This is a genomic window from Nocardia sp. N2S4-5 (assembly GCF_044628355.1).
Classification (GTDB): domain Bacteria; phylum Actinomycetota; class Actinomycetes; order Mycobacteriales; family Mycobacteriaceae; genus Nocardia; species Nocardia wallacei_B.
In genome coordinates this window covers 2903935-3016757 of the sequence record NZ_JBIUPM010000001.1, presented here as the reverse complement: position 1 = coordinate 3016757, position 112823 = coordinate 2903935, and the positions used below count along the sequence as shown (strand labels likewise).

Annotated in this window: 108 protein-coding genes (2 of these 108 only partly in view); 55 read left to right on the top strand and 53 right to left on the bottom strand. The window is 69.1% G+C overall.

The window, feature by feature from the left end; translation table 11 throughout:
• The 6 genes in view from ACFMRZ_RS13560 to ACFMRZ_RS13535 are tightly spaced (at most 56 nt apart) and all read left to right on the top strand, a layout consistent with a single transcriptional unit that may run on beyond the window.
• Positions 1–466: the 3' portion of an alpha/beta hydrolase gene (locus tag ACFMRZ_RS13560; protein WP_400179428.1), read on the top strand. It extends 530 nt beyond the left edge of the window; 466 of the gene's 996 nt are visible here — the last part of the coding sequence; the start codon falls outside the window, past its left edge; it ends in the stop codon at positions 464–466.
• Between the two features lie 2 nt (positions 467–468).
• The gene (locus ACFMRZ_RS13555) at positions 469–1377 is read left to right on the top strand and encodes an SDR family NAD(P)-dependent oxidoreductase (protein ID WP_400179427.1); all 909 of its coding nucleotides are present in this window, start codon (positions 469–471) and stop codon (positions 1375–1377) included.
• Position 1378: 1 nt separating this feature from the next.
• Positions 1379–2299, top strand: a complete 921-nt coding sequence (locus tag ACFMRZ_RS13550; RefSeq protein WP_400179426.1) for a ferritin-like domain-containing protein — start codon at positions 1379–1381, stop codon at positions 2297–2299.
• Positions 2296–3819 (top strand): NAD(P)/FAD-dependent oxidoreductase, encoded by a 1524-nt coding sequence (locus tag ACFMRZ_RS13545; protein ID WP_280368562.1) that lies wholly within the window; start codon positions 2296–2298, stop codon positions 3817–3819. The genes ACFMRZ_RS13550 and ACFMRZ_RS13545 overlap by 4 nt, the downstream gene beginning before the upstream one ends.
• Entirely contained in the window at positions 3819–4697 is an 879-nt protein-coding gene (locus ACFMRZ_RS13540; RefSeq protein WP_342213867.1) for a MerR family transcriptional regulator, read from the top strand. Before ACFMRZ_RS13545 ends, ACFMRZ_RS13540 begins: the two co-directional genes overlap by 1 nt.
• Before the next feature lie 56 nt (positions 4698–4753).
• Positions 4754–6436 (top strand): ABC-F family ATP-binding cassette domain-containing protein, encoded by a 1683-nt coding sequence (locus tag ACFMRZ_RS13535; RefSeq protein WP_400179425.1) that lies wholly within the window; start codon positions 4754–4756, stop codon positions 6434–6436.
• A gap of 31 nt (positions 6437–6467) precedes the next feature.
• Here ACFMRZ_RS13535 and ACFMRZ_RS13530 read toward each other — a convergent pair whose 3' ends face one another.
• The 6 genes from ACFMRZ_RS13530 to ACFMRZ_RS13505 all read right to left on the bottom strand — a co-directional run bounded on the left by ACFMRZ_RS13530 (position 6468) and on the right by ACFMRZ_RS13505 (position 13208).
• A complete protein-coding gene (locus ACFMRZ_RS13530) occupies positions 6468–6797 on the bottom strand; it encodes a hypothetical protein (protein ID WP_400179424.1) in 330 nt (109 codons plus the stop codon).
• Positions 6788–7423 carry an MspA family porin gene (locus tag ACFMRZ_RS13525; protein ID WP_280274134.1) on the bottom strand — a complete coding sequence of 212 codons (636 nt, stop codon included), beginning with the start codon at positions 7421–7423 and terminating at the stop codon, positions 6788–6790. Before ACFMRZ_RS13525 ends, ACFMRZ_RS13530 begins: the two co-directional genes overlap by 10 nt.
• Positions 7424–7479: 56 nt before the next feature.
• Entirely contained in the window at positions 7480–8850 is a 1371-nt protein-coding gene (locus tag ACFMRZ_RS13520; protein ID WP_280274133.1) for an NAD(P)/FAD-dependent oxidoreductase, read from the bottom strand.
• A 125-nt stretch (positions 8851–8975) separates the two neighbouring features.
• A complete protein-coding gene (locus tag ACFMRZ_RS13515; RefSeq protein ID WP_280274132.1) occupies positions 8976–9422 on the bottom strand; it encodes a hypothetical protein in 447 nt (148 codons plus the stop codon).
• Positions 9423–9511: 89 nt separating this feature from the next.
• Positions 9512–10801, bottom strand: coding sequence for a Cmx/CmrA family chloramphenicol efflux MFS transporter (locus tag ACFMRZ_RS13510; protein WP_400179423.1), 1290 nt, complete (start codon positions 10799–10801; stop codon positions 9512–9514).
• A gap of 76 nt (positions 10802–10877) precedes the next feature.
• On the bottom strand, positions 10878–13208 hold the full coding sequence (locus ACFMRZ_RS13505) for a galactose oxidase-like domain-containing protein (protein ID WP_400179422.1): 2331 nt from the start codon (positions 13206–13208) through the stop codon (positions 10878–10880).
• 144 nt (positions 13209–13352) lie between these two features.
• Between ACFMRZ_RS13505 and ACFMRZ_RS13500 the strand changes: the two genes are divergently transcribed.
• Positions 13353–14618 (top strand): cytochrome P450, encoded by a 1266-nt coding sequence (locus ACFMRZ_RS13500; RefSeq protein ID WP_400179421.1) that lies wholly within the window; start codon positions 13353–13355, stop codon positions 14616–14618.
• 102 nt (positions 14619–14720) lie between these two features.
• Positions 14721–16217 carry a carboxylesterase/lipase family protein gene (locus ACFMRZ_RS13495; RefSeq protein WP_400179420.1) on the top strand — a complete coding sequence of 499 codons (1497 nt, stop codon included), beginning with the start codon at positions 14721–14723 and terminating at the stop codon, positions 16215–16217.
• Between the two features lie 149 nt (positions 16218–16366).
• Here ACFMRZ_RS13495 and ACFMRZ_RS13490 read toward each other — a convergent pair whose 3' ends face one another.
• A complete protein-coding gene (locus ACFMRZ_RS13490) occupies positions 16367–17707 on the bottom strand; it encodes a cytochrome P450 (RefSeq protein WP_400179419.1) in 1341 nt (446 codons plus the stop codon).
• A gap of 106 nt (positions 17708–17813) precedes the next feature.
• Positions 17814–19340: a bifunctional phosphatase PAP2/diacylglycerol kinase family protein gene (locus ACFMRZ_RS13485; RefSeq protein WP_400179418.1), complete on the bottom strand. Its 1527-nt coding sequence runs from the start codon at positions 19338–19340 to the stop codon at positions 17814–17816.
• Positions 19341–19811: 471 nt separating this feature from the next.
• On the opposite strand from ACFMRZ_RS13485, the gene ACFMRZ_RS13480 reads away from it, so the two are divergent.
• The 4 genes from ACFMRZ_RS13480 to ACFMRZ_RS13465 all read left to right on the top strand — a co-directional run bounded on the left by ACFMRZ_RS13480 (position 19812) and on the right by ACFMRZ_RS13465 (position 23859).
• Positions 19812–21395 (top strand): alkaline phosphatase D family protein, encoded by a 1584-nt coding sequence (locus tag ACFMRZ_RS13480; protein ID WP_400179417.1) that lies wholly within the window; start codon positions 19812–19814, stop codon positions 21393–21395.
• A gap of 134 nt (positions 21396–21529) precedes the next feature.
• Positions 21530–21931, top strand: coding sequence for a hypothetical protein (locus tag ACFMRZ_RS13475; protein WP_187687389.1), 402 nt, complete (start codon positions 21530–21532; stop codon positions 21929–21931).
• Between the two features lie 121 nt (positions 21932–22052).
• The gene (locus ACFMRZ_RS13470) at positions 22053–22403 is read left to right on the top strand and encodes a hypothetical protein (protein ID WP_280274928.1); all 351 of its coding nucleotides are present in this window, start codon (positions 22053–22055) and stop codon (positions 22401–22403) included.
• Between the two features lie 220 nt (positions 22404–22623).
• A complete protein-coding gene (locus ACFMRZ_RS13465; RefSeq protein ID WP_280365044.1) occupies positions 22624–23859 on the top strand; it encodes a hypothetical protein in 1236 nt (411 codons plus the stop codon).
• Between the two features lie 8 nt (positions 23860–23867).
• Here ACFMRZ_RS13465 and ACFMRZ_RS13460 read toward each other — a convergent pair whose 3' ends face one another.
• The 7 genes from ACFMRZ_RS13460 to ACFMRZ_RS13430 form a co-directional block, all read right to left on the bottom strand.
• Entirely contained in the window at positions 23868–24902 is a 1035-nt protein-coding gene (locus ACFMRZ_RS13460) for a fused (3R)-hydroxyacyl-ACP dehydratase subunits HadA/HadB (protein ID WP_400179416.1), read from the bottom strand.
• Positions 24903–24915: 13 nt separating this feature from the next.
• The gene (locus ACFMRZ_RS13455) at positions 24916–25137 is read right to left on the bottom strand and encodes a hypothetical protein (RefSeq protein ID WP_280274931.1); all 222 of its coding nucleotides are present in this window, start codon (positions 25135–25137) and stop codon (positions 24916–24918) included.
• 158 nt (positions 25138–25295) lie between these two features.
• Entirely contained in the window at positions 25296–26108 is an 813-nt protein-coding gene (locus ACFMRZ_RS13450; RefSeq protein WP_400179415.1) for an MBL fold metallo-hydrolase, read from the bottom strand.
• Between the two features lie 13 nt (positions 26109–26121).
• A complete protein-coding gene (gene murQ / locus ACFMRZ_RS13445) occupies positions 26122–27021 on the bottom strand; it encodes an N-acetylmuramic acid 6-phosphate etherase (protein ID WP_400179414.1) in 900 nt (299 codons plus the stop codon).
• Between the two features lie 22 nt (positions 27022–27043).
• Positions 27044–27916 (bottom strand): MurR/RpiR family transcriptional regulator, encoded by an 873-nt coding sequence (locus tag ACFMRZ_RS13440; protein ID WP_400179413.1) that lies wholly within the window; start codon positions 27914–27916, stop codon positions 27044–27046.
• 121 nt (positions 27917–28037) lie between these two features.
• A complete protein-coding gene (locus ACFMRZ_RS13435; RefSeq protein WP_400179412.1) occupies positions 28038–29570 on the bottom strand; it encodes a sodium:solute symporter in 1533 nt (510 codons plus the stop codon).
• 72 nt (positions 29571–29642) lie between these two features.
• The gene (locus ACFMRZ_RS13430) at positions 29643–30566 is read right to left on the bottom strand and encodes an N-acetylglucosamine kinase (RefSeq protein ID WP_400179411.1); all 924 of its coding nucleotides are present in this window, start codon (positions 30564–30566) and stop codon (positions 29643–29645) included.
• Between the two features lie 133 nt (positions 30567–30699).
• On the opposite strand from ACFMRZ_RS13430, the gene ACFMRZ_RS13425 reads away from it, so the two are divergent.
• The 3 genes from ACFMRZ_RS13425 to ACFMRZ_RS13415 all read left to right on the top strand — a co-directional run bounded on the left by ACFMRZ_RS13425 (position 30700) and on the right by ACFMRZ_RS13415 (position 32968).
• Entirely contained in the window at positions 30700–31764 is a 1065-nt protein-coding gene (locus ACFMRZ_RS13425; protein WP_400179410.1) for a CHAP domain-containing protein, read from the top strand.
• A gap of 155 nt (positions 31765–31919) precedes the next feature.
• Positions 31920–32408 (top strand): MlaD family protein, encoded by a 489-nt coding sequence (locus tag ACFMRZ_RS13420; RefSeq protein WP_400179409.1) that lies wholly within the window; start codon positions 31920–31922, stop codon positions 32406–32408.
• The gene (locus ACFMRZ_RS13415; protein WP_400182853.1) at positions 32315–32968 is read left to right on the top strand and encodes an MCE family protein; all 654 of its coding nucleotides are present in this window, start codon (positions 32315–32317) and stop codon (positions 32966–32968) included. Before ACFMRZ_RS13420 ends, ACFMRZ_RS13415 begins: the two co-directional genes overlap by 94 nt.
• Positions 32969–33004: 36 nt before the next feature.
• Here the strand turns inward: ACFMRZ_RS13415 and ACFMRZ_RS13410 are convergent, their stop codons facing one another.
• Both ACFMRZ_RS13410 and ACFMRZ_RS13405 read right to left on the bottom strand, forming a co-directional pair.
• Complete coding sequence (locus tag ACFMRZ_RS13410) at positions 33005–35278, bottom strand: ATP-binding protein (RefSeq protein WP_400179408.1); 2274 nt, start codon at positions 35276–35278, stop codon at positions 33005–33007.
• A 13-nt stretch (positions 35279–35291) separates the two neighbouring features.
• Positions 35292–36671 (bottom strand): cytochrome P450, encoded by a 1380-nt coding sequence (locus ACFMRZ_RS13405; protein WP_400179407.1) that lies wholly within the window; start codon positions 36669–36671, stop codon positions 35292–35294.
• Positions 36672–36996: 325 nt separating this feature from the next.
• On the opposite strand from ACFMRZ_RS13405, the gene ACFMRZ_RS13400 reads away from it, so the two are divergent.
• Both ACFMRZ_RS13400 and ACFMRZ_RS13395 read left to right on the top strand, forming a co-directional pair.
• Positions 36997–38454: a hypothetical protein gene (locus ACFMRZ_RS13400; protein ID WP_400179406.1), complete on the top strand. Its 1458-nt coding sequence runs from the start codon at positions 36997–36999 to the stop codon at positions 38452–38454.
• A gap of 111 nt (positions 38455–38565) precedes the next feature.
• A complete protein-coding gene (locus ACFMRZ_RS13395; RefSeq protein WP_400179405.1) occupies positions 38566–39063 on the top strand; it encodes a hypothetical protein in 498 nt (165 codons plus the stop codon).
• 1 nt (position 39064) lies between these two features.
• On the opposite strand, the gene ACFMRZ_RS13390 is transcribed toward ACFMRZ_RS13395, so the two are convergent.
• Positions 39065–39655, bottom strand: a complete 591-nt coding sequence (locus tag ACFMRZ_RS13390; RefSeq protein WP_280274070.1) for an HdeD family acid-resistance protein — start codon at positions 39653–39655, stop codon at positions 39065–39067.
• Positions 39656–39730: 75 nt separating this feature from the next.
• The gene (locus tag ACFMRZ_RS13385) at positions 39731–40762 is read right to left on the bottom strand and encodes an AraC family transcriptional regulator (RefSeq protein ID WP_280274069.1); all 1032 of its coding nucleotides are present in this window, start codon (positions 40760–40762) and stop codon (positions 39731–39733) included.
• A 213-nt stretch (positions 40763–40975) separates the two neighbouring features.
• Between ACFMRZ_RS13385 and ACFMRZ_RS13380 the strand changes: the two genes are divergently transcribed.
• From ACFMRZ_RS13380 to ACFMRZ_RS13370, 3 genes are all read left to right on the top strand, one after another.
• Complete coding sequence (locus ACFMRZ_RS13380; RefSeq protein ID WP_400179404.1) at positions 40976–42322, top strand: aldehyde dehydrogenase family protein; 1347 nt, start codon at positions 40976–40978, stop codon at positions 42320–42322.
• A 103-nt stretch (positions 42323–42425) separates the two neighbouring features.
• Positions 42426–42746 carry a hypothetical protein gene (locus ACFMRZ_RS13375; protein ID WP_400179403.1) on the top strand — a complete coding sequence of 107 codons (321 nt, stop codon included), beginning with the start codon at positions 42426–42428 and terminating at the stop codon, positions 42744–42746.
• A gap of 209 nt (positions 42747–42955) precedes the next feature.
• The gene (locus ACFMRZ_RS13370) at positions 42956–43804 is read left to right on the top strand and encodes an SDR family oxidoreductase (protein ID WP_400179402.1); all 849 of its coding nucleotides are present in this window, start codon (positions 42956–42958) and stop codon (positions 43802–43804) included.
• A 19-nt stretch (positions 43805–43823) separates the two neighbouring features.
• Here the strand turns inward: ACFMRZ_RS13370 and ACFMRZ_RS13365 are convergent, their stop codons facing one another.
• Positions 43824–44198 carry an ArsR/SmtB family transcription factor gene (locus ACFMRZ_RS13365; protein WP_400179401.1) on the bottom strand — a complete coding sequence of 125 codons (375 nt, stop codon included), beginning with the start codon at positions 44196–44198 and terminating at the stop codon, positions 43824–43826.
• Between the two features lie 87 nt (positions 44199–44285).
• On the opposite strand from ACFMRZ_RS13365, the gene ACFMRZ_RS13360 reads away from it, so the two are divergent.
• On the top strand, positions 44286–45515 hold the full coding sequence (locus tag ACFMRZ_RS13360; protein WP_400179400.1) for an MFS transporter: 1230 nt from the start codon (positions 44286–44288) through the stop codon (positions 45513–45515).
• 24 nt (positions 45516–45539) lie between these two features.
• Here ACFMRZ_RS13360 and ACFMRZ_RS13355 read toward each other — a convergent pair whose 3' ends face one another.
• From ACFMRZ_RS13355 to ACFMRZ_RS13340, 4 genes are read right to left on the bottom strand one after another with little or no spacing between them, the layout of a single operon-like run.
• Complete coding sequence (locus tag ACFMRZ_RS13355) at positions 45540–45950, bottom strand: hypothetical protein (protein ID WP_400179399.1); 411 nt, start codon at positions 45948–45950, stop codon at positions 45540–45542.
• Complete coding sequence (locus tag ACFMRZ_RS13350; protein ID WP_400179398.1) at positions 45947–47128, bottom strand: molybdopterin-dependent oxidoreductase; 1182 nt, start codon at positions 47126–47128, stop codon at positions 45947–45949. Before ACFMRZ_RS13350 ends, ACFMRZ_RS13355 begins: the two co-directional genes overlap by 4 nt.
• 8 nt (positions 47129–47136) lie before the next feature.
• Positions 47137–47856 carry a DUF2064 domain-containing protein gene (locus ACFMRZ_RS13345; protein ID WP_400179397.1) on the bottom strand — a complete coding sequence of 240 codons (720 nt, stop codon included), beginning with the start codon at positions 47854–47856 and terminating at the stop codon, positions 47137–47139.
• The gene (locus ACFMRZ_RS13340; RefSeq protein ID WP_280274062.1) at positions 47853–48518 is read right to left on the bottom strand and encodes a glycosyltransferase family 2 protein; all 666 of its coding nucleotides are present in this window, start codon (positions 48516–48518) and stop codon (positions 47853–47855) included. Before ACFMRZ_RS13340 ends, ACFMRZ_RS13345 begins: the two co-directional genes overlap by 4 nt.
• Positions 48519–48750: 232 nt before the next feature.
• Between ACFMRZ_RS13340 and ACFMRZ_RS13335 the strand changes: the two genes are divergently transcribed.
• The 3 genes from ACFMRZ_RS13335 to ACFMRZ_RS13325 are packed head-to-tail and all read left to right on the top strand — an operon-like array spanning position 48751 to position 51801.
• Positions 48751–50082 (top strand): hypothetical protein, encoded by a 1332-nt coding sequence (locus ACFMRZ_RS13335; RefSeq protein ID WP_400182852.1) that lies wholly within the window; start codon positions 48751–48753, stop codon positions 50080–50082.
• A gap of 5 nt (positions 50083–50087) precedes the next feature.
• Entirely contained in the window at positions 50088–50780 is a 693-nt protein-coding gene (locus ACFMRZ_RS13330) for a response regulator transcription factor (protein ID WP_400179396.1), read from the top strand.
• Positions 50770–51801, top strand: a complete 1032-nt coding sequence (locus ACFMRZ_RS13325) for a sensor histidine kinase (RefSeq protein ID WP_400179395.1) — start codon at positions 50770–50772, stop codon at positions 51799–51801. The genes ACFMRZ_RS13330 and ACFMRZ_RS13325 overlap by 11 nt, the downstream gene beginning before the upstream one ends.
• A gap of 277 nt (positions 51802–52078) precedes the next feature.
• Here the strand turns inward: ACFMRZ_RS13325 and ACFMRZ_RS13320 are convergent, their stop codons facing one another.
• Positions 52079–53140 (bottom strand): NAD-dependent epimerase/dehydratase family protein, encoded by a 1062-nt coding sequence (locus ACFMRZ_RS13320; protein ID WP_400179394.1) that lies wholly within the window; start codon positions 53138–53140, stop codon positions 52079–52081.
• A gap of 106 nt (positions 53141–53246) precedes the next feature.
• Positions 53247–53864, bottom strand: a complete 618-nt coding sequence (locus tag ACFMRZ_RS13315; RefSeq protein ID WP_400179393.1) for a TetR/AcrR family transcriptional regulator — start codon at positions 53862–53864, stop codon at positions 53247–53249.
• Between the two features lie 177 nt (positions 53865–54041).
• On the opposite strand from ACFMRZ_RS13315, the gene ACFMRZ_RS13310 reads away from it, so the two are divergent.
• Positions 54042–54944, top strand: a complete 903-nt coding sequence (locus tag ACFMRZ_RS13310) for a zinc-binding alcohol dehydrogenase family protein (RefSeq protein WP_400179392.1) — start codon at positions 54042–54044, stop codon at positions 54942–54944.
• A gap of 10 nt (positions 54945–54954) precedes the next feature.
• Here the strand turns inward: ACFMRZ_RS13310 and ACFMRZ_RS13305 are convergent, their stop codons facing one another.
• The 6 genes from ACFMRZ_RS13305 to ACFMRZ_RS13280 form a co-directional block, all read right to left on the bottom strand.
• Positions 54955–55356, bottom strand: a complete 402-nt coding sequence (locus ACFMRZ_RS13305; RefSeq protein WP_280361661.1) for a PaaI family thioesterase — start codon at positions 55354–55356, stop codon at positions 54955–54957.
• 138 nt (positions 55357–55494) lie between these two features.
• On the bottom strand, positions 55495–56244 hold the full coding sequence (locus ACFMRZ_RS13300) for an SDR family oxidoreductase (protein WP_280274056.1): 750 nt from the start codon (positions 56242–56244) through the stop codon (positions 55495–55497).
• 39 nt (positions 56245–56283) lie between these two features.
• Positions 56284–56514 (bottom strand): DUF397 domain-containing protein, encoded by a 231-nt coding sequence (locus ACFMRZ_RS13295; protein ID WP_280274055.1) that lies wholly within the window; start codon positions 56512–56514, stop codon positions 56284–56286.
• A 497-nt stretch (positions 56515–57011) separates the two neighbouring features.
• Entirely contained in the window at positions 57012–58130 is a 1119-nt protein-coding gene (gene galK / locus ACFMRZ_RS13290; protein ID WP_400179391.1) for a galactokinase, read from the bottom strand.
• Positions 58127–59197, bottom strand: a complete 1071-nt coding sequence (gene galT, locus ACFMRZ_RS13285; RefSeq protein WP_400182851.1) for a galactose-1-phosphate uridylyltransferase — start codon at positions 59195–59197, stop codon at positions 58127–58129. The genes galK and galT overlap by 4 nt, the downstream gene beginning before the upstream one ends.
• Positions 59198–59385: 188 nt before the next feature.
• Complete coding sequence (locus ACFMRZ_RS13280; protein WP_280275749.1) at positions 59386–59787, bottom strand: hypothetical protein; 402 nt, start codon at positions 59785–59787, stop codon at positions 59386–59388.
• Positions 59788–60091: 304 nt separating this feature from the next.
• On the opposite strand from ACFMRZ_RS13280, the gene ACFMRZ_RS13275 reads away from it, so the two are divergent.
• From ACFMRZ_RS13275 to ACFMRZ_RS13265, 3 genes are all read left to right on the top strand, one after another.
• A complete protein-coding gene (locus ACFMRZ_RS13275) occupies positions 60092–60571 on the top strand; it encodes a sigma-70 family RNA polymerase sigma factor (RefSeq protein ID WP_400179390.1) in 480 nt (159 codons plus the stop codon).
• Positions 60572–60697: 126 nt separating this feature from the next.
• Entirely contained in the window at positions 60698–62590 is a 1893-nt protein-coding gene (locus tag ACFMRZ_RS13270) for an N-acetylmuramoyl-L-alanine amidase (RefSeq protein WP_400179389.1), read from the top strand.
• Positions 62591–62779: 189 nt separating this feature from the next.
• On the top strand, positions 62780–63925 hold the full coding sequence (locus ACFMRZ_RS13265; RefSeq protein WP_400182850.1) for a CobW family GTP-binding protein: 1146 nt from the start codon (positions 62780–62782) through the stop codon (positions 63923–63925).
• A 15-nt stretch (positions 63926–63940) separates the two neighbouring features.
• On the opposite strand, the gene pucL is transcribed toward ACFMRZ_RS13265, so the two are convergent.
• Both pucL and ACFMRZ_RS13255 read right to left on the bottom strand, forming a co-directional pair.
• Complete coding sequence (gene pucL, locus ACFMRZ_RS13260; protein ID WP_400179388.1) at positions 63941–64861, bottom strand: factor-independent urate hydroxylase; 921 nt, start codon at positions 64859–64861, stop codon at positions 63941–63943.
• Between the two features lie 92 nt (positions 64862–64953).
• The gene (locus tag ACFMRZ_RS13255; RefSeq protein ID WP_400179387.1) at positions 64954–65745 is read right to left on the bottom strand and encodes an LLM class flavin-dependent oxidoreductase; all 792 of its coding nucleotides are present in this window, start codon (positions 65743–65745) and stop codon (positions 64954–64956) included.
• Between the two features lie 80 nt (positions 65746–65825).
• Here ACFMRZ_RS13255 and ACFMRZ_RS13250 point away from each other — a divergent pair, with 80 nt between their 5' ends.
• A complete protein-coding gene (locus tag ACFMRZ_RS13250; RefSeq protein WP_400179386.1) occupies positions 65826–66260 on the top strand; it encodes a MarR family winged helix-turn-helix transcriptional regulator in 435 nt (144 codons plus the stop codon).
• Here ACFMRZ_RS13250 and ACFMRZ_RS13245 read toward each other — a convergent pair whose 3' ends face one another.
• The 4 genes from ACFMRZ_RS13245 to glp are packed head-to-tail and all read right to left on the bottom strand — an operon-like array spanning position 66261 to position 69392.
• Positions 66261–66698: a Clp protease N-terminal domain-containing protein gene (locus ACFMRZ_RS13245; RefSeq protein WP_280274185.1), complete on the bottom strand. Its 438-nt coding sequence runs from the start codon at positions 66696–66698 to the stop codon at positions 66261–66263.
• A gap of 48 nt (positions 66699–66746) precedes the next feature.
• Entirely contained in the window at positions 66747–67172 is a 426-nt protein-coding gene (locus ACFMRZ_RS13240) for a molybdenum cofactor biosynthesis protein MoaE (RefSeq protein WP_400179385.1), read from the bottom strand.
• Positions 67165–68190: a bifunctional molybdenum cofactor biosynthesis protein MoaC/MoaB gene (gene moaCB, locus ACFMRZ_RS13235; protein WP_400179384.1), complete on the bottom strand. Its 1026-nt coding sequence runs from the start codon at positions 68188–68190 to the stop codon at positions 67165–67167. Before moaCB ends, ACFMRZ_RS13240 begins: the two co-directional genes overlap by 8 nt.
• Positions 68187–69392, bottom strand: a complete 1206-nt coding sequence (gene glp, locus ACFMRZ_RS13230; RefSeq protein WP_400179383.1) for a gephyrin-like molybdotransferase Glp — start codon at positions 69390–69392, stop codon at positions 68187–68189. Before glp ends, moaCB begins: the two co-directional genes overlap by 4 nt.
• A gap of 213 nt (positions 69393–69605) precedes the next feature.
• Between glp and moaA the strand changes: the two genes are divergently transcribed.
• A complete protein-coding gene (gene moaA, locus ACFMRZ_RS13225) occupies positions 69606–70664 on the top strand; it encodes a GTP 3',8-cyclase MoaA (RefSeq protein WP_400179382.1) in 1059 nt (352 codons plus the stop codon).
• Between the two features lie 407 nt (positions 70665–71071).
• Here moaA and ACFMRZ_RS13220 read toward each other — a convergent pair whose 3' ends face one another.
• A complete protein-coding gene (locus tag ACFMRZ_RS13220; protein ID WP_400179381.1) occupies positions 71072–72007 on the bottom strand; it encodes a helix-turn-helix domain-containing protein in 936 nt (311 codons plus the stop codon).
• A 175-nt stretch (positions 72008–72182) separates the two neighbouring features.
• Here ACFMRZ_RS13220 and ACFMRZ_RS13215 point away from each other — a divergent pair, with 175 nt between their 5' ends.
• Positions 72183–72491, top strand: a complete 309-nt coding sequence (locus ACFMRZ_RS13215; RefSeq protein ID WP_400179380.1) for a hypothetical protein — start codon at positions 72183–72185, stop codon at positions 72489–72491.
• 270 nt (positions 72492–72761) lie between these two features.
• Here the strand turns inward: ACFMRZ_RS13215 and nadE are convergent, their stop codons facing one another.
• Both nadE and ACFMRZ_RS13205 read right to left on the bottom strand, forming a co-directional pair.
• Entirely contained in the window at positions 72762–73604 is an 843-nt protein-coding gene (nadE, locus tag ACFMRZ_RS13210; protein ID WP_400179379.1) for an ammonia-dependent NAD(+) synthetase, read from the bottom strand.
• 5 nt (positions 73605–73609) lie between these two features.
• Positions 73610–74305: a TetR/AcrR family transcriptional regulator gene (locus ACFMRZ_RS13205; RefSeq protein WP_400179378.1), complete on the bottom strand. Its 696-nt coding sequence runs from the start codon at positions 74303–74305 to the stop codon at positions 73610–73612.
• 96 nt (positions 74306–74401) lie between these two features.
• Here ACFMRZ_RS13205 and ACFMRZ_RS13200 point away from each other — a divergent pair, with 96 nt between their 5' ends.
• The 8 genes from ACFMRZ_RS13200 to ACFMRZ_RS13165 all read left to right on the top strand — a co-directional run bounded on the left by ACFMRZ_RS13200 (position 74402) and on the right by ACFMRZ_RS13165 (position 81428).
• Positions 74402–74968: an NAD(P)H-dependent oxidoreductase gene (locus ACFMRZ_RS13200; RefSeq protein WP_400179377.1), complete on the top strand. Its 567-nt coding sequence runs from the start codon at positions 74402–74404 to the stop codon at positions 74966–74968.
• A 61-nt stretch (positions 74969–75029) separates the two neighbouring features.
• On the top strand, positions 75030–75152 hold the full coding sequence (gene ykgO / locus ACFMRZ_RS13195) for a type B 50S ribosomal protein L36 (RefSeq protein ID WP_280274175.1): 123 nt from the start codon (positions 75030–75032) through the stop codon (positions 75150–75152).
• 434 nt (positions 75153–75586) lie between these two features.
• Positions 75587–75820, top strand: a complete 234-nt coding sequence (locus tag ACFMRZ_RS13190) for a redoxin NrdH (RefSeq protein WP_400179376.1) — start codon at positions 75587–75589, stop codon at positions 75818–75820.
• Between the two features lie 14 nt (positions 75821–75834).
• Positions 75835–76284, top strand: coding sequence for a class Ib ribonucleoside-diphosphate reductase assembly flavoprotein NrdI (nrdI, locus tag ACFMRZ_RS13185; RefSeq protein WP_280274173.1), 450 nt, complete (start codon positions 75835–75837; stop codon positions 76282–76284).
• A gap of 59 nt (positions 76285–76343) precedes the next feature.
• Entirely contained in the window at positions 76344–78425 is a 2082-nt protein-coding gene (nrdE, locus tag ACFMRZ_RS13180; RefSeq protein ID WP_280274192.1) for a class 1b ribonucleoside-diphosphate reductase subunit alpha, read from the top strand.
• Positions 78426–78435: 10 nt separating this feature from the next.
• Positions 78436–79203, top strand: a complete 768-nt coding sequence (locus ACFMRZ_RS13175) for a PIG-L deacetylase family protein (RefSeq protein WP_400179375.1) — start codon at positions 78436–78438, stop codon at positions 79201–79203.
• Between the two features lie 5 nt (positions 79204–79208).
• Positions 79209–80069, top strand: coding sequence for an alpha/beta fold hydrolase (locus tag ACFMRZ_RS13170; protein ID WP_400182849.1), 861 nt, complete (start codon positions 79209–79211; stop codon positions 80067–80069).
• A gap of 135 nt (positions 80070–80204) precedes the next feature.
• Positions 80205–81428 (top strand): FAD-dependent monooxygenase, encoded by a 1224-nt coding sequence (locus ACFMRZ_RS13165; RefSeq protein ID WP_400179374.1) that lies wholly within the window; start codon positions 80205–80207, stop codon positions 81426–81428.
• Positions 81429–81510: 82 nt separating this feature from the next.
• Here the strand turns inward: ACFMRZ_RS13165 and ACFMRZ_RS13160 are convergent, their stop codons facing one another.
• The 3 genes from ACFMRZ_RS13160 to ACFMRZ_RS13150 are packed head-to-tail and all read right to left on the bottom strand — an operon-like array spanning position 81511 to position 83202.
• On the bottom strand, positions 81511–81822 hold the full coding sequence (locus tag ACFMRZ_RS13160) for a hypothetical protein (RefSeq protein WP_400179373.1): 312 nt from the start codon (positions 81820–81822) through the stop codon (positions 81511–81513).
• Positions 81822–82238 (bottom strand): hypothetical protein, encoded by a 417-nt coding sequence (locus tag ACFMRZ_RS13155; RefSeq protein WP_400179372.1) that lies wholly within the window; start codon positions 82236–82238, stop codon positions 81822–81824. The genes ACFMRZ_RS13160 and ACFMRZ_RS13155 overlap by 1 nt, the downstream gene beginning before the upstream one ends.
• A 49-nt stretch (positions 82239–82287) precedes the next feature.
• Entirely contained in the window at positions 82288–83202 is a 915-nt protein-coding gene (locus tag ACFMRZ_RS13150) for a GntR family transcriptional regulator (protein ID WP_400179371.1), read from the bottom strand.
• On the opposite strand from ACFMRZ_RS13150, the gene ACFMRZ_RS13145 reads away from it, so the two are divergent.
• Positions 83108–84199, top strand: coding sequence for a DUF1152 domain-containing protein (locus ACFMRZ_RS13145; RefSeq protein WP_400179370.1), 1092 nt, complete (start codon positions 83108–83110; stop codon positions 84197–84199). The genes ACFMRZ_RS13150 and ACFMRZ_RS13145 overlap by 95 nt on opposite strands.
• A gap of 86 nt (positions 84200–84285) precedes the next feature.
• Here ACFMRZ_RS13145 and ACFMRZ_RS13140 read toward each other — a convergent pair whose 3' ends face one another.
• The gene (locus ACFMRZ_RS13140) at positions 84286–84609 is read right to left on the bottom strand and encodes a hypothetical protein (RefSeq protein ID WP_400179369.1); all 324 of its coding nucleotides are present in this window, start codon (positions 84607–84609) and stop codon (positions 84286–84288) included.
• A gap of 567 nt (positions 84610–85176) precedes the next feature.
• A complete protein-coding gene (locus ACFMRZ_RS13135; RefSeq protein ID WP_400179368.1) occupies positions 85177–85473 on the bottom strand; it encodes a hypothetical protein in 297 nt (98 codons plus the stop codon).
• Positions 85474–85973: 500 nt separating this feature from the next.
• On the opposite strand from ACFMRZ_RS13135, the gene mgtE reads away from it, so the two are divergent.
• Positions 85974–87383 carry a magnesium transporter gene (mgtE, locus tag ACFMRZ_RS13130; protein ID WP_400179367.1) on the top strand — a complete coding sequence of 470 codons (1410 nt, stop codon included), beginning with the start codon at positions 85974–85976 and terminating at the stop codon, positions 87381–87383.
• A gap of 14 nt (positions 87384–87397) precedes the next feature.
• On the opposite strand, the gene ACFMRZ_RS13125 is transcribed toward mgtE, so the two are convergent.
• On the bottom strand, positions 87398–88681 hold the full coding sequence (locus ACFMRZ_RS13125) for a polyketide synthase (protein WP_400179366.1): 1284 nt from the start codon (positions 88679–88681) through the stop codon (positions 87398–87400).
• Between the two features lie 455 nt (positions 88682–89136).
• Here ACFMRZ_RS13125 and nrdF point away from each other — a divergent pair, with 455 nt between their 5' ends.
• Complete coding sequence (nrdF, locus tag ACFMRZ_RS13120; protein ID WP_400182848.1) at positions 89137–90099, top strand: class 1b ribonucleoside-diphosphate reductase subunit beta; 963 nt, start codon at positions 89137–89139, stop codon at positions 90097–90099.
• Between the two features lies 1 nt (position 90100).
• Here the strand turns inward: nrdF and ACFMRZ_RS13115 are convergent, their stop codons facing one another.
• From ACFMRZ_RS13115 to ACFMRZ_RS13100, 4 genes are all read right to left on the bottom strand, one after another.
• The gene (locus tag ACFMRZ_RS13115; RefSeq protein WP_400179365.1) at positions 90101–92578 is read right to left on the bottom strand and encodes a GNAT family N-acetyltransferase; all 2478 of its coding nucleotides are present in this window, start codon (positions 92576–92578) and stop codon (positions 90101–90103) included.
• Positions 92579–92834: 256 nt separating this feature from the next.
• Positions 92835–94085 carry a WXG100 family type VII secretion target gene (locus ACFMRZ_RS13110; protein ID WP_400179364.1) on the bottom strand — a complete coding sequence of 417 codons (1251 nt, stop codon included), beginning with the start codon at positions 94083–94085 and terminating at the stop codon, positions 92835–92837.
• Between the two features lie 15 nt (positions 94086–94100).
• Complete coding sequence (locus ACFMRZ_RS13105; RefSeq protein WP_400179363.1) at positions 94101–94541, bottom strand: YbaB/EbfC family nucleoid-associated protein; 441 nt, start codon at positions 94539–94541, stop codon at positions 94101–94103.
• 106 nt (positions 94542–94647) lie between these two features.
• Entirely contained in the window at positions 94648–96207 is a 1560-nt protein-coding gene (locus ACFMRZ_RS13100) for an alkaline phosphatase D family protein (RefSeq protein WP_400179362.1), read from the bottom strand.
• Between the two features lie 193 nt (positions 96208–96400).
• Here ACFMRZ_RS13100 and ACFMRZ_RS13095 point away from each other — a divergent pair, with 193 nt between their 5' ends.
• Positions 96401–97552, top strand: a complete 1152-nt coding sequence (locus ACFMRZ_RS13095; RefSeq protein WP_400179361.1) for a damage-control phosphatase ARMT1 family protein — start codon at positions 96401–96403, stop codon at positions 97550–97552.
• A gap of 75 nt (positions 97553–97627) precedes the next feature.
• Positions 97628–98005, top strand: a complete 378-nt coding sequence (locus ACFMRZ_RS13090) for a hypothetical protein (protein WP_280362563.1) — start codon at positions 97628–97630, stop codon at positions 98003–98005.
• 4 nt (positions 98006–98009) lie between these two features.
• On the opposite strand, the gene ACFMRZ_RS13085 is transcribed toward ACFMRZ_RS13090, so the two are convergent.
• Positions 98010–99095, bottom strand: a complete 1086-nt coding sequence (locus ACFMRZ_RS13085; protein WP_400179360.1) for an ABC transporter substrate-binding protein — start codon at positions 99093–99095, stop codon at positions 98010–98012.
• 171 nt (positions 99096–99266) lie between these two features.
• Here ACFMRZ_RS13085 and ctaD point away from each other — a divergent pair, with 171 nt between their 5' ends.
• From ctaD to ACFMRZ_RS13040, 9 genes are all read left to right on the top strand, one after another.
• Positions 99267–101003 (top strand): cytochrome c oxidase subunit I, encoded by a 1737-nt coding sequence (gene ctaD, locus ACFMRZ_RS13080; RefSeq protein WP_400179359.1) that lies wholly within the window; start codon positions 99267–99269, stop codon positions 101001–101003.
• Positions 101004–101147: 144 nt separating this feature from the next.
• The gene (gene serB / locus ACFMRZ_RS13075) at positions 101148–102371 is read left to right on the top strand and encodes a phosphoserine phosphatase SerB (protein ID WP_400179358.1); all 1224 of its coding nucleotides are present in this window, start codon (positions 101148–101150) and stop codon (positions 102369–102371) included.
• 140 nt (positions 102372–102511) lie between these two features.
• Positions 102512–103279 carry a protease inhibitor I42 family protein gene (locus ACFMRZ_RS13070; RefSeq protein WP_400182847.1) on the top strand — a complete coding sequence of 256 codons (768 nt, stop codon included), beginning with the start codon at positions 102512–102514 and terminating at the stop codon, positions 103277–103279.
• 350 nt (positions 103280–103629) lie between these two features.
• Positions 103630–104406 (top strand): peptidyl-tRNA hydrolase, encoded by a 777-nt coding sequence (locus tag ACFMRZ_RS13065; protein WP_400179357.1) that lies wholly within the window; start codon positions 103630–103632, stop codon positions 104404–104406.
• A gap of 298 nt (positions 104407–104704) precedes the next feature.
• Complete coding sequence (locus tag ACFMRZ_RS13060; protein WP_400182846.1) at positions 104705–105544, top strand: ABC transporter ATP-binding protein; 840 nt, start codon at positions 104705–104707, stop codon at positions 105542–105544.
• Between the two features lie 340 nt (positions 105545–105884).
• Positions 105885–106658, top strand: coding sequence for an NUDIX hydrolase (locus ACFMRZ_RS13055; RefSeq protein WP_400182845.1), 774 nt, complete (start codon positions 105885–105887; stop codon positions 106656–106658).
• Between the two features lie 72 nt (positions 106659–106730).
• Positions 106731–107495, top strand: a complete 765-nt coding sequence (locus ACFMRZ_RS13050; protein WP_280275553.1) for an enoyl-CoA hydratase-related protein — start codon at positions 106731–106733, stop codon at positions 107493–107495.
• Positions 107496–107532: 37 nt separating this feature from the next.
• On the top strand, positions 107533–108513 hold the full coding sequence (locus tag ACFMRZ_RS13045) for a class I SAM-dependent methyltransferase (RefSeq protein WP_280370266.1): 981 nt from the start codon (positions 107533–107535) through the stop codon (positions 108511–108513).
• A 243-nt stretch (positions 108514–108756) separates the two neighbouring features.
• Entirely contained in the window at positions 108757–109941 is a 1185-nt protein-coding gene (locus ACFMRZ_RS13040) for a class I SAM-dependent methyltransferase (RefSeq protein WP_400179356.1), read from the top strand.
• A 9-nt stretch (positions 109942–109950) separates the two neighbouring features.
• Here the strand turns inward: ACFMRZ_RS13040 and ACFMRZ_RS13035 are convergent, their stop codons facing one another.
• Positions 109951–111366, bottom strand: a complete 1416-nt coding sequence (locus ACFMRZ_RS13035; RefSeq protein WP_400179355.1) for a PQQ-binding-like beta-propeller repeat protein — start codon at positions 111364–111366, stop codon at positions 109951–109953.
• Positions 111367–111582: 216 nt separating this feature from the next.
• Between ACFMRZ_RS13035 and ACFMRZ_RS13030 the strand changes: the two genes are divergently transcribed.
• Positions 111583–112338, top strand: coding sequence for an acyltransferase (locus ACFMRZ_RS13030; RefSeq protein ID WP_400179354.1), 756 nt, complete (start codon positions 111583–111585; stop codon positions 112336–112338).
• 40 nt (positions 112339–112378) lie between these two features.
• A protein-coding gene (locus ACFMRZ_RS13025) for a DUF1697 domain-containing protein (protein ID WP_400179353.1) crosses the window boundary here: on the top strand, positions 112379–112823 show its 5' portion. 95 nt of this gene lie beyond the right edge of the window; 445 of the gene's 540 nt are visible here — the first part of the coding sequence; it begins with the start codon at positions 112379–112381; its stop codon lies beyond the right edge, outside the window.

The following is a 112823-nucleotide window of genomic DNA, read 5'->3' as shown; positions in this document are numbered from 1 at the left end:
GCTGCTGCAGAACATCGACGCCGGACTCCCGCAACCGGCCGGGCTGTTCATGTTCTCCCCGCTCATGGACCTCACCCTGACCCTGGCCGAACGGCGGGACCGGCGGCAACCGGACCCGATGGCGCCCGCCACCGTCGGGCGGCGGCTGATCGAGCTGTACACCGCCGACGAGCCCGCCCAGTCGACCCGGCTGCGCCTGACCGTGCCGCGCGGCGCCGCGCTGCCGCCGCTGTTCGTGCAGGCCAGTGCGGGGGAGATGCTCAGCGACGACGCCCGGCACCTGCGGGACATGGCCACCGCCGCCGGCGCCCGCTGTGAGCTCGAGCTGTGGCCGGGCCGCATCCATGTCTTCCAGGCGCTGCCGTTGCTGGTCCCGGAGGCCGCACCGGCGTTGCGCCGCACCGCCGATTTCGTCGCGTCCGCGCTCGCGGAGGCGAATTCCATACCGCGAGAACGGGTGAGCTGACCATGTGGATCTTCGACAACCTGCGAGCGGCGCTCGGCGGCGCCCGCCGCACCCATGACGCCCGGGCGGTCGTCACCGGCGCGGGCAGCGGCATCGGCCGCGCCTTCGCGCTCGAATTGGCCGCCCGGGGCGGCGAGGTGCTGTGCGCCGACATCGATATCGATCGCGCCGAGGAGACCGTGCGGCTGATCCGCCGCACCCACGGCGCAACCGCGCACGCGTTCCGCTGCGACGTGTCGCGGCGTGAGGAGGTGGAGAGCCTCGCCCTGCACGCGGAGCTGATCTTCGGCGGCCCGCCCACCGTGGTGATCAACAACGCGGGCGTCGGCATCGGCGGAAAACCGGTGGGCGACATCGGCTTCGACGACTGGCAGTGGGCGCTGGGCATCAACCTGTGGGGCGTCGTGCACGGCTGCGAGGTCTTCGCGCCGCAACTGCGCGCCGCCGGGCGCGGCGGCATCGTCAACGTCGCGTCCGCTGCCGGATTCGCTGCCGCGCCCGGCATGGCCGTCTACAACGTGTCCAAGGCCGGTGTGCTGTCGCTGTCGGAGACTCTCGCCGCCGAGCTGTCCGGCAGCGGCGTCGCCGTGACCGTGCTGTGCCCGACCTTCGTCCGCACCAATGTGGTCGCCGACGGCCGCATCACCTCGGCGTCGACCCGGCTGGCCGACACGCTCATGCGGCTCACCGGATTCTCTCCCGAACGCGTCGCGGGCCTGACCCTCGACGCCCACGATCTCGGCCGGCTCTACGTGCTGCCGCAACTGGACGCGCAGCTGGTGTGGCACCTCAAGCGGCACTTCCCGGCCCTCTACACCCACGCCCTCGGCGTCCTGAACCGCGTTCTGCCGCAGGACGATCCGGCATCCGGCTCCGCCGCGGGCGCACATATCGAGAAGACAGGAGTGTGACATGGCCTTCGATTTCGACGCCATGCTCGGCAAGATCAAGGCCCGGCAGTGGGCGCTGGCCGACATCGAATGGGAGGCACCGGGCGCCGAGCTGATCGACCCCGAGCTACACGCCAAGCTGAAGCCGTTCATGGCCGACCTGATGTGGATCGAGAACGTCGGCGCGCGCGGTTTCGCGGCCATGGCGAAGAAGGCGCCGACCGAGACGCTGAAGGAGATCTACCGCTACTTCCACGCCGAGGAGCAGCGCCACGCCAACGCGGAACTGGCCCTGATGCGGCGGTGGGGCATGCTCGACGGCGACACCATCCCCGAGCCGAACATCAACGTCAAGCTGGTGATCGACTTCCTGGACAAGCATTCCGACGAGATGTCGCTGTCGTTCCTGGGCACCGTCATCCCGATGCTCGAGGTCGCGCTGGACGGCGCGCTGATCAAATTCGTCACCGACGAGATCGCCGATCCGGTCGCGCAGGAGGTCTTCAAGAAGATCAACGCCGACGAATCCCGGCATCTGGCCACCGATTACGCCGTGATGGAACTGCTCGGCCACGCCACCGCGCGCAAGCTGTTCATCGATCTGGTCGGCGGCTGGGCCAAGCCGTCGTTCCTGGTGGGCGTGCTCAGCTACGTACCGCTGCTGAACAAGATGCGCGACAACATCGTCGAGATGGGCGTCGACGAGGAGAAGCTGTACGCCGCGATGCGGAAATTCAAGGCCGTCGGCGAGCGCACGCCGATCGCGAACCGGGTGCCGATGTACCGGATCGTGAAGATGCACAGCGGCTGGGTGATCAACCGCGGCCACCCGTATCACCTGTTCGCCGACGCCATGGTGAAGGTGACCGCGCGCATTCCCGACCGCTTCCTCGGACCGCAGCCGACGTGGTCGAAGGAACTGACCTACGAGCCGGTCGCATGAGCGCGGCGAGTCTGCCCCTGGACGTGGCGATCATCGGCGCCGGATTCGCCGGGATCGGCGCGGCGATCCGCCTGCGGCAGAAGGGAATCGGCAACTTCGCCGTGTTCGAGCGGGGCGACCGCGTGGGCGGGACCTGGCGCGACAACACCTATCCCGGTGCGGCCTGCGATATTCCGTCGCGGCTGTACTCCTACAGTTTCGCGCCGAATCCCGAATGGTCGCAGACGTATTCGGGGAGCGCGGAGATTCTCGGCTACATCGACTCGATGGTCCGCGAGTTCGGGATCGGCCCGCACATCCGCTTCGGGCACACCGTGACCGGGCTGGTCTTCGACGAGGACCACGGCGTGTGGGAGGTCTCCTTCGCGGGCGGGCGGCGAAAGGTGAAGGCGCGCACGGTGGTCCTGGCCTCCGGGCCGCTGTCCAATGCCGGGCTGCCGGACATTCGCGGGATCGACACCTACGAGGGTCACAAGATCCACAGTGCCCGTTGGGATCACGACTACGACTTCACCGGTAAGAAGGTGGCGGTGGTCGGCACGGGCGCCAGCGCCGTGCAGATCATCCCCGAACTGGTACGCCGGGCGGGGTCGGTGAAGGTCTTCCAGCGCACGCCGGGCTGGGTGCTGCCGCGGGTGAACCGGCACACCAACGCCCTGACCAAGCAGCTGTACCGGCAGGTGCCGGCCGCTCAGTCGCTGGCGCGGGAGGCGTGGTTCTGGGGGCACGAGTCGGTGGCGCTGGGCGTGGTGTGGAATTCGCCGCTGACCCGGGTGGTGGAGTCGGTAGCGTTGCTGCACTTGCGTTCTCAAGTGCGTGACCCGTGGCTGCGCCGCCAGCTGACGCCCGACTTCCGGGCCGGGTGCAAGCGCCTGCTGATGAGCAGCGACTACTATCCGGCGCTGCAACGCGACAACTGCAAGCTGATCACCTGGCCGATCGCGGAGATCTCCCCGCACGGCATCCGCACCGCCGAGGGCATCGAGCACCGGTTCGACTGCATCGTGTTCGCCACCGGCTTCGAGGTGTCCAAACAGGGCGCGCCGGTGCCGGTGACCGGCCGCGACGGTCGTCGCCTCGCCGACGAATGGCACAGGGGCGCTTACGCTTACAAGAGCGTCACGGTGGCCGGGTATCCGAATCTGTTCCTGACCTTCGGCCCGAACTCCGGCCCCGGGCACAACTCGGCGCTGGTGTACATGGAGGCCCAGATCGAGTACCTGACCGACGCCATCGGCATGCTGCTCGAGCGCGATCTGCGCATGCTCGAGGTGCGCCGCGACCGGCAGGACCGCTACAACGCGCGATTGCAGCGGCGGCTGACGGCCACCACCTGGAATTCGGGCTGCCGCAGCTGGTATCTGACGGAGGACGGTTTCAACGCCACCATGTATCCCGGCTTCGGCTCCCAGTACACCCGCCAACTGGCCCGCGTGGACCCCGGCGACTACGTGCTGACGCCGCGTGATCCGGCTCTCGCGGCGGGTGTCGAGGATCGTATGACGGTCCCCCTCGGCTAATGTCGACACGAGGCGTGCTGCCCGTGCCCGAGGTGCTGACGCGTACCCGGGCATGGGCGCTGCGCGTTGTCGGCGAGCGGCTGGGAGAAGGGACGGGCGAGGCAGGGATGGCGGAGTACCGCATCGACGAACTCGCTCACGCGGCCGGCACCACCAGCCGCAATGTCCGCGCCTACCAGGAACGGGGCCTGCTGCCGCCGCCCACGCGGCGCAGCGGCCGGGCCCTGATCTACGACGACACGCACCTGGCCCGTTTGAAGATCATCGACGCGCTACTGCAGCGGGGCTTCACCACCGCGCACATCGCCGACTTCATCACCAGCTGGGAAACCGGCAAGGACCTCACCGAGATCCTCGGACTCCAGCACGCCGTCACCGCGACGTGGGGGAAGGCCGAGGAGCCGCTCGAGGTGCCGCGGGAACTGGTCGACACCTTCCTGGGCGGCGCCGACGGCGTTCCGGTCGAGGGTGACCAGCTGGAGCGGCTGGCGAAGCTCGGATTGGTCCGCCTGCACGCGGAAACGGTCGAGTTCGTCCGGCCCGAACTGCTGGAAACCTTTGCGGAACTGAGCAATTACGGATTCGGTCTGTCCGGCGTCATCGATCTGCACGCCGCGGTCGTCGAGCGGCTCGAGGACATCGCGCGCCTGATGGTGACGGCCGCGAAGAACCACATCATCGATGAGCACGGGCCGGGCTGGCTCCCCGACTCCGACGCCGAGATCGCCGAAACCGCGAAGATGCTGAATCATCTGCGGGATCTGGGCACCACCGCCGTGCGCAGCAGTCTGGACCAGGCGTTGGACCGGGTGCTGCAGGCCGAACTGAGCGACTACCTCGCGACGGCGGCGTCCAAGCGCCGCGACGGCACGGACTGAGTGGCGCCCGGAAACTCGGTTGCGCCCGTCCGCACCGGTGCGGTTGCCTGATCGCCATGGCGCACATGGATATCGCCGACATCGACTACTTCCTCCCGGACGGCCGGCAACTGCTCGACGGGGTGAGTTTTCGGGTCGGCGAGGGCGTCAAGACGGCGCTGGTCGGACCGAACGGCACCGGGAAGACGACGCTGTTCGGGATCATCGCGGGGGATCTGGCCGCGGACGGCGGGACCGTCACCCGGTCGGGGACGCTGGGGGTGATGCGCCAGTTCATCGGCCGGGTCGACGACGAATCGACGGTCCGCGATCTGCTCGTATCGGTCGCGCCCGAGGCCGTGCGGGCGGCCGCGCGAGCGCTCGACGCCGCCGAGGACGCGTTGATCGAGCGGGACGAGGAACCGGTTCAGCTCGCCTACGCGCACGCCCTGACCGACTGGGCGGATGTGGGCGGCTACGAGATCGAGGCGTTCTGGGACGACGTGACCACCGCCGCGCTCGGCGTGCCGTTCGACCGCGCGAAGTGGCGTTCGGTGCGCACGCTCAGCGGCGGCGAACAGAAGCGGGTGATGCTCGAGGCGCTGTTCGCGGGCCCGGATCGGCTGCTGCTGCTCGACGAACCCGACAACTACCTGGATGTGCCCGGCAAGCAGTGGCTGGAACGCAAGATCGCGGAATCGGACAAGTCGGTGCTGTTCATCAGCCACGACCGGGAGTTGATCGCGCACGCGGCCACCCGGATCGTCACCCTGGAACCCGGCGCGAGTGGCGCCACGGCCTGGATTCACGGGGGCGGCTTCGACAGCTATCACCGGGCGCGCGAGGACCGCAACGCGCGCCTCGACGAACTGCGCCGCCGCTGGGACGAGGAGCACGCCAAGCTGCGCGCGCTGGTGCTGCGTCTGCGGGAGAAGTCGAAATTCAACGACGGGATGGCGGCCCGCTACCACGCCGCGCAGACCAGGCTGGCGAAGTTCGAGGAGGCCGGGCCGCCCGAGGCGGTGCCGCTGCGGCAGCACGTCTCGGTGCGGCTGTCCGGCGGACGGACCGGTAAGCGCGCGCTGGTGTGCACGGGGCTCGAACTCACCGGTCTGATGCGGCCGTTCGACGCCGAGATCTGGTACGGCGACCGCGTTGCGGTGTTGGGCGCCAACGGATCCGGTAAATCACACTTCCTGCGTCTGCTCGCCACCGGCGGCACCGACCCGGACGCCGGGCACCTGCCGATTCAGGACCTGAATCTGGCGGCGGTGCCGCACACCGGCACGGCCGCCCTCGGCGCCCGCGTGCGTCCCGGCTATTTCGCGCAAACCCACGCGCGCCCGGACCTGTCGGGCAAGACTTTGCTCGATATCCTGCACCGCGGCAACGAACATCGCGATGGTATGGGTCGTGAGGCGGCGAGCCGCGTTCTGGACCGCTACGGCCTGGCCCGCGCCGCCGAACAACGCTACGACGACCTCTCCGGCGGCCAGCAGGCCCGCCTCCAGATCCTGCTCCTCGAATTGTCCGGCGTCACAATGCTTCTCCTCGACGAGCCCACCGACAATCTGGATCTGCACTCCGCCGACGCCCTGGAGCAGGCCATCACCGAGTTCGACGGCACCGTCGTCACGGTCACCCACGACCGCTGGTTCGCCCGCACCTTCGACCGCTTCCTGATCTTCGGCTCGGACGGCGCCGTCTACGAGAGTCCCAGCCCCGTCTGGGACGAGTCGCGGGTTCAGCGGGCGCGCTGAGGCAATTCGGGACGGCCGCGCGCACAGGCCGTTACGGGGCGGCGACGATCGGTGTGTCCCGGGCGGGGCCCGGTGCGGGCGGGACGAGGGCGCCCGCAGGGGGATTCGTGCTGGGCGCCGAACGGGCGGGCGGTGGGGCCAGCATCTGCAGGGGCAGTTGCGGCGCGGAGCCGCCCGGCGGTTTTCGGTCGGGGTTGCCGCTGCCACAGTCGGAAGTGCCGGGCGCACTATGCGATTCGGTACAGGACGAGGGCGGTATCACCGGCTGAGCCACGACGCCGGCGGCGGTGAGGGTCAGCCACGTGGCCGCACCCGTCACCGGCACGGCCCAGCGTCGCCACGATGTGCGGTTCACAGCCATATGGGGTCACCGTAGGCGGCGACCGAATTGTCGGCGGTGTCGGTCGATATCGAGACCATCGCGAACGACCGCAGGCTGACCGCGCCCGCACAGGCATCGATCTTGATCTGCACCTGATCGACGGAGATCGAAGCATGCGGCCCGGCCAGTGGTTTCGTGCCGAGCGTGATGGTGCTGACGGTGCCCGGCTTGATGGTGGCCGAGATGTTCGGCAGCGCCAGGGCACTCGCCCCGACGGCGAGGCCGGGCGAGGGCACGACGGTCACCGTGGCATTCGGGCCGATCGCCGCGGACAACCCGGCGGTCACGCCGTTCGACACGTCGGCCTGGCAGCCGATCTGGTAGCCCAGCTGCATCGTCCCCGAGTTCACCGCCGCTCGACCCTCCCCACCGATCTCGGCCGTCGCCGACAAGGAGACGAACCCTTCCCGCGTGAACGGCGTCGCGGCGAGATTGGGCACTCGCTGCACATCTTCCGCGGTCTTACTGATCGTCAGCTCCCAGCCGTCCTCGGTACCGACCACCCGAGACCTGTCCGCGACCGGATCGGCGTCCGCGGTCCCAGCGGCCATGCCGAGCGCAGTAGTAGCAGCGATGCCGAACATCGCGAGAATCGAGCGTTTCATCGAAATCCTTGTGCGGCGGTGACCACGAAGGCTCACCTGATTGGGGCGGAGTGACACTACCCCAAGTTGTCAAGGGCGGCTTCGATGGCTCGGTGGAAGGTGGGGTAGGCGTAGATCATGCGGCGGAGGGTGGGGGTGGGGACTTCGGCGTGGACGGCTACGGCGAGGGCGCTGAGGACTTCGCCGCCTACCGGGCCTACCGAGGTGGCGCCGACCAGGACGCCGCGGTCGGCGTCTTCGACCAGTTTGATCAGGCCCTCGTTGCCCGCCTTGTGGATCCAGCCGCGGGTCGAGGCGGCGGCGTCGGTGCTGCCGGTGCGGACGTCGAGGCCGGCGTCGCGGGCCTGGGATTCGGTGAGGCCGACCGCGCCTACCTCCGGATCGGTGAAGGTGACCCGGGGGACCGCGTGGTAGCGCGCGGATTCCGAAGTGTCGCCGAGGATGTCGTTGGCGGCGATGCGGGCCTGGTACATCGACATGTGGGTGAAGGCGCCGTGCCCGGTGATGTCGCCGATGGCCCAGACGCCGTCGGCGGCGCGCAGGTGGTCGTCGACCTCGATGCCGCGGGCGGATTCGTCCAGGCCGATCGCGCCGACGCCCAGCGCCGCGAGGTCGGTGCGGCGTCCGGTCGACACCAGCAACTGCCGGGCCCGCAACGGTTTTCCTTCCTTCAGGTGCACCGTGAACTGGTCGCCGTCGTGTTCGACGCGGGTCGCCTCGGTGCCGGTGTGAATCGTAATGCCTTCGCGGGCAAAGACTTCCGCGATCAGATCGGCCGCTTCGGGCTCTTCCTTGGGGAGGATGCGGTGCGGGACGATCATCGCGACGTCCGCGCCGAAGCGTGCGAAGATCTGCGCGAATTCCATGCCCACCGGGCCGCCGCCGAGGACGATCAGCGAGTCGGGGACGGTGGTGGTCGTGACGGCTTCCCGGTTCGTCCAGTAGGGCGTCCCGGCCAGGCCCTCGAGCGGCGGGACCGCCGGTGCGGTACCGGGATTCAGCACGATCGCCCGGGCCGCGTGGAACACCCGGGGGCCGTCGGCGGTGGTGACGGTGACCTCGCCGGGCGCGGTGATGCGACCCCAGCCGCGCACGAACCGCCCGCCCGCCTTCTCGAATCGCTCGACGGCGACGGTGTCGTCCCAGTTGTCGGTGGCCTCGTCGCGGATGCGGTCGGCCACCGGCCGCCAATCCGGCCGCAGCTGTGCCGAACCCGCGAGCTCGTCGATCCGCCGTCCCTCGGCGAGCGCACCCGCCGCGCGCACCATCATCTTGGTGGGCACGCACGCGTAATACGGGCACTCGCCGCCGACCAATCGGCCCTCGACACCGACGACGGCCAGGCCCGCGGCAGCCAGCCGCGTCGCGACATCCTCACCACCCGGCCCCATCCCGATCACCACGGCATCCACGGTCTCGATCGACATGCGCGTTCTCCCTCGGTTCGGCGACTACCCGACACTTCACGACGCGGACCACATCCGCACCGTTTCCAGGCTGCCACGATCGGCCATGGTCGGTGCGTACCGGCCCGCTGACGAATCGGTGACGGTTACGCCTTTGCTCTCTCGCGGGGGACGAGCAGCGCCAGCAGTGCGATGATCACCCCGCCGCCCAGGAGGTACAGGCCCCAGGCGCCGCTGAGGAGATGGCGGTAGTCGTCCCGCAACTGGTCGCCGTATCGCTGGTCCAGCCGCCAGGCGAGCGCGCCGATCGCCACCAGCCCCGCGAGCACGCCCAGCCAGCCGAGCGCGCGGGAGCCGAACAGCGCGGCCAGCAGGACCACCGCGGCGATCACCAGCAAGGCCAATGCCAGCGACGTGTGGATCGATGCCGACTGCCCCCCGAGCTGGTCGAGGGTCCGGCCCGCGGGCAGACCGTCACGGAGATCGACCAGCTTCACGTCGCGGGCATCGACCGAGCCGACGAGCGGACCGAACGCGCCCACCGCGATCGCGACAGCGCAAGCGAACAGCACCAGATGGACAAAAGTACGCATACTCCACGGTATGGCTTCCAGGCCCCCGGAGTCGCGCTTTCGTCCCGAAGATGCCATCCGTATATCCGCGCGGACCGCTCGTCGGCCCGTCAGTGCGCCGCTGCGTGCTCCGGCTCGGCCGCGGTGTGTCGGCGAGTGCCCAGCAGGACCACGAGGGCTGCTACGGCGGTGAAGCCGGCGGCGCACCACCATGCCGTGTCCGGTTGGGTCGTGTGGTCGACGGCCAGGCCGGCGGTGACCGGGCCGAGGACGGCGCCGAGGTTGAACGCCGTGGTCGCCGCCGCTCCGGCGAGACGTGGCGCCGTCGGCGCGGCGGTCTGCACGATCGTCGCGATCAGCGTCGAACCCACGCCGAAGGCGACCGCGCCCGTCAGCGCGGACATGATCAGCACGCCGACCGTCGTGTGCGCGGCCGTCGCGGCGAGCAGCCAAATCCCGGTCAGCACAACCGTTCCCACGGTGAGGATGCGCCGTCGGTATCGGTCGCTGTAGCGTCCGGTGAGCGTGACACCGGCGAAGGAGCCGATCCCGAACAGGGCCAGTGCGAGCGGGACCGTCCGGTCACTTCCGGAGACGCTCGCCATGATCGTGCCGAGGTAGGTGAAACCGGCGAAGGTGGCGGCATTCACCAGGACTCCCGCCACGACGGCGATCAGAACCGGCCACTGCCGCAGCGCCGCCCCTTCTCGCCGCATCGAGGACACCTGTCCGTCGTGTCGCTCGGCGCCGTGCCCGTCGCGGCCGAGCAGCACCCACACCGGCACGAGCACCGCCGCGCCGACGACGGCAACGGCCCAGAACGCCGAACGCCATCCCCACACCTGCCCCAGCAACGTGCCTGCGGGAACGCCCGCGATGCAGGCGACCGTCACCCCCGACACCACCACCGACGTCGCGCGACCGACCGCCGCCGGGCCGACCATTCTCGGCAGCGCCGCCAGCGCGATCGCCAGGAACCCGGCATTGGCGACCGCGGCGATCACCCGCGTGACCAGCAACAGCACGAACTCCGTCGCGACCGCGCCCACGACATGCGCGGCGCAGAACAGCAGCAGGAATGCCGTCACCGAATACCTGACCGGCAATCGCCCCGCCGCGATCGCCACGACCGGCGCCCCCACCACCATTCCGGCCGCGAACAGCGAGGTCAGCAATCCCGCGGCACCGAGCGAAACCCCGAGGTCGCTCGCGATCGGCGCCAGCAATCCCGACACCATGAACTCCGATGTGCCCTGCGCGAAAACCGCGACAGCCAGCACGAACACCACAATGGGCATGAACGGACCACTCTCCGGAGACAGGGTGCCGCCCTTGACGGCACCCGAGATGATCGCCGAAGCGGGACTGCGCCCGCCGGCGAGAACGACGTCGTCCGGCACACAGGCCGGGCGGCTACCGTCTGGACGCCTCCGGAGAATTCACGCCGTCACCCTACAACGCCACGCCGCGCGGCGGCTACGACAAATGCACCCAGCGCCCGGGCGACGGGACGCCCGCGGTGTCCACGACGAAGACCAGGTACCAGCCGGGCGGCGCCAACGCGGCCGCCGACGGCATGGCCAGCGAGACCTCCCCGGGGCCGCTGACCGTGACGGGCAGGTCGATCAGTCGCTGGTCGTTGTTGGTGGAGTGGGTGCAGGAGGTGGGATGCACCAGACAGGCGTCGCGCAACTCGGCGGACGTGGTGGCGGTGAGCGTCGAGCCGTAACCCACTGTGTCGGAAGACAATTGGAGTTCCGGCCGGTCGCCTCGGAAAAGGTATGGCGGCCAGAACATCTCGATGCGCAGCTCCTCGGTCTTGCGCTGTGGATTGGAGCCCGCGGTGATCACCTTGCCGTCCGGCATCAGCACGGCGACCGAATGATAAAGGCGCGGTACGCGTTCCGGCGCGGTGTGCAGCCAGGCGCCGGTGTCGGGATCGAGGAGCTCCGCGTGGGCTGGGGCCATATCGGCCATCTCCTCCATCGCCGAACCGCCCGCGACCAGGACGGTTCGGTCCGGCAGCAGTACCGCGCTCAGGTGCATCCGCGGATGGTGCATCGGGGGTCCGGGCTCGTACGCCGGTTCGGGCGTGCTGAAGTCGACGATCCGGGTGTCGTCCAGAACCGCCGCGGCCGAATGCATGTCGTAGCCACCGCCGCCGAGAATCATCACCCGCTGCCGCTGAGCGGGCGGGAGCAGGACGCTGCTGGACTGGTTGCGGGCCTCGGGGTCGGTCAGTCCGGGAACCACGGTGACCGCGCCGGTGGCCGGGTCCCAGATCGACGGGCGCATACCGTTGTTGCCGCCCATCTGGCCGCCGGTGTAGAACAGCCGCCCGTCGGCCAGCAGGACCAGATGGCCGTACATCGGGATCGGTCCGGGCACCGGGAGTGGTGACCAGGTCTGGGTCGCGGTGTCGAACAGTTCGGGTACCTGGGACAGGAAGTTGTCGGTGCCCAGCCCCGAGGTCGTCACCACATTGCCGTCGGGGAGCTTCGCCAGCGTCGGGTACCAGCGACCGAAGGCCATGTCCGGCAACCGGTTCCAGACCAGCGCCTGGGGGTCGAAGACGAGGGCGTCGGTCAGCCCGTAGAACGGGTCGTAGCGTCCGGTGCCGCCCACCGCGAGCAGCCGTCCGTCCGGCAGCAGGGTATGGCCCGCGCAGAACATGTCGATGGGCGTATCCGGCGCGTCCAGCCCGGGATTCGGGTAATGCCAGACGCGAGTGCGGAATTCGTGCGCGTCCAGCCGGTCCGGATCGTTGCCGGAACCGGCGAAGAACAACACATCGCCGGTGTGCAGCAGCGCCGCGTGCACGGGGTTGATCTCCGTGCCGAAATCCAATATGCGCCAGAGCCCTTCGTGGGCGGCGTGGTCCAGATCGGTCTCCAGCGCCACCACGCGCAGATACCCGGCGTTCCCGCCCTGCGGATGGTCGACGGTGGCGACGACCAGCTCCGGGGCGCCCGCTGTCGCGAGCAGACCTACTGCGGCGCCCTGGTTTTCGGTGAATCGCCAGTCGGGCACCGCGGACCAGCGGCTCCACCCGTCGACACAGTGCCCGGCGCCGTCGAGGCCCCAGCCGATGGTGTACAGCCCGGCGTTGCCCTGCTGCGTGTGGTCGACGGTGAACACGATCAGCTCCGGCCGCCCGTCGCCGTCGAGATCGGCGGCGGTGACGGCGGCGCCCTGGTTCTCCGCGCCCTGCCAGTCCGGCACCGGCACCCACGGCGTCCACTCGGCGACCGTGCCGTCGGCGGTGAGACCTACGGCGAGCCGGAACTGCCCGGAGTTGCGGCCCGCCGGATCGTCGACGGTGAGCAGCACCAGCGCGGGACGGTCGTCGAGAGTGGTCAGGCAGATGTCGGCGCCCTGGTTCTCCCAGCCGTACCAGTCGGGCACCTGTTGCCACGGCGTCCAGCCGCCGGTGACGGCGCCGTCGGGCGCGAGGTCGCGGCCGATGCGGAAATAGCCCTGGTTCTGACCGGGCGGATTGTCGACCAGGAAGACCACGAGATCCTGCTGCCCGTTCCCGCTCAGGTCGGCCAGCGCGATACCGGCGCCCTGATTCTGCCAGCCCCACCATTCGGGCACGGAAAGCCAAGGCCCCCAGCCCTTTACGGATCCATCGGGCTGCACGCCGGAGCCCACCCGGTAGAGCCCGGCATTCTGGCCGTCGGGGTCGTCCACCCGCAGCACCACGACGTCCGCGGCGCCGTCGCCGTCGATGTCGGCGATCGCGATCCCGCAGTCCTGGTTCTGCTCGGACTGCCAGTCGGGGATCGGCACGAATTCTCCTGCCACATGGCCAGTTTGATCTGCGGTTCGGCTGCCGTCGAGGGATCGGGCGGAATCCGTCCCGAGAGGTCCGGAACCCGCGAGGTCGCCGGTCGCCGGCGCACCGGTCGCGAGCTGCGAAAGCGGCGGTTCCGCAAGGATTTCGGTAGCGTGGCGGCCGTACCGAGCGTGTGGGAGACAGCGAGGACGATCATGGCCGAAACCGGGGTATCGAACCGGATCGAAGAGGTGGGGGATGATTTTCACGAGGACCCGCACCGCTATTACACCCGCTGGCGCCCACGCGGGCCGATCCACCGGGTGCGGTTTTCCGACGGTCTCACCGGGTGGGTGATCATTTCCTACGCCGAGGGCCGGGCGGCTCTCACCGATTCGCGGCTGCGCAAGAACGTCACCGGCATGTACGAGATATTCCGGCGGCAACGGCGGTCGTCGGTGGTCGTGAACGCCGATACCGAGGCGCTGGGCTCGCACATGCTCAACAGCGATCCGCCCGACCACACCCGGTTGCGCAAACTGGTCACGAAGGCGTTCACGCCGCGCCGGGTGGCGGCGCTGCGCCCGCGCATCGAGGAGATCACCGCGGGTCTGCTCGATGACATGGCCCGCCACGACCGGGTCGATCTGCTGGCGGCCTTCGCGAATCCGCTACCGGTCGTAGTGATCTGCGAACTGCTCGGCGTACCGTACGACGACCGCGGCGATTTCCAGTCCTGGTCCCGGGTGCTGGTCGGTTCGGTGGGCGGCGTCGAGGAACGCAATGTCGCGTCGGTGGCGATGTCGGAGTACCTCCGGGCGCTGATCGCCGACAAGCGCCGCGAACCGGGCGACGACCTGCTGTCGGGCCTGGTACACGTGCGCGACGACGGCGACCAGCTGTCCGAGTCCGAACTGGTGGCGATGGCGTTCCTGCTGCTGGTCGCCGGCCACGAGACGACGGTGAACCTGATCGGCAACGGCACATACGGCTTGCTGCGCAACCGATCTCAGTTCGACGCGCTGCGCGCGGACCCGGCCGGTATCCCCGCGGCGGTGGAGGAATTCCTGCGGTACGACGGCCCGGTCGGCTGGGCGACGGTGCGCTATACCGAGGAGCCGGTGGAGATCGGCGGCGTGCGCATCGACGCGGGCGAACTGGTCTATGTGGCGCTGGCCGCCGCCAACCACGATCCGGCCCGCTACGCCGATCCCGCACAGCTCGACATCACCGGAGATGCCGCCGGCCACTTGGCATTCGGCCACGGCATCCACTTCTGTGTCGGTGCGCCGCTGGCCCGCCTGGAGGCGGAGGTGGCGTTCACGCAGCTGCTCCGCCGTTTCCCGAATCTCGATGTGGCGGAGCCGTTCACTCCGCAGTGGCATCACGGCGCGCTCATCCGTGGGTTGGCCGAACTCCCGGTGCTGGTGGGCGGCTGAGCGGAGTCCGGGCGAATGCCCGGCGGGGCTCCTGCGGTTCGGGCAGGATCGGCTGTCGTATGGCGGTCCATACGGGAGAATCGAGCCGACGAAGGAGTCCATATGGAAACGATTGTGTCCGTCACCGGAGGCAAGGTTCGGGGCCGCACCGAGGACGGGATCAGCAGCTTCCTCGGCATCCCGTATGCGGCCGCGCCGGTCGGCCCGGCCCGGTTCGACGTGCCGCGGGCGGTACGGGAGTGGCCGGGGGTGCGCGATGCCGTCGAGTACGGCCCCACGTGTGTGCAGTCGCCGTATCCGGCGCCGATTCATGCGCTGATCGGCAGCGACGGCATTCCCGGTGACGAGTATCTGAACGTCAACGTGTGGACGCCGGACAGTGGCGGTGCCGGTCTGCCGGTGCTGGTGTGGATTCACGGCGGCGCGTTCGTGCGCGGGTCGAACGCGCGCGCGATCTACGACGGCAGCGCGTTCGCCCGCGACGGTGTGGTGGTGGTGTCGGTCAACTACCGGCTCGGGATCTCCGGCTTCGCGGCCGTGCCGGGCGCTCCGCTGAACCGCGGGCTGCGCGATCAGATCTTCGCGTTGCAGTGGGTGCAGGAGAATGTCGCGGCCTTCGGTGGCGATCCCGGGAACGTCACCATCTTCGGGGAATCGGCGGGCGGCATGAGCGTGGTGAACCTGATCGCCTCGCCACAGGCACGCGGCCTGTTCCGGCGGGCGATCGCACAGAGCGCCAACGGATCCGCGGTCGCGGAGGCGGACGACGCGCGCAAGGTCGCGGAGAATCTGGCGACCGTACTCGGGATCGAGCCCACCACAGCGGAATTCGGCGCGCTGGAGCCGGAACAGCTACGCAGGGCACAGGATTCGATCGCGCTGGAGCTGATGACCGATCCGAACCCGGCCCGGTGGGGCGCCTCGATCATCCGCAACGGGCTCGGCATCCTGAGCTTCTTCCCGGTGATCGACGGTGAGCTGATCCCGGCTCGTCCGACGGATGTCATTGCCGCGCAGCCGGATCACACCGTTCCGCTGATCACCGGCTGGACCGCCGAGGAGTTCCGTTTCTTCACCTTCCCGACCGGTATCGCCGCCGGGATCACCGACGGCACCCTGCCGTTCGTCCTGGGCCGTTACGGACTCGACGCCGCCGTGGCCGAGCGCTACGCCGCCAACCGGCCGGGTGCCTCCGCCGCCGACGTGTTCGCCGCGGTCATCACCGATCTGGTGTTCCGGGACGACGTCACGCGCATCGCGGAATGCACTGCGATGGCGGGCAATCCGGCCTACGTGTACGAGTTCGCCTGGCGCTCGAGCATCCCCGACCTCGGCGCCGCCCACGTCATGGAGGTCCCGTTCGTCTTCGACCAGATAGCCCAGGCTCACACTCTGACCGGCCCCAACCCACCCCAGCACCTGGCCGACGAAGTCCACCGATCCTGGGTCCGCTTCGCCACCCACGGTGACCCCGGCTGGTCCCGTTTCGACCCCGCCACCCGTACCGTCCGAATCTTCGACGTCCCCGAGTCCTATGAGGTAGCAGATCCGCGCGCCGACGAACTCCGGGCACTGCACAGGGCTCAGGCGCACGGGTAGGGGCCCGCTGCCCATGTCGTGAGTGCGGGCGGCGTGGCGTCGACGGCCTACGCGGTCACAGAACGAACCGGCGCGGCAATTCTCGCCCTGCCAGTTCGATTCGTGTCCGCGTAGGCCGGAAGGCGTTACTCCGTACGGCGCGGTCGTGGTCAGGGCGTGCGTGCCGTGACGACCAGGCGGAGGTCTCCGGGGTAGTAGGTCTGGTGGGCCCGGCCGGTGACCGTCGTGCCGGGCTGTCGGCGGAGGTGATAGCGGGGGAGGATGGTGGCCAGGGCGGCGGTGAGTTCGGTGAGGGCGAAGGTGTCGCCGATGCATTGGCGGGGGCCCGCGCCGAAGGGGAGGGCGGCGCGGCGGAGGGCGCGGGAGATGTTCGGGCCGGACCAGCGGTCGGGGTCGAAAGTGTCGGGGTCGGTGATCAAGTGGGGGTCGTGGCCGGTCAGGTAGGGGCTGAGCATGATCGAGGCGCCGCGGGGGAGGAGGTGGTCGCCGAGGCGCACATCTTCGATCGCGCGGCGGGTGATCAGCCAGATCGGCGGGCTGTGCCGCAGCGATTCCTCCACCACCTGAGTTGTGTAGGTGAGCCGGGCCAGGTCCGGGAAGGTGACGGCCCGGCCGCCCAGCACCGCATCGATCTCCGCGATGACCCGCGCCTCGACCTCCGGATGCGCACTCAGCAGCAGGAACGTCCACGACAGTGCGGTCGCCGTGGTTTCCGAGCCGGCCAGCAGGATCGTCATGATCTGGTCGTGGATCCGCTCGTCGGGCAGCGCGCCGTCGGCGTCGCGCGCGTCCAGCATCATGCTCAGCAGGTCCGGGTGGCGGGTGTCGCCGCGGTGATAGTCGGCGATGACCTTGTCGATCAGCGGGTGCAGCCGGGCGACGAGCGCCGCGTATTCGCGATTGCGCGGCAGCGGCAGCTTGTCGAGGATCGGCAGCGGGTTGACCGCGCGGCGATAGGACAGGTCGAGCAGGCGGGGCAGGCGCAACTGCACCTCCGCCGCCAATTCGTCGCCGACCCGTGCGGAGATCAGCGCCTTGGCGACCACGGCCAGCGTGATCGCCGACATCTCGACGCGCGCGTCCAGTATCCGACCGTCGCGCCAGCCGTCGATCCTCTCGCTGATCCGCTCCTGCATGATCGCGAGATAGTCGGCGAGCCGGTCACGATGGAACGCGGGTTGCACCAGTAGCCGATGCCGCCGGTGCTGCTCGCCCTCGGAGCTCAGCAGCCCGTAGCCGAAGACGTCGCGGAAGTTCTCGACCGCCACGCCCTTGTCGAACGAGCGGTACTTGGCGGCGAACAATTCGTGCGTGAGCTCGGTGGAGGTGACCACGAACACGCGCTGCGAGCCGATCCTGATCTGCACGATGTCGCCGTGCGCGCGCAGCGACGCGAACAGGCCGAGCGGATCGGTGCGCAGTTTCCACGCATGTCCCAGACCGGGAAGCCCGCCGGGTGCGAGGACGGCCGTACGAGTGGTGGTAGACACAGCGGCACTCCGATCGCGCGGGCGAGGGTGATCTTGTTATGGCACACCGTGATTCGTCACGGGCATCGATTATCACCCTGGGCCGCTGGGGAATCGGCGGGAACCGCTATTGCCGATGGTGCGGGCGGGGGCGGTCCTCCCACTGCGGATTGTTCTCGTCCCGGCGATAGACCGCGATCTGCCCCGGCACGCTGAAATGCAACCGGGTCGCCTCCCCGACCACCTCGCCGTCGGTGGCCAGCGCCTGCGATTCCGGAAGGCGCACGGTCAGCGCGGCCACCATCTGCTCGCCGTAGACCTTGCTGTGCCCGATGGCGGCCAGCAGCAGCGCTCCCGCGGCGCGGGTCCGGGAGAACCTGACGTCGGCGCGCAGCCAGCGCACATCGAGCAGGCCGGAATCCAGCCGGGAACGGAATGCCGGGACCGCGCCGGGCGGATCGTAGGAACCGTTGCCCACGAACACGAACCACACATCGCGGCGGCGGCCGTTCAACTCGACCCGGATCGGTTCCGCGCGGCGCAGCGTGACCACCAGCGCCGCCGCGAAGGCGGGCCACTTGCCCCAGCGCTCCTGCCACTTCTCGCGCAGCCGTACCAGGTCGGAGTAGGCGCCGAGGCTGGCGGTGTTGATCCAGTACTGGGTGTGGGACTCGCCGGTGTCGCTGTATTCGACACTCGCCACGTCGACCGACACGGCCTCCCCGGCGCCGGTGGCGTCCACGACCTCGCGCAGGTCGTACACGCCGGCGTCGCGGGCGAAGTGGTTCAGGGTGCCGGTGGGGATGACCACCAGCGGCAGTCCGTGCCGCAGCGCCACCGTCGCGATCGCGGCGACCGTGCCGTCGCCGCCCGCGACGCCCACCGCGGCGGGCCGGTCGTCGCGTTCCGCGATCACCCGTTCGATCTGCGCGACGCAGTCCACGCCGGGCTCGGTGCGCAGCACGGTGGCCATGGGGAGGGCACGGGCGACGTCGTCGGTGGGGTCGTAGCCGGGCGTGCCCGATGCCGGATTCACCACCACCACAAGGCCTTTGCCGTCGACGAGGACGGGGGCCTCGCGGACCGGCCGGGCCTGCGCCTCGTCCGAGTGCCGCACCGGCCACCAGCGCCGGGTGGCCAGCGCGATGCCGCTGCCGATCGCCGCGCCGACCAGCACATCGGAGGACCAGTGCACACCGGTGTGGATCCGCGAATACGCGACCGTCGCGGCCAGCGGCGCCACCACGCGCGCGCTGCGCGGGCTCTCCATCGCGACGGCGGTGGCGAACGCGGCGGCCGAGGCACTGTGCCCCGAAGGGAATGAGGAGGAGATCGGCCGCCGGACCAGTCGCCGGTCCAGCGGTAGTAACTCGGGCGCCGGACGATGCCGCCCCACGACCGTCTTGAACGTGTTGGCACTGAGCGTGGCGCCCCCCAGCGCGACCACGCCGCGCAGCGCCGCCCGCCGGCTCGCACCCTTGCGAGTAGCCAGCACCCCCGCGATAACCAGCCACAGCACCCCGTTGTCCGCAGACCTGGTCAACCGCAGCATCCCACGGTCCGCGGCCGACACAGGCAGCATCGCCACCGCCGCGCTCACGGCCCGATCGAAGCGGCTGACCGGGCCGGACTTACGACGCAACCACTTCCTCACCAGATCGACCCTACCGGCGACATTTCCACCCACCCCACCCGCACCACGAGAACACCTGCCCCCCACCACCTTCGGACCAAACACAGCCACCCTGAAGCGGAATGGCCCAGGCCGTACAACGCACACCTCGCGCCTCGTGTCTCGCGCCTCGTGCCTCTACCCGCCGTCATCCCCGCATGTACCCGCCGTCATCCCTGCATGTACCTGCGGTCATCCCCGCGAGTACCTGCCGTCATCCCCGCGTGCTTTTGGCGGGGATCTCGCAGATGGATCCCGGCCAAAAGCGTGCCGGGACGACGCGTGGCGAGTGCCCGGCAGCGGGTGCGTCGAGGGGTGCTCCGCCGTGGTGTCGGGGATGCCGTGGCAGCTGTGCGTTGAGGTGTCCCGGAGGGCGGGTGGGTTGGTCGGCGCGAATCGGAGGGCTGGTCTCGCGAATCGGAGGGCTGGTCTTCGGGCGGGTTAGGCTGATTTATGGTGCTGTCGCGTCGGGAGTTGTTGAGGTTTGGGGGTGCTGGGGCGGGGGCGTTGGTGGTGGGGGTGTCGGCGGCGGGGAGTGCGCGGTTCGCGGCGCCGCGCAGGGTAGGGGATGATCCGTTCACGCTGGGGGTGGCGTCGGGGGATCCGACGCCGGATGGGGTGGTGTTGTGGACTCGGCTGGCACCTGATCCGCTCGCACCGGACGGGTTGGGTGGGATGGCGCTGGCGCCGGTGACCGTGGATTACGAGGTGGCCGACGATGAGCGGTTTCGGCGGGTGGTGGCCCGTGGGTCGGCGGTCGCGACGCGGGAGTTCGCACACAGCGTGCATCCGGAGGTGCGTGGTCTGGCGCCGGACCGCTGGTACTTCTACCGTTTCCGGGCGGGCGCGGCCGTCTCACCGGTCGGCCGGACCCGCACCGCGCCGGCGTCCGGCAGCCCCACCGCGCGGTGGCGATTCGCGTTCGCCTCCTGCCAGTCCTGGAGTTCGGGCCACTTCACCGCCTACGAGCACATGAGCGCCGAGGACCTGGACCTGGTGGTGCACCTGGGCGACTACATCTACGAGCGGGCCTGGATGCTGGGCCGGGCCGGGGTGTCGATGGACCGGCAGTTCTGGACCGAGGCCGTCGACCTGGCGGGCTACCGGCTGCGCTACGCGCAGAACAAGGCCGAACGCCCGCTGCAGGCCGCCCACGCGGCGTTCCCCTGGCTGGTCACCATGGACGATCACGAGGTCGACAACAACTGGGCCGGTGATTCGCCCGGACTGGGCATCGACATCTACCGCGTTCCCGCCCTGTTCCGGCGGCGCCGGGCCGCCGCGTTCCAGGCGATGTACGAGCATCAGCCGCTGCGGCTCGCGCAGCTGCCGTCCGGTCCGGCCATGCGTCTGCATCGCCGCTACCGGTTCGGCGACCTCGCCGAGATCACCATGCTCGACACCCGGCAGTACCGGACCCGGCAGGCCTGCGGCGACGGCAGCCTGGTCACCGACTGCGACGAGCGGTTCGCCCCCGACCGCACGATACTCGGTGCGCGGCAACGGGACTGGCTGCTCGACGGCCTCGCCTCCTCGCCCGCCCGCTGGCAGGTCATCGGCAATCAGGTGGCCATGGCCCAGTCCGACTACGACGCGGGCCCGGCCACCGCGGTGGGCACCGACTCGTGGGACGGATACGTCGCCGACCGCAACACCGTGCTGGGCGCGGCGGCCGACCGCGGCGTCCGCAACGTCGTCGTGATCACCGGCGACCGGCACGAGAACTACGCCGCCGATCTGCGCCGCGACTACGCCCGCGCCGAATCACCGGTGGTGGCCACCGAATTCACCGGCACCTCGATCACCACCGGCGGCGACGGCGCGGACCTGCCCGACCGCGGCCGCCTGCTGCTGGACGCCAACCCCGACCTGAAGTTCTTCAACGGACAGCGCGGCTACGTGCGGGTCGACCTGGACCATGGGCTGTGGCGCAGCGACTTTCGGGTCGTGCCCTACATTCGGGAGCCGGGCGCCCCGATCACCACCCGAGCCGGTTTCGTTGTGCAAGACGGTGTTCCGGGCACCGCCGCCGCGTAGCACAGCCCGGGCCGCACCGCCCCCGCTAGTTCCCGTCACCAGTGGGAAACAACCTCGCGCGGTGAAATGGCCGAATTACATGTATCGTCTGCTGTCGCTACGACGTTACGACTCTCTCCCGCCGGTATCGAGGAATGACTGAACTCACCACAGCCCAGGCCTATGCGCTCGAGGTTCTGACCGAAAGCCGAGCGGCCCGCACCGCAGAAGAATTGGCACGACTGCTGGACGAGCCCGCCTACGAGGTCGAGGACACACTGGCCTGGCTGAAGCGGCATCGCTACATCGTGGGCGTGACCGCGTGGCAGCTCGCCGTCGGCGCGACCTACATGCTCAGCTCGCATCACCAGCTCACCGAATTCGAGTTGTACGTCCTGCACGAGATCCGCGAGGCGGACGGTGTGCGCACCATCGACGAGCTGGCGCGCGATTCCGGCCTTCCCGCAGACGATCTCGCGGAGACGGTCCAGTGGCTCAGCCGCAACGGCTACCTGCAGCCGGTGACGGCCTGGCGCCGCCCGTCGGCGTATTCCTGAGCCGTCGATCACCTGAGCCGCCCGGAATCTGAGGAAACTCATAGGAACGGCTCAGACTCACGTCAGCCACAGTGCGCATGCTGGGAGATGACCAGTTCATCTCGTGAGAGGCAGGTGCACGATGGTCGACATCGAGGTCACGGGAAACACTGTGACGATCCATGTCCGCGGCGCACACCGCTTCCTGGGCCTGCGCGAGCAGCTCAGCTTCCCGCTGTCCGCCGTCGTCGCGGTCGGGCCGGCGCTGGTGGACAGCCGCCCGCCGTGGGTCCGCACCCCTGGCGCCTTCTTCCCCGGCGTGATCGCCGCCGGAACGTTCCGCGGCAAGGGCCGTAAGGAGTTCTGGGATACCCTGTTCGACGGTCGCGCGGTCCGTATCGATTTGACCGGAAGCGATTTCACTCGGCTCGTGGTCGACGTCGCCGATCCCGACGGCGTGCGCCGAATGCTCACCACGGCGGCGGCTGCCTGATAAAGTCCCCCGCCATTCGACGCAAAACCGACGAATTGTCCTGCTTTGCAAGGACACTCTGTCAACCGTCCTCGGCGTGTCGCGCGCGGCACGCCGAGGAACCTTGGATTTCGGCAAATCTACAGTTTCGCTCACGGCGGTCGATCGACTATTAATGTCGTGTGCCGTTCCCACACGTGATCACTTGTCGGCCATCGTTTGTCACCGGGCGGTGGTCGCGTTGACCCTCGAACGCCCTCAAGGAGACGAGGTCGCGCAGCTGGCGAAGCGTGTCGAGAGGGCTCGCGGGCGGCTGGCGTACCAGTTCGACCCCGCGCTGACCGACGCGCTCTCGGAGGACGAACTCCAAGCCGAGCGCGAACTCGCCGAGAAGATTCGCGAGCAGGAACGCGACCAGCGCTGGAAGAACGTCCAGGCGGCGGCCTCAGCATCCGACCGCGCCCGGCAGACCTCAGAGGCGATCGCGAAGGCCGATATGCGAGATCTGTTGATGGCCCGCAAGGCCATTGCCGCGCAGCGGCGCGAGTCCAGCCCGCACGCCAAGCTGGCCTCGCTGTACCGGCACCGAGCCTGGTCGCAGCGCGGTCTGGCGGCCGTGGTGGGCGCCGGCATGCTGTGGTCGGCGGTCAACGTGCAGCACAACATCGCGCCCGGCGGCGCGGCCGACCCGCTGTTCTGGTTCAGCTACCTGCTGGAAGGGATGATCAGCGTCTGCCTGATCATCATCATGATCGGCACCAACAAGGTCGCCGAGTGGGGCATCCTGGACAGCGCCCGGCAGGTCGCCCTGGCCGAACTCGGACTGCTCTCGCTGACGGTGGTCCTCAACACCTACCCGTACCTGCGCTCCGCCCAGTGGTACGAGGTGGGCGTGCACGCGGTCGCCCCGGTGATGATCGGCGTCTCGCTACTCATCCACAACGCCGCCAGTCACCGCTACGGCCAGGCCATCGTCCGCGCCACCGAACAGGTGCGCGAGCTGCCCGACCCGGCCGAGCAGATCCGCCGCACGCTGCCCACCTTCGTGAGCTTCATCCGGCAGGCCGCGCCCGACACCCGTCCGCCGGTGCCGCAGGCCGCCCTGCCGGGCGCCGCGGAGGCCAAGGCAGAGGGCAACGCCCAGACCGGCGATGTGCTGGATCCGGTCGAGGAGCCCGATATCTGGACCGCGAAGACCCCCAGCAGCGCCACCACCGCCAAGAGTTGGCGGCTCGACGATGCCAAGGACGAGGTCAACGGCGCCAACGGCGCGCCCTCGAACGGCGTGAGCAAGGTCAAGAAGAGCGCCGAGGCCAAGGCGGCCGCGGCCGACGACGGCGACCCGCTGAGCGTCTACGACACCGGCCAGTTCCGGATCGCCGAGACGCTCGAGCAGGAACTCGCCGAGCTGCGGGCCGAACGCCGCCGTGCCCGCAACGCCAAGCAGCGGGTCAACGGCGGGTACGACGACGAGTAGATCCTCGTTCAGCGCAGCGCGACCACCGCGGTCGCGCGGCTGAACAGCTTGCGGCCGTTGCCGATCGCGGTGAGTCCGATCGTCGCGGTCCGCTGCCGGCGATCGACCGATGTGACCGTGCCACCGAATTCGACCGAGCTGGGTGCCTCGGCGCCGACGGGAAGCGTGCCCGCGAAGCGCACGCCGTACTTCGTCAGGGCCGCCGGGTCACCCAGCCAGTCGGTCAGGTAGCCGGCGCCCAGCCCCATGGTGAGCATGCCGTGCGCGACGACCGTCGGCAGTCCCGCGGCGGCGGCGACCGCATCGCTGAAATGGATCGGGTTGGCGTCGCCGGTCACGCCCGCGAAGTTGACGAGGTCACTGCGCGTCAATCGCGCCGTGCGCGTGGGCAATTGGTCTCCGGGCGCGAGATCGCCTGCGGTGCAGGCGGTTCGCGGCCGACGGCCGAGGGGTGTCACCGTGATGGCGTCGCCCGAGATCGGGAGCAGCGGGCCGAGGGCGTCCGCGTGCCGATCCTGCCGGTCGGCGGTACCCAGGCCGGTCATGATGATTCCGTCCACCAGCTCGGAGCGGACGCCGCCGGCGCGGGCCACCAGGGTGGTGGTCCCGGACTGCACCGGCACGCCGTGCCGGTCGGTGAGAACGTTCTTGGTGGTGAGCAGGTCGAGATCGCGGACCTGGCGGAAGGACTGGAAGTACACGTCCGCGGTGAGGACGTCACCGGCCACCAGGGGCCGGGCGAACTCCAGCAGCTGATCGGACTGCAACACCTGGCCGAGGTCGTAGTCGTAGAGCTGGGAGCTGAAGACCTCCTCCTGCGCCCGCATCCACGGCAGCGTGGCGAAGGTCGCCGGGGCGATCACAGCGTCGAAACCCAGTTCCGCGGCGGCCAATTCGCTGCAGTGCGCCGGATGCGAGTCCTGCAGTGCGCGGGCGAGTTCGCGAATCTTCTCGCGGCCCACCTCGTAGTGGTCGGTGCGGCGGTAGCGGTGCCCGACCAGCCGTCGAGCCTGATCGGCCGGTGTGCGGGTCAGTGTTTCCATAATCCTCCTACGGTTACCGCGGCATCACGCCGGTCCACATGACCCGCGAGGGCGGCACCACGGCCGGTGTCGTGGTTTCCGCCGGGAACGCGCCCGCGACCAGCGCGTAGCAGCCCGCGGCCACCACCGCGAGGGCTCCGAGGGCGAGCAGGACCTGCACCACGGTCACCCGATTACGGCGCACGGTGGTCCTCGGGTCGGGCGCTGCCTGGGGCCACGACGACTGCGTACTCATTCCGGCTCACTTCTCGTATCGCGGGGATCCGGGGCGTCGATGACCCGTCGAACGGAGAAGGTAATCCGGTGCGAACGCCAAAAGTATTACGCCGCAGTTGTTTTGTTTGCGCTCACCAACGGCGGTGCGGCGCTCGGTGACGCCACCCAACCGCCGCGTCAGGTGAGATGGTCGAAATCGCCGCGGACCCAGGCGATATAGCGGTCGGCCGAGCGGCGGATCGCCGCACGGGCGTCACAGTCGAGGGTCTTGCCGAAGTTGTCGTAGAGCCGGTCGAACTCGAACTCCCCGGCCGTCCCCGCGACCCGGTCGACGACCGCGGGTGACAGCGGGATCCGGTTCGGGTAGCTGCGCATGAACGCCACCGACGTGCGATCCGGATTCGCCTGGATGGTGTCGGCACTGAACAGCACGCCGCGCCCGTCCGCGCCCGCGGCCCAGTGCAGCACCGCGCTGCCGGGAAAATGGCCGCCCAGCTGCCGCAGCGTGAGCCCCGGCAGCAGTTCGACCCGGCCCGTCCACGGCCGGATCACCGGGTCCGGGCGGGCCACCCACTCCAGGTCGGGCTCGGCGACCAGCACCGGCACACCGCCCAGCGCCCGGCTCCACTCGACCTGGACGCCGTAGTGGTGCGGGTGGCTGGGCACGATGGCGACGATGTCACCCAGTTCGCGCACCTGCCGGGCGGCCCGGTCGTCGACGTAACCGGTCACGTCCCAGAGCACCGCGCCCGCGGGGGTGCGGATCAGGTGCGACTCCTGGCCGATGCCGATGCCCGGCTCGACGGTCAGGCCGAACAGGTCGCGTTCGAGTTCGCGCACTCGCACGGCGTGGCCCGCGGCGGCGAGTTCGGGCAGGGTGGTCCACTGCTGGCCGGCCGCGGGCACCCACTGCCGCTCGTCCGAGCAGATCCGGCAAACGGCGGCGGTGGCCTCGTGTTCCACCGCGCAGGTCTTGCAGATCTTCCACATCGGCGACTCCTCCTCAGCGTTCGCGCACCGCCCGGCGCACGAAACCGTCGGTGGCCGAGAGCATCTGCCGCGCCCGGGTGGCGTCGACCCCGGCCAGTTGCATGACGATGGCCGTCTTGGCATGGCCGCCCGCCGCGTCGAGCAGGGCGGCCGCGGCGCGCGGGTCGACGCCGGTGGCCTCGGCGACGATCCGCCGCGCCCGGTCGACCAGCTTGCGGTTGGACGGATGCATGTCGACCATCAGATTGCCGTACACCTTGCCCGAGTAGACCATCACCGCGGTCGAGAGCATGTTGCACACCATCTTCTGCGCGGTGCCCGCCTTCAACCGGGTGGAGCCGGTGAGAACCTCGGGGCCGGTGTCTATTTCGATGGCGATGTCGGCGTGCCCGCTGAGTTCGGCGGGGCGATTGCAGGATACGGCGACGGTCGCGCATCCGATCGACCGCGCGTAGTCCAGGGCGCCGATCGCGTAGGGCGTGCGGCCGCTGGCCGCGAGTCCGACCACCACATCGGCCTGGCCCAGGCCGATGGCCGCGAGATCGCTTCCGGCGGCGGCGAAGTCGTCCTCGGCGCCCTCCACCGCCTCGGTGAGCGCCCGCGGACCGCCCGCGATGATGCCGACCACCTCACCGGGATCGGTGCCGAAGGTGGGCGGGCATTCGGCCGCGTCCAGCACGCCGAGCCGCCCGCTGGTGCCCGCACCGGCGTAGATCAGCCGCCCGCCGTGCGCGCGTGCCGCGACGACCACCTCGACGGCGCGGGTGACTTGCGGAATCGCCAGGGACACAGCGGAAGCCACGTGCGCGTCCTCGGCGTTCATGGTGCGCAGCAGGGTGTCGGGGGGCATCGAGTCGAGCCCCGTGGTACGCGGGTTGGGCGTCTCCGTGGTCAGTGCCCCGATGTCATCCACTACGCCTCCCGCTGCCCGGCCATCAGGCCTCCTTCGGCCGCCGGGGGATCCGGCGGTCGGCGACCGCGTCGTAGGTGCGGTGCAGTGCCTGCGCGGCCGCCGGAGTGCGTTGCAGCACACCGACATACAGGGCGTCGACGATGAGCAGCTGGCTCATCCGGCTGGCCATCGCCGCCGAGCGGAAGCCGTCCTCGCGTCCGGCGGCGAGAATGGTCCGGGCGGCGGTGGCCGCCAGGGTGGAACCGGCGCCCGCGGTCACCGCGACGGTCGCGGTGCCGGCGCGGTCGGCTCGCCGCACCGCCTCGACGATGCCGATGGTCTCCCCGGAATGCGAGAACGCCATGATCACGTCGTCGGCGCCGAGCAGGCTGGCCTGGACGAGCGCGTCGTCCTCGGAGGTGCAGGCGCCGCACCACATGCCGATCCGGGTCAGCTTCTGCGCCATGTCCATCGCCACCAGCCCGGACGCGCCGATGCCGATCACCTGGACCCGGCGGGCCCGCGCCAGCTGGTCGGCGACCGCCGCCATCGTCGCGGCGTCGGCGCGTTCGGCGGTGGCGAGCAGGCCCTCGGTCTCGAAGGCGGCCAGCTTGTGCAGCACCTTGGGTGGGGTGTCGTCGGGGTCGATATCGGTGGCGAGCACGGGGGTGCGGTCCTCGGTGCCGGTGGCCGCCAGCGCCAGCCGCAGCTGCGGATACCCTTCGTAGCCAAGGGTTTTGGCGAGGCGCACCACGGCCGAGGTACTGGTCTCGGCGCGTTCGGCGAGTTGATTCACCGTCAGTTGCGCCGTGCCCGCCGGATCGTCGCGGATCACCTGGGCGACCCGTCGTGCGGTCGGCGTGAGCCGGGGGAGGGCCGCCAGCAGGCGGGTGCGGACATCGTCACCGTCGTTCATCGCGTCATCCGTCCAGCGTGGAGGGTCGGGGTGGGGCAGCGGGCGGTCGACACGGTCACGGGGGCGACGATATCGCCGGAGGGTTGCCCCCACCGCATCAACACACGTTCCGGGTATCGCATCAGGCCACCGCCCGCACCGATTCGGGCGGCGGCGCGGGCTCGGGAGCCGGATGGAACCGGCTGCTGACCCCGCCGACGACCAGGGTGACCGCGACGCCGATCGGCACCAGCCACTGTGCGGCGATGCCCTTCTCGGTCACCGTGCCCGCCACGGTGACCTCGATCTGGACGACCCGGACCACGAAGGCCATCACGATCACCGTGGCGGCGAAGGCCACGATCGCGTCGAACTGGTTGGCGCGCCGGACCAGCCGGCCGAGCAGGAATGCGCCGAGCAGCGCGCCGTAGGTGTAGCCCGCGATCGCCAGCGCGGTCAGGTACACGTTGCCGGTGGTAGTGCTGAATCCCATGGCGAACAACGCCATCAGCACCGCCCACACCAGCGTCGTGAACCGGCCCAGGCGCAGCATCGCCGCGTCGGACACCGCGCGCCGGGACCAGCCGCGGACGATGTCGGCAACGGTGGAGTTGGCCATGGAATTCAATGCCGCGGACAGCGAACCCATGGCGGCGCCGAGGATTCCGGCGACCAGCAGCCCGGAAATCACCACCGGCAGCCCGTGCACGATGAAATCCGGGTACAGCCCGTCGGCGCTCGACAGCCCCAGCGCCGCGGGCGATCTGCCGCCGTTGTAGGCCCACAGCAGCGCGCCGACGAGCGAGAAGGCGGCGAACTGCACCGCGACGAACACCCCCGAGGCGATCATGGCCCGCTGGCTGTCGCGGATCGACCGGGTGGCCAGAATGCGTTGCACGATCAGCTGATCCGAGCCGTGCGAGGCCATCGTGAACAGCGCTCCGCCGATGATGGCGGTGGGCAGCGCGAAGTTGCTGGTGAGGATGTGCGCCAGGCCGAAGTCCGTATCGAAGAGCCGGAACTTGCCGTGCCGCAGCGCATCCGACCAGCCGGCGACGCCGACGTGCCCGGTCAGTACGCAGATCGCGATCAACGCACCGAGCAGATACAGGCCCATCTGGAGCGCGTCGGTCCAGATCACCGCCTTGATCCCGCCCAGATACGTGTAGACGACCGTCAGCAGCGTGAGGGCCACGATGATCACGTCGTAGCCGAGGGATATACCGAACTCGCCGAGCAGCAGCTCGATCGGAATGGCGGAGGCGAACAGCCGCACACCCTCGGCGAGCAGCCGGGTGAGCACGAACGTCACCGCCGCGACGCCCTGCAGGTATGGGCCGAAGCGCTGCCGCAGATACTCGTAGGCGCTGACGAATCCGCCGCGCTTGTACAGCGGAATCAGGGCGATAGCGACCACGGTGCGGCCGATGATGTATCCGAAGGCCAGTTCGACGTTGCCGAATCCCTGATCGGTGTAAGCTCCGCCCGGAATCGAAATGACCGTCAGCACACTGGTTTCGGTGGCGACGACCGAGAAACACACAGTCCACCAAGGCATTCGGCCCGCGCCGACGAAATATTCGCCCGCGGAGCGTTGTCTTCCGGACAGCCGCAACCCGATCCAGGCGACGACTACCAGGTACACGACGATGACACCGACATTCAGTGCGTGCATCGCGACTCCCGGTAACGCAGCGGGCATGCTGCAAGTAAGTGTCAGACGAATTGGTTAATATGTCAACAAATCTCACGAAATCCGCGTGATCAACGGTTCCAGCGCCGTAGTGGTGTCGGCGCCCAGCAGCGCGGCGCCGTCGATCGGGCGGCCGTGCGCGGTCCGGTATTCGACCCTCCCCCCGAGTATGCGGTCCACGGGCGCCCACAGTGCCGCGCCGAGTTCGATCAGCCCACCGGTCACCGCATACGGTACCGGGGCGGCCAGCCCGCCGCGGTCGATCGCGGCCAGCACGGCGCGCCCCAGAGCATGCCCGGCCGCACTCATGATCTCCGCGGCGACCTCGTCGGCAGCCGCGGCGGCAGCGACCGCGGGGGCGAAGGCCGCGGCGAGCCGGGCTTGGTTCTCGTGGTCGCCGAACAGCGTGGGCAACGTGTCGAGCGGGCCGTACTGATCGGCGGCCGCGGCGGCCAGCGTGGTGTCGGGTCCGCGTCCGTCGTGGCCGCGCAGCGCCGCGCGCAGGCCTTGGAGGCCGATCCAGCCACCGCTGCCCTCGTCGCCCAGCAGTGGTCCCCAGCCATCGATCCGGGTGAACCGGCCCGTCGGATCGACCGCGGTCACCACCGCGCCGGTCCCCGCTGTCAGCACGACGCCCGGATCGCCGCCGAGCGCCCCGGCGTGCGCCGTCACGGCATCGGAGGTGACCGCGACCGCCGTCACCGCCGGCGTCCCGGCCAGTAGCCGGGCGAATTCGATGCGGGCACGGGGTGCGGAGGCCGCTCCCGCCGCACCGACCGACAGCACGAAAGGCATTGCGCGCAGATCTATTTCGCGCACGACCGCGGTCACGGCACGCTCTGCGGCCGCCACGCCGTCGCGGGCGGCCAGCCCCGGGGCGCCGGGACCGTCGGCGCGGGCTCGCTCGGTCCCGTCGATCCGCAGCGACGCGCGACAGCCGGTCTTACCGAGATCGACGGCGAGGATTGCGGTGCTCATAACGAGCATCATGGGCGAAACATCCCAATTCTGGGAATGGTTGATACTCGAACCACGTCGGTCCCTGGGCGAATTGAGGATTCCCGATGGCGCTGTTCGTGAGTGCGCTGCCAGGCTGTGGGTGGGAGCTGCGATGACCGACCACTACCGGGTCATCCCGGAATTCGATGTGCCCCCGTACGCCTCCGGCAGGTTGAAGGGCACGATGACCGCCACGCATGCCGCGATCCAGGCCAACGTCGACAATCTGGGCGCGGGTACGCCGTCGCGGGCGCCCAAATTCGTGAAATTGCTACGCGATGAAAAGCTCATCGACGACCAGAATCAGTCGATCACGACCACGAACCACAACGATGCGGTCACCGCCCTGCAGGGCATCGAACATCAGATGGAGACCAACGACGAGGGCGTCGACAGCTCCTCCTATGGCACCTACACCGCCGCCGGTGATGCGTATACCGACATCGAGCAGGCCGTCGAGCGGCTGCGGGGCCTGTTGAAAGACTCGGTGGACCTCGGGGCGAGCTACACCGACAAGGGCGTGGCGTACTGGCCCGACTCGGTGGAGGGTCCACTGCTGTCCGCCTGCGCCTCCACGATGGAGTTGGTCGAACAGCGCATGCAGCAGGCCTCGACCGATATCCAGCAGCACGCCAACCACATTGATCGCTCGGCGCCTGACAACCCGATCAGCAGCGCCTACGGTGGCACCACCGCGCCACTGACTCAGACCTGGTCCGGCACCAGCTATGTGCCGCCCGCCGATGCGAGCCTGGTCGAGAAGATCAAGGGCTTCGCCGCGAACGAACTGGGTGTCACCGAACAGGGCACCAACCATGTGAATCGGCCGTACAACATCAATGACGCGTGGTGCGCGTCGTTCGCCACCTGGGTGTGGAAACAGTCCGGTATCGACGTGGACTGGTCCAACAAGAACTACGTGCCCAGTGTGTGGTCCGACGCCGCGAAGCAGGGGCTCGCCGACAGCAATATGGGCGCCGCCCGCCCCGGCGACCTCGTCGTCTTCGGCGGCCAGCACCACATCGGCGTGGTCGTGGCGCGCGACGGCAACACCATCACCACGATCGAGGGCAACTCCGGCGATGCCGTGCGGCAGCGCACCTACAACATCTCCAGCGGGAATTTCGCCGGCGTGATCCATCCGCCGGCGAACGACCGGACCCCCGCGCCGGTATAAGCCCGATCGGCGTGTTGGGCGGTCGCCGCCGCGCGACCCGGTACTCTCCTCCCCGGTAGCTGAGTCATTGCCAAAGAATCGGGTTCGTTCGGTTTCTCGAGGAGGCGTGCGGTGCTCGTGGTGGGGTCGGTATCGCTCGGAACGGACGGTCTCGCGTGACTCGCGGCCTCCGCAAGCCTCTGCTCGGCTTCGGCGCGTTCGCCGTCGTCGCCGTGCTGGTGACGGTGATTATCTGGAATACGCTGTCGCGCAACGTCAGTGGACCCACCACCGGCTACACGGCCACCTTCGGCGATGTGCTCGGGCTGCGCGTGGACGACGACGTGCGGATGGCCGGTGTGCGCGTCGGCAAGGTGACCGCGATCGGGCTGGCCCGGGATCCGGTGAGCCGCAAGCATGTTGCCCGGGTGCGTTTCGAGGTGCAGCGCAACCAGCGGCTGTACTCCGACACCAAGGCCCTGGTCCGTTACCAGAATCTGATCGGCCAGCGATATGTGGCGCTGGCGCCGGGCAACCGGCCCGACAGCACGCCGTTGCGCGGCGGGGAGAGATCCCGCTCGAGCGGACCGAGCCGTCGTTCGACATCTCGGGCCTGCTGGGCGGCTTCCAGCCGCTGTTCGAGAACCTGCTGCCCGACCAGGTGAACGACCTGTCGAACACGCTTGTCATGGCGTTGCAGGGGGACCGGGTGTCGTTGAGTACGTTCATCGTTCAAGCCGCCGCCGTGGCGACGGACTTCCAGCGCCGGGACGCGATTCTCGGGGACGTCATCGCCAACCTCAGCGGCATCATGCAGGGGCTGGCCGCGCGCGGCGCCGAACTGGAGACCCTGGTGACGCAGACCCGCGCTCTCATCGGCGGCCTGTACGAGCAGGGACAGTCGCTGTTGTCGTCGACCGAGCAGATCGCCGTCGCGTCGGATGCGTTGGTGCACACCGTCGATCGAGTACGCCCGACCCTGGATCCGGCCCAGCGTTCGGTCCGCGAGGCCTTCACGCTGTTGCTCGAGCACGGCGCGAAATTGGATCGGGCGGCCCTGGACATGCCCGCCCTCCTCGCCGCGCTCGGCCGCTTCACCCAGAACGGCGCCTACGCCTCGGCCTACCTCTGCACCCTGGACATCTCCCTCTACAACATCCTCCTGCCGCGGGGCCTGCTCCCGCTGATCGGCGGCAATTCCCACTCCGCGGTCTGCCGCCCCTGAGCCCGGGGTAATCGGGTGGATAAGATGTAACCGCTTCTACCCGTGGTCCACGAGGGTGCGTGTGGCACCGTCGTGGTCGATTTCGACGCGGCGGAGTTCGGGCGGGGCGTCGACCAGGATGGTGGCCAGGACATGGCGGCCGGGCGGGAGGACGCGGACCGTGACGGTGCCGGAATTGGCCTTGTCCAACTGCTGGGCCACCTCGGCGACGACGGCGGAGACCAGGGTGTCCGGGGCGTCGGCCAGGCCGCCGTCGTCCAGCAGCAGAACCTCGACGCCGCGGCTGCGCGCACCGCGGGTGGCGGCGGCCAGTCCGGCGGTGGTGAGCGCGGGTGCGCGCAGGCCGTCCCGCAATTCCGCTTCCAGCAGGCGTGATTCGTAGCGTTCGGTGTCGGTGAGGCCCGCGCCCGCGGCGATCCGCTCCAGCATCGGGCGCGCGCGTTCATCCAGGCGTTCCAGTTGGCGGGCGCGCTCCTCGCCCTGTGCGCGCAGCGTGGCGCGGGCGGCGGCGCCCGCGGCGGACTCGTCGGCCAGGCGGCGCAGCGCGCGCAGGGTGGAGCGGGCGATCGCGGCGATCAGAATTCCGGTCACCACGATGATGAGCGGCGTCATCGACAGCGAGATGCCCTGTGTGCCGAGCCCGATGTCGAACATCGCCACCAGCGTCGTCGCGGCGATACCGAGCACCGCGTACCCGCTGCGCCCGCGGACGGCCAGGAAGCACAGCACCACCGAGGTGGCGTAGACCGTCCAGACGAACTCGTGCACCTGCACCGCCGCCACCCGGTGGTAGGCGATACCGGTGGCCACCGGACCGGCCGCGGCCACCGCCGCCGCGATCGGCCGGGGGAACGGCTCGATGTCGACGGTCAGCGTCGCCACCGCGGCGAGCGCGATCATGCTGTAGGCCAGCACGATTCCCGTCCGATGGTCGGGGAGGGCGCGCACGTTCGACAACGCCATCGACGCGATCGTCGCGAGCAGCACGACCGTCACCAGCGCACCCTGCCGCCCGCGCAGGCCGAGCAGCCCGCGCAGATCCCAGCGCTCGGGTTCGGCGGAGCTGGGCGTCTCCGGTCCTGTCTCCGGCTCGCGGACGCCGGTGCTGGGATGCACCCACACCAGCGTGACCGTCGTCCCCTGGCCCGGCGCGGACTCCACGAAGGCCGCGCCGCCGGGTAGGTCGGCCATCCGCGCGAGGATGCTGCGCCGCACGCCGAGCCGGTGCGCCGGCACCTCCTCGGTATCGAAACCCGCACCGTCGTCCCGCATTTCGACTTGCAGCGCTCCGGTGCCCACGGTCACGGTGACGTCGCGGCGCACCCGCCGCCCGGTGCCGCCGCCGTGCCGCAGGCTGTTGCGGACCGCCTCGGCCAGCGCCGCCGCGATGGTGTCGCAGACATCGGCGGGCACCCGCAGCCGCGCGAAGCCGGTGAGCCGCTTCGATCGGAACGTGATGCCCGGATTGATCGCCGACACCGTCGCCCGGAGCATTCCGATCGCGCGCAGCGCGTCCAATTCCCCGCCGCGCTCGCCGATCCGCCGGAATTCGTCGAACCGGCCCAGCGTCTTGCGGGCCAGCCGGCCCAGCGCGGTGGCGTCGCGCCCGCGCGAGGCGTCCAGCAGCGTCGACATCACGTCATCGTGAATGATCGCCGAGAAACGCGCGCGCTCACGGCTTTTCGCGTCGGCGGCCGCCACCTGGGCGGCGTCGCGCTCGGCCCGCTCGGACTCCTCGTCGAGGGTTCCCGCCGCGCGCAGCACCGTCACCAGCCCCCAGGTGAGCAGGCCCGCGATGCCGAAGTTCCGGCTGAAGTCCAGCAGCAGCGTCAGCCCGCGCACCCCGCCCTGGACCATGCCGTTGGCCACCGCGCCGCCGCCGATCACCAGCACCAGCGCCGCGGCCGCCACCCGCGGCCGCCACACCAGGGCGCCCGCCGCCGCACCCGGCGCCACGGTACGCAGCAGCCAGAACGGGTCGTCGCGCAGTTCCGGATGACGAATCGCGAACGGCAGCAACACGATCGCCGTCAGCGTCGCGAACACCATCCCGCCGCACATGCCCCGGACCACGCGCAGCGGCGCGACGAACGCCAGCACGGCCAGTGCCAGGCAACTCCCGAACACGGCGACGGCGGCCACCGGCGTCCACCACGGCGCCAGGTACCGCGCCTGCTGCCAGGCCTCCCGCGCCACCGCCGGTCCGAGCAGTACCCCGACCGCCCCGACCAGCAGCGCCGCCGAGCGGGTGATCCGCGCTGTCGCCGGACCCGCCTGCGCACCGATGGTTTCCGCCGGGGCAGCGGTCACGGCGACGTCCGGATCAGGCGCATGCGGGCGCACCACCCACCGAGGCCGGATCGCGCACCGCGTACGTGGCGTGCACGCGCTCGCGCGGCCGGAGATTGGTCTGCAGATGCGGCCGCACCGCGTCGCCGTCGCGGATGCCGAGCGTGCCGGAGTTCAGCAGTACGGCCGTGAAGATCTGGCCCTCCAGCAGTGCCAGCGAGGACCCGACGCAGACGTGCCGCCCCGCACCGAACGGCAGGTAGGCGTGCCGCGGCAGCTTCCGGTCGGGTGCGAAGCGGTCCGGGTCGAACGTCAGCGGGTTCGGGTACCACTCGGGCGAGCGGTGCATGACGTACGGGGCGACGAACACGACCGTGCCGCGCCGGACGTGATAGCCGCCGATCGTGGTGTCGCGCACGGCTTGTCGCAGGAAGGCCGGGGCGGGTGAGTACAGCCGCATGGTCTCCTTGAACACCTGCAGGCAGTACGGCAGATTCGGCAGGTCCGCGGCGGTCGGCAGGCGGCCGCCGAGCACACGGTCGGTCTCCGCGCGCGCCCGCTCGGCCACCTCCGGATGCCGCGACAGCGCGTACGCGGTCCAGAACTGGGCGTCGGAGGAGGTCTCGATCCCGGAGGCCCACAGGTTGATCGTCTCGTCCACGAGCTGATCGAAGGCCATCTCACCGTCGGCGTCGCGCACCTCGACGAGAGCCTGCAGGATGTCGGTGCCGGACGCGGCGCCGCTGCGGCGCGCCTCGACGAGTTCCCCGACCCGGCCGCGGATGTAGGCGATGTCGCGCACGAAGGCGCGGTTGCGGCGGGTCGGCACGAACAGCGGCGCTACGATCGGCCGACTCAGTAAGCGGATCTCCCAGTCGAAGATCCGGGTGATCGCCGCGAGCGCCTCCTCGTCGTCGGCCAGGGCCTCGCCCGCGAACAGTTCCCCCATGATGTCGTGGGTCAGCCGCTGCATGGCGTCGAGTGCGTCGAATTGCCCGGCGCCCGACCAGCGATCCAGGTGTGCGCGTACATGTTCGGCGATGGCGTCGACGTAGGCGGTCATGCGGCGCGGCGTGAACAGCGGGCCGATCAGGCCGCGCTGGCGCTGGTGCAACTCGCCCTCCGAGACGACCAGCCCGTTGCGCAGCGCGGGCCACAGCCCCAGTACCATCGCCCGGGCGCGGCCGAAGTCGGCGGCGTTGCCGACGAGCACTTCATGTATCGGATCCGGCGCGGCGACCAGCACGGCGCGTGCCGGGCCGAGCCGGAACTCGGTGATCGGTCCGCACTCGCGCGCCAGCCGCTGCATCACGGCCAGTGGGTCGCGCATCATGGTGACCATCTCGCCGAGTGGCGCGAATCTGCTGCTGCGTGGTGGCTGCGTCGGGTATGCGGCGCTGCTCCGGTCCATCATCGACAATCCTCCCGTGTTGTCGGCGTGCACAGCACCGCATCCACCCCGAATACAGTGTCGGCCGAGCGATCACATGCCCTCCCGACAGGAAAGCGGGTTGGCCGGCCGGCGTGCGAGTGCTGCTGATCATCTACCCCCGAGCATTGATCATCGACCAGTCTGACCGCGCGCGGAGGCGCTGCGAAGCCCCGAGATGTGGGGGCGCGCCCCGCCGCGACCGGCTGACCTCGGCATCGTCGAAAATAGCAGCCGGAAGGCACGGGTCGCAGGCATTCGGGAATGCTCCGCCGTGAACGTTTAACGCAAGTGCGTTAATCTCGCGGGCATGCGGATGCGTGGGCGCGGCTGTCGATTCCTGGCGTGGCTGGCCGCCCTGGCAGTGATGGTGGGGCCGAGCAGTGGCACTGCCGGCGCCGACGACTTCGGCCCGCGGCCGCCGGCGCACGACCGGTTGGGCCCGGCGGGGACGGCGACGATGCACGGCGACGCCGAGGCGTCGGACACCACACCCAATCCCGGGCCGGGCACCGGTCCGATCCGGGCGCGGTTCGTCGCACTGGGCGCCGCGTGCCCCACCATCCTGATCGCCGCGGACGGGCTGCCGCAGGCGCTGTGCACCAGCATCGCCACCCGCGCGCCCGTGCTGTATCTGCTGGATCCGGCGACCGGCGCGCCGCTGAGTTCGCTGCCGCTGGCGGCGAGCAGCCTCCTCGGCGGTGTCTACGGATACCTCGACGGCACAGGGGATTTCGTGGCGGCGACGGGCGGCGACTCGATCACCTGGATAGGCCACGAGCAAGCCCCCGACGGCGGCCGGCGGCTGTTCGCCCGCCGTACCGTCTCGGTCGCACCCGCCGTCACCGAGCCGTGCGGCGGGCCGGGGTGCGATGCCCTGGAATCGCTGGTGCCCGACCGGGACGGCCGCGTCTGGTTCGCCACCGAGCACGGCCGGGTGGGCTATCTCGATCCGGAAAGCGGTGCGGCCCAGGCCGTTACGTTGGGCTCCGGAGAGTCTGTCGCCAACAGCATCGCCGCCGCGACGGCGGGCGTCGCGGTCGCCGGTGATCACGCGCTGTACTTGGTCCGAGCAGGCGAATCGGGTGTCCCGCAGGTGATCTGGCGACAGGACTACGATCGCGGCCCGGCTCGCAAACCGGGCCAGTTGAGTTGGGGGACGGGCGCGACGCCGACCTTCTTCGGCCCGCGCACCGGTTCGGACTACGTGGCGATCACCGACAACGCCACTCCCCGCGAACATCTCCTGGTGTTCGACGCCCACACCGGCCACCCGGTGTGCTCGGTGGCGGTACTCCCGCCCGGCGCGAGCGGGACGGAGAACTCGCCGATCGGCGCGGGCCGCAGCGTATTCGTCGCGAGCACCTACGGCTACCCGTACCCCACGGGCGCGACCGGCCCCAGCGACCCGCCCGCGGCCGCCTTCACCGGTGGAATGACCCGCGTGGACCTCGACCCGTCGGGGTCCGGTTGCGCGGTGGCGTGGACCGATAACGTCGCGTCCGCGGCGGTTCCGCGACTGTCGTTGGCCGACAACGACATCTACACCCTCGACCGGGTACCGGCGTTGCCCGGCGGGACCACCACGCCCGCGGATGCCTTCGGCTACACGGTGATCGATGCCGCGACCGGCGCGGTCCGTACCCGGCAGCCGCTGGGCGCGGGCGTGCTCATGGATCCGTTGCAGATGGTCGGCTCCCTCGCGCCCGACGGCACCCAGTACCAGGGCGCCGCCACGGGACTGTTCCGCATCGCCCCCGGCCCGTGACCGCCGCACCGCCGGACGTACAGCGCCGGATCCTGTCCGCGGCCGAGCGGCATCGATGCCGTCTCGCTGCGGCAGATCGCGGCCGCCGCCGGGCAGCGCAACACCTCGGCCGTGGCGTATCACTTCGGCGGTAAACACGGGCTGGTCGCGGCGATCTACGCCTGGCGCATGGCCGATGTGAACGCCCGCCGACTGCGGCTGCTCGACGAACTGCACCGCACCGGCGGCGACAGCGACGTGGCGCGATTGGTCGCGGCCCTGATCGACCCGCTGGCCGAAACCCTGGAGGGCCGCGGCGAGCCGGGCTCGTACCTGCGATTCATGGCCGAGACCATGCGCAACCCCCGCTACGATCCCGCCGCGACCGCGGCCGCCCACCCCCACGCCGACAGCATCCGGTTGCTCACCGCACGCCTGCGCGCCGCCCTGCCGGGGCTGCCGGACAGCGTGCTCGCCGAGCGGCTGCGGCTGGCCTCGATGCTCATGGTCACCGCCCTCGCCGACCGCGAACACCAACTCCAGGAACCCGATTCGCACTCCAGGCCGGTCATCGGCCTGCCTGCGCTGCGCTCCGCCTGCTGGGCGATCCTCACCGGCCCCGCGGCTTAGCTCAGACCTGAGCGGGGGTGCGCTTGGCGGCGCCGCGCACCTGGAAGGCGTAGACGAACTCCATGATGCCCATGAAGATCAGCCACCACCCGGCCACCAGCGTCAGCGTCACGATCGAGCTGATCGGCCACACGACCAGCACGATGCCGCCGATCAGCAGCACGATGCCGTAGAAGATCGACCAGCCGCGCCCGGGGACGCCGGACGGCGCCTCGGTGCCGGCGATCAGCACCGCGATACCGCGGAACAGCCAGCTGATCCCGATCCACAACGCCAGCAACACGATCGCGTCACCGATGTGCCGGAAGCTGAAGAACGCCAGGATGAACGACAGGATGCCGCTGAGGATCGACAACACCCGCCATCCGGTGCCGACGTGCGCGCCGAAGGCCGCCACCAGCTGGAAGATGCCGGAGACCAGCAGATATACGCCGAAGAGGACACCGGCGACGACCAGCGTCGGACCCGGCCACACCAGGACCAGGATGCCCACCACCACCGACAGCAGACCGATAACCACCAGGGACTGCCACGCGCCACGGGCCAGTTGATGCAGCGGCCCCTCGAGAACTCCTTCTTTGCTGGTTGTCATCTGGGAAGGATAAGTCCAGCTGGGCGAATAGCGCACTATTAGCCAGTCTCGAACTCATTACGGCGGTAGAGCCCGCTAGACGCGAGCGATGGCCCGCCCTCGGTGCACGCGGGCGAAATGCCCCGGCGGCTGCCCCTTCCACGAGCGGAAGGCGGAGGTGAAGGCCGAGACGCTGGAGTAGCCGAGCCGTTCCGCGACGTTCTCGACGGTCAGCCCGGCGACGAGCAACTCCTCGGCCAGCATGCCGATGGTCTCGTTGCTCAGTTCGCGGAAGGTGGTGCCCTCGTCGGCGAGGCGGCGGCGCAGCGTGCGCACGCTGACGTCGAGATCCGCGGCGACGCGGGACTGGTCGGTGACCCCGCCGTGCCGGATCAGCAATTCCCGCACCCGGCCGCTGACCCCGCCGCGGCTGCGGCGGCGCTGCATGATGTCGGCGCACTGTTGTTCGTAGAAGCGCGCCGTCGCCGCGTTCGACTGCGGGAGCGCCACATCCAGTGTGCTGCGGTGCCAGGCCATCAGTGAGCGCGGCGCGCCGAAGGTGATCTTGTCGACGCCGAGCATCGTCGCGAACATCTCGTAGACCGGATGCGGCTCCACGGTCACCTCGACACGCAGGGTCGGCACTCGCATCGGAACCAGGTCCTGCTGGATGGTGGCGATCGCCGAGAAGTCCCGTTCCAGGGTGAATCGGCGCAGTTCCGATGGCACGCCGCTGTCGTCGCGCACCAGCCACAGTTCGTCACCGTGCTCGACCAGGGCGTGCCGGGCGATGGTGAACCACAGGTCGGCGTAGCGCACCCCGATGTCCGCGGCGTGGCGCAGGGTGGGGCTGCTCATCACGGCGAAGCCGAGCACGCCGAACGACGGTGGGTGGCACAGCAAACCGGCCATCAGGCCCAGGCCGGGCTCGTTGTGCACGCCGTCGACCACGTTGCGCAGCAGCGTGAGTTCCTGGGCGAGGGTGATCTCGCCGCCGGGATCCTGCAGCTGTTGTTCCCGAATTCCGGTGCCCCGCAGGATGTCCGGCATCCGCAGACCGCGAGTGACCGCGTAGTCCACCAGCAATGCCACACCGTTGATCGACCGCACCTGCGCAGGCTCGTCCACCTAGGCATCGTCGCAGAAATCGGCGCTCCGGTGGCCCGAATCCGCTGATCTATTCGATAACCGTATGACCAACGCCCGCACCGATACCCGATGCCGGCCCGGCGAACCGGACGCGCTACTCTACGGTAAGTTTGCTGGATTCGGCCGATATTAGCCGGTATCTGGCCCATTGCCCGCTGGTTGCGGAATAAGTTGGGTCATACGGTTTCTGGCATGCCGCACCGCTTCCGTGCCGCTGCCACCACGCTCGGAGTGAACCGAATGCTGTCCACCTATCCGAATACCGCCGGGAATGCCCGGATCACCGTCACCGCGCCCGGCGACGGCCGTGCTCTGGGCACCGTGCCGACACACGATGCCGAGCACGTCCGCGCCGCGGTGGCCGCACTGCGCGACGCCCAGACGTCTTGGCGGGCAATGGGTGTCGTCCGCCGCGTGCACTGGCTCACGCGATTCCGGGAATGGTTGTCCGGCAACGAGGAAATGCTGGTCGAGTCGCTCGCGGCGGAAACTGGGAAGTCGGTTGCCGCGGCTTTGCGGGAACTGCGCCTCGGCATCGACGTCATCGATTACCATCGCACGCATGGTGCCGACTTTCTCGGAGCACCGTGGCAGCGTACGCACGGCAACCCGAGTGTCGCGTTGCAACTGGCGATCACCTACCGCCCGTGCGCGGTGGTCGGTGTCCTCTCGCCCTGGACCTATCCGCTGGCGTCGACGCTGCTCGACGCGGTGCCGGCCCTGATGGCCGGTTCGGCGGTGCTGGTGAAGCCCTCGACCGTGACCCCGCTGACGGTGCGCGCGGTGGTCGAGGGCTGGGCCGGGCTCGGGGCGCCGCCGGTGCTGGAGTTCGCGGCCGGTCCCGACGCGGGCCCGGCCGTCGTGGACACCGTCGACTACGTGCATTTCACCGGCTCGCCGGAAACGGGGAAGGTCGTCGCGCTGCGTGCGGCCGCCCGGCTCATTCCGTGCCGGTTGGGGCTCGGCGGAAAGTCGTCGGCGATCGTGCTGGCCGACGCCGATCTGGGCGCGGCGGCCGCGGGCATCGCGCTGGGCGGGCTCGCCGATGCCGGGCAGAGCTGCCACAGCATCGAGCGGGTGTTCGTCGCGGCGCCCGTGTACGACGAATTCGTGGATCGGCTGGTCACCGAGGTCGTCGCGTTCGGCGCCGCCGATCCCGACGATCCCCGCGTCGAGCCGATGACGTCGGCGGCGCACGTGCGGCATCTCCGGCACCAGGTGCACGACGCGCTGTCGAAGGGCGCCACACTGCATCTCGGCGGGACGGCCGACGGCCAGGTCTTCGCGCCCACCGTGCTGGGCGGCGTCGATCCGGCGATGATCGTGCTGACCCAGCAGACGCTGGGCCCGATTCTGCCGGTCGTCCGGGTCGCCGACGCGGCGGCGGCCTCGACGCTGGCCAATGATCCGTGCGGTCCGTGCGCGAGCATCTGGACCGCCGATGACGCGGCCGGCCGGTACGTCGCCGGTCGGCTGCTGGCGGCACGAGTGGGACGCAACGACGTCTCGATCCATCTCGCGCCGCCTGGGTACGTGTAATGCCCACTGCATCAAGGTAATTCGGAATCCATGAGAGAGTCATGAACACCTGTTGCGAATATCCTTCGGATACTGTCACTTTCGGGTCGGGGGAGGTGAGGTGATGGGCGGCTGGCAGGTTTTCGCCGCGACCATGGTTCTGGTCGGCGCGATGGCCGTCGTGGTGCTGAACGTGCGTCCGCAGCGCCTCCCGACCGGCCGCACCTCCGTCGCCGAGATTCGCCAGCGGTTGCTGGCCGAATCCGTCCCGCCCGCGATGCCGGTGGCCGCCGCCCTGTCCCACAGCGCCCCCGACCGCCGCTTCGAGGTGCCGGAGGCCCACCGCACCATGCAGGAACACCTCGACTGCTCGGTCGGCGACTGCCCCCGCAAGGCGGCGGCCTACCAGGCACTGGTGGCGGCGGGTCGCATCAAGCCCCGCTGATTCGCGCGCTGCGCGGTCCGGTGGCTCGTATCGCCGCGAGTGGAGGAAACCGTGTGCCCCGGCGTGGGGTAGAGGCGGAAATCCGAGGTTGCGGCGCGGCCGGTAGCTGATGTGCGGCGGTCCACCGGGTTTCGATGGAGAGTGTGAGCTGCTCGGCTCAGGCTCGCAGAGGTGCGGGAATGCCCGCGATCTGCGAACAAGGAGTGCTCATGATCGTCGTCACCGGAGCCACCGGGACCGTCGGCCGCCTCGTGGTCGAGCAGTTGTGCGCGATGGGCGCGCGGGTACGAGCCGTCACCCGGCGTCCGTCCGCCGCGAGTCTGCCCGCGGGTGTCGAAATCGTGCGCGGCGACTTGGGCGAGCCTGACGGGTTGCCCGGCGTGCTCGCGGGCGCGGACCGGGTCTTCCTCCTGTCGGCGGGGCCCGAACTGCCGCGGCACGATGCCGCCGTCGCCGCCGCGGCCGCCCGCGCCGGTGTCTCGCACATCGTGAAACTGTCCTCCGGCCGCGCCGGTGACGCGGCCGCGACCGACCCGATCCCGGCGTGGCACCGCGCGGGTGAGCGGGCGGTCCGGGCGAGCGGGGTGCCGTGGACCATGGTGCGCCCCTTGGGTTTCATGGCCAACGCGCTGCATTGGGCGCCGACCGTGCGCGACCACGACACCGTGTACGCCCCCTACGGTCAGGGCCGGATCGCCGTCGTCGATCCGTACGACATCGCCGCCGTCGCCGCGAAAGCCCTCACCGAACCCGGTCACGAGGGCCGCGTCCACACCCTCAGCGGCCCGCGCCCGCTCACCCCGGGCGAGCAGACCGAGATCCTCGCCGAGGTGCTCGGCCGCCCGCTGCGCTTCGTCGAGACCACACCCGAGCAGGCGCGTGCCGCGCTGCTCCGATTCGGTATCGAGGCCGAAATGGCCGACGCCATCATGGCTTTGCGCGCTACGGCCCTGGAGTCGTTCACCTCGGTGGTCCATCCGACGGTCGAGGAAATCACCGGCCGTCCGCCGCGCACCTTCCTCGACTGGGTGCTGGAACAACGCGCATCCTTCGCCTGACTCCGGCCGACCGGTGCGGTCAATCCGGTGGCGTCCAGTCGGCGACCAGTTCCAGCAGGCCGGGGAAGCGCTGCTCGAGATCGTCGATGCGCACCTGACTGCGGCGCTCCAGCCCGTACTGCCGCTGCCGCAGCACCCCTGCCTCGCGCAGGGCTCGGAAGTGGTGTGTCAGTGAGGATTTCGGCCGCGGAATGCCGAACCATCCGCATGGGTGATCGAAGTCCTCGGCCTCGAGCAGCAGCGTCCGCACGATGCCCATGCGCAGCGGGTCGCTGAGCGCGCCCAGCACCGTCTCCAGCCGGATCTCGGCGGCGGGCGGCTCGGGTAGCGGCTCCGGTGTGCCCGGCGGTTCGGGGGGCCGCGCCCAGGCGGCGCGGGTCGCGGTCGTGGCCATGTCCACACTGTACGACTTTTCTCGTAGTGGTGCTACAGTACGATTTCTCTCGTACTTATACGAGATTTCTCGTACTAGGAGGATCGGATGACTACCCTGGCCCCACGCGCCCCGGCGCCGGCCGAACCCGTGCGAACCGGACGCATCTGGCTCGCCGCCTGGCCGGTGTTCGCGGTGTTCGTCCTGTCCAACGCGGCCACTCCGCTGTATCCGCTCTGGCAGCAGCGGCTCGGCTTCTCGGCCGGGACGATGACGGTGATCTTCGCCGGATACATCGTGGGCCTGATCGGCGCGCTGCTGGTGGCGGGCGTGCTGTCCGATCGGATCGGGCGGCGGCCGGTGCTGTTGCCGGGACTGCTGCTCGCGCTGGTGGCGTGCGCGCTGTTCATGACCGCGGGGTCGGTGCCGATGCTGGTCGCCGCGCGGGTGCTGACCGGTGTCGCGGTCGGTGCCACCGTCTCGGCCGGGATGGCGGCCGTCGCCGACGTGGCCGGGGCGGGCAGGAAGGGCGCGGCGGCGCTGGCATCGTCCACGGCGATGGTGTTCGGTGCGGGCACGGGGCCATTGCTCGCGGGGCTGCTGTCGCAGCTGCTCCCGATGCCCACCGTGCTCGTCTTCGCCGTCGAGATCGGGCTGCTGGTCTCCGCGGGCGTGGTAGTCGTCGGGCTCCCGTCCGCCGGGTCGAAAACCGGAGTCCGACTGCGTATTCCGTTCGTGCCGCAGAGCAATCGCCGACAGTTGGCGGCCGGTATCGCGGTGTTCGCGCCCGGCATCACCGCCACCTCGTTCGTGCTCTCGCTGGGACCGGCTCTCCTGATCGAACTGCTCGGCGCGGGCAACCGGATCGTCGCGGGCGCCATGGCCTTCGCGATGTTCGCGGCGGCCACCGCGGCCCAGTTCGCCGCGCGCTCACTCACGACTCGGTCGATACTGTCGGCCGGTGCGGCGGCCACGATCGCGGCCATGCTGGCACTGGGGGTCGCCCTGGTTGCGAATTCGCTCGTGGCGCTGGTCGCGGCCGCGATGCTGGCCGGCGCCGGACAGGGGCTCGGACAACTCGGCGGGCTGACCCTCCTACTCACCGCGGTCCCGGAAACCCGCCGCGCCGAGGCCAATTCCGCCCTGAACATCGGCGGCTACATCCCGGCCGCCGCCCTCCCGACGGCAACCGGCTACCTCGGCGACGCCCTCGGATTACCTTGGAGCGCAGGACTGTTCGCGGCACTACTCGGCCTGCTGGCCTTGGCGGGCGCCGGGGTCGCGCGCTGGGCGACCAGGGACAGCCGACCGGTGTCATCGGGCGCGCACGCCGGGTAATCGCCTTTCGAGAGATACTGCTTCTCAGCGCTTTGCAGCGGATCGTCGTCCGCGCAGCAGCGCGATCGCGACGACCGCCCAGATCACCGCCAGCGCCACCGCCAGCCCCACGGCGTACGGGCGGTCGACGACGGTCGGATTGCCCGCGATCGCGTGCCGACGATCGATCACCGGCACCGCGATCAGCAGCAACGTCACCGTGCAGGTAGCGCCGTGGGCCGGCGGCGACCATCGGGCGGGCGGCAGCAGGCGACGCATGGTGACCCCGACGGCGGCACACAGCGGCGCGAAGACGAAGTCGTGCAACAGAATTCCGGCGACGAACCAGGTCGCCACCGATCGCAGGTCGGCGGCGTTCATCGGCGCCAGCAGGGTCGCGCCGTACCAGGCCGCGGCGACGCCACCGAGGGCGAGCAGCAACCGAATCACCGTCATGCCGTCACCTCCACGGCCGCCAGCCACTTGGTCTGCAGTACGCCCGGACGGTTGGGCGCGATGAGACGGCACGGATATCCATGGTCGAGATCGAGCTGTTCGCCGTTGAGCCGCAAGGCGATCAGCGTGTCGGCGGCGATCACGTGCGGAGGGGGCAGCACCGACTCCCGATACAACCCGCCCTGCTCCAGTGACACGAAACGCACACTGCCACCGGGATATTCGCCGACCGCCGCGAGCAGATCGCGCAGCCGTACCCCGCTCCAGTGCGCCGACGCACTCCATCCTTCGACGCAGGTGATCGGCAGTGCCGCCGCAGACTGTGGCAGCGCGCGCAACTCGTCGAGGGCGAACTCTCGGCTGCGGCCGCCGACCCGGACCCGCAGGCGGTACGCCGGGTCACGCGCGGCATCCGCGACGGCGGCGTCGCCCGCGGTCCGGTTGACCGGAAGCCCCTGCGGCCCGGAACCGGAGCGGGGCGCCAGGATTGAGACCCGGCGCAGGAAGGGAACGGTCTGACCGGCCGTGGCCAGCCCGGCGACAGCGGCGGCGATGGCGGCGGCGGTCAGCACGGAACGCCGTGAAATCCCTTGTCCGACAGCGCCGCCGTCGGTCTCAACGGATTCCGGATCGTCCACCGGTCGCCGCAGCGCGGTCCGCACCGACGGCAGTTTGACCGCCAGATGCACCGCCATCGCACCGAAGGCGACATAGGCCATCGCGTAATGCGTTGTGGTGAAGAAGAACTTCCACGGATACCACTGCGCGATATTGCACAGCCCGGTCGCCAGCTGAAAGATCACCGAGCCCACCAGCATGGCCACCGACGCCCGCTCGAGCAGTCGCAGCGGATTGCCGAACAGCGGCCGCGCGAACAGCCGCGGATAGACCGACCACAACTTGACCAGCAGCAGCGGAACGGCCGCGATCCCCGAGATCACGTGGGCGCCCTGGGTCAGCCGGTACAGCCACACCGGATGCGCGGGCCAGACGAACCAGCCGGGCGGATGCTGAATCCAGTGGCTGATCAGCCCGGTCGCGAAGCACACCGTGACCGCCACGCCGAGCACGCTGCCGACCCGGGCGGTCACCGCGATCGAACGGGCGGTCGAGATCCGTGTGGCGAGCCGCCGCGGGAGCAGCAGCCGAGTCTCCCGGAACGGAGTGTCCTGCGTCATCGAGTGACCTATCCGTGTGGGGCCGGTTCCGCGGCGGACAGCGCGGATCCGCTGTCCGCCAAGCGCTTCGGGTGCAGCCGTGCGAAGGTGTGCGGGAAGCGCCCGTGGTACTCCGCGGCCACCGCGACCGCGTCCTCGACGGTATCCACGTCGGACAGCGTCGGCAGGCGATGCACCCGGCAGCCGAACTCGCGCAACGCCGCTCGCGTTTGCGCACCGGTGCTGCCGGTGGACATCGGCACCTCGGTCAGCACGCGCGCCGGGGCCGGTTCGGTGAGACCCAGTGCCCACCAGCCGCCGTCGGTGGCGGGGCCGAGCACCGTATCGCCGCTGTCGAGCAGCCGCGCGGCGCCCGCGGCCAGTACCGCCGGACCGGCCTGCGGCGTGTCCATGCCGATCTGCAGCACCGGCGCGCCCAGCTCCGCGGCATCGTGGTGGGCATGGGCGAGCCGCTGCCCGAAGGTGTCGCCGCGCTGCGGGACCAGCGTGAATTCGGCCAGCGCGGCGGCGAGTTCGGCGGCGTGTTCGGCCAGGTCCAGATCGCCGGTCCAGGCGACCACGCGATGCCGGAGGCCGCTGTGCCGCACCGCCGCCAGCGTGTCCAGCAGCGCGGCGGCCGCCAGCTGCGCGGCCTCGCGCGGCGAGAACGGCGGTGTGAGACGGGTTTTGGCGAATCCGGCGATGGGCGCCTTGGCGACCACCAGGGCCGTGGCGTCGAGGGATCTCATCGCACGCTCCAGAAGTCGCGCACGGCACGCACGGTGCCCCGCACCGAACCGGAGATCTTGGACACGCCGTGGCTGCGCGGCCGATAGCTGATGTCGCGCTCCACGATTCGCCATTGCGCCCGGGCCGCGCGGATCAGCAGCGCCAGCGGATAACCCGAGCGCGGATGCAGCGGGCCCAGCGCCAGCAGCCGGTCCCGGCGGGCGACCCGCATGGCCGCGATGTCGTGCACCGGCAGCCCGTGGCGGCGGCGCAGCAGCCCGGCGATCACCATGTTGCCCAGCCGGGCGTGCCACGGCCAGGCTCCCGCGCCGACCGGCCGTCGCCGCCCCACCACCATGTCGACATCCGGATCCAGGTGTTCGAACAATTCCGGCAACTCCCCGGCATCCATCGACCCGTCGCCGTCCAGCACGGCGACCACGGCCGTCTCGGCGGCACACACACCGGCGTGCACGGCCGAGCCGTAACCCGGATTCGGCTCGCCGATCACGGTCGCGCCGCCGGCCCGGGCCACCGCGGCGGTCTCGTCGGTGGACGCGTTGTCGACCACGATCACTCGATATCCGGTCGGCACCGCGGCCAGCACGGCGGGCAGTGCTCCGGCTTCGTTGTGGCACGGAATCACCACGGTGATATCGCATGCGCTGCGGGTATCGGTCACAGGGGAACCGTAGGCCAGAGTCTGGCGTCCGCGGCCCAGCGAACCGGTGACGAAAGTATGACGCCGCGGGCCGCCTGTGCCCTTCGGCGGGTTTCCGCGCCCGGTGCGGCCTAGGGTGAACGCTGTGCGACAGGCGACCCTTCCCCGCGTCCGGCGTGCCGGCGTCCGAGCCGACCTGGTGTGCGCCGGACTGGCCGCCGCGCTCGTCGCGGTCGCCTTTCTCGTCCCGCGAATGCACGGCGAACAATGGCGGGAGCGGGTCTACGCCGCCGCCGCGCCGATCTTCGGCCAGTGGCTGCCGCACGTCGGCTGGGGGACGGGCCCGGCGATCGCGGTCGCGGTGCTGGTCGTCGTGCTGGGCCCCACCGCCGCCCGACAGCTGCCGTGGCGGCGGCTGTTGGCGCTGACCTGGGTGACCGCGGTGGTGTGGGCGTTCTCGCTGGCGCTGGTCGACGGCTGGCAGCGCGGCTTCGTGGGCCGCCTGACCAGCGGGCACGAGTACTTGCACGAAGTCGGCGGCGTCGGTGACATCGGGGCGATGCTGCGCGGTTTCGCCGGGCGCATCCTCGACTTCCAGCCGGATTCGTGGACGACGCACGTGTCCGGGCACCCGCCCGGCGCACTGCTGGTGTTCGTGCTGCTGGATCGGGTCGGGCTCGGTGGCGGCGCGTGGGCCGCGGTGGTGTGCGTGCTGGCCGGATGCAGTGCGGCGGTGGCCGTCCCGGTGGCGCTGAACGCCCTCGGTGCGCCCGAACGTGCCAGGGCCGCAACACCTTTCCTCGCCTTGGCGCCCGCGGCGATCTGGCTCGCGGTGTCGGCCGACGCGCTGTTCGCGGGCGTCGCGGCCTGGGCGGTGGCGCTGCTGGCGGTCGCGACCCGGCCCGGCGCGGGGCGGACACCGGCCGCTGTCGGGTCCGGCTTGCTGTTCGGGTTCGGCCTATATCTGAACTACGGCCTGGTGCTCATGGTCATCCCCGCGGCGGCCGTCGTGGCCGCGCGCGGGCTGCGGCCGGTGCTGCCCGCGCTGCTCGGCGTCGCCGTCGTGGTGGTGGCGTTCACCGCGGGCGGCTTCTGGTGGCTGGAGGGCTATCACCTTGTGGTGCAACGGTATTACCAGGGCATCGCCAGCGAGCGCCCGTATTCCTATTGGGTGTGGGGCAATCTGGCCGCGACGGTGTGCGCGGTGGGCTTGGCGACCGCGGCGGCCGGGCCGCGTGTGGCGCGGGGCCTGGCGCTCGGCGCGGCCCTGACCGGGCCGAATTCGGCGGGGCGGCAGTCTCTTTCGCTGTCGACGTCGTGGTCCTCGAAAACCGCTGGGTATCTGGCTGATTGGCGCTCCGCCGTCGATCCCGCCGCCCTGCTCGCGGCGGCGGCCCTGCTCGCGATCCTCGCCGCGGACCTGAGCGGGCTGAGCAAGGCGGAGACCGAGCGGATCTGGTTGCCGTTCGACATGTGGCTGCTCGCCGCCACGGCCTTGCTGCCGCCGCGCTCGATGCGCTGCTGGCTCGCCGTCCAGACGGTGGCGACGCTGCTGCTGGCTCATCTCCTTCTCACGAATTGGTAAGTCCCATGCGCATTCTGGTGGCCGACGACGACGCGGTGGTGCGGGAGGTGGTGCGCCGATATCTGGAACGCGACGGGCTGACCGTCGTGGAGACCGCCGACGGCCCCGCGACCGCGGCGGTGCTGGCGCGCAACGACATCGATCTGGCCGTGCTGGACGTGATGATGCCGCCGCCGGACGGCATCGAACTGTGCCGCGCGGTGCGCGCCGGCCGACACCCCGACATGCCGATCATCCTGCTCACCGCGCTCGGCGAGGAGGAGGACCGGGTGCTGGGCCTGCGGTCCGGCGCCGACGACTACCTCGTCAAGCCCTTCAGCCCACGCGAACTCGCGCTGCGGGTGGCGTCGGTGCTGCGACGGGCGCACCGCCCGCCGCCTGCCGCGGAACAGGTGCTGCACAGCGGTGCGATCGAGGTGCGCCCCGGCGCCCAGTCGGTGCTCGTCGATGGTCGGCGGGTGGAATTGACCGCCCGTGAATTCGACCTGCTGGCCTTCCTGCTCGCCCATCCGCAGCGCGTGTTCGGCCGTGCCGAACTGCTGGAACGGGTGTGGGGATGGACATTCGGCGATCAGTCCACCGTCACCGTGCACATCAAACGCTTGCGTGCCAAACTCGGTGCCGCGCACCGGATCGAGACGATCTGGGGTCGCGGCTATGCGTGGGGCCGCCCCGGAGAGGACATCGATGCCGACTGACATGGCGGCCCTGATCGGGTACGCGCTGGCCGGATCGGTGCCCGTGGTGGCCCTGGGCGCCGTGGCGATCCGGCTCACCCACAACCGCAGCCTCACCACCAGCATGGTTGTGCTGGTGCTGATTCCGACCCTGGCGACCCTGGTCGGAGTGGTTTCGGTGAGCGGGATGATGTTCACCGACGAGCTGCGCCGGATCGGCGTGGTGCTCGCGGTGGTCACGCTCGTCGGCGTGTCCACGGCCATCGTGCTCGGCCGGATCCAGGCGCGCAAGACGGTCTGGGAGAAGCAGATGATCGAACAGGAGCGCGCCGCCGAGCGATCCCGTCGAGAGCTGGTGGCCTGGGTCAGCCACGATCTGCGCACCCCGCTGGCGGGCATCCGGGCCATGGGGGAGGCCCTGGTCGACGGCGTGATCGACCGGCCCGAAACCATCGAGCGGTACGCGCGGCAGATAGTGCGCGAGACCCATCGGCTCTCGGCGATGGTGGACGATCTGTTCGAGATGTCGAAGATCAACTCGGGAGCGCTGCGGCTCGAACTGGAACCGGTGGATCTGCGTGAACTCATCGACGAAGTGACCGCCGCCAACCAGCCGACCGCTGCCCGAGTGCGGGTGGAACTGACCGCGCGGCAACCGGATTCGCGGATCATGGTGTCCGCCAGCGACCGAGCGCTGACCCGGGCGCTGACCAACCTGGTCACCAACGCCATCGAGCACACGCCGCCCGATGGTCGCATCGCGGTCTCCGCCGGTATCTCCGGCGATCACGCCTGGGCCCGCGTGGACGACAGCGGCCCGGGCATCGATCCGGTCGACCTGCCCCGCATCTTCGAGATCGCCTACCGCGGCACCGCCGCCCGCTCCCCGGCCGCGGACACCGGCACCAACAGCGGCATGGGCCTGGCCATCGCCGCAGGCCTCGTCCGAGCCCACCGCGGCACCGTCACCGCGCACAACCGGGAAGTCGGCTGCCGCTTCGAGATTCGCCTACCGCTATCGGAAGCCCCGCGCGACGTGTGATCGGCCAGGTCAGTCCCGCCACCGGGCCTGGGCGCAGCTACGTCGATCTCGTCGTCGGGCCTGGGCGCAGGTAGGTCGACCTCGCCACCGGGCCCGGGCGAACCAGGTCGGCCTCGTCGTCGGGTGTGGGGCGCGGCTAGGTCGGCCTCGTCGTCGGGTGTGGGGCGCGGCTAGGTCGGCCTCGTCGTCGGGTGTGGGGCGCACTAGGTCGATCTCGTCGTCCGGCCTGGGTCGTCGCCAGGGCGTTTCTCCGTGGCGGTCTGTCTCGTTGGATCCTTTACCGCCATGTCGGGGCGCCGGTGGCTGCGGCGGAACGCAGTGGGGCGGTGGCGAATTCGGCGAGTCCCGCGGCCGGGGAGATCGTGGCGCGGAAATCCAGGACCTCGGCCGCGCGTTCGGGACTTGCCACGATGTGGCGCACGTCGCCGGGACGGTACTCGCCGGTGACTACGGGCGGCTTGCCGTCGGAGGCGCGAGCCAACAGCTCTGCGACCGTGCGGATGTCGATCGGGATGCCCGAGGAGACGTTGAGAGGCACGAAGCCGGGCAGCGGCTTGCGGATCGCGGCGACATTGGCGGCGGCGATATCGCGCACGTGCACGAAATCCCGCATCTGCCCGCCGTCCTCGAATACGCGCGGCGCCTCACCCGCTTCCAGTGCCGAGCGGAAGATCGCCGCGACTCCGGAATACGGTGTGTCCCTGGGCATCCCGTCGCCGTACACGTTGTGGTACCGCAACGCGGTCACCGAGCCGCCGGTCGCCGCCGCCCAGGCGCACGCGTAATTCTCCTGCGCCACTTTGCTCGCCGCGTACAGGCTGCGCGGGCGCAGCGGGCTGTCCTCTCCGATCGGCGCCCAATGCAGGGGTTCGCCGCTCACCGGATCGCAATGGTCGAACCGGCCGCGATCGAGATCCTCGCCGCGGCGCGGGGGCGGATCGGCGGTCTCGTGACCCGCGCCACGATAACGGCCCTCGCCGTACACCACCATGGACGACGCCAGCACCAGCCGCCGCACCCCGGCCCGCGCCATCGCCGCCAGCAGGACGGCGGTGCCCAGATCGTTGTGGCTGGCGTACGCGGGGGCGTCGGCGGCGCTGACTCCCGCGCCCACGACCGCTGCCTGGTGGCACACCACATCCACCCCGGCCATCAGGGCCGCCACCGCGTCGGGATCGCGGACATCGGCGAGCCGCACCCCGCCGGGCGGTGCGGCGTCGTGGCCGTGGGCGGCGGCGAGCATGAGATCGGCCGCCACCACTTCCGCGCCCGCGTCGGTCAGCGCGCTGCGGACGTGTGAACCGATGAACCCGGCGGCGCCGGTCAGCAGGACCCGCATCGGCTCAGGCGGGCAGGACGGTCGGTGGCATCATGCCCACGATCTTCGCCGCTGCGAGCCGCCGGAGCGCGGAACGCGGCGGGTGCGTCACGGATCGGTAAGAAATTCAGGCGACGGCGTAGTCGCCGAGGCCCGGTTCGAGCATGTCGAAGACCCGGGCAGCTTCATCGGTGATCGTGGTCACGATGCGCCGCCGCGCCATGCCGCGCAGGGTGAGTTCCTGGACGCGCTGGAACAGCAGACGATGGGCGGCGCCGAACTGCGCGGCCGCGGCGCGCCGCACGATGTCGTCGCCCGGTAGCACCTCGGCAAGGGCGCGCTCGCGCAGTTCGTGCAGTTCGCGCAGGCGCGCCACGAGCGTGGGGCTGTCGGCGATCAGGCGGCAGAAGTCCGGGCCCGAGAAGCCGGCCAACGCATCGAAACGTGCTGCGGCGTCGCGGAATTCGCGGCGCAGCGCGGCCAGGGCCGATTCGCCCGCCGCGCGCGCGGTGACGATGTCGGCGAGCGAGGAGACGAACTCGGCGTGGATGTCGAGGGCCAGGTCCTCCTTGCGCGGGAAGTAGTTCGTCACCGTCTTCTTGGCGACCCGGGCCGCCGTCGCGACCTCGGCGATGGTGGTGGCCTCGAACCCGCGCTCGATGAACAGGCGCGTGGCGTGGTCGGAGATCGACTGCCGGGTCTCACGCTTCTTGCTCTCCCGCAGTCCCAGGGTGTCGGCGTTCATGGCCAGAACTTACCACGGTAGTAAATTTATCCTTGACCGATTAAGTAGCTCGAACATAAACTTACGTCCGTCGTAATTATTGGAAGGAGGTCGGGATGCTTCCTCGGAACAGTTGCTGACAAGACATGCCAACCGCTGCCGGACATTCCGGTGCCGAACCGACGAAAGGCACGATCAGTGCGCAAGATTCGATTCACGGGAACCCCCGAACTCGTCGACGGACCGCGACCGGAGGCGGGTGCAGGGCAACTGCTGGTCCGCACCGAGCTGGTCGGCGTCCATGTCGGCGTGCTGCGAATGCTGAAGTCCGGCAGGGCATCCGAGCCCGGCGGCGAGATGGTGGGCACCGTGGTCGCGGTCGGCCCCGGCGTCAGTGACTCCTGGCTGGGCAAGCGGGTCGGCGGCGTGGTGTTCGAGGCCGTGTACGCCGAATACGTGCTCGCGGCACCGGCTCTCGTCACGGAGCTGCCCGCCGGTGTCGACGCCGCCGACGGTCTCGCCGTGGTGCGCGGTGGTCTGGTGGCGCTGGGCGCGGTTCGTGCCGGCGGCTGCGCGGCAGGGGAGTCGGTGCTGGTCACGGCCGCGGCCAGCGGGAGCGGTCATCTCGCGGTGCAGATCGCCCGGGCGCTGGGAGCCGCCCGGGTGGTCGGCGCGGTCGGCGCCACGGACAAGGCGGGGTTCGTCCGCGACTGCGGCGCCGACGCGGTGCTGTCCTACACCGAACCGTGGCAGGAGCGGTTCGACGTGGTGGTGGACGGCGTCGGCGGCGAACTGGTCGGCCGCGGCGTGGCCGCACTCGCGCCGCACGGCCGGTTCGTGGCCTACAGCGCGGGCGGCGGCACGGTCGAGGTCGGCAGCCTCCTGGCGGATCTGAAGACCGTCACCGGATTTTCGGTGGGGCTGCTGGCCCGCACCGAACCGGAGGTGATCGAGTCCTATCGTGCCGAACTGTGGAAGCTACTGGCCGACAACCATATTCGGCCACGCCATGTGGAATTCGCGTTCGATCGCCCGGCCGCGGCGCTGGAACTGGTGGCGACGCGGCGCAATCGGGGCCGCGTCATGCTCCGGACCGGTTGAGTCTCGGGCGTCAGAGCACCGCCTGGGTCTGGGTGACCTTGGCGACGAGTTTCCCGGCGTCGTCGTGGATCTCGGTTTCCACCACGATGAAGCTGCGCCCGGCGTGCAGCGCCCGCGCGGTGGCCACGGCGTACCCGGACCGCACCGCGCGCAGGAAGTTCGTCTTCGACTCCACGGTCGTCGTGCCCTGCTTGCCCTCGGGCAGATTCAGGAACGCGCACACCGCACCGGTCGCGTCCGCCAGCGACATCAGCACGCCGCCGTGCAGCACCCCACCCAGCGTGCACAGGCTCTCGTCCCAGGCCAGTCGGCTGCGCACCACGTCGCGCCCGTGCTCGAGCACCTCCACCCCGAGCCGCTCGGTGAACGGCATGGTCCGGTGAAACAGCTGCGTACCCTCGGCATCGATCATGCGACGAGCATGCCGGACGGCCACCGGCGCGTCGATTACCCACGGGGTAATGGCCACCGCTATGCCGCGGCGACGGCGGGACGCACGCGCGGCACCCGATGCGCCCGCGCCCGGACCACCAGAGCGATCGGTGCGCGTTCAGCCCATGCGGGCCACGATGGCGCGGGGAAGCCGGGGCAGTACGAGATTCAGTGCGCGCCAAGGCCATTGCGGGACGCAGGCGCGTACGGCCTCGCGTTCGATGGCGGCGACCATCGCGGCGACACCCTGGTCCAGCGGCACCGCGAGCTTGTTGTCACCGGCTCGTGCGACCATCTCGGTGGCGATGAAGCCGGGCTGCACGGTCGTCACGGCGATCGGACTGCCGCGGAATTCGGTCGTCAGCGCGTCGCCGAGGGCCGACAGGCCCGCCTTGCTCGCCGAGTAGGCGGCCTTCTTGCCGGGGAATCCGCGCACCGCGCTCATCGAGGAGATGAGCACCAGATGTCCCGACTCCTGCGCCCGGAAGATCTGCAACGCGGCTTCGGCCTGAGCCAGCGCGCCGACGAGATTGGTGGCCACGGTCGCGATATTGGCGTCCGCGCGGCCGGTGCCGACGGGCGCGCCCTTGCCCAGACCGGCATTGACGATCACCCGATCCAGCCCGCCCAGTTCGTCGCGCAGTTCGGCGAACACCGTGGGCACGGCTGCGTGATCGTTGACGTCGAGCCCGCGCACCGCGACGGTGATGCCGGGGTGCGCGGCCGACAATTCGGTGCGCAACTGCTCGAGATTGTCGACTCGGCGCGCGCAGAGTGCGAGATCTCGCCCTCGTCGTGCGAATTCGCGAGCCATGCCCGCGCCGAGTCCCGAACTCGCGCCCGTGATGAGAATCTTGCGCCTGGTCATGCGCCAACCCTATGGGATCACCGCACGGCAGGCCCGCGGTCACATGAGATCGTCGAATTCCCCTGCGCCGCAGCCGCGAATCCAGGCGGCGAGTTCGGCGCGGGTGAAGACGAGGGCTCCGTCCTCAGGGTGGTTGCTGTTGCGCACGGCCACCGTGGTGTCGGGTAGTGCGGCGCATTCGACACAGTTGCCGTCCGGTCCACTGAAACTCGACTTGCGCCAGCTGCTGGCCGGGAGCCCGGCGATAAGGGCGGCGTCCGATCTGGTCATGACTTCCTCCAAGACATGGGTTTCGATGGGTTCGGCGACATTGCCATGCGGCGGAGGCCGGAAATCAGGTTGTGGCGGCCTCGATCCCCCGTGCCCGGCTGCGCCCTGGGATGGGTAACCATTGGCAGCCGCGCTAATCCCGTCACTACGGTACTTTCCATGTTGCGATTGCTGTAGTGCATTCGCCGGATTCGCAGATTCGCTACGGGGCAGGTAGGGGTGTATTCAGGGGTATTTGCCGGAGTTCAACCCCGTCATTCGGGCATTATCGAGCCGCCGACGCCCGGGTTCGCGTCATCGTAGCTGCGTAGATGCTGCTCACAGGCCATCTTGTGGGCTGTGCGCGACCGTCTTGCGAACGCGGATGTACATGCAGCTGTGGTTGCAGCTGATCGTGCACGCCGATGCCGTGAATTCGCTGGATTCGCAAGATAATTCGCTTGTCGCGATACAAAAAGGGTGCGATCGATTTCGGAAAACGATGCGAATTCGTTTCGTCAGGACACGCGATGAGCGCCCGCGGAAGGCACCGCGACAAAGGTGCGCGGTTCGGCGAACCCGTCGCCGCGGAATCGCTGTTCGATGGCTCCGGCGGTCTGCTCGGTGCGGTCGGCCGCTGTCAGGGCGATGATGCTGCCGCCGAAACCACCGCCGACCATCCGCGCTCCGTAGGCTCCCGCCGCCCGCGCTGACTCGGCCGCGGCGTCCAACTGGGGTGTGGAGATCTCGAAGTCGTCGCGCAGCGAGGCGTGCCCGGCGTCGAGGATGGGCCCGATCGCGCGCGGATCGCCCCCGCCGCGAAGCGCCTCGACCACCGCCAGGACCCGGGCGTTCTCGGAGACGATGTGGCGGGCCCGGCGGCGCAGCACCGGATCGGTGAGCCGGTCGACCTCGCCGATCTCCGCGACGTCACGCAGGCTGCGCACGCCGAGCGCCGTGGCGGCCTGCTCGCATTCGGTCCGGCGCTGCCCGTAACCGCCGTCGGCGAGCTGGTGCGGCGTGTTCGTGTCGACCACCAGCAACGCGAGCCCGGCGGCGGCCAGGTCGAACGGGACCTGTGCGTGCTCGCCCTTGCCGAAGTCGAGGAACAGTGCGTGCCCGGCGGTGCACAGCACCGACGCGGACTGATCCAGCGTGCCGGTGGCCGCGCCGACGTAGGAATTCTCCGCGGCCCGGCCGATATCGATGAGATCGGCGTCGGTCATCGCAAGCGCGAACAGGTCGCGCAGCGCGATCGCCACCGAGCACTCCACCGCCGCCGAGGACGACAGTCCGGCGCCGACGGGGACCGCGCCGTCCAGTGCCAATTCCACGCCCGGGATGGCGTGCCCGCGCCGGACGTACTCGTGCACCACGCCGAGCGGGTAGCGGACCCACCCGTCCACCCGCGACCGTTCGAGTTCCGCGATCGGCTCGTCCACCGTGTCGCCGGGATGCTGGCGCGAGGACACCCGGACCCGGCCGTCGCCGGTGGCGCGGGCCGCGCAGGTGACCGTCTGCGGCAGTGCGATCGGCAGGGCGTAGCCGTCGTTGTAGTCGGTGTGCTCGCCGATGATGTTGACCCGGCCCGGCGCGGCCCAGACCCCTTGCCGCACCGGCGTTTCGACCGCGCTCATCGCACCTCCCGCAGTTCGGCCGCCACCGTCTCCGGCGTGGTGTCGCTGATGAACACGCTCATGCCGGACTCCGAACCGGCCAGGTATTTCAATTTCCCGGCCGCCCGGCGGATCGAGAAGAGTTGCAGGTGCAACCACCAATCATCGCGTGGCACATCGGATTTCGGAGTCGGCGCCTGATTCCACGCGGCGATGTAGGGCATGGGGGTGTCGAAGCGGTGGGCGAAGCGGCGCAGCACGTCCAGATACAGCGTCGCGAAACCGTCGCGCTGTGCGTCGTCGAGGTCGGGCAGGTCGGCGACGCGCCGATGTGGGTACAACTGCACCTCGTACGGCCAGCGCGCGAACGGCGGGACGAAGGCGGTCCACTCCTCGTTGGCGGCCACCACCCGGACTTCGGCCGCCCGCTCCGCGGCGAGCAGATCGCCGAACAGGTTGGCGTCGTGGGACTTCCGGTATCGCGCCACGTTCTCGGCGATCTTGGCCACGCGCGGGGTGACGAACGGATAGGCGTAGATCTGCCCGTGCGGGTGCGACAGCGTCACCCCGATCTCCTCGCCGTGGTTCTCGAAGCAGAACACCTGGCCGATGCCGCCGAGTTCGCCGAGTTCGGCGCTGCGGTGCGCCCACACGTCCAGCACCAGCCGGGCCCGCTCCGGGTCCAGCTCCGCGAACGAGGAATCGTGAATGCTGGTGAAGCACACCACTTCACAACGGCCGAAGCCGTCGCGCAGGGGCGTCAGCGGCGAACCGGCCACGCTGCCGGGAAGTTCCGCGTGCTCGGTCGACAGCGAAGGGAAACGATTCTCGAAAACCGCTACCTGGTAGTCGGATTCGGGGATCTCGGTGGCTCGATGCGGAGTCGACGGGCACAGCGGGCACAGATCGGCCGGCGGCAGGAAGGTGCGGGTCTGCCGGTGCGAGGCGATCACCACCCACTCGCCCAGCAGCGGATCGAAGCGGCGCTGGGAATGGGTGTGGGTCTGCGGCAGGTCGCGGGTGTCGGTCGCGGTGCGCGGTACCCCCGGGTCGGCGTCGAAGTACAGGATCTCCCTGCCGTCGGCCAGCTTGCGACGGGTGGTGATCACCGCGGCACCGGGGCCGGGGCGGATGTGCGGTCGGGTGGCGGCGATGCCATGACAACCTCCGAGGGGGTGCTCGACAGACTCAGCCGGACACTACACCGGACAATTGTGAGCGCTCACATCGGGTGTGGCGGACACCGCGGCACCGCGAGTCGCGGTGCCGCGATGGGTCAGAATTCGCTGCCGAACAGGCCGCCCGGACCGTACGAACCGGTGGGCGGCGGTGCGGGCACCATTACCCAGGGACCGCAGTTGGTGGTCTGGAAGGCGACGTCGCCCGGCTTGATCAGCACCCGGACCGGGTTGGTCCGGGTCAGGTCGCTGGCGATGATGAACTGGTTCGGATCGGGGTCGGCCGCATCCGGCACCTTGCGCAAGCGCTGCCAGTAGCAGGCGTGCACCGGATCGGTCGTTCCGGGCGCCTGATAGATGCCGGGCTGGATGTCGACACCCACCCGGTACAGCCCGTCACCGGGGACGTTCGTCGCCGGGTCGGCGGCGGCGGTTCCGGATCCGAGCACGGTCACCGCGGAGGCCACGGCTCCCGCGATCACAAACGTGCGTCCACGCACGGCGTTCCTCCTCGACTTCATGTGCGGGCTACCGATCGGTCCGGACAACCCGCGGAAGTTCCCCGTGACTTCCGGGGGTCCGGTCTATCAGAGTTCGCGAGACCGATTGGCCGAAATGATGAAATTTGGTGGCGCGCCACAGTCGTCGGGCGGATTCCCGAAAATTGATGTGCGCGCAGCGATGCCTTCCGCGCGCTTCTCGCGATATCCAAGCATGAGTGGTCTCCGGTCTGTTTCCCCCGACAGTGACATCGCCTGCGGTCCGCGGTGCGCACGACTGTGTACCCGGGCCGGGCTGGCCGCAGTGCTCGCCTCCGACCAGGGGTTATTGCATTGGCGGGCGATGCGGAGGCTGGGTGATACCGGTCTGGCCGAGCACGCGGTGCAGGACACGCTGCTGCGGGCGTGGCGCGGCTGCGCGACCTACAACCCCGACAAGAGCAGCGTGCGCACCTGGCTGCTGTCGATCGAGCGCAACGTGCTCACCGACCTCGCGCGGATGCGCGCCGTGCGGCCGGCGGAGGCGAGCTGGGACGACTTCGCCGAGGCCGCCGACCGGCGCGGTGCCCGCCCGGACTTCGCCGACACGCTGGCAGACGGGCTGCTCGTTTCCGAACTGCTGGCCCGGCTGCCCGATCCTCAGCGACACGCCGTGGTGCAGGTGATTCTGCACGATCGTGCTTACCGAGATGTTGCTGAGGACCTCGGCGTGCCGGTCGGGACGGTCAAGACGCGGGTGCATTACGCACTAAGATCACTGCGTCAGCTCCCTCGCAGCGCCTGATTGCAGCAGTAACGGTTCGGTAACTGTGCTTGCGTGGTGAGACCGGTGTTGCCAGAGTGAACCACTGGGTTTGGTGTTACTAGTGGGAAGGGAGGGGCGCCCCGCTACTGGGTGCGCCGTCCGCACATGAAGCCAAGCATCGTCAAGGCCGGTCTCTGCCTCGCCGTCACGGCCGCGGCCCTCGTTCCATCCGCCGGGATGCTTCCGGCAGTCGCAGTCGCCGCCCCCACCGATCCGGACATGTCGACGAAGCTCGCCGGCAAAACGGTGTTCCTCGACCCGGGTCACCAGGGCTCCGACCACAATCAGGACATCAGCCGCCCGGTCGGCGACGGCCGCGGCGGCACCAAGGAATGCCAGACGACCGGCATGACCACGGTGAACGGCGTGCCCGAGCACACCATCACCTGGAACGTGTCGCAGCTGGTGAAGCAGTCGCTGGAGGCGATGGGCGCCAAGGTCGTGCTCAGCCGCGCCGACGACAGCGGCTGGGGCAGGTGCATCGATGAGCGCGCCGCCGCGGCGAACGACTCCGGCGCGGACGTCGCGATCAGCATCCACGCCGACGGCGCGCCCGCCTCCGAACGCGGCTTCCACCTGATCGTGCCGCAACTGCCGATCCCGGACCCCACGGCTCACCAGGTGCAGTCGGGCGCCGGGCTGGCCGCGACCAAGGTCGTGCGCGACGCCTACCTGCAAGCCGGTTTCCCCACCGCGACCTACGGCGGCGCGGTCGACGGTCTGCAAACCCGCGCCGACATCGCCGGGCCCGCGCTGACCAGGGTCCCGGACGTCTTCCTGGAAATGGGCAACGGCGCCAACCCGGAGGACGCCGCCCAACTGGAGTCCCGCGAAGGACAACTCCAGCACGCCGTCGCCATCGCCACCGGCCTGACCGGCTACCTGCTCGGCTTCGGCGGCCCGCCGCTGCCGTCCGGTTCCGCCGAGGGCCGCGCGTCGGCGAATACCCCACCGGGCCAGGAGAATTCGCTACCGAACAGCGCCCCCGCCGACGCATTGCAGGGCAATGCGCCCGGCCGTTCATCGACGACCGCGCCTGCCAATGAAACGCCGGGTACCAGCCAGACCGCACCCGGCTCCGCCGGAACGGCCGGGAACGGGGCGGCGCAATCCGCGCCCAACGGACTCGCACCGACGGATCAAACCGCGCCAGGCGCGCCCGCACCGGGAACGGAGCAATCGCCCTCCGCAGCCACGCCCCCGGGCGCATCCGCACAAACCCCGCCGGGCGCTGCGGCCCAGCCCGCACCGGGAGCAGATCAACCTGCGCCGGGCGTCGGGGCTACGGGTACGTCGGTGCCAGGCGTGAATCAGTCCGCGCCGGGTATCGGGGCTGAGGGTGCGGCTGCGCGGTCGGTGCCGGGTGCGGGTCAATCTGCGCCGGGTGTCGCGGCTGAGGGTGCGGCCGGGCCTTCTACTCAGGGAACGGGGCAGGTTGCGCCGGGTGCGTCTGCGCAGGCTGGGCCTGAGGCGGGAAAGGGGGCGCCTGGGGTGCCCGCGCAGGGAAGTGGTGGGGCGGCATCTGGGGCTGGGCTTCCGAATGCGTACGCGCAGAACGTGCCTGGTAGCTACACCCCGGGGACGCCGGACGCGCCGGGTCCGGGTTCGCCCAATGCGTACACCACGCCGAACGCGCGTACCTCGCCCGACGCCTACGCTCCCGGAGCACCGGGCACGGCTACGCCCGGGAACTCCGGAAAAGCACCGCAAGCTTCTCCGGGCACCGCGCAGGGATCCGACCCGTCCACCGCCGTGCAGCCGGGCGCAACTCCGGACTCTGCCGCCAGCTCACTGGTCACGACCGCCATGCAGCTCCTCCTTCCCTTGGCGAAGTCGCTGGGTATGGATGACGCCGCGGTCAACTCCGAGCTGATCAACCTGGCGTATACCCTGGCCGCCACCCTGCTTGGACCGGGCAGCTCGGAAAGTCAGGGCACCGGAACCACTCCGGGAACGCAGAGCGCTCCGGGCGCCCACAGTGGCCCTGCCGCTCGGTAACCGTCTCACCAGACCCGCGCGCCTCGCCGATCCGGCGGGGCGCGCGGCGTATTCGTGCGCAGACGGCGGTTCCCCGGTTACCGCCGAACCTGCGTGACGCCGCGTCGCCACGCGTGGCGCGGCACCGCGATCATCGGCAGATCGGCCCGGTCGTGCCGTGACGGCAAGCGCTCGCCGGGCGCGGCTAACATTGCCGGGGTGCGTGCGGAGGATGAGCTGGGGTTGGCGGATCGGCGCATTCCGGTGCTGGTCGTGGCCGGATACCTGGGGGCCGGGAAGACCACGCTGCTCAATCATTTGCTGCGGCAGCGGGAGGCGCGGATCGGTGTGGTGGTCAACGACTTCGGGGCCGTCAATATCGATGCCATGCTGGTGGCGGGGCAGGTCGATGCCATGGTGTCGCTCGGCAATGGGTGTGTGTGCTGCGCGGTCGATGTCACCGAACTCGACGGGCTGTTCGCGCGGCTGGCAGAGCCGCGCAATCGCATCGATGTGATCGTGGTGGAGGCCAGCGGTCTGGCCGAGCCGCGCAATCTGATTCGCATGGTGGTCGGCAGCGACAATCCGCGCATCCGCTACGGCGGTCTGGTCGAAGTGGTCGACGCCGAGCATTTCGGCGACAGCCGGGACCGCCACCCCGAACTGGCGACGCACCTGCGGCTGGCCGACCTCGTGGTGCTGAACAAGGCCGATCGAGTACCCGGCGAGCGTCTGGCCCGGCTGCGGCGGGACATCACCGGGTTGGTGGGCACGGTGCCGGTGTACGCCACCACCCGTGGCCGCATCGACCCGCGGTTGCTGTTCGACCCGCCGCGTTCGGGGGCGGCACCGGTGGCCGAACAGCTCAGCTTCGATGAGCTACTGGCCGAAGACCATGACCACGAAGCCCCCGGTCACCACCATCTGCACGACGACTACGACAGCGTATCCTTCACCACCGCAAACGATCTTGATCCGCGCCGCTTGGTCGGCTTTCTCGAAGACCCGCCACCGGGCCTGTTCCGGGCCAAGGGCTGCACCGCGTTCGGGGTCCGGGGCGAACGCCGTAAGTTCGTGCTGCACGTCGTGGGCCGGCACGTGGTATTCGAACCCGCCACCTGGGAACGCGGCGAGAACCGCGAAACCCGTTTGGTACTCATAGGTTCCGGCATGGACACCGATGCCGCCACCGCCCGCCTGCGCGACACGGTCCACGCCGCCCCGGAACCACTCGACGACCAGGCCATGCTCCCGGTCTGGCGTTACGTCCCCCGCGACCTCGACGCCGTGGAACCGAGCGATCCCGAAGATGTCTGGACCACAGCCGATTTCGGTCTGGCGGACGATCCCGAATAGCCGTCCGCGCGCCGATCACATCGCCCCGGTGAACACATCCCACGCGATCCCCGCGTCCGGAGCGTCCTCGCGCTGCACCGTCGCCTGGATGAGCCCGTAGGGTCGGTCGTCGGCGTGGAACACCTCATTGGCGTTCTCGATGCCGAATTGCCCCAGGTCGTAGGAGAAGTGGTGCCTGTTCGGCGCCGACAGCCGGATCTCGGCCAGGCACGGATAGGCCCGCAGCGCCGCATCGCCCATGTCGAACAGCGTCTGCTGCAGTGCCTTCGACTGGAGCAGCGCGAACCGCTCGATGAGCACGGCCTTGATCCCGGCATAGGTGGCGTCCCACTCCGCCGGTGTCGCGGCGAATCGCCACCGCGCCACCAGGTTGGTAGCCATCATCCGGTCGCGCGTCGGCTCCAGCACCGTGAACTCGTCGGTGTAGAAGCCCGCGAATTCCGACCCCGTCGACTTGAGCAGCACGAGGTCCTTGATACCGCCGATCACCCACTCACGTCGCCGGGAACCCTTGCCCTGCACCGTGATCGCCGCCGTGCGCACCTCGGGCCCGCGCCGCGTCCAGGCGTGGTCGTGCGGCCCGCCGCCGGCGTGCGCGCGTTCCCAGGCGTACTCCTCGATCTCGAGGCGCGCCGACTCGACGGGCGCGATGTCGTCGACGAAATGCCGCGCCAGCGCCAGGCCGTAGTCCTCGATACTGCCCGCCCCATGGGTTTTCGCGTACGCGTAGATGGTCTGCTTCTGAGAGTCGGTGGGCAGCACCGTGCCCTGATCGCCCGCGATGTGCGCGGGCTCGAACGCGCCGCGCAGGCACGAGGACACGTTCAGGTCGCGGATCTCGTGCCGGGCGGTGTCGCGGCAGATGCGCACCACGCGGTTTTCGGCCTTGCCGTACTGATTGGGGCCGAGGACTATCCTGCCGGTCAGATCGGTCATGGTCACTCCTGTGTCGTGCGGGCCACCCGGTCGGCGATCGTCTGCCTCACAGTGCACCATCGCAGCCGTCCCCGCGCCGCGCCGACGGGCCGCTACATCGCGCGGATCTCCGGAAGCAGCGTGGCGAGGTCGGCCAGCCGCTTCTCGTCCCACGGACCCGGCGGAGCGAGCTGGACGTGATCGATGCCGAGCCCGGCCAAGTCCCGCATGTGGTCGAGGAACGTCCGGTGGTCGGCGAAGTCGTAATGCGAGGCGATGGTCTTTTCGATGTCGTCGTAGTCGCGACCGGCCGCGGCGCAGTGGCCGCGCAGCACGTCGAGCTTGTGAGAGACGTTGTCCGCGTAGCCCGTTCCCGGAAGGTCGAACAGATTGCAGGCGTCGGCGTACCGGGCGACCAATCGCAGGGTCTTCCGCTCCCCGCTGCCCGCGACCAGGATCGGCGGATGCGGTCGCTGCACGGAGTTCGGCGAGTTCAGAGGCCGCGGCAGGTCGTAATGCCTGCCGTGGAACGGGGTTTCGTCGCCCTGCCACATCCGGTGCGCGAGTTGCAGCACCTCCTCGAGCCGCTCGAAGCGCTCGGCCAGCGGCGGGAAGGGAATGCCCAGGCCCTCGCCCTCGAACACGGTCCGCGGCCCCATCGGTTCGGGATCGAAGGGCGCGCCCGCGCCGACGCCGAAATACGTGCGGCCGCCACTGAGCACATCCAGCGCGGTCATCGACTTGATCAGGACCCCGGGATGCCGGTACGCCACCGAGGTGACCAGGGTGCCGAGCTTGTCGAACCCGGCTTCGTCGGCCTGCTGCGCGAGGTCGGCCACGGTGGCGCCGAGGCCGTCGACGGGGATGTCCCAGGAGAAATCGGCAAGGGAGATACCGAGTTTCATCGCACTCCTAACTCGTTAGCTGAGCAACGATAATACCGTTGTCCGGCTAACGAAATCAATGCCTTTACGCTGAACGAATCATGACCGACCACACCGCCGCCGAGTTCCAGACCGCGTTCTGGTCGGCCAAGCATGCCCTCATGGTGGCCTCGGGCGCCGCCTACGCCGACCACGGCGTCTACGAGGGGCAGCAGTTCATCCTGCGTTGCTTGTGGGCGGAGGACGGGCTGACGCCGGGCGAGGTGGCCAAGCGACTGGAATTGTCCACGCCGACCGTCACCCGCGCCACCACGCGCATGGAGGCGGCGGGCCTGCTCCGGCGCGCGGCGCACGAGTCCGACCGCCGTCTCGTCCGGCTGCACCTGACCGAGCGCGGACGACGGCTCGAGCACACCATCGAGGCCGAGAGCGAGCGCGTCATAGAACGCGCCCTGACCGGACTGGACGGTGACCAACGCGCCACTCTGATCCGCGCGTTGCAGACGATCCAGCGCAACCTGACGCGAGCGGAGTAGTCAGGAGTCGGAGCGCATCGCCTCGGTGAGCGCCTCCTCGAACTCGTCCAGGGACACGCCCGCTCCGGCCAGTTCGCGGATCGCGAGGCAGTCGCGGTTGCGCAGCAGCGCCAGTTGCAGATGTTCGACGCCGATGTAGTCGTGGCCGAAGCGCCGGGCGAGATCACCTGCCGCGCCGACGATCCGGTTGCGGCTGGCCGCGGGCTCGTAGGCGTCCGACCGCATCGCCGTCCGCAAAGTCTCGGCGATCTCGCGCGCCTCTCCGCCGAGACGGCCGAGCACATGGACCGGTACGGCGTCCGGATTGTCGAGAATGGCCAGCTGAAGATGCTCCGGACCGATGTAATCGTGGCCGCGTTCGCGCGCGACGGCCTGTGCGTAACCGAACACCCAGTTCGTCCGCGGGGTGAGGGTCAGGGTTGCGTCCGGCTGCGTCATCCGTTGATCATTGCGGTGAGCGCGGATTCCGGACAAGCACTTTCACATTCAGCCGCAGGCGTCGACCCACTCGGACATGCCGTCGGCGAACAGCTGGCGCTTCCAGATGGGCACCTCGTGTTTGATCCGATCCACCAATTCGGCGCAGGTGGCGAAGGCCTCGGCGCGGTGCGGGGCCGCCACCGCGACGGCGATGGCGAGATCCCCGATGGTGAGCGATCCGACCCGGTGGACGGCCGCGACCGGCAGGCCGGCCGTGGCGGCGACATCGGCGCAGACCCGGCGCAGGAAGGTCTCGGCCTGCGGATGCGCGGAGTATTCCAGCGCCGAAACCGCTTGGCCGCCATCGTGGTTGCGCACCATGCCGGTGAATACCACGACCGCGCCGTGTTCGGGGCCGGTGACCGCTCGCTCCACCTCGGCCGGGTCCAGCGGCCGGTCGCTGATCGCGGTGAGCCGAACATGGTCAGTCATGACTGCCTCCTCCGGCCACCTGGGCCAACAGATGATCCAGCAGTGGTTCCAGTACGCCGATGCCGTCGCGCACGCCGCCGGGGGAGCCGGGCAGGTTGACGATCACCGACCGCCCCGCGAGCCCGGCGACGCCACGACTCAGCGCGGCCAGCGGGAAGGTCGCGGTGCCCGCCAGCCGAATCGCCTCCGCGACGCCGGGCAGTTGGCGGTCCAGCACGGCCAGCGTCGCTTCGGGAGTCGCGTCGGTGGGGGAGGCACCGGTGCCGCCGGTCGTGATCACCAGTCCTGGCCGGCCGGACAGCGCGTCCGCCAGCCCGGCGGCAATGTCGGCGTCCGCGTACACCAGCGGTCCGCGCACCGAAAACCCTTTGCTGTCAAGCCATTCCGTCAGCACCGGCCCGGTCTTGTCGACCCGAGTCCCGGCCGCCACCCCGGTCGAAGCCACCACGACCACCGCCGTCCGTGCGCCTTCGGGGGAGGTGGCAGCGTGTGTTACCACCTGATGGGGGTCGTGGTCACTGTGGGCCGGACGGTCCGCTCGTTCCCAATGTCCGCGCTTGCCACCGTCTTTCGTCAGCAGCCGCACGTCGGTAAGTGTTGCGGCTGGGTCTACCGCCTTCACCATGTCGTGGAGGGTCAGGCCGGCGACGGCGACGGCGGTGAGCGCCTCCATCTCTACTCCGGTGGGGCCCTTGGTTTTCGCGGTCGCCTCGATGGTGATCGCGTCGGCGGTGAAACCGAAGTGCACATGCACCGACGACAGCGCCAGCTGATGGCACAGCGGAATCAGTTCGGAGGTCTTCTTGGCGCCCGCGATACCGGCGATGCGCGCGGTGGCCAGCACGTCGGCCTTCGGCATATCGTCGGCCTGCACCAGCCGCACCACCTCGGCGGTGGTGCGCAGCTCGCCCGCCGCGACCGCGATGCGGGCGGTGTCGCGCTTGGCGCTCACGTCGACCATCCGCGCGCGTCCCTCGGAATCGACATGCGACAGCGCGGAATCGGACTGCTCGCTCATAGCTCCCAGACTTTCACGGTCGAGCCCGCCGCCAGCTCGGTGACCTCGGCGGGAATTTCGATCAGCACATCGGCCTGCGCCATCGACGCGATCAGATGCGATCCCGGCCCGGAGGTCGGCGCCACCCCGTCCGGCTCCAGCTTGCCGCGCAGGAACTGCCGTCTCCCGGCGGGGGAACGCACCGAATCACGCAGGAGGACATCATGTTTCGGTACCGGAGGCAGACCGGCCAGCTCACGCAACACGGCCCGGGCGAACACCTCGAACGACACCATGGTGCTCACCGGATTGCCCGGAAAACTCAGCACCGGCGACCCCTCCACCACCGAGAGTCCCTGCGGCCCACCGGGTTGCACCGCGACCGAGCCGAATTCCCCACCGAGACCGGCCAATACATCCTTGACGACCTCGAAATCGCCTTTGGACACCCCGCCCGAGGTGAACACCACATCCGCGGCCCGCGTCGCCTCGCCCAGCTTGCGGCGGAATTCCCCGGGATCGTCGCTGCTGTGCTCGACCGACACCACCTCGACGCCGTTGGCGGCCAGCGCCGCACCCAGCGCGATGCCGTTGGAATTGTAGATCTGCCCGGGCCGCAACGGTTCTCCCGCGGGTATCAGTTCGTCGCCGGTGGTCAGTACCGCGGCGGTGACCGGCCGGAACACCGGCAGCGTCGTCAGCCCGACCGCCGCCAGTGCCGCGATGTGCCGCGGCGCCAGCAACGTTCCGGCGGGCACCAGCAGATCCCCGGCGCGCACGTCGGTGCCGGCCTCGCGCACGAAATCGCCTGTGTTGCGGCCACGTTCGATCGTCACCGAGCCGTCGCCGGCGCGGGTGTCCTCCACCGGCACCACGCAATCCGCGCCGGGCGGGATCGGGGCGCCGGTCATCACCTTCATCGCCGCGCCCGAGGGGAGCGGCGCCTGACCCGGTTGACCGGCCGCGACGACCCCGGCCAGCGGCAGCGTCACGGGCGTGACCGCCACCGACTCGGCGCGGACCGCGTAGCCGTCCATCCCGGAATTGCGGAACACCGGCAGGTCCACGGGCGCTCGCACATCCTCGGCGAGCCGCCGACCGAGCGCCTCGGCCGTGCCGGCGTCCTCGACGTCGCGGGCCGCGAGCGGGCGCAGCAACTGCTCCACGCGGTCGCGATGCTCCTCGACCGACCGGACGGAGGTGGTGGCGGGCCGGGCGGTCACGCGGCCACCCTGGTGCTGAATCGCTCGGTCACAGCCGCCAGCCTAGTCGGGACGGGTTCGGCCGCCGGTTCGTACGTTCCTCCGAACGATCTTCGGCACCCACCGCGCCGGGTTCCGCGATCGTCCAGCGCGGACCTGGGAAGACCGGGTTCGGAAAGCTCACCGCGGGCAACCGTGCGGGCGTGAGACGGATATGGCAGCCATAATGGACGAGTGACCGTCGTTCTCATGGGGATTCCCGCCGTGCGGGGCGGGCGTCCCGCACTGGAGGGACGGCCCGACACCGCGCTCCTGGTGGACAAATTCGGCCGGGTGGCCCGCGACCTGCGCGTGTCCATCACCGAGAAGTGCTCGCTGCGCTGCACCTACTGCATGCCGGAGGAGGGCCTGCCCGCGATCCCGGCCGACGAGTTGCTGTCGGCGGAGGAGATCGTGCGGCTGGTCGCGCTGTCGGTGCGCGAACTCGGGGTGCGGGAGGTCCGCTTCACCGGCGGCGAGCCGCTGATGCGCCGCGATCTCGAACGGATCATCGCGGGCTGCCACGCGGCCGTCCCCGACGTCCCGCTGGCCATGACCACCAATGGCGTCGGCCTCGAACATCGCGCCGGCGCGCTCGCGCGGGCCGGGCTGCACCGCGTCAACGTCTCGCTGGACACCGTCGACCGCACCGGCTTCACCCGCCTGACCCGCCGCGACCGGCTCACGTCGGTCCTCGCCGGAATTCGCGCCGCCCAGCGCGAGGGCCTGGCCCCGGTCAAGGTGAACGCGGTGCTGATGCGCGAAACTCTTTCCGGCGCAGCCGATCTGCTGCAATGGTGCCTGGACGAAGGTTGCGAGCTGCGGTTCATCGAGGAGATGCCGCTGGACGCCGACCACGAATGGGCGCGGGTCAACATGATCACCGCCGCCGAACTGCTCGACGTGCTCGGCACCCGGTTCACCCTGACCGAGGCGGGTCGTCCCGATCCCGCCGCCCCCGCCGAGAACTGGCTGGTGAACGGCGGCCCCGCCCGGGTCGGCATCATCGCCTCGGTGACCCGCACCTTCTGCTCCGACTGCGATCGCACCCGGCTCACCGCCGACGGCCGGATTCGCTCCTGCCTGTTCAGCGACCAGGAATACGATGTGCGTGCGCTGCTGCGCGCGGGCGCCGGCGACGACGAGATCGCCGACCTGTGGCGCGGCGCGATGTGGAACAAATGGGCCGGGCACGGCATCGACGCCGAAGGCTTCGTGCCGCCGGAACGAACGATGGGAGCCATCGGTGGTTGAGGTCCGCTATTTCGCCGCGATCGCCGACGCGGTCGGCAAGAGCAGCGAGCACCTCGACCTCCCCCCGACGCCACCATCGCCGACCTACGCCAAACCCTCACCACCACCTACGGCCCCACCCTCGACCCCATGCTGAAAGTCTGCGCCTACCTCATAGGCGACGAACTCACCCGAGACGCCACCACCCCCCTCACCCCCCGCGTCGACGTTCTCCCTCCCTTCGCGGGCGGCTGACCGGTCCAGCGCGGATTTCCCCGGTCGCCACGACGCCGCGAATTAGGCAGAGTGGGTCGGTATTCATCGCGGGACAGGTCTACAGACGCCCGCCTCGAATCTCCCAGCCGGTTGCGAACCATATCTATTTTGGCTTGACCACCGTCTATCTGATCAACAGCATCTAGGGCCAGTCAACGCGCGTCGGCAAGATCCGGGTCAACTCGGCGCAGTGCAGACGCCAGCCATTCGGTACCCCGGTGCTGTGGTGGCATATCCGCCAATCCGGCCGTCGCTTCCTCCACGGCCTGCGCGTGCTCACCAAGCAGTGACAGCACGCCGCCGCGTTGGATCGCGCCGAACGGAGCGGTCCACCAGTACATCGCGTTCGGTGCTTGTTCCCCGCTTGCGGCCTCCGCAGCATCGTCAGCAGCCGCCAGCGCGCTCAGGGCGTCTCGTCTCTCACCGCGTGCTGCGAGTAGCTCGGCACGGCGCATACGGGCGTAAGCGATCAAGACGGGATGCGCCCCCGGAACGCTGAGAGCGGCATCGGACAGATCGAGCACTTCCGCGTAATCGCCGGTAGCTCCCCACGTCACATAACCCGTGAATCCCAAGCTGTGTACGAGCCGGTCCGGGTCGCGTGCTTCCGTCGCGAGTTCCACGGCCGTGTCCATGCTCCGCCGCGCTGCTGTGTCAGCACCTACCGCGTGTTCCAGCCATGCCCGGTACTGCGTCACCTCGGACGCCAGCGTTGCCGCTTCCCGCTGGACTGTGCGCGCTTCGTGCACGAACTGCTCCGCCATTGCGGACATACCACGCACCGCCGGGAGCACCGCTAGAGCGCCCGTAGCGTCTTCAACGCGCCGGATGCTCGTAAGCATCGAGTCCACCTCCGCCAGGGCCTGAACATCCACGCTGGACGGTGTACGCGTGGCCACCGTGAGCCGCCCCAAATCCGTTGTGCCCAAGACACGTTCATACGCCGCAGCAACACCAGCGGGCAGCGGTCTCTGCCCCTTCTCGATCTGGCTCAGATACGACCTGCTGTAGAAGGTCCGTTCAGCCATCACACGCAGCGAAATCCCCGCCGCCTCACGGGCGGCCCGCAGGAGTGAGCCGGTGTTCACAAACTCCAGCCTAGCGAGCGTGCGGACACCTGTGGACACGGAAACCCTTCGCATTCACCGCGGATGCGACGAATCTCGAAGACACGACATAGAGGGGCTGCAGCCGACAAGCCGACTCCGCCCGGTTCCCCCTCTATGTCGCCTCAAACGCAGACAACACGGGGACGGGGCAAAAATGCAATTTCGACCGACCGCATTGGGATGGGTAGATCCCGAGGTGTCCGATGCGCTGATGTGGGACCGCGCTCAGGTGCAGCGCTTGGCGCGGCATCTCGGATACCTGGTCGTCTGGCCCGAGCCGTCGTTCATCCCACTTTCCGACCAGGTGCGTGCCGCTGACGTGGGCGTGGTGATCACGCCGTCACCGCAGCACCTGAGCCCGCTCGAGGTGAATGGGATTCTGTACGTCGCGGAGATCGAAACTATCTCTCCGCGAATGAGTTTCGCTCGCTGGACGCCGATCCGTGAAGGGGTGTTCGCATGACAAACGACCCCGCGGCGTCCAGGCGGGAACTGTCCGCGCTCTGGTGGACACACGACGCACCGGTGGGTCCACTCACACCTGATCGCGCCCACACGATCATGCAGATGCATGTGGAGTGCCGCGTGGACGACTGCCCCCGCAAGCGTGCCGCGTTTCAGACGTTGGTCGAAGCCGGACGGATCAAACCGGACTCAGGCCGCACCCGATAGGCTCCGCACACCGGTACAGCCGACGCGAGGGGAAACAATGAGCGCGGCCCGTCGTGAAAGATCAGTCCCGCCACCAGGTATCGAGGGGCGTGGCGGGAACCGTGCGCTTGTGGCGGGTGCCGAGGAAGATCGACGCGATGCGGGCGGCCGCCTCCGGAGCGACGTCCTCGCCCTCGAGATAGTCGTCGATCTGGGCGTACGTCAGGCCCAGGGCGACCTCGTCGGGCAGCGCGGGCCGGTCGTCTTCCAGATCGGCGGTGGGAACCTTCTCCCAGGCGCTCGGCGGCGCGCCCAACTCCTGCAGCAGGGCCGCGCCTTGGCGCTTGGTCAGACCGGTCAGCGGGGTGACGTCCACGCCGCCGTCGCCGTATTTGGTGAAGAAGCCGGTGACCGCCTCGGCGGCATGATCGGTGCCGACGACCAGCAAGTTCAACTGTCCGGCGATCGAATACTGGATCACCATGCGTTCGCGGGCCTTGATGTTGCCGCGCACGAAGTCCCGCAGCTGTGGCTCGTCGCCGAGCAACTCCCGCAACCCCGTGGCTGCCTCCGCCGCCACGGCATCGGCGCTCGGCTTGACGTTCACCGAGATCGAGCGGTCCGGCCGGATGAACCGCAGCGCGATCTGCGCGTCGTCCTCGTCGGCCTGCACGCCGTAGGGCAGCCGCACCGCCACGAAGGTGGCCTCCCGCCCCTCCGCCCGCAGCTCCTCGGCGGCCAGCTGACACAGCCGACCGGTCAGCGTCGAATCCTGTCCGCCGCTGATGCCGAGCACGAAACCCGTTGCGGGCGTGGACTTCAGATAGTCCTTGAGGAAATCGATGCGGCGGCGCACCTCCACCTTCGGTTCGATGACCGGCCGCACACCCAGTTCGGCGACGATACGTTCACGCAGGTTCCCCATGCCGCTCACTCTACTGGCGCGCCCGGGACGACCGCGCGGACCAGCCGCTCCCAGTGGTCGCCGATCTGGTCCAGGGAGTAGCCGAGTACCCCGGTCTGGTGCAGGACGAGTCCGGCGTCCAGCGCGGCCAGCAGCGTGTCGGCCAGCAACGAGATGTCCGCGTCCGTTCCGGCCTGCCGAAGCAGCAGCGACACATGGGTTTTCATGACGTTGTAGGGCGGGGTGGAGTACCGGCCCGGGTCGTCGGCGGCGCGGCGCATCTCGCCCTCGACCTCGAGCCCGGCCAGCCGCGCGCGCCCGAAGGCCACCAGCCGCTCCACCGCGGGTGCTCCGGGGCCCAGCGGCGGCGGCCCGAACATGTACGCGGCCTGGAGTTTCCGTTCGGACTGGTCGAGCAGGGCCAGCATCAGTCCGGCTCGGTTGCCGAAGCGCCGGAACACCGTCCCCTTGCCGACGCCCGCACGCCGGGCGACGGCGTCCATGGTGACCCCGTCGGCGCCGTGCTCGTGCACCAACTGCTCGGCGGCGTCGAGCAGTAACTGCCGGTTGCGGGCGGCGTCGCTGCGTTCGGGATGTTCCTCCGCGACCGGCAGTGTGTCCGGCGGGACCGGCACGGCGACCGCCTCGATGGGCAGGGCGGCCGGACCGGCGCCGGGCGGCGATCCGGGTGCGGCGGCAGGCTCTCGTGTGTCGTAGTTCACAGCGGGGACCTCGGGCTCGGGGAATGAAAGCGGACTGCGGTCCGGTTGTCGTGCAGTGAAAGCGTAACCCGCCGCAATACCGCACAAGGAGTGATCATGTCTCAGACCCGCCTACTCGCGCTGGTCGGTAGCCTGCGTGCCGCATCGTTCAACCGGCAGCTGGCCGAGGCCGCCGCGCACACCGCGTCGGAAGGTGTCGAGGTCTCCATCTTCGAGGGTCTCGGAGGCATTCCTTTCTACAACGAGGACATCGACGTGCCCGGCCGGGTGCCCGCCGCCGCGGCCGCGTTGCGTGAGGCGGTGGCCGCCGCCGACGGGTTGCTGTTCTTCGTTCCCGAATACAACGGGACCATTCCGGCCGCGCTGAAGAACGCCATCGACTGGGCCTCCCGGCCGTACGGCGACGGCTCGATCAAGAGCAAGCCTGCCGCGGTCGTCAGCGCCTCGATCAGCTCCAATGCCGCCAAATGGTCGCACGGTGACACCGTCAAGGCGCTGACCGTGGCCGGTGCGGCGGTGGTGGAGAGCGCCCATCTGCACTTCGGCACCATCGGTGAGCGGTTCGGTGAGGCGCACCCGCGCGACGACGCCGAGGCCCTGACCCAGCTGGCGGCCGCCGTCGGCGATCTGGTCGGTGCCGTCCGGGCGCGCGTCGACGCCTGAGTCCGCGACCGTTCCGTGCCGCCGTATAGAATGTGAAAATCATTTTCGTTTGGGAGGTGGCATGAAGGTCCGCAAGTCGCTGCGTTCGCTGAAGGACAAGCCGGGTGCGCAGGTGGTGCGCCGGCGCGGCAAGACGTACGTGATCAACAAGAAGGAACCACGGTTCAAGGCCCGTCAGGGCTGACCGCGACACGCCGGGAAAGGGCCGCTTCGTCCTGCGGGACGGGGCGGCCCTTTCGCTGTCCCGGCGCCTGCCGGGCGGGTCGCGGGAGGTGGATGAGACAGCTGTGACTGGTGGGGGAGATGGGTTTGCTGGGAGAGAGCTGTGACACGAAATCGTGATCTGCGCCACTGTCGTGTCGGGTTGCGAATCGACTGTGCAGGTACTTGCGTCGAGGGAATTCCACCTTTGTGACTCGCAAGATGTCGTGTTGTAGGAATCTGTCGGCCACTAGGTGTAGTGTCTACGGCACTGGAGGACGACGCGAGCTCGAGTGTCGGGGTGGTACCCGCGACCTGGGTTTCCGGGCCCGCTTCCAGGGGTTTGCGCAGTAACCACGTGGATCTTTGTGAGTCGTGCACTGCAAACGGATTCAAGGCAAGGAGAGAGGGACACTCATGACCATCACCGTGTACACCAAGCCCGCTTGTGTCCAGTGCAATGCCACCTACCGCGCTCTCGACAAGGCGGGTATCGACTACGCCGTCGTCGACATTTCCGAGAACCCCGAGGCTCGCGACTACGTGATGGCGCTGGGCTACCTGCAGGCTCCGGTCGTCGTGGCCGGCGAGGAGCACTGGTCGGGCTTCCGTCCCGACCGCATCAAGTCGCTGCTGACCCAGGCGGCCTGATTCCGGGAGTCGCCGTGTCCGACCTGGTCTACTTCTCGAGCGCGTCGGAGAACACGCACCGTTTCGTCGAGCGGCTGGGTCTCCCGGCCGTTCGCATTCCGCTCCACACCGCCGAATCGCTTCGCGTCGACGAGCCCTACGTGCTGATCTGCCCCACCTACGGGGGCGGTCGGCACGTCCTGGGCGGCAACCGATCCGACAAGGAATTCGTGCCCCGTCAGGTGGCCAAGTTCCTCAACGATCCGCACAATCGTGCGTTGTTGCGCGGCGTCATCGCGGCCGGCAACACGAACTTCGGCGATACGTATTGCTATGCGGGAGAGGTGATCTCGCGCAAGGCCGGGGTGCCGTACCTGTATCGCTTCGAACTCATGGGAACCGCCGAGGACGTCGAACGCGTCCGAGAGGGATTGGGATTGTTTTGGCAACGACAACAGCACCGGCCGGAAAGACGGCCCGCCTAGAGCGCCCGGTGACGAGCGATCCGTCGACCGAGGGCTTGGACTACCACGCCCTCAACGCGATGCTGAATCTCTACGGCCCCAACGGCGAGATTCAGTTCGACAAGGACCGCGAGGCCGCCAACCAGTACTTTCTGCAGCACGTCAATCAGAACACGGTCTTCTTCCACAACCTCGACGAGAAGCTCGACTATCTCGTCGAGGAGAACTACTACGAGGCCGAGGTGCTCGAGCAGTACAGCCGGGCCTTCGTGAAGAAGCTGTTCCAGCAGGCGTACGCCAAGAAGTTCCGGTTTCCCACCTTCCTCGGCGCGTTCAAGTACTACACCTCGTACACACTGAAGACCTTCGACGGCAAGCGCTACCTGGAACGCTTCGAGGACCGGGTGTGCATGGTCGCCCTGACCCTCGCCGCCGGCGACGAAATCCTGGCGTCGGAACTGGTCGAGGAAATCATCGACGGCCGCTTCCAACCCGCCACCCCCACCTTCCTCAACTCGGGCAAGAAGCAGCGCGGCGAGCCGGTGAGCTGTTTTCTCCTTCGCATCGAGGACAACATGGAGTCCATCGGGCGCTCCATCAATTCCGCGTTGCAGCTGTCCAAGCGTGGCGGCGGAGTCGCGTTGCTGCTCAGTAACATTCGTGAGCACGGTGCGCCGATCAAGAAGATCGAGAACCAGTCGTCGGGCGTCATTCCGATCATGAAGCTGCTGGAGGATTCGTTCTCCTACGCCAACCAGCTCGGGGCGCGGCAGGGTGCGGGTGCGGTGTATCTGCATGCGCACCACCCGGATATCTACCGCTTCCTCGACACCAAGCGCGAGAACGCGGACGAGAAGATCCGGATCAAGACGCTGTCGCTGGGTGTGGTGATTCCCGACATCACCTTCGAGCTGGCGAAGAAGAACGAGGACATGTATTTGTTCTCGCCCTACGATGTCGAGCGCATCTACGGCGTGCCGTTCGCCGACATCGACGTCACCGAGAAGTACCACGAGATGGTCGACGACAAGCGCATCCGCAAGTCGAAGATCAACGCCCGCGAGTTCTTCCAGACCATCGCCGAGCTGCAGTTCGAGTCGGGCTACCCGTACATCATGTACGAGGACACGGTGAACCGGGCCAACCCGATCGCCGGCAAGATCACCCACTCCAACCTGTGCTCGGAGATCCTGCAGGTCTCCACGCCGTCGGTGTTCAACGACGACCTGTCCTACGCCGTTGTGGGCAAGGACATCTCGTGCAACCTCGGTTCGCTCAACATCGCCAAGTCGATGGACTCGCCGGACTTCGGCAAGACGGTGGAGACGGCGATCCGCGCGCTGACCGCGGTCTCGGACCAGACCCACATCCACTCGGTGCCCTCGATCGAGCAGGGCAACAACCAATCCCACGCCATCGGCCTGGGCCAGATGAACCTGCACGGGTACCTGGCGCGCGAGCGGGTGCATTACGGGTCCGACGAGGGCGTCGACTTCACCAACATCTACTTCTACACGGTCGCCTATCACGCGATTCGGGCGTCGAACAAGCTGGCCATCGAGCGCGGGCAGTCCTTCGGCGGCTTCGCGGAGTCGAAGTACGCCAGCGGCGAGTACTTCGACAAGTACACCGAGCGGGCGTGGGAACCGGAGACCGAGCGCGTGCGGCAGATCTTCGCCGACGCCGGTGTGCACATCCCGACCCAGGACGACTGGCGCGAACTGAAGTCCTCGGTGATGGCCCACGGCCTCTACAACCAGAACCTGCAGGCCGTGCCCCCCACGGGCTCGATCTCCTACATCAACCACTCCACCAGCTCGATTCACCCGGTGGCGTCGAAGATCGAGATCCGCAAGGAAGGCAAGATCGGCCGCGTCTACTACCCGGCGCCCTATCTCGACAACGACAACCTCGACTACTTCGAGGACGCCTACGAGATCGGCTACGAGAAGATCATCGACACCTACGCCGCCGCCACCCAGCACGTGGACCAGGGCCTGTCGCTGACCTTGTTCTTCAAGGACACCGCCACTACCCGCGATGTCAACCGCGCCCAGATCTACGCCTGGCGCAAGGGCATCAAGACTCTCTACTACATCCGCATCCGCCAGATGGCTTTGGAGGGCACCGAAGTCGAGGGATGTGTCAGCTGCATGCTGTAGAGCTATACGCATGACCTTGCCTGCACTCCCCGAGGAGTCCTTCCAGCGCGTGCTCTGTGTCGTCGCGCACCCCGACGACATGGAGTACGGCACATCCGCGGCGGTCGCTCGCTGGACCGACCGCGGCATCGAGGTCGGTTATCTGCTGCTCACTCGCGGCGAGGCCGGTATGCCGAACCCGCCCGAGGAGACGGCGCGCCTGCGCGTCGCCGAGCAGCAGGCTGCCTGCGCCGCCGTCGGGGTCGAGCACCTGACCATCCTCGAACATCCGGACGGGGTGCTCGTCTACGGCTTGGACCTGCGCCGGGACATCTGCCGGGAGATCCGCCGGTTCAAGCCCGACGTCGTACTCGGCACGAGCTACGACGTCGAGACGCCCTACGGTTTCGATCAGGCCGACCACCGCGCGGCCGGGCTCGCGACACTCGACGCGCTGCGCGACGCGGGCAATCGATGGGTCTTCCCGGAGCAGATCGACGACGAGAACCTCGAACCGCACTCCGTGCGCTGGTACATCGTCCCGGGGCTGGGCGGCTCGGTGACCCACGGCGTCGATATCACGGGAGAACCGTTGCGCCGCGGCGTCGCCTCGCTCGAGGCGCACGCCGCCTACCTGGCCGCGCTCCCGGACCACCCGGCCCCCGCCGACTTCATCCCGCAGTTCACCGCGATGAGCGGCAAGGCCATGGGTGTCGCGAACGCCGTCCTGTTCCGCGCCCACGACCTGCAAGCACCGCCGGAATTCGCTACCGAGGACACGCAGGACCCCTCGCAGTGACGGCAATGCCGCCGACGCGCAGCGGTCATCTGCCGCTCAACGGTCTGAGCATCTACTACGAGATGTACGGCGGCGAGTCGAAAACGCCTCCGCTGCTGCTGATTCCCGGCGGGTTCATGTCCACCGACTCGATGAGGTCCTGGGTGTCCGCCTTCGCGGGCACGCGCACCGTGATCGTCTTCGATCAGCAAGGGCACGGTCGCACCCCGGATACCTCGCGGGAGATGTCCTACGAGCAGTTCGCCGACGACGCCGCGGCGTTGCTGCGCGCGTTGCGGGTCGAGCGCGCGGCTGTGCTGGGCTACTCCCAAGGCGGCGGGGTCGCGCTGCAACTCGCGCTCCGCCACCCGGGCCTCGTCGACAAGTTGGTCTCGCTGTCGGCCACCTACCGCGCCGACGGCTGGTACCCGTCGGTGCTGGAGGGCATCAGGGGACTCAGCGCCGCGGCCTTTGCCGGTACGTCCGTCGCGAGGGCATTCGAGGAACACACGCCGGACGCCGCGGCGTTCGATGCCTACCTCGAGAAGATGAAGGTCCTGAGCATCGAGGACCAGAACATCAGCGACGCGCAGATGCGTTCGATCGCCGCGAAGACCATGGTCATCGCCGGGGATGCGGATGCGCTACGGCTCGAGCATGCGTTGGCGATGTTCACGCTGCGCGGTGGTGGCGACGAGGAAGCGGCAGCGGCCGGAGCGCTACAGCGAATTCCCGTCGCGCGCTTGGCAATTCTGCCGGCGACCTCGCATATCGGCATCTTCGGCGAGTCGGCGGTACTGGCGCCGATGGTGAACGCGTTCCTCGATGATGTGGTCCCGGCGCCGCCGGATCTTTTCCAGGATTCATCTGGTTTACGTGGTCGGTGACTCGCGAAATGACCTGCGCTCGGCCGCACCGATGATTTCTGTGCGGCTCGGCCGTCGATACCACTGGATACACCGGCAGCGGTGGACCCGCGCCGGAACCGTGCCGGCGTGGGCGGAAGCACATGGAGGCACGCAGTGAGTGGTATCAGGGTGTTGGTAGCGGGAGCGAGTATCGCGGGGCCCGCGCTGGCCCACTGGCTGCACCGGCGCGGGGCCGAGGTGACCGTGGTGGAGCGGGCTTCCGGGCTGCGTCCCGGCGGGCAGGCGGTGGACGCGCGCGGGGTGGCCAAGGATGTCATCGGCCGGATGGGGCTGGACGCGGCGGTGCGCGCGGCCTGTACCGACACCGCCGGCGCGCACACCGTGGACGCGGCCGGGAACGTGCTGGAGACCTACAGCGCGGACGACCACGACGGCGACGGGTACATCTCGGAGATCGAGATCCTGCGCGGGGACCTGTCGCAGGTGCTCTACGACGACACCCGCGACGGTGTCGAGTACCTCTTCGGCGACCGCATCGCCGAACTCACCCAGGACGCGGACGGGGTCGACGTGACCTTCGAGGGCGGCGACCGGCGGCGCTTCGATCTGGTGATCGGGGCGGACGGCCTGCACTCGTCGCTGCGGGCGATGGTCTTCGGGCCGCATGAGCAGTTCGTCCGCCATCTCGGACTCGTGCTGGCCTTCTACAGCGTGCCCAACGAGTTCGGGCTGGACCGCTGGATGATCGACTTCCAGGAGTCCGGGCGCTCGGCCGGTCTGCGGCCGGTCCCGGACGCCACCCGCGCGATGGCCATGTTCTCCTTTCCCGCAGTCGATTTCGATGTCGACTACCGCGACATTGATGGCCAGAAGCGACTGCTGCGCGAGCGGATGTCCGGGTTCGGCTGGCGGACCGAGGACATCCTCGCGCACCTGGACGACACCCCGGACTTCTACCTCGACCAGGTCGCCCAGGTGGTGATGGACCGCTGGTCGAACGGACGGGTGGGACTGCTCGGGGACGCGGCGTTCAGCGCGTCGCCGATGTCCGGAGCGGGCACCGGCTTGGCCCTGATCGGCGCCTACGTGCTGGCCGGCGAGCTGGCCGCCGCCGGATGGGACCCGGCGGCCGGTTTCGCCGCCTACGAGGCGCGAATGCGCCCGGTCGTCGAGGCCAACCAGGAAATCGGCCGACTCCACGTGCACAGCCGCGAGGCCGCGGAGCCGGACGCCGAGCCGAACGTCGATTTCGAGAGCGAATGGTTCACCGACCTGATCGACCGCGCGATCAACGGCGTCGAGTTGCCCGACTACGCGGGGTTGCCGGACATCGGTTCCCCGGCCGACCCGCCGATCACAGCATCGGCCAAATCGTAGGTCTCACATAACGTTTCGGGACGGACACCTCTCGATCCTCTCGGCCGACGCACAATGCGAGGCGAACACCCCAGATTTCTTCTCAACGCTCGAACTGTCCCGAGGGGATCATCGACCAACGGGTGAAACTCAGCCGGGGCGAAAGGATTTCGACATCGACGAAGCTCAGCAGTGCGTTGATGGTCAACACGGTCAGGTGCTCCGGTGCAGGCGTGATCAGGACGTCGGTGTCAGTGGCGCGGACCTGGTCGGGCAGTGGGACTATCGACGGTTCCGGCCAGATGATCAGATAGCCGAGGTGCCGTGCGAGCCGTTGGACCCGAGCCTGGTCCCAGTTCGGTGCGGTGGATATTTCTGGATCTACCCACCCGAATGCCGTTGGGCGGGCGCGCATTAGGACAGCTTGGGTGCGAGCGGCGCGCTCGGGCCGGGCGCACAGATCCATGAGTCGCTACGCTGTTGTGGCGAGGTCGCGCTGATGCCCGCTGCGGCGGCGTTGAAGGCGTCGCGCAAGCCGGTGCGTTCGAGGATGCGCTCACCTTCGGCGGTGATCAGCTTCGCTCGGTCACGGATATGTCGATCGATCCCGTCGACGTGCTCGAGGTCGGGCACGATCACGGCGGCGGCGCCGGTGCGGGCCATTGCGCTACCTACTGTGGCCCAAGGTCCTTCACGGCGAGGTTCGATCTCGACAATCTCGCCGACCGTGTAGCCGAGCCGCTCGCCGAGGTCGCGCATGTCTCGCTTGTCCGCGGTCGTGTCGGCCGAGAGGTCCGGCCGGAGGAAGCAGATCGCAAGCTCAAGTGGCATAGGCCACTTGCCAAAGTATGGAAACTTTCCGGAGGGAGAGGGGGAGGGGTCAGAAATTGATCGGATACTCGAGGCGGAACGCCCAGCGTTCGGGTGGATACACGGCCTCGTCGAATTGAACCGGTTGATCGTCCGAGGCGTACATGGTCAGCCAGTACGCCAGTGCCGGCGACGCATCGGGCAGTCCGAGCGCCGTGCGCTCATACTCGGTGGCGAGTCGTGCGCACACTTGGTCTCGCGCATACGCGAGTCGCACATCGAGCGCTTCCGCGAGGTACGGCAGAGTGCCTCCTCGAATTCGCTCGGCCACCAGCAGCCGGGGTGCCACATCGGCCAGTGACGCCGGGAACCATGAGGTCGACAATTCGGTCGGCCCGGTCTTCTCGTTGCGAATGATCCGCTGGCGCTGGATGACACGTGCGCTCGCTTCCAGCCCGAGGGCGGAAGTGACGTGAGCGGGCGCGTCGACGATAGCGACCACTGGGAACTCGATGTGCTCGGCGTCGGAGTACATCGTTCCCGCCATCGCGGCGCGTGCGTATCGCTCTCGTGCACGCGGCGCCGCATTCGGTTGGCGGACGTAGGTGCCCGATCCGCGCCGTGATTCGACCAGTCCTTGCTGGCGCAGAGCTTGCAGGGCCTTGCTTGCGGTCGGCCGGGCTACGTTCCACGCCGTCGCGAGTTCTCGTTCCGAGGGCACTTCAGCGCCGGGCTCCAAGTCGCCTCGGATGATCTGATCGCGCAGGTAGCCAGCAATTTGGAGATACTTCGGAAGTACCTCTTCGATCTCGGGCAAATCTATATCCTCTACTCGAGTACCATATGCCACTAGCCAGTGTAGAGATCGCGCGTTGGGCGGCTGATCGAGAATGACAGCGATTGCGGTAGCGGCCGGTGGAGGCGGTGATGCCGTCACGGCTGCGCTTCTCGGCTCCGCGTTACCGGGTGAGGTGGCGGCGATCATGAGTTACTCGTGGGATCGGCTGATGGTCGACCCTACGCCTGGTCCCAGGTCGCGTAGCGATTTCGCCGGACTGGTCGACCGTGGTGGTGTGTGGCAGGTGTCGCCGTCGAGCGGCCTGCGAATCGGATTGTCGACGCTGCCGCGCCTCGCCGGACATCTGGACGTTCCACTGTTGCTCATGGACCTCGACGGAGGCGTGCGGGACCTGGCGCGGCAGATCCGAAGAACTGCAACAGTTTTCGGTGTGGAGGAGGTGCTCGTAATCGACGTCGGTGGCGACATCGTCGCTGTGGGGCACGAGCCGGAGCTCCGGAGCCCGCTGGCTGACTCCGCTGCGCTGGCGGCAGCGGTGTCGACAGGTATGCCTGCACGTGTGCTGGTAGCTGGGGCCGGGCTCGACGGCGAGCTGGCTCGCGAGCAGGTCGAGGATCGCCTGACGGTGCTGGGTGCGGAACATGTCGTGGATCTGACGGCCTCACACGCGCGTCGGCTGATTCCGGTTTGGTCGTGGCATCCATCCGAAGCGAACGCCCTTCTTGCCGCTGCGGCGATCGGCTGGCGTGGATTGGTCGAAACGCAGCGCGGTGCGGTCATCGATGTGACCGATCTTTCGACTCGTGTAGTCCAAGTGCCTGCTACCTCGGCGTCCGAGGCGTCGCTGGCGTCGCTGTTGACGGAGACGTCGTCGCTCGGCGAGATCGAGACAATACTGCGCGTTCGTCGCGGTTACAGCGACATCGATATCGAGCGCGAGAAAGCGGAGAGGCGGCTGGTATCGCGGATGCCCGCGCAGGATGTGCTGAACTACATTGATCGGCATGCGGTAAGCGCTGTCGCGCGCGGTGTCGATGCGCTCACGATCCGGCGAATTGCCGAGTTGGTGGGTGCGACGGATCCGTTGGCGACCGAGGCGCTACGGGACTACTTGAGCCGCCATCGACCGCGGAACTTTGCGCCACCGTTGTACCTCACAGTGCCGTCGGCTCCGATCCGGTGACTCGAGACGGCATGAACACCTTTGTGGCACTGACGGTTTCCACTCGAATCGATGGTTGCGTCAGCTGCATGTTGTAGTCGGATGCTTCACGCGGGGAGTAGGCCGAGGGTGGTCAGTTCTCCTAGGAGTTGGGTGGTGGATCCGGTGACGAAGGTGGCTCCGGCTTGGCGGGCTTCCTCATGGCGGGTGTCTGCGGGGCCGAACATACTGGTGTAGATGATGATGGGGGCGTCGATGCCGCGTTCGCGGGCGGACTCGGTGAATCGGCGGCCGGCGTCGGAGATGCGGGTGCCTTTTTCGGTGCGGCCCCAGTCCGACACGATGACTCCGTAGGGGCGGCGCTTGTCCAGGAGGGTGAGGGCCTCGTCGGTGGTTCGGGCGAGGTCGACGCGAATTCCGTTGCGTTTCAAGCGGTCTACGATGAGGGCATTGTTCAGCGGGTTGTCGTCGACCCACAGGAGTGCGGCCGTGGTGCGTTCGATCGGGCGGTGGTCCCGGGGCGGGATTGTCCACCACTGGGTGGTGCTGCTCGATGGGCCTGCAGGCTGACCGGATTGTGGATCGGTGGATGGTTCGGCCGGGCGGAACATCGGTGGCGTGCTGCGGATTTCCGGCCTGGGAGCCGAGACGGCCGTCGGGTCCGGTGAGTCGGCGTTTGCGCAGTTTCCGGCGTCCAGGGGTTCCAGTCGAATCGGCCACGTGGTTGTCGGGCGGCTGGGTACGGTCGGCATCGGCATCGGCATCGGCATCGGCATCGGCATCGGCATCGGGCTCGACAGGTGGCGTTCCGGCGTCGTCGGACTCCCCGCCGACAACCTCGTCGGAGACCCCTCGCCTAACCACGGCACCGCGTCGGCCGGTTTCTCGAAGCCGTACGGGTTGGGTCCCGCCCCGACTTGCTCGTTCGAGGAGGCGTCGCCCGGCATCCCGTACGCATACGGCGCGGGTCCCGAGGCGAAGGTCCCTCCGGGGGCCGATCACGCGAAGGATGCGGAGGACCGCCCACGCACGCTCTCCAATTCCCTGGTCAACCGGCTCAGTTGTGCCTGCAGGTCGGCGATCATGTCGTCCTGCTGCTCGCTGAGCTGTTTCATGCTGATCTCCTGACCACCGACGTTCAGCGTGAACTCCCGGCGCTCGGCCGAACGGATCACCCGCCCGACCGGACCGCGGAACATCAGCAGGGCGATCAGGAACAACACCGGCCACAGCAGAGCGGCGACGGAATTGAAGATTTCCTGCACGCGTCCCCCGAGTTGATTCGTGTTGCCCACCGGGACAACCGGTTTCGAGACATCCGGAGACTACCGGCGCGCGCCACCCGCCGCCAAGGTTCGAGGCGTCGCGACGTGTCCCGATGAGCGGCCGAGTTCGTCGGGCAGCCGCCGAACGCGGGTTCGGTGCGCCCGCCGGCACATCGGAAATTCGCGCGGAAACGCCTGGAATCTCGACGCGCCGACATGTTGTGTCCCCTGATGGCGCGTCGAACTGGACGGGCGCGTATCCTGCTGTGGAATGCTTTGCGTCATCGGCGGAAAAGCCGTCGGTGGCTGCGTTCGTCTAAGGGCGGACGGCGCACACGACGACAGCGGTATCGATCGAGGAGGTGGGTTGCTATGCGTAGTGAACCTCCCAGTCGAAGGCCGCGCGGCGTCGCCCAGATGTTCAGCCGGTAATTCGACGGCAGTCCGGGGTGGCGCCCCGCGGTGTGATCCGGTGTCTTCCTTTCCGCTCCATGCCGTAGTGATGCATGCCGTTGTGCCGAGGTTCTGCCATGTCGCTGACCGATCTGTCCGTCGCTGCCCCCGCAACCACCGCAGCCGAACCCGCCGAAACCCAGGAGACCGAGACCCCGCGCGCCGAGTCCCTGCAGGACGTCGTCGACTGCGGCCGCGTCGAGGCTACCCAGGCGTGGCTGGACGAGCATGCCCCGCACCTGATCGCCGACCAGCTTGCCCGCATGGACGCGGTCCCGGCCGGGCTGGCCTTCCGGCTGCTCGACAAGGACCGGGCGCTCGCGGTCTTCGAGGAACTCGAGCCGGTCGACCAGCAGCAGATCCTGTCCGGGCTGCGCGGTCAGGCCTTTCGTGAACTCGTCGAGGAGATGGATCCCGACGATCGCGCCCGCATGCTGCGCGAGGCCCCGGCCAAGGTCGCCAAGAAGGTGCTGGCCGGGCTGAGCCCGCACGAGCGCCGCATGACCGCCGCGCTGCTCGGCTACCCGGAGGGTTCCGTCGGCCGGTACATGACGCCGGAGGTGGTCGCGCTGCCGCGGCAGCTGACCGTCGCGCAGGCGTTGCAGATGGTCCGGGTGAAAGGCGTTGGCGCCGAGACGGTGTACACGCTGCCCGTGGTCGACCTGGGCCGTCGGCTGATCGGCATTGTCGAGCTGCGGGAGCTGGTACTCAGCGCGCCCGAGGCGATGGTGTCGGATCTGGTGGTGACCGAGCCGGTGTTCGCGCGCGCCACCGATTCGGCGGAGAAGGCCGCGCGGCTGATGCGCGAGACGAATCTGATCAACCTGTCGGTGGTCGACAGCGAGGACCGTCTGGTCGGGCTGCTGACCATCGACGACGCGGTGGAGGTCATCGAGGCGGCCGACAGCGAGGATGTGGCGCGCCAGGCCGGCGCCGCGCCGTGGGCCGGTCACTACATGGCCGCGGGGGTCTTCCAGCTGGCCCGCTACCGCGCGATGTGGTTGCTGTTGCTGCTGGTCGCGGCGACGCTGACGGTCTCGGTGACCGACGCTTTCGAGGCCACCCTGGCCCAGGCCGCGCATCTGGCGCTGTTCATCCCGCTACTCATCGGGGCGGGCGGCAACGCGGGGGCGCAGGCGGCGACCTCGTGCGTGCGCGCTTTGGCCGTCGGCGAGGTGCGGGTATCGGATCTGCTGCGGGTGATCTGGCGGGAATGCCGGGTCGGGCTGGTGCTGGGGTCGATGCTGGCCGCCGTCGGCATGGTGATCGGCGGGGTGTTCGTCAGCGCCGATATCGCCCTGGTCGTGGGCATTACGCTGATCATCATCTGTGGCTGGGCGGCCACCATCGGCGGCACTATGCCGCTGCTGGCCAAGAAGCTGCGCATCGATCCGGCGGTCATCTCCGCACCCATGGTGACAACCCTTGTCGATGCGACGGGCCTGGTCATCTATTTCACGACCGCCAAGGTCGTGCTGGGAATCTGACGGCCCGGAAGGAGTCACTGTTCCATCTCGGGCATGGCGAGGAGCAGGTGCGCGTTGGTTCCGGCCAGCCCGAACGATGAGACGGCTCCGTACCGAAGGCCGTCGCGAGGTTCCCAGGACTCGAGCTCCGACGCCAAACGCAGGCTGCTGCTGGTCCAGTCCACCTTCGTGGTCGGGGTTTCGGAGAATACGCTCGGCGCGATCCGGCCCCGCGCACCACACAGCAGCATCTTGACCAACCCGAGCATGCCCGCCGCGGCTTGCGTATGGCCGAGATTGGATTTCACCGAGCCGAGAACTGGGCCACCACGATGGTGGCGCTGCGCCGATCCGTATGTTTTCTGCAATGCCGAGATCTCGACACTGTCTCCGGCGCGGGTGGCCGCGCCATGCCCCTCGATAAGTCCCACGTCGTCAATTCCGATTCCGGCCCGCTCGATGGTCTGGCGGATCAGCCGCTCCTGTGCCGTGGCATTGGGCAGAATGATCCGCCGACCACTGCCGTTATGGTTGACCTGCGAAGCCAAGATTCTTCCGTACACCCGATGGCCCAGCTGCCGGGCGCGGGATTCACGCTCGAGAACCACTACTGCCGCGCCTTCAGCCCATACAGTTCCCGACGCTCCCTCCGCGAATGACCGGCAGTGGCCATCGGTAGCCAGCCCGTTCACCTTCGCAGACTCGAAAAATGCCGACGGCTCGCCCATCACGCAGACAGCACCCGCCAACGCCCACTCACAATCACCGTCTCGGATTGCCGCAGTAGCCAAATGCAAGGCGGTCAAACCAGATGCACATGCCGTGTCCACGCTGATCGCGGGACCGTACAAACCCAGGCAGTGCGAAATTCGGCCCGAAATTGCCGCGAGTGTCATTCCGGAACGACCCTGATGCTCGTTATATGACGCTCCGACGAAGGAGCCACAAGCCTCGCCCTCCAGTTTTCCTGGATTGATACCCGCATTCTCCAGCGCCCGCCACGCGACCCGGAGCGCCACCCACTGCTGCGGGTCCATCGCGACCCGCGCCTCCGACAACCTGATCCCGAAGAACTCGGGGTCGAATCTTGTTGCCTCGGAGAGGAATCCACCCATATCCGGCACCACGGTGCTCTTGGCTGTTGCCGCACCGACTCCGTCGAGTGGCCATCCTCGGTCACGCGGAAACGGACCGGTCAACTCACGCCCCACGGCCAGCGCCTCCCAGAGGGATAGCGAATCGTCTATGCCCCCGGGAGCCTCCACACCGATTCCCGTGATGACGATGCAATCACTCTCTGGCTCTACAGACGCAGCCATCAATGTCCTCCCGACTATTGGTTGATCCGTCATCCGATTCCGCGCGGCCCCACGTGCTTCGCTGGACGCAGTCGACAGCTCTGCAGATTCCGCCGGCCGAGACTAGCTTTCTGGATTCCGGCCGTGTTCCCAATGGTGCGGATAGAGATGCCTTTAGGAGAGGCCATGTCTCATATCGCTGATTTCATTCTTGTGGCAGAGCAGTGCCGCAGCGAGGGTGAGGAGACAGAGTGTGGCGGTCCGGCCGGGCGGCAAGGGGATCTGGCAAACTGCGGGCACGGGGACTCCGGACGGTGCGGCCGGGGCTGGGTTGCCGCGTACTCGCGGTGGACGTGCTGTACAGCACAAGACACAAGTTCTTGTGTTGCATGTTGTTTCGGTACCCCAGTAGTAGTGTTCCAGGGCGAGGGAAATCCCCGCGGTCCGGCGATGTGAGAAGGGTGAGTGAGCGGCGCGTGAAGCTGATCGACCGAGTGTCTGCGATCAACTGGAATCGGGTGCCCGACGAGAAGGATGCCGAGGTCTGGGACCGATTGGTCGGCAACTTCTGGTTGCCGGAGAAGGTTCCGGTGTCCAACGACATCCCGTCGTGGGCCACGTTGACCCCGCACGAAAAGCAGCTGACCATGCGGGTTTTCACCGGTCTGACGCTGCTGGACACCATCCAGGGCACGGTCGGCGCGGTGAGCCTGATCCCGGACGCGCTGACTCCGCACGAGGAGGCGGTGCTCACCAACATCGCCTTCATGGAGTCGGTGCACGCCAAGAGCTACAGCTCGATCTTCTCCACGCTGTGCTCCACCCGCGAGATCAATGACGCCTTCCGCTGGTCGGAGGAGAACCGCAACCTGCAGCGCAAGGCCGAGATCGTGCTCGACTACTACCGGGGCGACGACCCGCTCAAGCGCAAGGTGGCGTCCACGCTGCTGGAGAGCTTCCTGTTCTACTCCGGCTTCTACCTGCCGATGTACTGGTCCTCGCGCGCCAAGCTCACCAACACCGCCGATCTGATCCGCCTGATCATCCGCGACGAGGCCGTGCACGGGTATTACATCGGCTACAAGTACCAGAAGGGCCTCGAGCAACTGTCGCAGGCCGAGCAGGACGAGCTGAAGAACTACACCTTCGAGCTGCTGTTCGAGCTGTACGAGAACGAGGTCGAGTACACCCAGGACCTCTACGACGAGGTCGGCCTGACCGAAGACGTCAAGAAGTTCCTGCGCTACAACGCCAACAAAGCGCTGATGAATCTCGGCTACGAGGGCCTGTTCCCCAAGGACGAGACCGAGGTCAACCCCGCCATCCTCTCGGCGCTGTCGCCCAACGCCGACGAGAACCACGACTTCTTCTCCGGCTCGGGCTCCAGCTACGTGATCGGCAAGGCCGTGAATACCGAGGACGAGGACTGGGACTTCTGAATCACGGCTGTTCGTCGGGCTTTCCCGGCCACGCGCCCGGCGGCAGGGGCCTGTTCCTGGATCGGAGGTAGGCGATCCAGGATTCCGGCGTCAATGCCATCTCCACGCGGGGCTGGCCGTCACCGTAGATGTCACCGTCGAGCCGGCGGCTGATCCGCAGGCCCATGGATTCGACCAGCGATCGCATTTCCGTATTGTTCGGTCGCATCGTCATCACCACCCTGGACATGTCGTGGTCGACGAACAGCTTCCAGAACGTCTGCTCGATGAGTTTGCGTGAGATGCCCAGGCCGCGGCATGCGGACGCCACACAGATCCCGCTGACATAGCCCTCGTCCGGGGGAACGACATATCCATGGTCCTGATGGCCTACCTCGTATTCGCAGTAACCGACCACGTCGTCCGGGTGCCATGGGCCACCGTCGAGGGAAGGCGCGGAGGCGATGATGATCTGCCGCGGATTGCTCAGGAGGACGCTTTCGAGGTAGTCGCCGTCGAGCGCGCGTACCGGGCCGAACGATTCGAGCTCCAAACGGGCCAAGACTCGGGAGAGGGTATAGGCATCGCTGATGCTGGAGTGGTATGGGTCCGGGGACCAGGTGCTGACCCCCGATTGCCGGATACGCTCCACAAGGGATTCGATGGCGTGGTCGGCATGAGCGTGGAAGCGGGGCACATTGCTGGTTTCGGCGGCGTCCGGTGGGGGGTGGATCAGACGCGGGCCAGCGATGCTGCCATAGGCTAGTCCGGCGTCGGACATGGTCCGGGTGATCCGGCGACCGAGCTCGGCGGGATTGTGCGCGGCCGCAGTCTCCAGGGCGGCGGCTGTGTGTGCTTGATGGGCGGGATGCAGGGTCGGTCTCTGCGTGCTGAAGTCGATTCGGGTGAATGCCGGATTGTTCTCCAGGTAGCGGCCGAGGCTTTCCGTCAAAAGTTTCTTGGCGTCCGCAGTTCTTTCCGCGGCCCATTTGGCTCCGCCAATTTGGAAGTTGAGGTGCCGGTATTCGCGCTGTGCCGTCAGGTGCTGGAGCACTTTGGAGAACTCGTCCGCTGTGACTGTGCCGCGCTGTGCCTCCAGCAGTATGTTACGGACAATTTGCGCGTCGGCCACGGTATAGGACGGATCGGGTATGTGCCTACCGAGGCGGACGTCCGAGATGAGGTGATTCTGTACTTCGTTCCGCCGTTGCAAATAATCGGAATTACTGCGCTCGTACTCCTCGATCCGGTTGAGCAGTTCCCGGTGTCCCGGGAAGTCCGGATCGGCGGTAAGTTCGCCGCGCAGTCGTGGGAGTGCGTCCGTCCAGGCTTCGAGAGCGGCCCTGCGCTGCCTGCCGAGAACTTCTACCGGGGTTTCGGCAGCACGGGGGTCGGTGATTCCGTGGTATTCCGCTGCATTCAGTGTGTTGTACAGCTCTGCCCGCGTTCGCTCGGATGTGTCGGCCGAGTGGTCGGTCGGCGAATCGTGGGTCGACGGCGCGGGCTCGTCGTGGTCCCGCAGCGGGGACGTCTCCGCTCTGCCGGTGTCGAATTCGGGCCCGACGTCGCGTGCGATCACTCTGTTGGTCTCGTGCACCGCATGGACGTAGTCGTTGTTCTCGAATGCGGGATCTGCCGCGGAGAGATCGTTTTCCGCCACGAACCGGTGGAAGGCGGGGCCGTCGAGGGCATCGGTCGACAGTTCGGTGAGGTGCGTTCTCAGATCCTGCCCGTGTGTCGACGTGGATCCCGGCTGCGGCGGGCTCGGCCGGGCGGCATGGACGAAGACGCTGCCGGCGCCGAGCACCGCGCTCGCCGCACCGGTCGCGGCACCGGCTTTGACCGTCTCCCAGAGACTTACGCCCGAGGCGCCGTTGATGAAGCGTTCCCAGCCGTAGGCGCCGGCGCCGCCGAGGGCGCCGCCCGCGACGCCACCCGCTCCGAGGCCGAGCAGGTTTGCTTGCAGTTGCGCGGGGGCGAACAGTAGTGAGGTGCCGGGCAACCGGACACGCCTGGCCATGCGGTCGGCGCCGAGGCGGTCGGCGGCCCACTGCGACGCCCGGCCACCGGCCTTGTACCCGGCCCATCCGCCCCCTACACCGAGCGTCGTCGACTTCGCGATCGAGTTCCAGTCGATCTGGCCTACCGTTCTGGTGTGGTCGGCCAGGACCTGCCACAGCTGTGCCCCACCGTCCACGACGAGCCCCTGCCCGCCGCCGAGAATCATCGCCCGCCGGGCGGCGGCTGCTGCGGCGCCGTCTCCCGCGAGTTTCTCGACCAGCGCGCGCCATGCGGCCTGCATTGTCCGTCGTGCCGCTTGCTGCTCGGCGATGGCCTTGACCGCGCCGACTCCCGACAGCGACAAGGCCAGATCCACAGCGAGCTGAGCCGCGAGAGTGATAGCGGTGAGGGTGACGATGTGATGGCACAGTTGGACTTCGCGTTGCCCGTCCGTGACCTGCGCTCCGAGCGATTCGCAGGTGCTCGCGAGCCGGCGCATGCCGTCCGCGAGCGCGGTCGAGGCCTCGGCCAGCTTGCTTCCGGCGGCACTGTCCAGATTCGATGAGGTCGAACGGCTCAGTGTGTCGATGTGATCGGCCAGGTCCCGGGAGTCCTTCGCCGCGGTCGACCAGGCCTCGCTGACCTGGCCCAGCAGGTACTCGTCGCCCTCTGCCCAGTGGCCGATAGCGAGTTCGGTCGCCGTGTTCGACAGCAGACCCTCCGGCAGCGAACTCATCGGGTTCTTTTACCTCGTGTCACCGTTTTCGTGTTTCCGTGGCGGACCGGACCGCCAGATCGACTGCGGCGCGGCCGACTTCGTGCACGACCGCGTTATAGACGGGCCCCGGATTCGTGTTGACCGCGGAGAGTCGCTCCGGGTCGGCGGCCCACCTGCGGTTGAGCACGATTGTCTCGATATCCGTCGAATTGCACACGGCCAGCACCACATCCGGCTCCTCGAGTTCGGCGATGCGAACGGCACGGAGACCGAGCGTGGGAAACGCGTCGAGCAGGTCGTCGACGGCCGCCGCGAACTGCCGGACCGCGGCTTCGTCGACGTGCGGTGCGTCGAAGCCCGTGACCGCGATCCCTCGTCGCGCGGCCAGCGCCTCGGCGATCAGTACCCGTGGGTCTCGGCTGGTGGATACCGCGGCGCGGGCCCGGCGTGTGCGTTCGGCCCGGTGGGCACGCCCCGCCGGCAGGCGGGACGACGGACGCGGCTGCCCGTCGGGCCCCGACCAGGGAGTGGTGGACGTGCCCGAAAGCCGAGACCACGGGGTGCCTGCCGCACCGCCTCCGCGGGCCTGCTCGTCGCCCGGAACTCGCGTAGCCGCTCGCACCGGCGGTGGCGCGACCTGCGGCGGGCGGTCACTGAGGGCTGTCGGTTCCTCGACGCCGGGAGTCGGTGTGGCAGTTCGCGGCCTCGGAGGTGATGGTGGGTTTGGGGTTTCGGGCCCGGCCGCCGCGGTGGCAGCCTGGGGAGAAGCCGCCGCAGAAGGGGATTCCGAACGGTCGCAACGAGTTTCGTCGGCGGGCCGGGGCGGCGTGCCTTCGGCCACCGTCGTGTCGGTGCCGTCGCGCGTGCCAGGCGCGTCTGGATCGTCCGTTCCGGCCGGGTCGGCGGTGGGTTCGATTGCCGTGTCCGTCCGATATCGAGGCGGCGGCTCGTCGTCGCGCCTGCGGCCCGATACCTCGCCCGTCGCGGCTATTCGGCTCGCGGCATCTACGTCCTGGTCGTCGTACCTGCCCGAGGCGCCGGTGACAGCGTCGCCCAGGTCGCGCAGCGCCCGCATGACTTCGCGGAACCCGGAGACGGTGCGATCGGCGTCCGGTGTGTAGTTCACGGCGAACTGTTTTCCCGGTTCGTCGTCACCCCAGCACGGACCCGCCTCGGCCAGAGCGTCGGTGAGCCGGTCGAATATCTGTTGTGCCCGGTCGGCGGCATCCAGGAATGCGGCCCCGTGCGCTCGCAGCCCCCCGGGATCGACATGTAACGACTCGCCCATGACGCGCCGCCATGCTTACGAGCCGGTCCGGTCGGGTTGCGGTGAGGATAACTGCCACAACGATTCTCGGAGGTCGCGCAGGCTCGCATTCGGTATCGGATCGGGCAGTTCGGTGAGGGATTCGGCGGAATCGGCCAGGACCGCGGTGATCTCCGCAACGTATCGGAGGGCTTCGTGCGCCGCCCGGTGGGCGGTGTCGGCGATGCTGCGGCTCAACGAGTCCGGGCTCCCGGTGCGGAAAGCATCCCTTGCCAGGCGGACATCGACCACGGATCCCGCGGCGTTGACCGTCACATCCACCGAACCGTCCGGCGAGGACACCGTCGATCGGTAGGCGCCCAGCTGTGCGATGACATCGGGCAGCGCGGCGCGGATCTCGTCGTGCCGGTCCAGAGCGTCGGCGATCCGCCGCCGCAGCTGTTCGATGGACTCGCCAGGGCTGTCGTCGAAGCTCATGATGTCACTCCCCATTCGGCTCGCGCTGAATTCGATCGATGTGCTGTCGGACTTCTGGGGGATTAGACGGCGTTCGGCGGCAATCGGTTCCGTGGGGGCGCGGCGACTACATCGGCGCGAGGCGCTGGGTGAACAGCGACGCACCGGCGGCATTCCGGAGATCGACGGTCAGTTCACGGCTGGCGCCGTCGATGCGGACCTCGCCGAAGTGCTGGTACCCGTCCAGCGGTGAGGAGTTCTGGACCGGCGGGGCGTGCACGAAAACCGCTGTGGGGCCGAAGGTTCCGTCGAGGTCGTTGGGGCCGAAGGCGCCGGCGTTGAGCGGTCCCGACACGAACTCCCAGAACGGGTCGAAGTCGGTGAACGCGGCGCGCTCCGGCGAATAGTGGTGTGCCGCGGTGTAATGGACGTCCGCGGTCAGCCACACCACGTTGGTGACCTTGTTCGCCTTGATCGACGACAGCACCCGGGCGATCTCGGTCTCGCGGCCCGCGGGGGCGCCCGGATCGGCGTTGGCCGGACCCTCGAAGGCCGTGGTGTCCGGCTGCTCGCCGTCCTTGACCACCAGGCCCAGTGGCAGGTCGTTGGCGACGATCTTCCAGGTGGCGCGGGAATCTCGTAGTCCGTCGATCAGCCATCGGGTTTGCTCGGGGCCGAAGATCTTTCCGTCCGGGGCGCGGTCGGCGTTGTTGGTGTCCTTGTAGGTGCGCATATCGAGGACGAACACGTCCAGCAACGGTCCGTAGGAGATCTTGCGGTAGAGGCGGCCGTCCGCTGCCTCGGCCGGATCCAGTGGCATCCACTCGCGGAAGGCCTGCCAGGACCGCTGGGCGAGCACGTCCATGCTCCGCTCGGTGTAGCCCTTCGTCGCGGCGACCTGCCCGCCGGGGTACCAGTTGTTGACCGTCTCGTGGTCGTCCCACTGCACGATCTGGGCCACCGCGGCGTTGAAGCGCCGGTAGTTGTCGTCGAGCAGGTTGTAGGCGTACTGGCCGCGGAATTGCTCGAGGGTCTGTGCCACAGCGCTTTTCGGCTCGGTCACCACATTGCGCCAGATGCGGCCGTCGGGTAGTTTCACCGTCTCCTGCAGGGGGCCGTCGGCGTAGACGGCGTCGCCGGAGTGCAGGAACAGGTGCGGGTCGCGGGCGGCCATGGCCGAGAAGATCCGCATGCCGCCGAGGTCCGGGTTGCTGCCCCAGCCCTGGCCGACGACGTCGCCGGACCACAGCAGCCGCAGATCCGAGGCCGTAGCGGGCACGGTGCGGAAGACGCCCGTCACCGCCTCCGAGGTGGCGCCGTTGTCGCCTTCGAGGGTCACCCGATAGTGGACCTGCTGTCCGGCGGGCAGCCCGGCCAGGCGCAGGCGACCGGTGCCGTCGGTCGCGGGAGTGAGCAGCGGGCCTTCGAAACGTCTTGTGTCGGTGAAGGATTCGGTCGCCGACGTCTCCACGATCAGCTTCGCCGGTCGGTCCGACCGGGCCCAGATCAGCGCACCGTCGCCGCGGGGATCGCCCACCGCCACGCCGTGCGTGAGGCTCGGCCGCTCCCGGACCAGCCCGGGGCCGTCTGAGCATGCCACCAGCGCCGGCGCCGCGACCAGCCCTACCGCGCCGGAACGCAGCAGTGTCCGCCGGGAGAAGCCGGGACGCGGGCGATGCTCAGCCATGCCTCAGCACCTTGCTCGAGTCGGCGCAACGAAACTTGAACGGTGGGCGACCGCCGGGCCAACTTTCGACCAAGCGACTGCCGGTGGCCCGGCTTGAGCGGACACGATTCGCGGCCATACGGCAATTCTCGCCACCTCCGCGCGGATCGTGTCCGCGTAGACCGGGCGGCAGCCGGTAGGACAGTATCGAGGGATGACCGATGCGCCGATTCTCGCGGGAGTTCCGGGCTCGTTTCCCTACAGCGTGTTCCACGAGCGCCATCCGAAGCTGATCGAGCGGGTGATCGATGCTCACCCGTACGGGCAGGCCGAACAGACGGCGCTGCGGAAGTTGCTGGCCGAGAGCGTCGCGGGGGTGATCGAGCCGCTGCGGACCGACGCCGCCGACGGTCCGCGGTGGGCGGAGTGGGGGCGGGACCTGTGGGGCAAGCCATGGGGTGAGGCCTCTTTCCTGTGGGCCGAGAGCTACTTCTACCGGCGGCTGCTGGAGGCGGTCGGGTATTTCGGGCCGGGTGTGTGGCGCGGCATCGATCCCTTCGGGCCGACCAAAGCCGCGGAGCTGGCGAGCCCGGCCGTCGCCGACGAACTGCGCGCACTCGCCGACCTGGCGGAGGTGCCGGACGAGAAGAAGCGCGATGCCCTGCTGGTCTCCGCGCTGTGGGGCAACCAGGCCGACCTCGGATTCCAGCTGGTCGCCGGTTCGGGCGCCCGCGATGATCGGCTGCTGGTCGACGACAGTCCCGTGCTGTGGACGACGCTGGCCGCCGCCACGGACCCCGACGTGTGCCTGATCGCCGACAACGCCGGTCGCGAACTCCTGCCCGATCTGATTCTCGTCGACTACCTGCTCACCAGCGGCGCGGCCGCCCGGGTGACGATCTACCTCAAGCCCCAGCCGTACTACGTCTCCGACGCGACCATGGCCGACCTGTCGGCCGCGCTGCGCGTCCTGCGCGAGAGCGCCACACCCGCGGCCCGCGAGGTGGGGGAGCGGCTGTGGCTGGCGATGAACGAGGGCCGCCTGGTGCCCCGCACCCACGAATTCTTCTGTGCCCCTTTGTCATTCCACGAACTGCCCGAAGACCTGTCGGTCGAGTTCGCCTGCGCGGCGATGACGATCCTCAAGGGCGACCTGAACTACCGTCGCCTGCTCGGCGACCGCGACCGACCGCCGACCGCCTCCTTCGCCGACCTCACCGCCTACTTCCCGTCCCCGGTTACCGCACTGCGCACCCTGAAGTCCGACGTCGTCGCCGGCCTGCCCGCCGACCGGGTGGTCGACCTCGACGCCACCGGCCGCCCCTGGCGCACCAATGGCGAACATGCCCTCATCCAGGCCCGCTGACCCACCTCGACCAGCCGTTTCGGCGAATCCGGACCATCGTAAGACGTGTCATGAACCTCGGGTTAGTATTCGAATATGCGTTCGAACGAGGATGGTGAGTTACCTCGGACCGAAGGCACGGAGCCCGAGCTGCAATACCCGAACGAGACCGGCTACTACTACCGGGCGCTCACCTATCCGCCGCGCCCGGTGTGGGTCCGGCTCGACGCGATCCTGCTCCGCGATCCGGGGATGCCGCGCCACGTCAACGGCGCCGGGCTGGACATGACCGGCGAGCGGCCCGGCACGCTCACGCATTGGGTGCCGACCCTCAACGGGGACTGGCTGGGCCGGGTCAATTTCTCGATCCCGTACGCCGACGGGCGTCCGGCGCTGCATCTGACCGACCAGCTCGTGCCCGCCTACGCGCTGCGGCCGCGCAAGAGTTCGCCGGCGGGCGGTGCGCGCCGGTAGCGGCTCAGTCGGTGACGTACCCGTTGAGCGTCTTCTGCAGGTCGGTGAGGATCGCCCGGGCCGCGGTGACGCCGGTGCCGTGCCAGATCGGATCCTCGACGGCGAATTCGCGGCGGTCGACGACGGCGCCCAGCTTCTCCCAGTACTTGCCGTCCATCACCTTCTTGCCGTGGCGCTCGCCGTCGGGGCCGTCGAACATCAGATAGATGATGTCGCCCTCGAGCTTGTTGCGTTCGGCGGGTTCGTCGAGCTCGCCGACGGTGAACGACGCGCCGCGCTGCGCGGTCGGCCGCTGCACGCCCGCGTCGGCGAGCACCCCCGCGGCGAAGGTGTCGTCGCCCAGCACCTGGATGTCGTCGGCGGTGAAGCGGATGACCGAGGCCTGCGAGAGATTTGCTCCGATCGCCGTGCCGGTCTCGCGGGCCGCGGTCAGGTAGTCCTCGAGCACCTTCGCTCCGGCGTTGCCGCGTCCGAGGGCGTCGGCGTAGGCGCTGAAGACCGCCTGCCAGCTGCCCGCACCGGCGGTGACGGTCGGCGCGACCTGGCGCAGCGCGTCGGCGTTGCCGTTCCCGGCCGCGCCGAGAATCAGATCCGGGTGCAGCGCCGTGATCGCCCCGACGTCGGGCGCGCCGATGCCGCCGACGCTCGGGATCTTCTGAATGCCGGTGCCCATATAGGCGGGCTGCGGGGTCGGCCCGGCCGCGGTCGCCGCGCCGACCACCCGCTCCCACAGTCCCAGCGCGCACACGGCGTCGAGCGCCGCGGTGTCGAGGACGACGATGCGCTGCGGATCCGCGGGCACCTGCGTCGTGCCCGACGGCTGGGTCACGCTGCGGGTTCCGGATGTCCGGTCCGGCGCGGACGGCAGCGCGCAGGCGGTGCGGGTGTCGCGTTCGATGCCGACCACGGCGGCCCCGGCGATATTGGTGGTGGTGCGCACGATGCTGGCGTCGTCGTGGGTCCCCTGGGCGCAGCCCGTCAGGAGCGTCACCGCGGCGGCCGCCGCCAAGCTACCCGCGCGCAAACTCCGAGCGTGGCGGTGGTTGCGCGCAATCGCGTTTCGGGGGGAGTCGACCTCGCTCACCGGCATGCGGGAAGGGTACACAGACCACCCGCGCGGCCCCAACGACGACACCGCGACCAGTCGATTACGACAGAGAGTAGGACCGGGCGCGATGCCCTGTGACAGCACGGTTTACGATGCGTCGTAGCGCATTGTCGAGAGACAACCAGCTACAAGGCCATACCTAATGGAGGATCAGTGACTGCTGTAGAGCCCCAGCCAGTCCCGAAGTTGGAAGCGACTCGGCCGTACCCACCACGTCTGGGGCCGAAGGGGTCGTTCGTCTACAAGGCGGTCACCACCACCGACCCCAAGGTGCTCGGTGTCATGTACCTGGTGACGGCGATGTCGTTCTTCATGATCGGCGGCGTGATGGCGCTGCTGATGCGTGGCGAGCTGGCGCGTCCGGGCCTGCAGTTCCTGTCTCCCGAGCAGTTCAACCAGCTGTTCACCATGCACGGCACGATCATGTTGCTGTTCTACGCGACCGCGATCGTGTTCGGCTTCGCCAACATCGTGCTGCCGCTCCAGATCGGCGCACCCGATGTGGCATTCCCGCGCCTGAACGCCTTCAGCTACTGGCTGTACCTGTTCGGCGCCACCATGGCCACCGCGGGCTTCATCACCCCGGGCGGCGCCGCCGACTTCGGCTGGACCGCCTACACCCCGCTGTCGGACATCGTGCACGCGCCCGGCGTCGGCGCCGATCTGTGGATCATGGGTCTGGCCGTGTCCGGTCTGGGCACCATCCTCGGTGGCGTCAACATGCTGACCACCGTGGTCTGCCTGCGCTGCCCGGGTATGACGCTGTTCCGGATGCCGATCTTCACCTGGAACATCGCCGTCACCAGTGTCCTTGTGCTGCTGGCCTTCCCGATCCTGACCGCCGCGCTGATGGCGCTGGCCTACGACCGGCACCTGGGCGGCCACATCTACGACCCGGCCAACGGCGGTGCGCTGCTCTACCAGCATCTGTTCTGGTACTTCGGTCATCCCGAGGTGTACATCATCGCGCTGCCGTTCTTCGGCATCGTGTCCGAGATCTTCCCGGTGTTCAGCCGCAAGCCGATCTTCGGGTACACCACGCTGGTCTACGCCACGCTGGGCATCGCCGCGCTGTCGATCGCGGTGTGGGCGCACCACATGTACGCGACCGGCGCGGTGCTGCTGCCGTTCTTCTCGTTCATGACGTTCCTGATCGCGGTGCCGACCGGCGTGAAGTTCTTCAACTGGATCGGCACGATGTGGAAGGGGCAGTTGACCTTCGAGTCGCCGATGCTGTTCTCCGTCGGCTTCCTGGTCACCTTCCTGTTCGGTGGTCTGTCGGGTGTCATCCTGGCCAGCCCGCCGCTGGACTTCCACGTCTCCGACTCGTACTTCGTGGTCGCGCACTTCCACTACGTGCTGTTCGGCACCATCGTGTTCGCCACCTTCGCGGGCATCTACTTCTGGTTCCCGAAGATGACCGGTCGGATGATGGACGAGCGCCTGGGCAAGTGGCACTTCTGGGCGACCATGGTCGGCTTCCACACCACCTTCCTGGTGCAGCACTGGCTGGGTGCGGAGGGCATGCCGCGCCGCTACGCCGACTACCTGCCCACCGACGGGTTCACGATGCTGAACACGATTTCGACCATCGGCGCCTTCATCCTGGGCGCTTCGACGTTGCCGTTCATCTGGAACGTCTTCAAGAGTTACCGGTACGGCGAGGTGGTCACGGTCGATGATCCGTGGGGTTACGGTAGTTCGCTGGAGTGGGCGACGACCTGTCCGCCGCCGCGACACAATTTCTACGAGTTGCCGCGTATCCGGTCCGAGCGTCCGGCGTTCGAGTTGCACTATCCGCACATGATCGAGCGGATGCGCGCCGAGGCCCACGTCGGCTGGGGCTCGAAGCCCCACCACGTCGAGGAACTCGACAAGGTTTCCAGCTAGTCGGGATCGAATCCGCGGCGGCCGTCGACACGACGGCCGCCGCGTTTCGGTTTTCGGGTGGCCGCCGAGGCGCCCGGACCGACCTGAGACAATGTGCGGGCCGTCATCGGCGGCCGAGCATGTCACGAGAAACGGAGTTTTCGCTTGAGCACGTCCGAGACGACCGTGCTGATCACCGTCACGGGCCCCGACAAGCCGGGCGTGACCTCGGTACTGCTGACCGCGTTGGCGCGCAACGGCGTGAGCCTGCTCGACGTCGAACAGGTCGTGATTCGCGGCCGACTGACCCTCGGCGTCCTGGTGAGTTGCCCTCGCGATCCGGAAGATCTGCAGGATCAGCTCGAGGACGCCATGGCCACGGTCGGCATGCAGGTCGACGTCGAGATCGGCGCGAATTCGGTGAGCGGCGCCCGGCTCTCGACCCACGCGGTGGTGGTGCTCGGCAGTCCCGTGACGGCGCGGGCGTTCAGCGTGATCGCGCGCAAGCTGGCCGAGCAGAACGTCAACATCGACTCGATCCGCGGCATCGCCGACTATCCGGTGATCGGTCTGGAATTGATGGTGACCGCGCCGACCGACCCGGCGGCGGAGACGGCGATGCGCACCGTGCTGTCGGTGGTGGCGGCGAAGGAGAACGTCGACGTCGCTGTCGAGCGCGCGGGTCTGGCGCGACGGGCCAAGCGGCTCATCGTGTTCGACGTCGACTCCACCCTCATCCAGGGCGAGGTGATCGAGATGCTGGCCGCGCACGCCGGCGTCGAGGACGAGGTCCGCAAGGTCACCGAGGCGGCGATGCGGGGCGAGATCGACTTCGCGGAATCGCTGCGGCAGCGGGTCGCGACGCTGGCCGGGCTGGACGAGGCGGTCATCGATGAGGTCGCCGAGGTCATCGAGCTGACGCCGGGCGCCCGCACCACGATCCGCACGCTGCGGCGGCTCGGCTTCCGCTGTGGTGTGGTGTCCGGGGGTTTCCGGCAGGTGATCGAGCCGCTGGCGCACGACCTGGAACTGGACTTCGTGCAGGCCAATACGCTCGAGGTGGTCGGCGGCAAGCTGACCGGCAAGGTGATCGGCGAGATCGTGGACCGGCCCGGAAAGGCCGTGGCGCTGCGCCGTTTCGCCGCCGAGGCCGGGGTGCCGATGGAGCAGACCGTCGCGGTCGGCGATGGCGCCAACGACATCGATATGCTCAACGCGGCCGGGCTGGGCATCGCGTTCAACGCCAAGCCCGCACTGCGCGAGGTCGCCGACGCCGCGCTCTCGCACCCGTATCTGGATGCCGTGCTGTTCATTCTCGGTGTCACCCGCGACGAGGTGGAGGCCGCCGACGCTCGCGACGGACTGCTGCGCCGGGTGCCGTTGACCTGAGTCTCCGTGAACGATTGCGAGAGCAGGGATTAGCTGGATGATCGCTCCGGCGCGGTGAAGATCGGCCGATGCGGGCCGCCGATACAGTCTGCCCTGAGTTTGCTCGAACGCCGGATCGATGACTGGAGAACAACGTGCGGATGCCCCTGCTGGTGTTGGTGTCGGGCCTCGCGCTGGTCGCGTGCGGAAACGATGATTCGGGGAACGCGGCGACGGATTCCGCTACGCCGCAGCCGGTTTCGTCGGACGTCCGGATCCCGCTCGGCGGGACGGCTCGCGTGCCCGTCCCGGCCGATGCCCGGATGGTGATCCTGGTCCCCTCCGCGTGGGGCGAGGCCGCCTCCGCGCTGCGCTGCACCGCTGTCGACACGACCACCGGACGGCAAGCCGAACTGCACCCAGCTCCCGCCGATCCCGGCGCCGCCGACTGGGTGCCGCTGTGGGCGATCTCGGCGGGCCCGACGGCGACGTTGGAGATCGGCTGCACCGACCCGCAATCGAAGGTGCCCGCGGACGGTGTACGGGACATCCGGGTGGAGCCGCGCGGCGCCTCCCCATCGCCCCCGGAGGTCGGGACGCCACTGACCGTCACCGGCGACTCCGACGGCAAGGAGATATCGCTCGCGCCCGGCCGTCGGCTCGAGGTGTCGCTCGCGGCCAACCCGAGCACCGGCTATCAATGGGAGCTGGACCCCCTCGACCCCGCCGTCCTCCAACAGACCGGCGACCCGGAATACCGCTCCGCCCCGGGCGCCGACACCGCCGTCGGCGTAGGCGGCACCTCGATCTGGCACTTCGTCGCCATAGCCCCCGGCAAGACCGAACTCCGCCTCGCCAACGCCCGCCCCTGGGAGCCGGGAATCGAACCAGCACAACGCTTCACCCTCCACGTGACCGTCACCAACTAACCCGCAAGCCACCATCCGCAGCGGGTCTTGACGCCCTGGCCATGGATAACTGTCGGCCGCGAATCCGGTCGGCTCGGCCGTGAGTGATTGTCGGTGGCGGGTCCCCGGCCACGCATGACTGTTGGTGGCGGATCTTGTCGGCCTGGCGGGGATTTGTCCGGCGCAGATCTGGTTGGCAGCGAGTCTTGACGTGAATGTCGCACGGCGGGCGGTGCCGGGGCGATGGGAATTTCGGGGTGGGTGCGCTCGCTGTAGGGGCGGGGCGTTCGTCGGGCGGCGATACGCTGAGCAGGGTTGTTCGCGTGATCGGAGTGAGGGTTGGGTGCGGTGGGTGTACGGGGAGCCCTGGGATGACCGATTCGGTTGATGCCGTGACGCGCGGGCTGGACGCGGGATTCATCGCGCGGCACGCGGAATTGGCGCAGGGATACGGCGGTGGCGGCGACCCGGACGACCCCGCGCTGGTGCAGGCGATGCAGATGGTGCTGCACGTGCCCAAGGTCGACCCGCCGGAACGCAGCGCCCTGCTGGCGGCCGCCGCCACGGCGGTGGTGCGGCTGTGCCTGGACCCACGGGTCGGTCCGGACGGGGAATGGGCCGACCGCTACCTGACGTGGAAGCGCTCCCGCATCCGCAAGGTAGCGCGGCGGGCGAGGGGCGCCCAGTGGCTGGCCGCGGGCGAGGTCGACGGCGTGACCGTCGAGATCGGCGGGGCGCAGGCGCGTGCCCTGGTGCCCGGCCCGGTCGGTGATATCGACCCGCGCATCCGGAAACTTCAGATCGGCGGCACCGACCTCGAGCCCGACGAGCCAGGTCCGCCCGATCCGGAGCTTCCGGTGCTATGGGTGAATTCGGATCTGGGTATGACTGTGGGCAAGGCCGCCGCACAGGTCGGGCACGCGAGCATGCTGCTGGCCGGTGAGCTGCCGGTGGAGTGGGCCTACGCCTGGTCACTGCGTGGCTTCCGGTGTTCGGTCCGCGACGCCGGTCCGCGGCAGTGGTCGGCGTTGTGCGACGAGGTTCGCCGGGGTTCGGCGACCGCCGTCCGCGACGCCGGTTTCACCGAGGTGGCGCCGGGTTCGACGACGGTGATAGCCGTCCCGCCCGGCACCGCGCCGGCGGCCTGACGTACCTGCGCCGAGCGGTCGACGCGGCGGCGTGATTGCGGCAGTATCGGGGCACGACTCGCGGAGGTGCGACGGATATGACGACACTGTGGATAGTGCTCGGTATCTGGGTCGTGTGCTCGATTCCGGTGGCGTTGCTGCTGGGCCGATTGTTCCGCCGCCCGCGTCCGCGCCCCGGCAGGAGTCCCGAATCACACCGTCACAACGACGATTTGGCACGCGGCCGGCCGCGCGGCCGACTATGACACTTAAGGTGCAAACCGACCACGTTGGGCGCGGTTCGAAGGCGTGGGCCAAGATGGAGCCCGTGCCGCAACCGGATCCCGATCTGCTCATCGACTTCAACGAGGTGACTGTCCGGCGCTCGGGTCACACCCTGGTGGGTCCCGTCAGCTGGCAGGTGGAACTAGACGAACGCTGGGTCGTGCTCGGCCCCAACGGCGCCGGCAAGACCTCACTGCTGCGGATGGCCGCCGCCGAGGTCCATCCGACGTCGGGCACGGCCAACCTCCTGGGCGAGGTGATAGGCCGGACCGACCTCACCGAACTGCGCCCGCGCATCGGGATGTCGTCGGCGGCCGTCGCCAGCCGGGTGCCGCTCGACGAGAAGGTCGGTGACCTGGTGGTGTCCGCGGGTTACGCGGTGATCGGGCGCTGGCGCGAGGAATACGCCGACATCGACACCGACCGTGCCATCGACATGCTGGAAAGCCTGGGCGCCGAACATCTTTCCGACCGCGCCTACGGCACCCTGTCGGAGGGCGAGCGCAAGCGGGTGCTGATCGCGCGGGCCCTGATGACCGATCCGGAGCTGCTGCTGCTCGACGAGCCGGCCGCGGGCCTGGACCTCGGCGGCCGCGAGGAACTGGTCGAGAAGCTCGGCGATCTCGCGGCCGACCCCGACGCCCCGGCGACGGTGCTCGTCACCCATCACGTCGAGGAGATCCCGCCCGGCTTCACCCACGCGCTGCTGCTGAACGAGGGCAGCGTGGTGGCCCAGGGACTGCTGGAGGAGGTGGTAACCGCGGAGAACCTCAGCGAGGCCTTCCGCCAGTCGATCACCCTCGACCGCATCGACGGCCGCTACTTCGCCCGCCGCTCACACCGCTTCGGCCGCCACCGCCACCGCCGCGGCTGAACGGGGTCGCGGCCTCGCCTGCGCTCACCGCCGTGAGTGCACGAGATCGGCGTTGCACCGGTTTGTCTGCGTTCACTGCTGTGAGTGCACGGGATCGGCGCTGCACCGACCTTGCCTGCGCACAGCGCCGCGAGTGCACGGGGATCGAACCGGCCTGCCTGTGCTTGTCCGGCCGGGCGTGGGCCTATCGGCTGCGGACATCCGGACGGCTGGGTGCGTTTTGTACGGCGCATACCTGTCGGCGGGCGGCGACCAAGCAGGCGTTAGGGTGCGAGATGTGAGCGAGACTGTTGCCGAGCCCGATTCGACGCCGCCGGAGCCGAGGGACGCGTCCACGGTGATGCTGGTGCGCGACGGCGCCTCCGGTCCCGAGGTGTTCCTGCAGCGGCGGGTGCAGGCGATGGCGTTCGCCGCGGGGATGACGGTGTTTCCCGGCGGCGGGGTGGACCCCTCCGACGCCCAGGCCGAAATCGCCTGGGCCGGACCCGATCCGGTGTGGTGGGGCCGGCGGTTCGGCACCGACGCGGCACGAGCGCAGGCGCTGGTGTGCGCCGCGGTCCGCGAGACGTTCGAGGAGTGCGGGGTGCTGCTCGCGGGACCGACGGCCGACACTGTCGTCTCCGACACCGCCGTCTATCGCGAGGCCCGCGGGCGGCTGGAACGCCGGGAACTGTCGCTGGGAACCTTTCTCGCCGAGGCGAACCTGGTATTGCGCGCGGATCTGCTGCGGCCCTGGGCGAACTGGATCACGCCGGTCGTCGAGGAACGCCGCTACGACACCCGGTTCTTCGTCGCCGTGCTGCCGACCGGCCAGCGTGCCGACGGTGCGACGTCCGAGGCGCACGAGGTCGCCTGGCGCACGCCCGCCGAATCGCTGCGGCGCTGGCGCGCGGGCCAGGACGTGCTGCTCCCGCCGACCTGGTCACAGCTGGTGATCCTCGGCGAATTCGATTCCACCGCGGACATTCTCGCCGCCGATCCGGTCATCGAGCCGATCCAGCCCGTGCTGGGAACGCTCGACGGCAAGCCCAGGCTGCAATTCCCGCACAACGACCGCTATTTCGCCGATCTGCCCGACGCTTCCCGGCTCCAAGGCTCGCGCCGTCCGAGCTGAGCGGCGTCCCGGCGGTTCGGGTCCGCCCACCGCCTCCGGAGCGGGCGTCGTTGCCCAGTAGGCTCCTGCCCCGTGGCCGAATACGTGACCGTGGACCGCGCCGAAGCGGGGATTGCCGTGCTGCGCTTCGCGCGGCCGCCGCTGAATCTGATCGACGTGCAGTCGGCGCTGGAGCTGGCCGAGGCCGCCGACCGGATCGCGGGGGACCCCGAGGTGCGGGCGGTGCTCGTCTACGGGGACGAGCGCGTGTTCAGCGCGGGAGACGAACTGGCGGAACTGGCCCGGCTCTCTCCCGACCAGGCGCGGGCCGTCGCGGGTGACCTGCAGCGGGCGCTCGGCTGCCTGGCCCGGCTGCCGCAGCCGACCGTCGCCGCGATCAGCGGGTACGCGCTCGGCGCCGGACTGGAACTGGCCCTGGGCGCCGATCGCCGGATCATCGGCGACAACGTCAAGCTCGGCCTGCCGCAGATCCACGCGGGCCTGATCCCCGTCGCCGGAATCCGGCGACTGAGCCTGCTGATCGGCCCGGCCCGCGCCAAGGACCTGGTGTACACCGGTCGTTTCGTGGAGCCCGAGGAGGCCGCGGCACTCGGCCTGGCCGACGAGATCGTCGCCCCCGACGACGTCTACACCGCCGCCCTGCGCTGGGCGCGGCGCTTCACCGAGGGCCCGGCCCGTGCGCTCGCCGCCGCCAAACGGGTCTTCGAGGCCGGTACGCACGGCCACGATCGGGCCCGCGCCGAGTGGTCGGAGCTGTTCGAAACCGAAGACCGCAGCATAGGAACACGTTCCTATTCGGCGTCGGGTCCGGGTTCCGCCGAATTCGTGGGCCGCTGATCTCGGCCCGCCGATCGCTCGAGTACGCTAGCGGACCATGACCGCACGTCCTGCTGACGACCCCGCGCCGAACCCGCACGCCACCGAGGCGGAGGTCCAGGCGGCGCTTGCCGACAACAAGCTGGCCCAGGTGCTGTATCACGACTGGGAAGCGGAGACCTACGACGACAAGTGGTCGATCTCCTACGACGAGCGTTGCATCGAGTACGCCCGTGGCCGCTTCGACGCGGTCGCGCCGAACGCGCCGCTGCCGTACGAACGCGCCCTGGAACTCGGCTGCGGCACCGGCTTCTTCCTGCTGAACCTGATGCAGGCCGGAGTCGCGAAACGCGGCTCGGTCACCGACCTGTCCCCGGGCATGGTGAAGGTGGCGCTGCGCAATGCCGAGCACCTCGGCCTGGAGGTGGACGGCCGGGTCGCCGACGCGGAGACCATCCCGTACGAGGACGATACCTTCGATCTCGTCGTCGGGCATGCCGTGCTGCACCACATTCCGGACGTGGAATTGGCGCTGAAGGAGTGCCTGCGGGTGCTCAAGCCGGGCGGGCGATTCGTCTTCGCGGGCGAGCCGACCACGGTGGGTAACCTGTACGCCCGCAAGCTGGGCCAGGTCACCTGGAAGGTCACCACCGAGGTCACCAAGCTGCCGTTCCTGCGGGAGTGGCGGCGTCCGCAGGAGGAACTCGACGAGTCCTCGCGCGCGGCCGCGCTGGAGGCCGTCGTCGACCTGCACACCTTCGATCCGGCCCAGCTGGAGGGCATCGCCCGCGCGGCCGGCGCCACCCAGGTGCACGCCGAGACCGAGGAGTTCGCCGCCGCCCTGTGGGGCTGGCCGGTGCGCACCTTCGAGGCCGCCGTCCCCGCGGAGAAGCTCAGCTGGCGCTACCGCCTCGCGCAGTACCGCGCTTGGCTGGGCCTGAGCTGGGTCGACGAGCGCGTCCTCAAGCACATCGTCCCCCGCCGCTTCTTCTACAACGCCATGATCACCGGCGTGAAGCCGCTCGCCTCCGGAAAGTAGTGCGTCCCAGCATCATTCGCCCAATAGGTGGGCCGTGAACGTGCCGTCGCGCCGCTCTCGGGACGAAGGACTGTCGGGAGCTGCGGTCGCCCGGCTGGTGCGGGTCGGCATCGGAAGTGGTTCAGGGCCTGTGGAATCGGCGGAGAGAAGCGGGCAGGAGTGGACCGCAGCGGGACATCGGAGTGACTCGGTGAGTGGGTACGCGCCCGGTGGCGAGTCGGCCGTCGCGGAGGGGAAGCGGTAGTGGGGTATCGGTTCTCGCCGGACGATGTCGCCTATTTGCGTAGTGGCCCTGGATGTTCCGCGCTGGGAGAGGTGGAGCGGCTCGCGTTGACGGCGGGGTCGCTGGTGGGCGATCTGGAGCGGGCGCGGCGTGACCACGGGGAGCGGGCGGCGGCACTCGTGGAGACCGTGCGGTTGCGGCGGCGGGCCGCGGCGAAGCTCGAGCGGCCGGGGGAGTGGCTGCTGACCGACGACGCCCTGCAACAGGCCACGCCGAGTGTGGTCGCGCGACACCGCGCACAGCGGCTGGCGGGCCGGGCCGTCCACGACGTGACCTGTTCGATCGGCGCGGAACTGGTTGCGCTGCAACAGGTCTGCCCGGCGGTGATCGGCAGCGACCTCGACGATGTCCGGCTGGCCATGGCGGCGCACAACCTGTCCGGGCCCGGGAACGTGCTGCTGGCCCGCGCCGACGCGCTCGCTCCGTGTACTTCCGGCACCGTGGTCGTCGCCGACCCGGCCCGGCGCGCGGACGGCCGCCGCACGCACGATCCCGCCAAGCTGCAACCGCCGCTGCCGGACCTGCTCGACGTCTATCGCGGCCGGGATCTGGTCGTGAAGTGTGCTCCCGGACTGGATTTCGACAGTATCGCGCCGCGCGGGACATGGGACGGCGAGGTGGAACTGGTCTCGCTGGACGGCGCCGTCCGGGAAGCCTGCCTGTGGTCGGCGGGCCTCGCCGAACCGGGCGTCACCCGCCGCGCCACGGTACTCGGCTCCGATGGCTCCTCCTGGTCCCTCACCGACGCCGAACCCGACGACATCCCCGACCGTGCGCCCGGCGAGTGGATCATCGATCCCGACGGCGCGGTGGTGCGCGCCGGACTGGTCCGCCACTACGCGGCGAAACACGCTCTGTGGCAATTGGATCCACGTATCGCCTACCTCACCGGCGACAGCGTCCCCGACGGCGTGCGCGGCTTCCGCGTCATCGACCGCCTCGACTTCCGCGAGAAGCCCCTCCGCGCCGAACTGCACCGACGCGACTGCGGCCCACTGGAAATACTCACCCGCGGAGTAGATCTCGACCCGGACGCCCTACGCGCCCGGCTCAAACCTCGCGGCACGCACCCCTACACGTTGGTGATCACCCGAATAGGCCGCGCCCCTACGGTTTTCCTCTGTGAGACTCCGTCGCCCCGTTGAGTCGCCGTTCTACTCGTCCGGCTTGAACGCGAACAGCTCGCCGATGCGGGTCGTCACGACCACATCGCCGTTGGCGCTCACCGCGGTGCCGACGGTCGTGCCCTGGGCGCCGGGGAGGGCCATGGAGGCGAGGGTATTGCCGTCGCTGGTGTCGAAGGTGACCAGGCTCAGCGAGTCGCCGAGCGGGGCTACCGCGTAACCGGTGTTTCCCGCGGTCTGTACCGGGCGGCCGCGCAGTGGCAGATCCTTACGCTCCCAGGCGATCTCGGCGCTGTCGCCGTTGTCGCGCAGTGCCAGCAGGTGGCCTTCGTCGCCGCCGGGGATCAGCAGCCCGTCCTGCGCCGAGACCGCGCCCTGGGGCGCGAAGCCCAGCGGCTGCGTCCATTTCGTGTGCCCGTCGGCGGCGTCGACGGCCAGCAGGCGGCCGCTGTTGTCGCCGACGTACACCGTCTCGCCGTCGCCGGACAGGGTCGGGCTGGTGGCGCTGCCGTCGGTGAGGATGTCGACGCTCCACTCCTGCCGGATCTGCTTGTCCGCGTAGCGCAGTGCGACCAGCGCGCCGGTGGTCGTGCCGGGCCGTCGCACGGTGAGATAGAAGCGGCCGGAGTTCTGTTCCAGCGCCGACACATTCGCGACCGGGCACTGCGGACCGCCGGTGGGGCAGTCGCCGACGCCCTCGCCGTCCGGCGGCCGCGGCAGGCCCGGTTGGCGCAGGAAGTCGGGCTCGCCCAGGGTCTGGAAGGTGGCGGCCGCCAGATTCCCGGTCTGCCGTTCGACCACGTCGATCTGTCCGGACTGGGTCACCGACAGCACGTTGCCGTCGCTGGTGAACTGCACCGACACCGGCACGCCCGCGACCGGGGTGCGCCAGCGTGGCTGTCCGAGCGCGTTGAAGGAGAACAGGCCGCCGTTGTCGCCGACGTAGACGTTGTCCAGCCCGTCGACCGCCGCGCCCGCCGCGGCGACGTCCGGCCCCATGGCATTGCAGAACCGCTTGCGCCCCGTCGGCATCTGCAGGGACACGATCGCGCCGGTGGCGCCCGGCGTGCCGACACAGTCGGTGGCGAGGCGCGTGGTGACGAACATCTGCCCGCCGGGTCCGATGATGGTCGGCGTCGCCGCGGGTCCGCCGAGCGGCCGGGCCCAGCGCGCGACCAAGTGTCGCGACCCGGTGACTGGGCTGGCGCCGCTGTTGCGGGCGTCGTGATACGCCACCGGCCAGCCCTTGCCCGGACCCACCTTGATGTCGTCCAATGTGGTGCTGCCGCAGCCGGTCAGCGCGAGCAGGCCGCAGGCGCCCGCCAGCGCGGCCGCACGGCGCGCGGTACGTCGTGCGCGCGCGGGACGGCGCAACGCCGCGCGGTGATCTGTGGCTGTCCCCCGGTCGTGCTCGCTGCGCGGGGATCGCCGGTTGCCGCTTCGCACCTGCTGGACTCCCATCTGCTTGTACGGGCCTGCACGAGACTAGAACATCGACCCCGCTACCACCGGGCTGGGTGAGCCCGGCCGCGACCGTGTCCGCCGCCGGGATTTCTCCGAGGGCAGCGGGTGCCCGGGCGCGGGGCGAAAGTACCCTGGTACCTCGACGACGACACCGCTGGACGACCGCGGTCGCCCGCTGGACTCTAGGGAGCAAAGTTCGTGACGAGCATGTGGGGCGCACCGTTGCACTCGCGATGGCGGGGGTCGCGCCGGCAGGACCCCGAGCAGGCGCGTTTCCTGACCATGGCATCGCTGCGCTGGGTGCTCGCCAACCGCGCCTACACACCCTGGTACCTGGTGCGGTACTACCGGTTGTTCAAGTTCCGGCTGACCAATCCGCACATCGTGCTGCGCGGCATGGTCTTCCTGGGCAAGCGGGTGGAGATCCACGCGACGCCGGAGCTGAGCCGCATGGAGATCGGCAAGTGGGTGCACATCGGCGACGGCAACGCCATCCGCTGCCACGAGGGCTCGCTGCGCATCGGCGACAAGGTGGTGTTCGGCAAGGACAATGTCGTCAACACCTACCTCGACATCGAGATCGGCGAATCCACGCTGGTCGCCGACTGGTGCTACATCTGCGACTTCGACCACCGCATGGACGACATCACGCTGCCGATCAAGGACCAGGGCATCGTGAAGAGTCCGGTGCGCATCGGCCCCGACACCTGGATCGCGGCCAAGGTGACCGTGCTGCGCGAGACCCGGGTCGGCCGCGGCTGCGTGCTCGGCGCGCACGCGGTGGTCAAGGGCGACATCCCCGATTACGGCATCGCCGTCGGCGCGCCCGCGCGAGTGGTCAAGAACCGCAAGGAGGCGTGGGAGGCCGGAGCGGCGGAGCGCGCGAAATACCTGGCGGCGCTGGAGGACATCGAACGCAAGAAGAACGGGGTCGGCGCGCCGCAGGCCGGCTGACACTCCGAACCTGTCGGAGGCCGCGAGTACGGTCTGCCCCATGAACCGGTACGCCGCCCTGCTACGCGGGATCATGCCCAGCAACCCGAACATGCGCAACGAGAGGTTGCGGAGCGTGTTCGAGGGGCTGGGCTTCGAGGCGGTGGGCTCGGTGCTGAGCAGCGGCAACGTGGTATTCGGCAGTCCCGAATCCGATGCTGCCGCACTGGAATCACGCATCCAGAAGGCACTGAACGCCGAGCTGGGCATCGGCGGCGGCACGATCCTCCGCAGCCGTGCGGAGCTGCGCGCACTGGTCGATTCCGACCCCTTCCCGGGGCTGACCCACGGGCGCGGCACCTACCTCACGGTGACATTCCTGAAAGACCGCGCGGCGGCCGCACCGGACGCGCTCCCGGCGGGACTGGCTCCCGCGGTACGCATCGTCGGGTACGACGAGGCGGCCGCGGCCGTGCTCGCCGTCATCGACAACACGGCGAGCACCA

What these genes read in the sequence shown, in the direction of transcription:
- ACFMRZ_RS13370 (WP_400179402.1), top strand. Translation starts at nt 42,956, where the DNA reads ATGATCGTCGTCACCGGAGCCACCGGGACCGTCGGCCGCCTCGTGGTC.
- ACFMRZ_RS13520 (WP_280274133.1), bottom strand. Translation starts at nt 8,850, where the DNA reads ATGTCGATCGAGACCGTGGATGCCGTGGTGATCGGGATGGGGCCGGGT.
- ACFMRZ_RS13295 (WP_280274055.1), bottom strand. Translation starts at nt 56,514, where the DNA reads ATGACCAGATCGGACGCCGCCCTTATCGCCGGGCTCCCGGCCAGCAGC.
- ACFMRZ_RS13365 (WP_400179401.1), bottom strand. Translation starts at nt 44,198, where the DNA reads ATGGCCACGACCGCGACCCGCGCCGCCTGGGCGCGGCCCCCCGAACCG.
- ACFMRZ_RS13355 (WP_400179399.1), bottom strand. Translation starts at nt 45,950, where the DNA reads ATGACGGTGATTCGGTTGCTGCTCGCCCTCGGTGGCGTCGCCGCGGCC.
- ACFMRZ_RS13375 (WP_400179403.1), top strand. Translation starts at nt 42,426, where the DNA reads ATGGGCGGCTGGCAGGTTTTCGCCGCGACCATGGTTCTGGTCGGCGCG.
- ACFMRZ_RS13105 (WP_400179363.1), bottom strand. Translation starts at nt 94,541, where the DNA reads ATGAGCTTCGACGACAGCCCTGGCGAGTCCATCGAACAGCTGCGGCGG.
- ACFMRZ_RS13480 (WP_400179417.1), top strand. Translation starts at nt 19,812, where the DNA reads ATGGTGCTGTCGCGTCGGGAGTTGTTGAGGTTTGGGGGTGCTGGGGCG.
- ACFMRZ_RS13065 (WP_400179357.1), top strand. Translation starts at nt 103,630, where the DNA reads ATGACCGATTCGGTTGATGCCGTGACGCGCGGGCTGGACGCGGGATTC.
- nrdE (WP_280274192.1), top strand. Translation starts at nt 76,344, where the DNA reads ATGCTGAATCTCTACGGCCCCAACGGCGAGATTCAGTTCGACAAGGAC.
- ACFMRZ_RS13145 (WP_400179370.1), top strand. Translation starts at nt 83,108, where the DNA reads ATGACAGCGATTGCGGTAGCGGCCGGTGGAGGCGGTGATGCCGTCACG.
- ACFMRZ_RS13450 (WP_400179415.1), bottom strand. Translation starts at nt 26,108, where the DNA reads ATGTGGAAGATCTGCAAGACCTGCGCGGTGGAACACGAGGCCACCGCC.
- ACFMRZ_RS13405 (WP_400179407.1), bottom strand. Translation starts at nt 36,671, where the DNA reads ATGATGGACCGGAGCAGCGCCGCATACCCGACGCAGCCACCACGCAGC.
- ACFMRZ_RS13425 (WP_400179410.1), top strand. Translation starts at nt 30,700, where the DNA reads ATGACCGACCACTACCGGGTCATCCCGGAATTCGATGTGCCCCCGTAC.
- ACFMRZ_RS13070 (WP_400182847.1), top strand. Translation starts at nt 102,512, where the DNA reads ATGCCCCTGCTGGTGTTGGTGTCGGGCCTCGCGCTGGTCGCGTGCGGA.
- pucL (WP_400179388.1), bottom strand. Translation starts at nt 64,861, where the DNA reads ATGACCGATCTGACCGGCAGGATAGTCCTCGGCCCCAATCAGTACGGC.
- ACFMRZ_RS13470 (WP_280274928.1), top strand. Translation starts at nt 22,053, where the DNA reads ATGGTCGACATCGAGGTCACGGGAAACACTGTGACGATCCATGTCCGC.
- ACFMRZ_RS13400 (WP_400179406.1), top strand. Translation starts at nt 36,997, where the DNA reads ATGCGGATGCGTGGGCGCGGCTGTCGATTCCTGGCGTGGCTGGCCGCC.
- ACFMRZ_RS13125 (WP_400179366.1), bottom strand. Translation starts at nt 88,681, where the DNA reads ATGGCTGCGTCTGTAGAGCCAGAGAGTGATTGCATCGTCATCACGGGA.
- ACFMRZ_RS13545 (WP_280368562.1), top strand. Translation starts at nt 2,296, where the DNA reads ATGAGCGCGGCGAGTCTGCCCCTGGACGTGGCGATCATCGGCGCCGGA.
- ACFMRZ_RS13110 (WP_400179364.1), bottom strand. Translation starts at nt 94,085, where the DNA reads ATGGGCGAGTCGTTACATGTCGATCCCGGGGGGCTGCGAGCGCACGGG.
- ACFMRZ_RS13515 (WP_280274132.1), bottom strand. Translation starts at nt 9,422, where the DNA reads ATGCGTACTTTTGTCCATCTGGTGCTGTTCGCTTGCGCTGTCGCGATC.
- ACFMRZ_RS13440 (WP_400179413.1), bottom strand. Translation starts at nt 27,916, where the DNA reads ATGAACGACGGTGACGATGTCCGCACCCGCCTGCTGGCGGCCCTCCCC.
- ACFMRZ_RS13045 (WP_280370266.1), top strand. Translation starts at nt 107,533, where the DNA reads ATGACCGCACGTCCTGCTGACGACCCCGCGCCGAACCCGCACGCCACC.
- ykgO (WP_280274175.1), top strand. Translation starts at nt 75,030, where the DNA reads ATGAAGGTCCGCAAGTCGCTGCGTTCGCTGAAGGACAAGCCGGGTGCG.
- ACFMRZ_RS13495 (WP_400179420.1), top strand. Translation starts at nt 14,721, where the DNA reads ATGGAAACGATTGTGTCCGTCACCGGAGGCAAGGTTCGGGGCCGCACC.
- ACFMRZ_RS13380 (WP_400179404.1), top strand. Translation starts at nt 40,976, where the DNA reads ATGCCGCACCGCTTCCGTGCCGCTGCCACCACGCTCGGAGTGAACCGA.
- ACFMRZ_RS13160 (WP_400179373.1), bottom strand. Translation starts at nt 81,822, where the DNA reads ATGCGCGCCCGCCCAACGGCATTCGGGTGGGTAGATCCAGAAATATCC.
- ACFMRZ_RS13155 (WP_400179372.1), bottom strand. Translation starts at nt 82,238, where the DNA reads ATGCCACTTGAGCTTGCGATCTGCTTCCTCCGGCCGGACCTCTCGGCC.
- ACFMRZ_RS13115 (WP_400179365.1), bottom strand. Translation starts at nt 92,578, where the DNA reads ATGCGCCGGCTCGCGAGCACCTGCGAATCGCTCGGAGCGCAGGTCACG.
- ACFMRZ_RS13095 (WP_400179361.1), top strand. Translation starts at nt 96,401, where the DNA reads ATGACCGATGCGCCGATTCTCGCGGGAGTTCCGGGCTCGTTTCCCTAC.
- ACFMRZ_RS13525 (WP_280274134.1), bottom strand. Translation starts at nt 7,423, where the DNA reads ATGAAACGCTCGATTCTCGCGATGTTCGGCATCGCTGCTACTACTGCG.
- mgtE (WP_400179367.1), top strand. Translation starts at nt 85,974, where the DNA reads ATGTCGCTGACCGATCTGTCCGTCGCTGCCCCCGCAACCACCGCAGCC.
- ACFMRZ_RS13435 (WP_400179412.1), bottom strand. Translation starts at nt 29,570, where the DNA reads ATGCACGCACTGAATGTCGGTGTCATCGTCGTGTACCTGGTAGTCGTC.
- ACFMRZ_RS13325 (WP_400179395.1), top strand. Translation starts at nt 50,770, where the DNA reads ATGCCGACTGACATGGCGGCCCTGATCGGGTACGCGCTGGCCGGATCG.
- ACFMRZ_RS13315 (WP_400179393.1), bottom strand. Translation starts at nt 53,864, where the DNA reads ATGAACGCCGACACCCTGGGACTGCGGGAGAGCAAGAAGCGTGAGACC.
- ACFMRZ_RS13300 (WP_280274056.1), bottom strand. Translation starts at nt 56,244, where the DNA reads ATGACCAGGCGCAAGATTCTCATCACGGGCGCGAGTTCGGGACTCGGC.
- ACFMRZ_RS13085 (WP_400179360.1), bottom strand. Translation starts at nt 99,095, where the DNA reads ATGCCGGTGAGCGAGGTCGACTCCCCCCGAAACGCGATTGCGCGCAAC.
- ACFMRZ_RS13255 (WP_400179387.1), bottom strand. Translation starts at nt 65,745, where the DNA reads ATGAAACTCGGTATCTCCCTTGCCGATTTCTCCTGGGACATCCCCGTC.
- ACFMRZ_RS13550 (WP_400179426.1), top strand. Translation starts at nt 1,379, where the DNA reads ATGGCCTTCGATTTCGACGCCATGCTCGGCAAGATCAAGGCCCGGCAG.
- ACFMRZ_RS13175 (WP_400179375.1), top strand. Translation starts at nt 78,436, where the DNA reads ATGACCTTGCCTGCACTCCCCGAGGAGTCCTTCCAGCGCGTGCTCTGT.
- ACFMRZ_RS13055 (WP_400182845.1), top strand. Translation starts at nt 105,885, where the DNA reads ATGCTGGTGCGCGACGGCGCCTCCGGTCCCGAGGTGTTCCTGCAGCGG.
- ACFMRZ_RS13215 (WP_400179380.1), top strand. Translation starts at nt 72,183, where the DNA reads ATGCAATTTCGACCGACCGCATTGGGATGGGTAGATCCCGAGGTGTCC.
- galK (WP_400179391.1), bottom strand. Translation starts at nt 58,130, where the DNA reads ATGAGCGCGGTCGAAACGCCGGTGCGGCAAGGGGTCTGGGCCGCGCCG.
- ACFMRZ_RS13170 (WP_400182849.1), top strand. Translation starts at nt 79,209, where the DNA reads ATGCCGCCGACGCGCAGCGGTCATCTGCCGCTCAACGGTCTGAGCATC.
- ACFMRZ_RS13530 (WP_400179424.1), bottom strand. Translation starts at nt 6,797, where the DNA reads ATGGCTGTGAACCGCACATCGTGGCGACGCTGGGCCGTGCCGGTGACG.
- ACFMRZ_RS13190 (WP_400179376.1), top strand. Translation starts at nt 75,587, where the DNA reads ATGACCATCACCGTGTACACCAAGCCCGCTTGTGTCCAGTGCAATGCC.
- ACFMRZ_RS13475 (WP_187687389.1), top strand. Translation starts at nt 21,530, where the DNA reads ATGACTGAACTCACCACAGCCCAGGCCTATGCGCTCGAGGTTCTGACC.
- ACFMRZ_RS13535 (WP_400179425.1), top strand. Translation starts at nt 4,754, where the DNA reads ATGGCGCACATGGATATCGCCGACATCGACTACTTCCTCCCGGACGGC.
- ACFMRZ_RS13150 (WP_400179371.1), bottom strand. Translation starts at nt 83,202, where the DNA reads ATGATCGCCGCCACCTCACCCGGTAACGCGGAGCCGAGAAGCGCAGCC.
- ACFMRZ_RS13335 (WP_400182852.1), top strand. Translation starts at nt 48,751, where the DNA reads ATGCACGGCGAACAATGGCGGGAGCGGGTCTACGCCGCCGCCGCGCCG.
- ACFMRZ_RS13390 (WP_280274070.1), bottom strand. Translation starts at nt 39,655, where the DNA reads ATGACAACCAGCAAAGAAGGAGTTCTCGAGGGGCCGCTGCATCAACTG.
- ACFMRZ_RS13200 (WP_400179377.1), top strand. Translation starts at nt 74,402, where the DNA reads ATGTCTCAGACCCGCCTACTCGCGCTGGTCGGTAGCCTGCGTGCCGCA.
- ACFMRZ_RS13360 (WP_400179400.1), top strand. Translation starts at nt 44,286, where the DNA reads ATGACTACCCTGGCCCCACGCGCCCCGGCGCCGGCCGAACCCGTGCGA.
- ACFMRZ_RS13540 (WP_342213867.1), top strand. Translation starts at nt 3,819, where the DNA reads ATGTCGACACGAGGCGTGCTGCCCGTGCCCGAGGTGCTGACGCGTACC.
- moaCB (WP_400179384.1), bottom strand. Translation starts at nt 68,190, where the DNA reads ATGAGCGAGCAGTCCGATTCCGCGCTGTCGCATGTCGATTCCGAGGGA.
- ACFMRZ_RS13270 (WP_400179389.1), top strand. Translation starts at nt 60,698, where the DNA reads ATGAAGCCAAGCATCGTCAAGGCCGGTCTCTGCCTCGCCGTCACGGCC.
- ACFMRZ_RS13330 (WP_400179396.1), top strand. Translation starts at nt 50,088, where the DNA reads ATGCGCATTCTGGTGGCCGACGACGACGCGGTGGTGCGGGAGGTGGTG.
- ACFMRZ_RS13090 (WP_280362563.1), top strand. Translation starts at nt 97,628, where the DNA reads ATGCGTTCGAACGAGGATGGTGAGTTACCTCGGACCGAAGGCACGGAG.
- ACFMRZ_RS13060 (WP_400182846.1), top strand. Translation starts at nt 104,705, where the DNA reads ATGGAGCCCGTGCCGCAACCGGATCCCGATCTGCTCATCGACTTCAAC.
- ACFMRZ_RS13250 (WP_400179386.1), top strand. Translation starts at nt 65,826, where the DNA reads ATGACCGACCACACCGCCGCCGAGTTCCAGACCGCGTTCTGGTCGGCC.
- ACFMRZ_RS13240 (WP_400179385.1), bottom strand. Translation starts at nt 67,172, where the DNA reads ATGACTGACCATGTTCGGCTCACCGCGATCAGCGACCGGCCGCTGGAC.
- ACFMRZ_RS13320 (WP_400179394.1), bottom strand. Translation starts at nt 53,140, where the DNA reads ATGCGGGTCCTGCTGACCGGCGCCGCCGGGTTCATCGGTTCACACGTC.
- ACFMRZ_RS13305 (WP_280361661.1), bottom strand. Translation starts at nt 55,356, where the DNA reads ATGATCGATGCCGAGGGTACGCAGCTGTTTCACCGGACCATGCCGTTC.
- ACFMRZ_RS13345 (WP_400179397.1), bottom strand. Translation starts at nt 47,856, where the DNA reads ATGAGATCCCTCGACGCCACGGCCCTGGTGGTCGCCAAGGCGCCCATC.
- ACFMRZ_RS13350 (WP_400179398.1), bottom strand. Translation starts at nt 47,128, where the DNA reads ATGACGCAGGACACTCCGTTCCGGGAGACTCGGCTGCTGCTCCCGCGG.
- ACFMRZ_RS13430 (WP_400179411.1), bottom strand. Translation starts at nt 30,566, where the DNA reads ATGAGCACCGCAATCCTCGCCGTCGATCTCGGTAAGACCGGCTGTCGC.
- nadE (WP_400179379.1), bottom strand. Translation starts at nt 73,604, where the DNA reads ATGGGGAACCTGCGTGAACGTATCGTCGCCGAACTGGGTGTGCGGCCG.
- ACFMRZ_RS13555 (WP_400179427.1), top strand. Translation starts at nt 469, where the DNA reads ATGTGGATCTTCGACAACCTGCGAGCGGCGCTCGGCGGCGCCCGCCGC.
- ACFMRZ_RS13460 (WP_400179416.1), bottom strand. Translation starts at nt 24,902, where the DNA reads ATGGAAACACTGACCCGCACACCGGCCGATCAGGCTCGACGGCTGGTC.
- ACFMRZ_RS13455 (WP_280274931.1), bottom strand. Translation starts at nt 25,137, where the DNA reads ATGAGTACGCAGTCGTCGTGGCCCCAGGCAGCGCCCGACCCGAGGACC.
- ACFMRZ_RS13245 (WP_280274185.1), bottom strand. Translation starts at nt 66,698, where the DNA reads ATGACGCAGCCGGACGCAACCCTGACCCTCACCCCGCGGACGAACTGG.
- ACFMRZ_RS13100 (WP_400179362.1), bottom strand. Translation starts at nt 96,207, where the DNA reads ATGGCTGAGCATCGCCCGCGTCCCGGCTTCTCCCGGCGGACACTGCTG.